This is a genomic window from Idiomarina ramblicola (assembly GCF_003987255.1).
GTDB classification, from domain to species: Bacteria; Pseudomonadota; Gammaproteobacteria; order Enterobacterales; family Alteromonadaceae; genus Idiomarina; species Idiomarina ramblicola.
The window spans coordinates 114054-229396 of record NZ_PIQC01000005.1 but is presented as its reverse complement, the minus strand read 5'-3'; the positions used below and the strand labels follow the sequence as shown (position 1 = coordinate 229396).

Annotated in this window: 115 protein-coding genes, 7 tRNA genes and 1 pseudogene (2 of these 123 cut by a window edge); 68 read left to right on the top strand and 55 right to left on the bottom strand. The window is 46.3% G+C overall.

What is annotated here, in order from left to right:
* Both recN and nadK read right to left on the bottom strand, forming a co-directional pair.
* On the bottom strand, positions 1-1459 hold the 5' portion of the coding sequence (gene recN, locus CWI78_RS08520; protein ID WP_126782141.1) for a DNA repair protein RecN. The gene continues 206 nt to the left of window position 1, outside the view; the window shows 1459 of its 1665 coding nt (coding positions 1-1459); it begins with the start codon at positions 1457-1459; its stop codon lies off the left edge, out of view.
* Positions 1460-1539: 80 nt separating this feature from the next.
* Positions 1540-2418, bottom strand: coding sequence for an NAD(+) kinase (gene nadK / locus CWI78_RS08515; RefSeq protein WP_126782139.1), 879 nt, complete (start codon positions 2416-2418; stop codon positions 1540-1542).
* A 142-nt stretch (positions 2419-2560) separates the two neighbouring features.
* On the opposite strand from nadK, the gene grpE reads away from it, so the two are divergent.
* The 10 genes from grpE (at position 2561) to CWI78_RS08465 (ending at position 15317) form a co-directional block, all read left to right on the top strand.
* On the top strand, positions 2561-3226 hold the full coding sequence (grpE, locus tag CWI78_RS08510; protein WP_126782137.1) for a nucleotide exchange factor GrpE: 666 nt from the start codon (positions 2561-2563) through the stop codon (positions 3224-3226).
* Positions 3227-3331: 105 nt separating this feature from the next.
* On the top strand, positions 3332-5260 hold the full coding sequence (dnaK, locus tag CWI78_RS08505; protein WP_126782135.1) for a molecular chaperone DnaK: 1929 nt from the start codon (positions 3332-3334) through the stop codon (positions 5258-5260).
* Between the two features lie 102 nt (positions 5261-5362).
* Positions 5363-6514 (top strand): molecular chaperone DnaJ, encoded by a 1152-nt coding sequence (gene dnaJ / locus CWI78_RS08500; RefSeq protein WP_126782133.1) that lies wholly within the window; start codon positions 5363-5365, stop codon positions 6512-6514.
* A gap of 50 nt (positions 6515-6564) precedes the next feature.
* The gene (locus CWI78_RS08495; RefSeq protein WP_126782131.1) at positions 6565-7398 is read left to right on the top strand and encodes a M48 family metallopeptidase; all 834 of its coding nucleotides are present in this window, start codon (positions 6565-6567) and stop codon (positions 7396-7398) included.
* 140 nt (positions 7399-7538) lie between these two features.
* A complete protein-coding gene (locus CWI78_RS08490) occupies positions 7539-8771 on the top strand; it encodes a dicarboxylate/amino acid:cation symporter (RefSeq protein WP_126782129.1) in 1233 nt (410 codons plus the stop codon).
* The gene (gene dapB, locus CWI78_RS08485) at positions 8771-9577 is read left to right on the top strand and encodes a 4-hydroxy-tetrahydrodipicolinate reductase (RefSeq protein WP_126782127.1); all 807 of its coding nucleotides are present in this window, start codon (positions 8771-8773) and stop codon (positions 9575-9577) included. The genes CWI78_RS08490 and dapB overlap by 1 nt, the downstream gene beginning before the upstream one ends.
* Positions 9578-9736: 159 nt before the next feature.
* Positions 9737-10882, top strand: coding sequence for a glutamine-hydrolyzing carbamoyl-phosphate synthase small subunit (carA, locus tag CWI78_RS08480; RefSeq protein WP_126782125.1), 1146 nt, complete (start codon positions 9737-9739; stop codon positions 10880-10882).
* Positions 10883-10940: 58 nt separating this feature from the next.
* Positions 10941-14165 (top strand): carbamoyl-phosphate synthase large subunit, encoded by a 3225-nt coding sequence (gene carB / locus CWI78_RS08475; protein WP_126782123.1) that lies wholly within the window; start codon positions 10941-10943, stop codon positions 14163-14165.
* On the top strand, positions 14162-14638 hold the full coding sequence (gene greA, locus CWI78_RS08470) for a transcription elongation factor GreA (protein ID WP_126782121.1): 477 nt from the start codon (positions 14162-14164) through the stop codon (positions 14636-14638). Before carB ends, greA begins: the two co-directional genes overlap by 4 nt.
* Positions 14639-14792: 154 nt before the next feature.
* On the top strand, positions 14793-15317 hold the full coding sequence (locus tag CWI78_RS08465) for a hypothetical protein (RefSeq protein ID WP_126782119.1): 525 nt from the start codon (positions 14793-14795) through the stop codon (positions 15315-15317).
* On the opposite strand, the gene yhbY is transcribed toward CWI78_RS08465, so the two are convergent.
* Complete coding sequence (yhbY, locus tag CWI78_RS08460; RefSeq protein ID WP_126782117.1) at positions 15318-15614, bottom strand: ribosome assembly RNA-binding protein YhbY; 297 nt, start codon at positions 15612-15614, stop codon at positions 15318-15320.
* Positions 15615-15705: 91 nt separating this feature from the next.
* On the opposite strand from yhbY, the gene rlmE reads away from it, so the two are divergent.
* The 17 genes from rlmE to CWI78_RS08375 all read left to right on the top strand — a co-directional run bounded on the left by rlmE (position 15706) and on the right by CWI78_RS08375 (position 33027).
* Positions 15706-16332: a 23S rRNA (uridine(2552)-2'-O)-methyltransferase RlmE gene (gene rlmE / locus CWI78_RS08455; RefSeq protein WP_126782116.1), complete on the top strand. Its 627-nt coding sequence runs from the start codon at positions 15706-15708 to the stop codon at positions 16330-16332.
* Positions 16333-16373: 41 nt separating this feature from the next.
* Positions 16374-18320 carry an ATP-dependent zinc metalloprotease FtsH gene (gene ftsH / locus CWI78_RS08450; protein WP_126782114.1) on the top strand — a complete coding sequence of 649 codons (1947 nt, stop codon included), beginning with the start codon at positions 16374-16376 and terminating at the stop codon, positions 18318-18320.
* Positions 18321-18390: 70 nt separating this feature from the next.
* Positions 18391-19206, top strand: a complete 816-nt coding sequence (folP, locus tag CWI78_RS08445) for a dihydropteroate synthase (RefSeq protein WP_126782112.1) — start codon at positions 18391-18393, stop codon at positions 19204-19206.
* Positions 19203-20543: a phosphoglucosamine mutase gene (glmM, locus tag CWI78_RS08440; RefSeq protein WP_126782110.1), complete on the top strand. Its 1341-nt coding sequence runs from the start codon at positions 19203-19205 to the stop codon at positions 20541-20543. Before folP ends, glmM begins: the two co-directional genes overlap by 4 nt.
* 87 nt (positions 20544-20630) lie before the next feature.
* Positions 20631-21389 (top strand): triose-phosphate isomerase, encoded by a 759-nt coding sequence (tpiA, locus tag CWI78_RS08435; protein ID WP_126782108.1) that lies wholly within the window; start codon positions 20631-20633, stop codon positions 21387-21389.
* 4 nt (positions 21390-21393) lie between these two features.
* Positions 21394-21735: a preprotein translocase subunit SecG gene (gene secG, locus CWI78_RS08430; protein WP_126782106.1), complete on the top strand. Its 342-nt coding sequence runs from the start codon at positions 21394-21396 to the stop codon at positions 21733-21735.
* A gap of 6 nt (positions 21736-21741) precedes the next feature.
* Positions 21742-21828, top strand: a tRNA-Leu gene (locus CWI78_RS08425).
* Positions 21829-21903: 75 nt separating this feature from the next.
* A tRNA-Met gene (locus CWI78_RS08420) sits at positions 21904-21980 on the top strand.
* 176 nt (positions 21981-22156) lie between these two features.
* On the top strand, positions 22157-22615 hold the full coding sequence (gene rimP / locus CWI78_RS08415) for a ribosome maturation factor RimP (protein WP_126782104.1): 459 nt from the start codon (positions 22157-22159) through the stop codon (positions 22613-22615).
* Positions 22616-22641: 26 nt separating this feature from the next.
* Positions 22642-24141 (top strand): transcription termination factor NusA, encoded by a 1500-nt coding sequence (nusA, locus tag CWI78_RS08410; protein ID WP_126782102.1) that lies wholly within the window; start codon positions 22642-22644, stop codon positions 24139-24141.
* 26 nt (positions 24142-24167) lie between these two features.
* On the top strand, positions 24168-26858 hold the full coding sequence (infB, locus tag CWI78_RS08405; RefSeq protein ID WP_126782100.1) for a translation initiation factor IF-2: 2691 nt from the start codon (positions 24168-24170) through the stop codon (positions 26856-26858).
* Between the two features lie 18 nt (positions 26859-26876).
* On the top strand, positions 26877-27263 hold the full coding sequence (gene rbfA / locus CWI78_RS08400) for a 30S ribosome-binding factor RbfA (RefSeq protein WP_054487065.1): 387 nt from the start codon (positions 26877-26879) through the stop codon (positions 27261-27263).
* A complete protein-coding gene (gene truB, locus CWI78_RS08395) occupies positions 27263-28195 on the top strand; it encodes a tRNA pseudouridine(55) synthase TruB (RefSeq protein WP_126782098.1) in 933 nt (310 codons plus the stop codon). The genes rbfA and truB overlap by 1 nt, the downstream gene beginning before the upstream one ends.
* Before the next feature lie 96 nt (positions 28196-28291).
* Positions 28292-28561: a 30S ribosomal protein S15 gene (rpsO, locus tag CWI78_RS08390; RefSeq protein WP_126782096.1), complete on the top strand. Its 270-nt coding sequence runs from the start codon at positions 28292-28294 to the stop codon at positions 28559-28561.
* Positions 28562-28740: 179 nt separating this feature from the next.
* A complete protein-coding gene (pnp, locus tag CWI78_RS08385; protein WP_126782094.1) occupies positions 28741-30891 on the top strand; it encodes a polyribonucleotide nucleotidyltransferase in 2151 nt (716 codons plus the stop codon).
* 124 nt (positions 30892-31015) lie between these two features.
* A complete protein-coding gene (gene nlpI / locus CWI78_RS08380) occupies positions 31016-31903 on the top strand; it encodes a lipoprotein NlpI (RefSeq protein WP_126782093.1) in 888 nt (295 codons plus the stop codon).
* An 11-nt stretch (positions 31904-31914) separates the two neighbouring features.
* Positions 31915-33027, top strand: a complete 1113-nt coding sequence (locus CWI78_RS08375; RefSeq protein WP_126782091.1) for a M48 family metalloprotease — start codon at positions 31915-31917, stop codon at positions 33025-33027.
* Positions 33028-33043: 16 nt separating this feature from the next.
* Here the strand turns inward: CWI78_RS08375 and CWI78_RS08370 are convergent, their stop codons facing one another.
* From CWI78_RS08370 to CWI78_RS08265, 22 genes are all read right to left on the bottom strand, one after another.
* A complete protein-coding gene (locus CWI78_RS08370; protein WP_126782089.1) occupies positions 33044-33436 on the bottom strand; it encodes an MAPEG family protein in 393 nt (130 codons plus the stop codon).
* Between the two features lie 16 nt (positions 33437-33452).
* Positions 33453-34421, bottom strand: coding sequence for a lipoyl synthase (lipA, locus tag CWI78_RS08365; RefSeq protein WP_126782087.1), 969 nt, complete (start codon positions 34419-34421; stop codon positions 33453-33455).
* Complete coding sequence (gene lipB / locus CWI78_RS08360) at positions 34405-35070, bottom strand: lipoyl(octanoyl) transferase LipB (protein WP_126782085.1); 666 nt, start codon at positions 35068-35070, stop codon at positions 34405-34407. Before lipB ends, lipA begins: the two co-directional genes overlap by 17 nt.
* 44 nt (positions 35071-35114) lie before the next feature.
* Positions 35115-35381, bottom strand: a complete 267-nt coding sequence (gene ybeD / locus CWI78_RS08355; RefSeq protein WP_126782083.1) for a DUF493 family protein YbeD — start codon at positions 35379-35381, stop codon at positions 35115-35117.
* Positions 35382-35393: 12 nt separating this feature from the next.
* Positions 35394-36551 (bottom strand): D-alanyl-D-alanine carboxypeptidase family protein, encoded by a 1158-nt coding sequence (locus CWI78_RS08350; protein ID WP_126782081.1) that lies wholly within the window; start codon positions 36549-36551, stop codon positions 35394-35396.
* 62 nt (positions 36552-36613) lie between these two features.
* Entirely contained in the window at positions 36614-37438 is an 825-nt protein-coding gene (locus tag CWI78_RS08345; RefSeq protein WP_126782079.1) for a septal ring lytic transglycosylase RlpA family protein, read from the bottom strand.
* A complete protein-coding gene (gene mltB / locus CWI78_RS08340) occupies positions 37425-38396 on the bottom strand; it encodes a lytic murein transglycosylase B (RefSeq protein ID WP_126782077.1) in 972 nt (323 codons plus the stop codon). The genes CWI78_RS08345 and mltB overlap by 14 nt, the downstream gene beginning before the upstream one ends.
* A gap of 14 nt (positions 38397-38410) precedes the next feature.
* Positions 38411-39529, bottom strand: coding sequence for a rod shape-determining protein RodA (gene rodA / locus CWI78_RS08335; protein ID WP_126782075.1), 1119 nt, complete (start codon positions 39527-39529; stop codon positions 38411-38413).
* Positions 39516-41411, bottom strand: a complete 1896-nt coding sequence (gene mrdA / locus CWI78_RS08330) for a penicillin-binding protein 2 (protein ID WP_126782073.1) — start codon at positions 41409-41411, stop codon at positions 39516-39518. The genes rodA and mrdA overlap by 14 nt, the downstream gene beginning before the upstream one ends.
* An 8-nt stretch (positions 41412-41419) precedes the next feature.
* Complete coding sequence (rlmH, locus tag CWI78_RS08325; RefSeq protein WP_126782071.1) at positions 41420-41890, bottom strand: 23S rRNA (pseudouridine(1915)-N(3))-methyltransferase RlmH; 471 nt, start codon at positions 41888-41890, stop codon at positions 41420-41422.
* 3 nt (positions 41891-41893) lie between these two features.
* Positions 41894-42211, bottom strand: a complete 318-nt coding sequence (rsfS, locus tag CWI78_RS08320) for a ribosome silencing factor (RefSeq protein WP_126782069.1) — start codon at positions 42209-42211, stop codon at positions 41894-41896.
* A 63-nt stretch (positions 42212-42274) separates the two neighbouring features.
* Positions 42275-42904 (bottom strand): nicotinate-nucleotide adenylyltransferase, encoded by a 630-nt coding sequence (gene nadD, locus CWI78_RS08315; protein ID WP_126782067.1) that lies wholly within the window; start codon positions 42902-42904, stop codon positions 42275-42277.
* Positions 42901-43995: a DNA polymerase III subunit delta gene (holA, locus tag CWI78_RS08310; RefSeq protein WP_244213102.1), complete on the bottom strand. Its 1095-nt coding sequence runs from the start codon at positions 43993-43995 to the stop codon at positions 42901-42903. The genes nadD and holA overlap by 4 nt, the downstream gene beginning before the upstream one ends.
* Positions 43996-44481 carry an LPS-assembly lipoprotein LptE gene (locus CWI78_RS08305; protein ID WP_126782065.1) on the bottom strand — a complete coding sequence of 162 codons (486 nt, stop codon included), beginning with the start codon at positions 44479-44481 and terminating at the stop codon, positions 43996-43998.
* 3 nt (positions 44482-44484) lie between these two features.
* Entirely contained in the window at positions 44485-47061 is a 2577-nt protein-coding gene (leuS, locus tag CWI78_RS08300; RefSeq protein ID WP_126782063.1) for a leucine--tRNA ligase, read from the bottom strand.
* Between the two features lie 35 nt (positions 47062-47096).
* Complete coding sequence (locus CWI78_RS08295) at positions 47097-47294, bottom strand: hypothetical protein (protein WP_126782061.1); 198 nt, start codon at positions 47292-47294, stop codon at positions 47097-47099.
* An 89-nt stretch (positions 47295-47383) separates the two neighbouring features.
* Positions 47384-48895: an apolipoprotein N-acyltransferase gene (lnt, locus tag CWI78_RS08290; protein WP_126782059.1), complete on the bottom strand. Its 1512-nt coding sequence runs from the start codon at positions 48893-48895 to the stop codon at positions 47384-47386.
* A complete protein-coding gene (gene corC, locus CWI78_RS08285) occupies positions 48895-49782 on the bottom strand; it encodes a CNNM family magnesium/cobalt transport protein CorC (protein ID WP_126782057.1) in 888 nt (295 codons plus the stop codon). The genes lnt and corC overlap by 1 nt, the downstream gene beginning before the upstream one ends.
* Complete coding sequence (gene ybeY / locus CWI78_RS08280) at positions 49779-50270, bottom strand: rRNA maturation RNase YbeY (protein ID WP_126782055.1); 492 nt, start codon at positions 50268-50270, stop codon at positions 49779-49781. Before ybeY ends, corC begins: the two co-directional genes overlap by 4 nt.
* On the bottom strand, positions 50270-51259 hold the full coding sequence (locus CWI78_RS08275) for a PhoH family protein (protein WP_126782053.1): 990 nt from the start codon (positions 51257-51259) through the stop codon (positions 50270-50272). The genes ybeY and CWI78_RS08275 overlap by 1 nt, the downstream gene beginning before the upstream one ends.
* Before the next feature lie 15 nt (positions 51260-51274).
* Positions 51275-52714 (bottom strand): tRNA (N6-isopentenyl adenosine(37)-C2)-methylthiotransferase MiaB, encoded by a 1440-nt coding sequence (gene miaB, locus CWI78_RS08270; RefSeq protein WP_126782052.1) that lies wholly within the window; start codon positions 52712-52714, stop codon positions 51275-51277.
* 79 nt (positions 52715-52793) lie between these two features.
* A complete protein-coding gene (locus tag CWI78_RS08265) occupies positions 52794-53663 on the bottom strand; it encodes a DMT family transporter (protein WP_126782050.1) in 870 nt (289 codons plus the stop codon).
* A 106-nt stretch (positions 53664-53769) separates the two neighbouring features.
* Here CWI78_RS08265 and CWI78_RS08260 point away from each other — a divergent pair, with 106 nt between their 5' ends.
* On the top strand, positions 53770-54912 hold the full coding sequence (locus CWI78_RS08260) for an FAD-dependent monooxygenase (RefSeq protein ID WP_126782048.1): 1143 nt from the start codon (positions 53770-53772) through the stop codon (positions 54910-54912).
* Between the two features lie 77 nt (positions 54913-54989).
* On the opposite strand, the gene CWI78_RS08255 is transcribed toward CWI78_RS08260, so the two are convergent.
* The 7 genes from CWI78_RS08255 to CWI78_RS08225 form a co-directional block, all read right to left on the bottom strand.
* Positions 54990-55076: transfer RNA gene (locus CWI78_RS08255), tRNA-Leu, on the bottom strand.
* Between the two features lie 14 nt (positions 55077-55090).
* Positions 55091-55165: transfer RNA gene (locus tag CWI78_RS08250), tRNA-Gln, on the bottom strand.
* A 38-nt stretch (positions 55166-55203) separates the two neighbouring features.
* A tRNA-Gln gene (locus tag CWI78_RS08245) sits at positions 55204-55278 on the bottom strand.
* A gap of 20 nt (positions 55279-55298) precedes the next feature.
* A tRNA-Leu gene (locus CWI78_RS08240) sits at positions 55299-55383 on the bottom strand.
* A gap of 19 nt (positions 55384-55402) precedes the next feature.
* Positions 55403-55479: transfer RNA gene (locus CWI78_RS08235), tRNA-Met, on the bottom strand.
* 144 nt (positions 55480-55623) lie between these two features.
* Entirely contained in the window at positions 55624-56292 is a 669-nt protein-coding gene (locus tag CWI78_RS08230) for an SDR family oxidoreductase (RefSeq protein WP_126782046.1), read from the bottom strand.
* Between the two features lie 24 nt (positions 56293-56316).
* Positions 56317-57699, bottom strand: coding sequence for a class II fumarate hydratase (locus CWI78_RS08225; RefSeq protein WP_126782044.1), 1383 nt, complete (start codon positions 57697-57699; stop codon positions 56317-56319).
* Between the two features lie 172 nt (positions 57700-57871).
* On the opposite strand from CWI78_RS08225, the gene CWI78_RS08220 reads away from it, so the two are divergent.
* The 4 genes from CWI78_RS08220 to CWI78_RS08205 are packed head-to-tail and all read left to right on the top strand — an operon-like array spanning position 57872 to position 62097.
* Complete coding sequence (locus CWI78_RS08220; protein WP_244213101.1) at positions 57872-58528, top strand: methylamine utilization protein; 657 nt, start codon at positions 57872-57874, stop codon at positions 58526-58528.
* A complete protein-coding gene (locus CWI78_RS08215; RefSeq protein ID WP_126782042.1) occupies positions 58525-60816 on the top strand; it encodes a bifunctional diguanylate cyclase/phosphodiesterase in 2292 nt (763 codons plus the stop codon). The genes CWI78_RS08220 and CWI78_RS08215 overlap by 4 nt, the downstream gene beginning before the upstream one ends.
* Positions 60817-60825: 9 nt before the next feature.
* On the top strand, positions 60826-61680 hold the full coding sequence (locus tag CWI78_RS08210; protein WP_126782040.1) for a DUF3034 family protein: 855 nt from the start codon (positions 60826-60828) through the stop codon (positions 61678-61680).
* 9 nt (positions 61681-61689) lie between these two features.
* On the top strand, positions 61690-62097 hold the full coding sequence (locus CWI78_RS08205; protein ID WP_126782038.1) for a group I truncated hemoglobin: 408 nt from the start codon (positions 61690-61692) through the stop codon (positions 62095-62097).
* A gap of 39 nt (positions 62098-62136) precedes the next feature.
* Here CWI78_RS08205 and ychF read toward each other — a convergent pair whose 3' ends face one another.
* The 6 genes from ychF to lolB form a co-directional block, all read right to left on the bottom strand.
* The gene (gene ychF / locus CWI78_RS08200) at positions 62137-63228 is read right to left on the bottom strand and encodes a redox-regulated ATPase YchF (RefSeq protein WP_126782036.1); all 1092 of its coding nucleotides are present in this window, start codon (positions 63226-63228) and stop codon (positions 62137-62139) included.
* A 6-nt stretch (positions 63229-63234) separates the two neighbouring features.
* Positions 63235-63831 carry an aminoacyl-tRNA hydrolase gene (gene pth / locus CWI78_RS08195; RefSeq protein ID WP_126782034.1) on the bottom strand — a complete coding sequence of 199 codons (597 nt, stop codon included), beginning with the start codon at positions 63829-63831 and terminating at the stop codon, positions 63235-63237.
* Between the two features lie 14 nt (positions 63832-63845).
* Entirely contained in the window at positions 63846-64514 is a 669-nt protein-coding gene (locus CWI78_RS08190) for a 50S ribosomal protein L25/general stress protein Ctc (protein WP_126782032.1), read from the bottom strand.
* A gap of 138 nt (positions 64515-64652) precedes the next feature.
* The gene (locus tag CWI78_RS08185) at positions 64653-65600 is read right to left on the bottom strand and encodes a ribose-phosphate pyrophosphokinase (RefSeq protein WP_126782030.1); all 948 of its coding nucleotides are present in this window, start codon (positions 65598-65600) and stop codon (positions 64653-64655) included.
* A gap of 15 nt (positions 65601-65615) precedes the next feature.
* Positions 65616-66476, bottom strand: a complete 861-nt coding sequence (gene ispE, locus CWI78_RS08180) for a 4-(cytidine 5'-diphospho)-2-C-methyl-D-erythritol kinase (RefSeq protein WP_126782028.1) — start codon at positions 66474-66476, stop codon at positions 65616-65618.
* Positions 66458-67093, bottom strand: a complete 636-nt coding sequence (gene lolB / locus CWI78_RS08175) for a lipoprotein insertase outer membrane protein LolB (RefSeq protein WP_126782026.1) — start codon at positions 67091-67093, stop codon at positions 66458-66460. Before lolB ends, ispE begins: the two co-directional genes overlap by 19 nt.
* A gap of 132 nt (positions 67094-67225) precedes the next feature.
* Here lolB and hemA point away from each other — a divergent pair, with 132 nt between their 5' ends.
* From hemA to CWI78_RS08125, 11 genes and pseudogenes are all read left to right on the top strand, one after another.
* Positions 67226-68497, top strand: a complete 1272-nt coding sequence (gene hemA, locus CWI78_RS08170) for a glutamyl-tRNA reductase (protein ID WP_126782023.1) — start codon at positions 67226-67228, stop codon at positions 68495-68497.
* Between the two features lie 3 nt (positions 68498-68500).
* Positions 68501-69595 (top strand): peptide chain release factor 1, encoded by a 1095-nt coding sequence (gene prfA, locus CWI78_RS08165; RefSeq protein WP_420809840.1) that lies wholly within the window; start codon positions 68501-68503, stop codon positions 69593-69595.
* The gene (gene prmC, locus CWI78_RS08160) at positions 69592-70437 is read left to right on the top strand and encodes a peptide chain release factor N(5)-glutamine methyltransferase (protein ID WP_126782021.1); all 846 of its coding nucleotides are present in this window, start codon (positions 69592-69594) and stop codon (positions 70435-70437) included. Before prfA ends, prmC begins: the two co-directional genes overlap by 4 nt.
* Positions 70438-70439: 2 nt before the next feature.
* Positions 70440-71912 carry a DUF3369 domain-containing protein gene (locus tag CWI78_RS08155; protein WP_126782019.1) on the top strand — a complete coding sequence of 491 codons (1473 nt, stop codon included), beginning with the start codon at positions 70440-70442 and terminating at the stop codon, positions 71910-71912.
* Positions 71913-71933: 21 nt separating this feature from the next.
* Positions 71934-72308 (top strand): SirB2 family protein, encoded by a 375-nt coding sequence (locus tag CWI78_RS08150; protein WP_126782018.1) that lies wholly within the window; start codon positions 71934-71936, stop codon positions 72306-72308.
* A 15-nt stretch (positions 72309-72323) separates the two neighbouring features.
* On the top strand, positions 72324-73595 hold the full coding sequence (locus CWI78_RS08145) for a DUF819 family protein (protein WP_126782016.1): 1272 nt from the start codon (positions 72324-72326) through the stop codon (positions 73593-73595).
* A 15-nt stretch (positions 73596-73610) separates the two neighbouring features.
* Positions 73611-74453, top strand: a complete 843-nt coding sequence (gene kdsA, locus CWI78_RS08140; RefSeq protein WP_420809839.1) for a 3-deoxy-8-phosphooctulonate synthase — start codon at positions 73611-73613, stop codon at positions 74451-74453.
* Between the two features lie 4 nt (positions 74454-74457).
* Positions 74458-75951 carry a TrkH family potassium uptake protein gene (locus CWI78_RS08135; RefSeq protein ID WP_244213099.1) on the top strand — a complete coding sequence of 498 codons (1494 nt, stop codon included), beginning with the start codon at positions 74458-74460 and terminating at the stop codon, positions 75949-75951.
* A 115-nt stretch (positions 75952-76066) separates the two neighbouring features.
* Positions 76067-76225 (top strand): annotated as a pseudogene (locus CWI78_RS12960) (TetR/AcrR family transcriptional regulator); the annotation flags it as partial.
* A 12-nt stretch (positions 76226-76237) separates the two neighbouring features.
* Positions 76238-76693 carry a TetR family transcriptional regulator gene (locus tag CWI78_RS08130; RefSeq protein WP_244213103.1) on the top strand — a complete coding sequence of 152 codons (456 nt, stop codon included), beginning with the start codon at positions 76238-76240 and terminating at the stop codon, positions 76691-76693.
* Positions 76694-76756: 63 nt separating this feature from the next.
* On the top strand, positions 76757-79096 hold the full coding sequence (locus CWI78_RS08125) for an acyl-CoA dehydrogenase (RefSeq protein ID WP_126782010.1): 2340 nt from the start codon (positions 76757-76759) through the stop codon (positions 79094-79096).
* Between the two features lie 20 nt (positions 79097-79116).
* Here the strand turns inward: CWI78_RS08125 and CWI78_RS08120 are convergent, their stop codons facing one another.
* Positions 79117-80466: a S41 family peptidase gene (locus tag CWI78_RS08120; RefSeq protein ID WP_126782008.1), complete on the bottom strand. Its 1350-nt coding sequence runs from the start codon at positions 80464-80466 to the stop codon at positions 79117-79119.
* A 133-nt stretch (positions 80467-80599) separates the two neighbouring features.
* Here CWI78_RS08120 and nagZ point away from each other — a divergent pair, with 133 nt between their 5' ends.
* Positions 80600-81592, top strand: a complete 993-nt coding sequence (nagZ, locus tag CWI78_RS08115; RefSeq protein WP_126782006.1) for a beta-N-acetylhexosaminidase — start codon at positions 80600-80602, stop codon at positions 81590-81592.
* A 25-nt stretch (positions 81593-81617) separates the two neighbouring features.
* Here nagZ and queC read toward each other — a convergent pair whose 3' ends face one another.
* Entirely contained in the window at positions 81618-82274 is a 657-nt protein-coding gene (gene queC, locus CWI78_RS08110; RefSeq protein WP_126782004.1) for a 7-cyano-7-deazaguanine synthase QueC, read from the bottom strand.
* Between the two features lie 62 nt (positions 82275-82336).
* Between queC and queE the strand changes: the two genes are divergently transcribed.
* The 13 genes from queE to CWI78_RS08045 all read left to right on the top strand — a co-directional run bounded on the left by queE (position 82337) and on the right by CWI78_RS08045 (position 91405).
* Positions 82337-83008: a 7-carboxy-7-deazaguanine synthase QueE gene (gene queE, locus CWI78_RS08105; protein WP_126782002.1), complete on the top strand. Its 672-nt coding sequence runs from the start codon at positions 82337-82339 to the stop codon at positions 83006-83008.
* A 95-nt stretch (positions 83009-83103) separates the two neighbouring features.
* Positions 83104-83379: a Flp family type IVb pilin gene (locus tag CWI78_RS08100; protein ID WP_126782000.1), complete on the top strand. Its 276-nt coding sequence runs from the start codon at positions 83104-83106 to the stop codon at positions 83377-83379.
* 2 nt (positions 83380-83381) lie between these two features.
* Complete coding sequence (locus tag CWI78_RS08095; RefSeq protein ID WP_126781998.1) at positions 83382-84605, top strand: pilus assembly protein TadG-related protein; 1224 nt, start codon at positions 83382-83384, stop codon at positions 84603-84605.
* Positions 84592-85128: a hypothetical protein gene (locus tag CWI78_RS08090; protein WP_126781996.1), complete on the top strand. Its 537-nt coding sequence runs from the start codon at positions 84592-84594 to the stop codon at positions 85126-85128. Before CWI78_RS08095 ends, CWI78_RS08090 begins: the two co-directional genes overlap by 14 nt.
* Complete coding sequence (locus CWI78_RS08085; protein WP_126781994.1) at positions 85118-85624, top strand: hypothetical protein; 507 nt, start codon at positions 85118-85120, stop codon at positions 85622-85624. The genes CWI78_RS08090 and CWI78_RS08085 overlap by 11 nt, the downstream gene beginning before the upstream one ends.
* Positions 85621-85812, top strand: coding sequence for a hypothetical protein (locus CWI78_RS08080; RefSeq protein WP_126781992.1), 192 nt, complete (start codon positions 85621-85623; stop codon positions 85810-85812). The genes CWI78_RS08085 and CWI78_RS08080 overlap by 4 nt, the downstream gene beginning before the upstream one ends.
* Positions 85809-86516 (top strand): Flp pilus assembly protein CpaB, encoded by a 708-nt coding sequence (gene cpaB, locus CWI78_RS08075; RefSeq protein WP_126781990.1) that lies wholly within the window; start codon positions 85809-85811, stop codon positions 86514-86516. The genes CWI78_RS08080 and cpaB overlap by 4 nt, the downstream gene beginning before the upstream one ends.
* Positions 86501-87715: a type II and III secretion system protein family protein gene (locus tag CWI78_RS08070; RefSeq protein WP_126781988.1), complete on the top strand. Its 1215-nt coding sequence runs from the start codon at positions 86501-86503 to the stop codon at positions 87713-87715. The genes cpaB and CWI78_RS08070 overlap by 16 nt, the downstream gene beginning before the upstream one ends.
* Complete coding sequence (locus tag CWI78_RS08065) at positions 87712-88935, top strand: TadA family conjugal transfer-associated ATPase (protein WP_126781986.1); 1224 nt, start codon at positions 87712-87714, stop codon at positions 88933-88935. Before CWI78_RS08070 ends, CWI78_RS08065 begins: the two co-directional genes overlap by 4 nt.
* The gene (locus CWI78_RS08060; protein ID WP_126781984.1) at positions 88917-89768 is read left to right on the top strand and encodes a type II secretion system F family protein; all 852 of its coding nucleotides are present in this window, start codon (positions 88917-88919) and stop codon (positions 89766-89768) included. Before CWI78_RS08065 ends, CWI78_RS08060 begins: the two co-directional genes overlap by 19 nt.
* The gene (locus CWI78_RS08055; RefSeq protein WP_126781982.1) at positions 89765-90553 is read left to right on the top strand and encodes a type II secretion system F family protein; all 789 of its coding nucleotides are present in this window, start codon (positions 89765-89767) and stop codon (positions 90551-90553) included. Before CWI78_RS08060 ends, CWI78_RS08055 begins: the two co-directional genes overlap by 4 nt.
* The gene (locus CWI78_RS08050) at positions 90550-90942 is read left to right on the top strand and encodes a DUF192 domain-containing protein (RefSeq protein WP_126781980.1); all 393 of its coding nucleotides are present in this window, start codon (positions 90550-90552) and stop codon (positions 90940-90942) included. The genes CWI78_RS08055 and CWI78_RS08050 overlap by 4 nt, the downstream gene beginning before the upstream one ends.
* Complete coding sequence (locus CWI78_RS08045) at positions 90896-91405, top strand: tetratricopeptide repeat protein (protein WP_126781978.1); 510 nt, start codon at positions 90896-90898, stop codon at positions 91403-91405. The genes CWI78_RS08050 and CWI78_RS08045 overlap by 47 nt, the downstream gene beginning before the upstream one ends.
* Here CWI78_RS08045 and smpB read toward each other — a convergent pair.
* Positions 91347-91826: an SsrA-binding protein SmpB gene (gene smpB, locus CWI78_RS08040; RefSeq protein ID WP_126781977.1), complete on the bottom strand. Its 480-nt coding sequence runs from the start codon at positions 91824-91826 to the stop codon at positions 91347-91349. The genes CWI78_RS08045 and smpB overlap by 59 nt on opposite strands.
* A 107-nt stretch (positions 91827-91933) precedes the next feature.
* Here smpB and CWI78_RS08035 point away from each other — a divergent pair, with 107 nt between their 5' ends.
* The 3 genes from CWI78_RS08035 to sixA are packed head-to-tail and all read left to right on the top strand — an operon-like array spanning position 91934 to position 93214.
* Positions 91934-92377, top strand: a complete 444-nt coding sequence (locus CWI78_RS08035) for a type II toxin-antitoxin system RatA family toxin (RefSeq protein WP_126781975.1) — start codon at positions 91934-91936, stop codon at positions 92375-92377.
* Positions 92358-92735, top strand: a complete 378-nt coding sequence (locus CWI78_RS08030) for an RnfH family protein (RefSeq protein WP_126781973.1) — start codon at positions 92358-92360, stop codon at positions 92733-92735. The genes CWI78_RS08035 and CWI78_RS08030 overlap by 20 nt, the downstream gene beginning before the upstream one ends.
* Positions 92732-93214, top strand: coding sequence for a phosphohistidine phosphatase SixA (gene sixA, locus CWI78_RS08025; RefSeq protein WP_126781971.1), 483 nt, complete (start codon positions 92732-92734; stop codon positions 93212-93214). Before CWI78_RS08030 ends, sixA begins: the two co-directional genes overlap by 4 nt.
* Positions 93215-93217: 3 nt before the next feature.
* On the opposite strand, the gene smrB is transcribed toward sixA, so the two are convergent.
* Positions 93218-93781: an endonuclease SmrB gene (gene smrB, locus CWI78_RS08020; protein ID WP_126781969.1), complete on the bottom strand. Its 564-nt coding sequence runs from the start codon at positions 93779-93781 to the stop codon at positions 93218-93220.
* A gap of 86 nt (positions 93782-93867) precedes the next feature.
* Here smrB and prmB point away from each other — a divergent pair, with 86 nt between their 5' ends.
* The 5 genes from prmB to CWI78_RS07995 are packed head-to-tail and all read left to right on the top strand — an operon-like array spanning position 93868 to position 97751.
* On the top strand, positions 93868-94797 hold the full coding sequence (prmB, locus tag CWI78_RS08015) for a 50S ribosomal protein L3 N(5)-glutamine methyltransferase (protein WP_126781967.1): 930 nt from the start codon (positions 93868-93870) through the stop codon (positions 94795-94797).
* Complete coding sequence (gene aroC / locus CWI78_RS08010) at positions 94797-95885, top strand: chorismate synthase (RefSeq protein ID WP_126781965.1); 1089 nt, start codon at positions 94797-94799, stop codon at positions 95883-95885. Before prmB ends, aroC begins: the two co-directional genes overlap by 1 nt.
* Positions 95845-96432, top strand: coding sequence for an elongation factor P hydroxylase (locus CWI78_RS08005; protein WP_420809838.1), 588 nt, complete (start codon positions 95845-95847; stop codon positions 96430-96432). Before aroC ends, CWI78_RS08005 begins: the two co-directional genes overlap by 41 nt.
* Positions 96433-96452: 20 nt before the next feature.
* Complete coding sequence (locus tag CWI78_RS08000) at positions 96453-96590, top strand: entericidin A/B family lipoprotein (protein ID WP_126781963.1); 138 nt, start codon at positions 96453-96455, stop codon at positions 96588-96590.
* 18 nt (positions 96591-96608) lie between these two features.
* Entirely contained in the window at positions 96609-97751 is a 1143-nt protein-coding gene (locus CWI78_RS07995) for an ATP-NAD kinase family protein (RefSeq protein ID WP_126781961.1), read from the top strand.
* A gap of 10 nt (positions 97752-97761) precedes the next feature.
* Here CWI78_RS07995 and CWI78_RS07990 read toward each other — a convergent pair whose 3' ends face one another.
* Positions 97762-98082: a 2Fe-2S iron-sulfur cluster-binding protein gene (locus CWI78_RS07990; protein ID WP_126781959.1), complete on the bottom strand. Its 321-nt coding sequence runs from the start codon at positions 98080-98082 to the stop codon at positions 97762-97764.
* Between the two features lie 108 nt (positions 98083-98190).
* On the opposite strand from CWI78_RS07990, the gene CWI78_RS07985 reads away from it, so the two are divergent.
* Together CWI78_RS07985 and gpt are read left to right on the top strand one after the other, a co-directional pair.
* On the top strand, positions 98191-99483 hold the full coding sequence (locus CWI78_RS07985; RefSeq protein ID WP_126781957.1) for an NCS2 family permease: 1293 nt from the start codon (positions 98191-98193) through the stop codon (positions 99481-99483).
* 7 nt (positions 99484-99490) lie between these two features.
* The gene (gene gpt / locus CWI78_RS07980) at positions 99491-99976 is read left to right on the top strand and encodes a xanthine phosphoribosyltransferase (RefSeq protein ID WP_054488237.1); all 486 of its coding nucleotides are present in this window, start codon (positions 99491-99493) and stop codon (positions 99974-99976) included.
* Positions 99977-100063: 87 nt separating this feature from the next.
* Here the strand turns inward: gpt and CWI78_RS07975 are convergent, their stop codons facing one another.
* The gene (locus CWI78_RS07975) at positions 100064-101767 is read right to left on the bottom strand and encodes a proline--tRNA ligase (protein ID WP_126781955.1); all 1704 of its coding nucleotides are present in this window, start codon (positions 101765-101767) and stop codon (positions 100064-100066) included.
* 78 nt (positions 101768-101845) lie between these two features.
* On the bottom strand, positions 101846-102553 hold the full coding sequence (tsaA, locus tag CWI78_RS07970) for a tRNA (N6-threonylcarbamoyladenosine(37)-N6)-methyltransferase TrmO (RefSeq protein ID WP_126781953.1): 708 nt from the start codon (positions 102551-102553) through the stop codon (positions 101846-101848).
* A gap of 209 nt (positions 102554-102762) precedes the next feature.
* Between tsaA and CWI78_RS07965 the strand changes: the two genes are divergently transcribed.
* Entirely contained in the window at positions 102763-103407 is a 645-nt protein-coding gene (locus tag CWI78_RS07965; RefSeq protein ID WP_126781951.1) for a hypothetical protein, read from the top strand.
* Here CWI78_RS07965 and rcsF read toward each other — a convergent pair.
* The 10 genes from rcsF to CWI78_RS07915 form a co-directional block, all read right to left on the bottom strand.
* Positions 103404-103772, bottom strand: coding sequence for an Rcs stress response system protein RcsF (rcsF, locus tag CWI78_RS07960; RefSeq protein ID WP_244213098.1), 369 nt, complete (start codon positions 103770-103772; stop codon positions 103404-103406). The genes CWI78_RS07965 and rcsF overlap by 4 nt on opposite strands.
* A 111-nt stretch (positions 103773-103883) precedes the next feature.
* A complete protein-coding gene (locus tag CWI78_RS07955) occupies positions 103884-104300 on the bottom strand; it encodes an H-NS family histone-like protein (RefSeq protein ID WP_126781950.1) in 417 nt (138 codons plus the stop codon).
* Positions 104301-104459: 159 nt separating this feature from the next.
* Entirely contained in the window at positions 104460-104852 is a 393-nt protein-coding gene (locus CWI78_RS07950) for a hypothetical protein (RefSeq protein ID WP_126781948.1), read from the bottom strand.
* 134 nt (positions 104853-104986) lie between these two features.
* Positions 104987-106636 (bottom strand): electron transfer flavoprotein-ubiquinone oxidoreductase, encoded by a 1650-nt coding sequence (locus CWI78_RS07945; protein WP_126781946.1) that lies wholly within the window; start codon positions 106634-106636, stop codon positions 104987-104989.
* A 17-nt stretch (positions 106637-106653) separates the two neighbouring features.
* A complete protein-coding gene (locus tag CWI78_RS07940) occupies positions 106654-108870 on the bottom strand; it encodes a putative bifunctional diguanylate cyclase/phosphodiesterase (RefSeq protein ID WP_126781944.1) in 2217 nt (738 codons plus the stop codon).
* 3 nt (positions 108871-108873) lie between these two features.
* Positions 108874-110817, bottom strand: a complete 1944-nt coding sequence (locus CWI78_RS07935; RefSeq protein ID WP_126781943.1) for an acetoacetate--CoA ligase — start codon at positions 110815-110817, stop codon at positions 108874-108876.
* A 1-nt stretch (position 110818) separates the two neighbouring features.
* On the bottom strand, positions 110819-111724 hold the full coding sequence (locus CWI78_RS07930) for a hydroxymethylglutaryl-CoA lyase (RefSeq protein WP_126781941.1): 906 nt from the start codon (positions 111722-111724) through the stop codon (positions 110819-110821).
* 2 nt (positions 111725-111726) lie between these two features.
* Positions 111727-113697, bottom strand: coding sequence for an acetyl/propionyl/methylcrotonyl-CoA carboxylase subunit alpha (locus CWI78_RS07925; protein WP_126781939.1), 1971 nt, complete (start codon positions 113695-113697; stop codon positions 111727-111729).
* A gap of 14 nt (positions 113698-113711) precedes the next feature.
* Positions 113712-114497, bottom strand: a complete 786-nt coding sequence (locus tag CWI78_RS07920) for an enoyl-CoA hydratase/isomerase family protein (protein ID WP_126781937.1) — start codon at positions 114495-114497, stop codon at positions 113712-113714.
* Between the two features lie 16 nt (positions 114498-114513).
* Positions 114514-115343, bottom strand: partial view of a carboxyl transferase domain-containing protein gene (locus CWI78_RS07915; protein WP_126781935.1) — the 3' portion only. Its footprint extends 778 nt past the window's final position; only the last 830 of its 1608 coding nucleotides appear in the window; the start codon falls outside the window, past its right edge — the gene reads right to left on this strand; it ends in the stop codon at positions 114514-114516.

Here is a 115343-nt window from a genome sequence, read left to right as displayed (position 1 = left end):
CTTGAGATGTTTTTCCTAACGCTTGGAGCATAGCGCCTACAATTGCTGCTGTAGGACCACTAACACCAACATCAACTTCATCGAACATCATGGTTGGAACCGTTTTCTGCGTTGCGGTCATCACCTGTATGGCAAGGCTGATTCTTGAAAGTTCACCACCTGAAGCGACTTTATTAAGTGCCTGAATGGGTTGTCCGGGGTTGGTTGTTACCAGGAAATCGACCTGATCAGTACCAAAGCGAGTTGCTCTGGCATTAGCATCATGTTCTACCTGAATAACGAAACGACCGTGTGGCATGTTAAGCTCATGCATTGAGCTACTTATCTTCTGGCTCAATTCTGCCGCAGCCTGTTCTCGGCTGGCGGATAACTTCTGTGTACTTTCACGATAGATTTTTTTCGCTTGCTGCCTGTCTGCATCGAGCTTCTCAGCTTGCTCTCCAGCTTGCTCCAGGTTATTCAGTTCATCGATTAATTTTTGGTGTTGCAGGCTAAGTTCTGAACCCGGTATCTGATGCTTTTTTGCCAAATGAATAGCTGCACTTAAACGGTCTTCTACCAATTGAAGTTCGCCGGGATCAAGCTCTAAATCATCCTGATACTGCCGCAGTTCTAATGCGGCCTCTTCAATGTGCACTTTTGCCTGTTGCAGCAATTGATGGATAGGTGAGAGCGTGGCATCCATTTCTGCGGCTTCGGCTAGTCGCTGACTGGCAGACTGGACGAGACCTGAGGCATTATTGTGCTCACCTTCATAGAGCGCATTTAAAGCGAATACTCCGGCTTCCAGTAAAACTTTACTGTTACTTAAACGTGTGTGTTTTTGCTCCAATTCTTCAAATTCACCATCTGCCAGTGCAAATTCGTTCAGTTCATTAACCTGGTATTCGAGTAACTGACGTTGAGCTTCCAGTTCTTCTTTTTGTTGTTGGTAGTTTTGATATTGTTTTTCAACTGAAGCCCAGTTTCGATAATTTTGCTGAACATCATCCAGTAAGTGCTGGTGACGTGCGTAACTATCCAGTAGAGTCAGTTGATGCTCTTCTTTTAATAGCAATTGGTGTTCGTGTTGGCCATGAATATTGACCAGCAGTGGTGCCAGCGACTTTTGTTGGCTTACGGGGACAGGAGTACCATTTATCCAGGCCTTGGAGCGGCCATCGCGTTGTATAACTCGACGTAATACGCAGTCATCGTCTGCATCAAACTCGTTTGCCGCCAACCATTGAAACACCGGACTGTCGCTTTCCAGTGTGAAAACTGCGGTTATTTCTGCTTTTTCCTGACCGGGGCGAACCCAATTAGCATCGGCTCTACTCCCCAGGCAAAGGCTCAGGGCATCAAGAGCGATAGACTTACCGGCGCCGGTTTCACCGGTAATAGCTGTCATTCCTTTATGAAACTCAATGTCTAAAGATTTAACGACGGCAAAGTTGCGAATAGTTAATTGCGATAACATAGACTTCGCTCCAATACTGTTGATATATACAGGTTATACAGTATTTATACAGTAGATATGCTGAAATGCAAGTTTCCCGTTTAAAAAAGTCTGCTGCCCCAGCCAAGTTTGTTACGCAATACGTGATAATAGTTGTGGTCTATTGGATGGATCAATCGTAAAGTTTTTGGGTATTTTTTGATGATAACATCATCTCCGGGGTGCACCGTCATGCGCGCGTGGCCGTCGCAACTTATCTGGAGTAAATCGTTGTCATAAGCGGCTTTAAGCCTGACTTCGCTGCTTCCGTCTACAACAATAGGTCGGCTACTCAGCGTGTGCGGAAACATAGGAACTAACGTCATAGCGTCAAGACCGGGATGTAGAATGGGACCGCCACCTGATAAAGAGTACGCGGTGGAGCCGGTTGGAGTGGCACAAATCAACCCGTCTGAGCGTTGGCTAAAAACGAAATGGTCATCCACATAAAGTTCAAATTCTATCATGTGAGCGACTTTATCGGAGTGCAAGACGATTTCATTAATTGCACGGCCGGTGCCAGAAGGTTTACCACCGCTTATAACTTCAGCCGAAACCAGAAAACGCTCTTCTACATGATAATCTCCGTTTAAGACGGCAAGCAGGGGGGTCATGACTTCGTCGGGGTCTAAATCGGTTAAAAAGCCTAAGTTACCCCGGTTGACGCCTATCACGCCAACATCTTGTTCGCATAAGGCACGGGCAGCACCCAACATATTTCCGTCACCACCAACAACAATGGCGATTTCCGCCCATTCGCCTAAATCCTGCAGGCTCAATGTGTCAACTTGTTCCGGTAAAGTGAGTTGCTCAGCCGTGCGTGCTTCCAGGCGCAGAGCAAAACCGCGGTGGATTAAAGCTGTGGTAATGGTTTCTAGGGTTAATTGGGTACCACGGTCATTGGCTTTGCCAAGTAACCCAATTTTTTTAAAAGCACTCATTCGTAGAATCCTTATGCGGTCATGTGCTTACGCTACGATGGGCAAGAAAATTTATCAAGAGAGAGAAATCCCCTTGAAAGAAAAAAACTTGCCCCCATTAACTCTGCAACCTTAATTTTAAACTGGTTAAAGAGAGTCACTTATGACCGATAAAAAAGAGTCGAAGCAAAAAGCTGAAACGGCTAATGAACCGACGGTAGAGCAGCAAAAAGCTGAGCAGGAAGCAGCACAAGCTGCTGAAGAGGCTTTACAGCAGGATATCACTGCGGATGAAGCCGAAACAGCGAGTCAGTCGTCCGAGCAAACGGACCGCATTGCTGAGCTGGAGCTTGCTCTGAGTAAAGCCGAAGCAAAAGTGAACGATCAGCGTGATTCGGTTCTTCGCACACAGGCTGAAATGGAAAACGTTCGTCGTCGCGCCAGTCAGGATGTTGAAAAGGCACATAAGTTCGCGCTGGAAAAGTTTGCTAACGAGATCCTGACTTCGGTAGATAATCTGGAGCGCGCACTGCAATTAGCAGATAAAGAAGACGAGGCGAATAAAAACTTTGTTGAAGGCATCGAACTGACCTACAAAAGTTTAACCTCAACGCTGGAAAAGTTTGGTGTCAAAGCAATCGGTGAAGAAGGCGAAGCTTTTAATCCTGATCAACACCAGGCCATGTCCATGCAGGAATCGGAAGAGCATTCGAACAACACCATTATGGCCGTTATGCAAAAAGGCTATGAGCTGAATGGGCGTTTATTGCGTCCGGCGATGGTGATGGTTGCGCGCAACTCGAACTCTGGTGTCGATACAAAAGCGTAATAAAATCGAAAATTATCCCTGTGTTGGGTATTGAAATTTAGACATAGGCACCCCAGATAAGGGGTATCGAAACAAATTACATGAATTAGAAGTTGGAGACGAATCATGGGTAAGACGATTGGTATTGATTTAGGTACAACAAACTCTTGTGTTGCTGTACTGGATGGCGGTAAAGCTCGTGTTATTGAAAACGGTGAAGGCGATCGCACAACGCCGTCAGTCGTAGCATTTACAGATGACGGCGAAATTTTGGTAGGTTCACCGGCAAAACGCCAGGCTGTAACTAACCCAAATAAAACCTTGTTTGCGATAAAGCGCCTCATTGGTCGTCGCTTTCAGGACGAAGAAGTACAGCGCGACATCGGCATTATGCCTTACAAAATTGTTAAGGCAGATAATGGCGATGCCTGGGTAGAAATTGATGGTGACAAAAAAGCACCACCACAAATTTCTGCTGAAGTTCTGAAAAAAATGAAAAAGACTGCCGAAGAGTTCTTAGGTGAATCGGTAACCGACGCTGTTATTACCGTACCGGCATACTTTAACGATGCTCAGCGTCAGGCAACGAAAGACGCGGGTAAAATCGCGGGCCTGAATGTAAAACGTATCATTAACGAGCCAACCGCTGCAGCGCTGGCATACGGCATGGACAAAAAGTCCGGCGACAACGTGATTGCTGTGTATGACTTAGGTGGTGGTACGTTCGATATCTCCATTATTGAGATTGATGAAGTTGAAGGCGAACATACGTTTGAAGTACTGGCGACTAATGGTGACACGCATTTAGGTGGTGAAGATTTCGATAACCGCTTAATCAACTACTTGGTTGAGCAGTTCCAAAAAGACCAAGGAATGGATCTGCGGAAAGATCCACTGGCAATGCAACGTCTTAAAGAAGCGGCAGAGAAAGCTAAGATTGAGTTGTCATCAGCGCAACAGACTGAAGTAAACTTGCCGTATATTACTGCAGATAACGCTGGTCCTAAGCATATGGCCATCAAGGTGACCCGTGCGAAATTGGAATCACTGGTTGAAGATTTAATCAAGAAGTCGCTTGAGCCTCTGAAGCAGGCGCTATCCGATGCGGATCTTTCGGTTAGTGATATCCAGGATATCATCATGGTCGGTGGTCAGACTCGTATGCCGAAAGTACAGGCCGCGGTAACAGATTTCTTTGGTAAAGAACCACGTCGCGATGTCAATCCTGATGAAGCGGTTGCTGTTGGTGCTGCGGTTCAGGCTGGTGTACTGCAGGGTGATGTCAAAGATGTCTTACTGCTGGATGTATGTCCTCTGTCGCTGGGTATCGAAACGATGGGCGGCGTAATGACCAAGCTGATTGAGAAAAACACGACGATTCCGACTAAAGAATCTCAAACTTTCTCAACCGCTGAAGATAATCAGTCAGCAGTAACGATTCATGTTATTCAGGGTGAGCGTAAGCGCGCTGGAGATAATAAATCTTTGGGTCAGTTTAACCTGGAAGGCATTCGCGCAGCAGCTCGTGGTGTACCACAAATCGAAGTCACCTTCGACATTGATGCGGATGGTATCCTGCACGTATCAGCCAAAGATAAAGACACCGGTAAAGAGCAGAAGATCACTATTAAGGCATCTTCTGGTCTGGACGAATCGGAAGTCGATTCAATGGTCAAAGACGCCGAAGCGCATGCTGAGGAAGATAAGAAGTTTGAAGAAATGGTTCAGGCACGTAACCAGGCGGATGGTTTGGTTCACGCAACCCGTAACCAGTTGAAAGAAGTCGGTGATGCGCTGTCGCAGGAAGACAAAGACGCAATTGAAAAAGCGTGTGAAGAGTTAGAGCAAGCGTCTAAAGATGGTGACAAAGAAGCCATCGACACAAAATCGCAGGCGCTTATGGAAGCGTCACAGAAGCTGATGGATGCGGCTCAACAGCAACAAGCTCAGCAAGGTGCTGAAGGCGCTGCTGGTGGCGAACAACAGTCTTCCAAAGCAGATGACGATGTCGTTGATGCTGAATTTGAAGAAGTCAAAGACGACGATAAGAAGTAAGCATTAAGGCAACTTCGCAAAAGCACACGGGTGTTGCCGCAAGGTAATACCCGTGTATTTGTATCAGGCTGACACAACAGCACAGATAGAAGACGAAGAATTATGGCGACGCAAGATTTTTACCAGGTTCTGGGCGTATCGAAAGACGCTAACGAACGTGACATTAAAAAAGCCTACAAACGTATGGCGATGAAGTATCACCCGGACAGAACTAAGGGTGATAAAGAAATGGAAATAAAGTTTAAGGAAATTAAACAGGCGTACGAAGTTCTTTCCGATCCTCAAAAACGCCAGATGTATGATCAATATGGGCACGAGGCCTTCGAACAGGCACGTCAGGGCGGCGGAGGCCATGGTGCCGGCGGATTCGGCGGCGGTGCTGATTTTGCTGATATCTTTGGCGACGTATTTGGTGATATTTTTGGTGGCGGCAGACGTCAGCAATCTCGTGCTCAACGCGGAGCAGACTTGCGCTACAACCTGGATATGTCTCTGGAAGAAGCGGTTCGCGGTAAAACCGTTGAACTGGAGATTCCAACCTTGGTTGAATGTGGTGACTGTGGTGGCAGCGGCGCCAGAAAAGGCAGTAAACCGCAGACCTGTGGGCATTGTCATGGGGCCGGGCAAATTCAAATGCGTCAAGGCTTTTTTGCCGTCCAGCAAACTTGTCCGCAATGCCGTGGTAAAGGGACAATTATTAGTGACCCATGCCGCACTTGTCATGGTCAGGGACGCAAAGAAGAAACCAAAACCTTATCGGTTAAGATACCATCGGGTGTTGATACGGGTGATCGCATTCGTTTAGCTAACGAAGGTGAAGCTGGCGAAAATGGCGCTCCGGCTGGTGATTTATACGTCCAGGTTCATGTGCGTGAACATCCGATTTTTGCTCGTGATGGTAATAATCTGTTCTGCGAAGTGCCTGTTAGCTTCACCAAGGCTGCACTCGGCGGTGATATCGAGGTACCGACGCTAGAAGGTAAAGTAAAACTGAAAGTGCCTAAAGAGACACAAACCGGTAAACACTTCAGATTGCGTGGTAAGGGTGTTAAATCAGTACGTACAGGTGCAGTCGGCGATTTAATTTGCAAAGTTGTGATTGAAACACCGGTTAACTTGTCGTCTAAACAGCGTGATATGTTGGAAGAGCTTGAAGACTCAATGGGTACCGGGGATGAGGCGGCAAAGTTTCGTCCTAAAGAGAAAGGTTTTTTTGATGGGGTGAAGCAATTTTTTGATGACTTACGCAGCTAGATTGTCTATCACTATATAAGTGTTACGGATAAAAAAACCGGAGGCAGTCCATGAATTGGAAAACAGTCACTTTAAGCGTCTGCATGTTGCTCGTTGTTGCCAGTTGTGCAAAGTCTCCAACTGGACGTTCACAGTTGCAGCTTTATTCAAGTAGTGAGCTGAATAAAATGGGGGCTGCCTCTTACGAGGAAATGCGTAAAGAGGAAAAGGTTAACCAAGATGCTGAAGTCAACGCGTATGTTCGTTGCATCAGCGACGCGTTAATTGAAAACTTACCCGCTGAATACAGCCAAATGGATTGGCAAGTGACTGTTTTTGCGGAACCCACAGTGAATGCCTTCGCTTTGCCGGGAGGGTATATCGGTGTGTACGATGGCTTAATCGAGGTTGCCGAAAACCAGCACCAGCTGGCTGCGGTTATTGGACATGAAATAGGTCACGTGATTGCGGAGCATAGTAACGAGCGTATCTCCAGTAACATGATGGTAGGGCTTGGTTTGCAACTTGGGGGCATCCTCGCCAGTACCCAGTTAGATAGCAACGAAGCGGGTCTGTTAATGGCTGCCTTAGGTGTTGGCGCTCAGGTGGGTATTTTGCTACCTTATTCGCGTACTCATGAGTCAGAATCAGACGAGCTCGGTATGGAATATATGGCGGATGCTGGTTTTAAATTGGATCAGGCTCCTGAGTTATGGCGTAACATGCAAGCGGCTTCCGAAGGCGCAGCTCCACCTGAGTTATTGTCAACTCACCCGAATCCGGAAACACGAATTAAGGCTTTGGAAGCACAAATTTCCTCTTTAAAAGATCGCTATGAAGCTGCACGTGCTGCAGGAAAAAGACCAGCCTGCGAGCGTCCTGCTTCCATAGGGAGTTCCGACTAAGAAAGCTGCCGGGGGAGTCGCACGAGAGCCCCCTCTGCTTTTGCCTTTTAAAAAGTTATAACCTAGTTCAATTTATTCTTTTTACCCCTTAGTTTATCGCTTTACCCTAACGACCTTTTGGTAAAGGTCGTTGGGGAATTATGTTTAAAGCTTGGTTTGCTATTCCATTTTGGCAGCGCGTTTTAGGGGCTTTTGTCCTGGGCATGTTGATTGGTGGCTTAGCGCCGGAATTCGGTGTGGCGCTAAAACCACTTGGCGACTTATTTATAAAAGCCATTAAAATGCTGGTTGCACCGCTTATTTTTTGCGCCATTGTCAGCGCGATTACCGACCTTAATGATGGTAAAAAGCTGGGCCGGCTGGGTGCAAAAACGATTGGCTTATTTATGTTTACCGCTGTTATCGCCAGCGCTATTGGATTAACTCTGGCCAGCTTAATTGATATGAGTCCTGTAACGACTCTAACCGCTACGGAACAAACCGAAAAGCAAATTCCGAGTGTCGCACAGGTATTTCTCAACTTTGTACCAAGTAATCCTTTTGCTGCTTTAACTGAGGGCAATGTGCTGCAAATTGTTGTTTTTGCGGCGTTGGTTGGTATTGCTATTCAACGTTTAAAAGACAAAGGCGAACCTTTACGTAAGACCATTAAATCAGGTGCCGAGGTGATGTATGAAATTACCCGTATGGTATTGCAGTTAACCCCGCTCGGCGTACTTGGGTTAATGTCATGGGTTATTGGTGAGTACGGTTTCAGTACGTTGTTACCCCTGGCGAAATTTGTCGGCGTTATCTACTTAGCTTGTCTTATTCATATTGTGGTGGTTTACGGTGGTTTAATCCGTACTGCCGGTGGCATGAACCCCTGGCAGTTTTTTAAAGCAGTATTTGATGCGCAGATTGTTGCTTTCACCACTTGCAGTTCATTTGGCTCCTTGCCGGCGGCTCACCGTGCTGTGACTGAGCGTCTCGGCGTATCTAAGGACTACGCAAGTTTCGTGTTGCCGCTGGGCGCAACCATCAATATGGATGGCTGTGGTGGTATTTACCCAGCCGTTGCATCTATTTTCATTGCACAGCTTTACGGAATACCGTTAGAGTGGATGGATTACGGCTTGATCATGCTGACAGCAACGCTGGCTTCTGTTGGAACCGCCGGAGTACCGGGTACGGCTTTGGTGATGTTAACCGTTACGTTGAATGTTATCGGGTTACCATTGGAAGGCATTGCCTTTATTGCCGCTATTGACAGGATCATTGATATGGCCAGAACTCTGACGAATGTGACTGGTGATATGATGGTTTCCAGAGTCGTTGCGCGAAGCGAAAACCTGTTGGACAATCAAACTCATTTAGCGACGGAGTCAAACTAATGATTAATGTGGGCGTGTTCGGAGCATCTGGTAGAATGGGAAAAGCTGTCATTCAGGCTTTAACCAATGACAGCGACGCCAAACTGGCGGCGGCGATAGTCCGAAAAAACAGCTCAAGCTACGGGCAGAGTGCAACAGAGAATGAACCCGTTCACTTTATTAGCGCAGAGGAACTGCAACCCGATGAAGTCGATGTTTTAATCGATTTTTCCTTACCTGAGGCACTCACTGAAAACTTGAAACTCGCCGAACAGTATCAACTGCCCATTGTTGTATGTACTACGGGGTTAAACGACAAGCAGAAGGAGCGATTGGCTCAGGCTGCTGAGACCGTACCGGTATTATATGCAAGTAACACCAGTATTGGCATCGCGCTACTGGAGCAGTTGGTCGGATTAAGCAGTGCGGCGTTGCCCGATGCGGATATTGAAATTTTTGAGGCGCACCATCGGCATAAAAAAGACGGTCCTTCTGGAACGGCAATCAGTTTAGGGGAAGCTGCAGCAAAGGGGCGAAACCAGCGTTGGGAGCAGGTAAACGACGGTATTCGCGGTGAGGGGCCGCGTAGCGATGATGGCATTGGCTTCTCGGTAATGCGCGCTGCCGATATCGTCGGTGAACATCAAGTCACTCTTGCGGTTGCTGGTGAACGAATTGAAATTGGTCATCGTGTAAGTGACCGTAAAATTTTTGCCGATGGTGCGTTACGCGCTGGTAAGTGGCTTCAGGAACAAGCGCCTGGTTTATATAGCCTGCAGGATACGTTAGATTTGCAGAACATACTGCAACGCATGCTTAAGCGATAAATACCGCTGGACGATTTTCGTAAAAAATCGTAGAATAAGCGCAATTTGCCTGAATCAGTCCGAAGGCTGGCGTGATTTGGCAAAAATGCGCGGTTCAGGACGCTAAACGGGGAAGTCAAATTATTGATTCACCCGTTTTTTTATGTACGGAGGTTGCCCTTGAGTATTCTAGCGAGTCAATCCGCTAAACGAGCGATTCTGGTGCTTGCTGATGGGACCGTGTTTCGCGGGACCGCTATCGGAGCCGAAGGCTCCGCAGTCGGCGAAGTGGTCTTCAACACGGCCATGACAGGCTACCAGGAAATTCTTACCGACCCATCTTATACTGAACAAATCGTTACTCTCACTTATCCCCATATTGGCAATACCGGCACTAACTCAGAAGATCAGGAATCTGATCAGGTGTGGGCGAAAGGTCTCATCATCAGAGATTTGGCAATGAAAGCCAGCAATTTCCGTAGTGAGGAAACACTGAGCGGCTATTTACAGCGCCACAATGTGGTGGGTATTGCGGACATTGATACGCGTCGTTTAACTCGTATTCTACGAGAAAACGGAGCGCAAAATGGCTGCATCATGGTCGGTGAACTGGACGAAAACAAAGCGCAGGAATTGGCGCAGAAGTTTCCCGGATTAAAGGGCATGGACCTCGCCAAAGAAGTGTGTTGTGAAAACCCTTACGAGTGGTCCGGCGGTAGTTGGCAACTAGGCGAAGGGCACACCAAACCAGAACAGAGTCAGTACCATGTGGTTGCATACGATTATGGGTGTAAGCACAACATTTTACGCTTGCTGGCTGATCGAAACTGTAAAATAACAGTGGTGCCAGCTCAGACATCTGCTGAAGATGTTCTGGCGTTAAATCCTGATGGTATTTTCTTATCGAATGGCCCTGGCGACCCGGAACCTTGTGATTATGCTATTACCGCAATAAAAACTTTATTGGACAAAGACATTCCAATTTTTGGCATTTGTCTTGGGCATCAGTTATTGGCTATTGCCAGTGGCGCACAATCAATGAAAATGAAATTTGGTCATCACGGTGCTAACCACCCTGTGCAAGATTTAAAAACGAAACGGGTGATGATTACCAGTCAGAATCATGGCTTTGCCGTAGATGAGAAACAGCTGCCGGATAACCTGGAAGTGACTCATGTATCTTTGTTTGATGGAACGCTACAGGGTATTCGCCGTAAAGATAAGCCGGCCTTTAGTTTTCAGGGACACCCGGAAGCTAGCCCAGGACCACACGATGCCAGTGAACTGTTTGACCATTTTATTGAATTGATGCAGGCCAAGGCCTAGTTTGTCGAATTATATTCGATACCGTCATCCGTAGCGAAAGGACAGATAGAGCGACTTTATGCCAAAACGTACCGACATTAAAAGCATTCTGATTCTGGGTGCAGGCCCTATTGTTATCGGCCAAGCGTGTGAGTTTGATTATTCCGGGGCTCAAGCGTGTAAAGCGCTGCGTGAGGAAGGTTACCGAGTCATTTTGGTTAACTCTAACCCTGCTACCATTATGACTGATCCGGAAATGGCTGATGCGACTTACATTGAGCCAATTCACTGGGAAGTGGTAGAAAAAATTATTGAGCGCGAACGGCCTGATGCTGTTTTACCGACCATGGGCGGACAAACCGCTCTGAACTGTGCGCTGGATCTAGACCGCCATGGTGTTCTTGAGCGTTACAAGGTCGAGATGATTGGCGCAAATGCGGACGCTATTGATAAAGCAGAAAACCGCGATCGCTTTGATAAAGCGATGAAAGCTATCGGTCTGGATACGCCAAACGCAGAAATGGCGCACAGTCTTGATGAAGCCTTTGATATCCAAAGTCGACTGGGCTTTCCGTGTATTATCCGACCGTCGTTCACTATGGGCGGCAGTGGCGGTGGTATTGCTTATAACCGCGAAGAGTTTGAAGAAATTTGCCGTCGTGGCTTAGATCTTTCTCCAACCAATGAACTGTTAATTGACGAATCACTGCTTGGGTGGAAAGAATACGAGATGGAAGTGGTGCGAGACAAAAGCGATAACTGCATTATTGTCTGTACCATCGAAAACTTTGATCCGATGGGTATTCATACCGGAGACTCGATTACCGTCGCTCCGGCTCAAACTTTAACCGATAAAGAATTCCAGTTAATGCGCGACGCTGCCATGGCGGTGTTGCGTGAAATTGGTGTTGAAACTGGTGGTTCGAACGTACAATTTGGCGTGAACCCTGACACGGGTCGTATGGTCATTATCGAGATGAACCCACGGGTTTCGCGTTCATCCGCTTTGGCATCAAAAGCTACAGGCTTCCCAATTGCTAAGGTTGCAGCGAAACTAGCGGTTGGGTACACACTTGATGAACTCGAAAATGAGATAACAGGTGGTAAAACACCGGCATCTTTCGAGCCAGCATTAGATTACGTTGTCACAAAAATACCGCGCTTTAACTTTGAAAAATTTGCTAACTGTAATGACCGGTTGACTACACAAATGAAGTCGGTAGGTGAGGTGATGGCTATTGGCCGTAACTTCCAGGAATCGATGCAAAAGGCGCTGCGAGGCTTAGAACTCGGGGCCTCGGGCTTTGACCCTCTTGTTGACCTGGAAGCCAAAGACGCCCGATCAAAAGTTATCCGTGAGCTCAAAGAGCCGGGAGCGGAGCGCATTTGGTACATTGCTGACGCGTTCCGGTTAGGAATGACGGTGCGTGAGGTGTTTGAATTAACACGCATTGATGAATGGTACCTGATTCAAATTGAAGAGCTTGTCAATCTAGAGAAAGAGGTTGATGAACTTGGCCTGGCTGGGTTAACCGCTGACGTGATGACAGTATTAAAACGTCGAGGTTTTGCGGACTCGCGTATTGCTGACGTTTTGCATGTGAGCGAAGCCGAGGTCCGTAAGAAGCGTCACAAGTATAAGATTCATCCGGTCTACAAACGCGTAGATACTTGCGCGGCCGAGTTTGCATCCGGTACTGCGTACATGTACTCAAGTTATGATGAAGAGTGCGAAGCTGCACCATCTGATAATGATAAAATCATGGTCATCGGTGGCGGCCCTAACCGCATTGGACAGGGTATTGAATTCGATTATTGTTGTGTACACGCTTCGCTTGCGTTACGTGAAGACGGTTACGAAACCATTATGGTTAACTGTAATCCGGAAACGGTTTCCACGGATTATGACACCTCAGATCGTCTCTATTTTGAGTCTATTACGCTTGAGGATGTTCTGGAAATTGTGCGTATTGAAAAGCCTAAGGGTGTTATTGTTCAATACGGTGGTCAGACTCCGTTGAAGCTGGCTCGTGAATTAGAAGCCAATGGAGTCCCGATTATCGGCACATCGCCTGACGCTATTGACAGAGCCGAAGATCGCTCAAGATTTCAGACTGCAGTGCGTCGTTTAGGGTTGAAGCAGCCCGAGAACTCAACAGTCACAGGCTTTAACGAAGCATTAACTGAAGCAAAACGTATCGGCTATCCTTTAGTCGTGCGCCCATCTTATGTGTTGGGTGGCCGTGCGATGGAAATCGTTTATGACGAAGCCGACCTGCAACGTTATTTAACCGATGCGGTCAAAGTGTCAAATGACGCGCCGGTACTACTGGATCGTTTCCTTGATAACGCCGTTGAAGTCGATGTTGATGCCATCTGCGATGGTACCGATGTTTTGATTGGCGGTATTATGCAACACATTGAAGAAGCTGGCGTACATTCAGGAGACTCAGCATGCTCATTACCACCATACTCTTTGAGTGACATCATTCAGGCTCAGTTGCGCGAGCAAATGCGGAAACTGGCTTTTGAACTGAATGTGAATGGTTTGATGAATGCTCAGTTTGCGGTTAAAGACGATGAGATTTATCTTATTGAGGTAAACCCAAGAGCTGCTCGAACCGTACCTTTTGTTTCTAAAGCAACGGGTGTGCCGTTGGCTAAAGTGGCAGCACGAGTAATGGTTGGCCAGTCACTGCAAGAGCAGGGCTATGTAAAAGAAATTATTCCACCGTATTACTCAGTTAAAGAAGTGGTTATTCCTTTTGCTAAATTCCAGGGCGTGGATCCTATTCGCGGACCTGAAATGCGTTCAACCGGCGAAGTGATGGGCGTGGGTGAAAGCTTTGAAGAAGCTTATGCTAAAGCGAACCTGGGAGCCGGAGAAGCGCTGGCTAAAAAAGGTAAGGCACTGATTTCGGTAAAAGACAGTGATAAGCAGCGTCTGATGGATTTAGCCCGCGGTTTACTGGCTTTAGGCTTTAGTTTAGAAGCGACACGGGGCACCGCAAAAATGCTTGCGGAGGAAGGAATTGACTGCAGTGTCGTGAATAAACTGCAGGAAGGCCGTCCGAATATCGTTGACGCTATTAAAAACGGTGAATATTGCTATATTATTAATACGGTGGAAGGCCGTCAGGCAATTGAAGACTCGGTCTATATTCGCCGCGAGGCACTATTGAATAAAGTCATTTACACCACAACATTAAATGCTGCTTTTGCTACCGTTAAAGCAAATACAGCGGATGATCGAGCTCGAGTGAGTTCGGTACAGGAATTACATAAAAGGGTATCGTTAATATGAACCAGATTCCAATGACGGAACATGGCGCGCAATTATTACGTGATGAACTTAAGCGTTTAAAAACGGTTGAGCGTCCGCGCATTGTTGAAGCTATTGCTGATGCTAGAGAGCACGGCGACTTAAAAGAGAATGCGGAATACCATGCCGCACGTGAGCAGCAAGGTTTTTGCGAAGGGCGGATTCAGGAAATTGAATCCAAACTTTCGAACGCTCAAATTATCGATGTCACTAAAGTACCAAACAATGGAAAAGTTATTTTTGGTTCTACCGTAACGGTATACAACACGAAAACTGATGAAGAAGTGACTTACAAGATAGTGGGTGATGATGAAGCGGATATCAAATCGAACTTGATCTCGGTAAACTCTCCCATCGCTCGTGCATTAATTGGTAAAGAAATTGATGATATTGCCACAGTAACAACCCCAAATGGGGAAGTTGAGTATGAAGTGGTTGCCGTAGAATATAAGTAATATATCAAATGTTATTTATTGAAAAGGCTGGAAACGAAAGTTTACCAGCCTTTTTTCTTTTCATAAGAACGTCGTTTGTTTTTTGTACCGGATATTGTATAGTTCGCAGCTTATTTTGTTTTTTTAACATTAAATCTACAAAAGAAGATCTGCAATGGACAAGGAACAGTCATTACCATCTCAAACGACTCAACATACACCTCTTGACGAGTTAACCGTAGCGGAGTGTTTTGATCGCTTAAAGCTTATTTCGCAAAAGGGAACATACAAAGACGTTTCTTTATGGCTAGGTCGAAATCCAAACGATTATGCCAACTGGAAGCGCAGTCAAAAGTTACCTTTTGCTGAAATTATCCGGAAACTGTTACAAGAACGAGTGTCTCTTAATTGGTTTTTCGCTCCGGGATACACTTTACATGACCCCCAGTATGCTTATAACCAAACTGACTACATTAAGTACAGCGTTGCCGAGGAAGAACGTAAACGACGGATCGAGTTTTTAAAGGCACATAAAAAAACTGAACCGTTATTAAAGCCGTATGGTCTTGAAAATGACGAGCAATGTCTGGCCTTAATGTTAGATGTGTATTTCTCCACTACAGATAAGTGGATAGAGAAGTCGCAGGCATTAGAACTAGTAGCTAAGGCGCTATCTATTAAGCCTGCGACCAAAGAATAGCTAGCCGCGTGGAAGGCGGATTTTAGGTTCTTCTGCGGGGCGGTATATTACTTGGGTTTTACCGATAATTTGCACTTCAGACGCCCGCGTTTCATGTACAATGGTCGCCATCATTTGCTTTCTGAGCTCGCGGTCTTCCTCAGGAACTTTTATTTTAATCAGTTCGTGGTGATCAAGTGCTTGTTCAATTTCTGCAAGAACACCTTCAGTCAGGCCGTTAGACCCAAGTAGTACGACGGGTTTAAGCGGATGCGCTAAACCTTTTAAATGCTGTTTTTGCTTATTACTTAATGACATTCGATAATATCCGTTTTAGAGCTTGATTTTTTAACATTGTAACGCCAGATCAGGTATTCAGGCCAGACAATTAAGGAAACTTCGTTAAATCATGGGAAAAAAACGCAGTGTGAGCAGTCAGCGCTGGCTGAAAGAACATTTTGACGATCAGTTTGTCCAAAAAGCACAGAAGAAAGGGCTGCGTTCCCGAGCTGTGTTTAAGTTGGAAGAGATACAAAAGCGGGACAAACTGATCAAAAAAGGTCAAACCGTCGTTGATTTAGGGGCCGCCCCTGGCGGCTGGTCGCAGTACGCTGCTGACTATTTTAATGGTGACGGTCAGATCATTGCTTGTGATATTTTAGCGATGGACCCAATCGCCGGGGTCGATTTCCTTCAAGGCGACTTTCGAGAAGAATCGGTATTAAGCGCTTTACTGGAACGTATTGGCGGGAAAAATGTTGATGTGGTGCTATCTGATATGGCACCGAATATGAGCGGCAATAGCACGGTCGATCAGGCGCGTTCTATGTATTTAGTAGAGCTGGCGCTGGATATGTGCCACCAGGTTTTGAAACCAGGCGGAAGTTTTGTCGTCAAAGTGTTTCAAGGTCAAGGTTTTGAACCTTTCCTAAAAGATGTACGTGCGGCATTTAAAGATGTAAAAACGAGAAAGCCGGAGTCCTCCCGGGCACGTTCCAGAGAGGTCTACTTGGTAGCGACAGACTATAAACTGTAGTACCCTGTTGGGTAGTTGATTTTTAATAGAGGTAATAGGCTTTGAGCGATATGGCAAAGAATCTCATCTTGTGGCTTGTAATAGCCGTCGTACTGATGAGCGTTTTTCAGAGCTTCAGTCCGAGCGGAACGCCGTCTGCAACTATGACATACAATGAATTTGTATCTCAGGTTAATAATGGCAATATTCGCCGTGCTGAATTTGGTGATGATGGACGCACTATTTCAGGTATGACTCGCAATGGTCAATCTTATAAAACCGTTGTGCCCACTCAGTATGATCCAAAAATTCTGGATGACTTGTTGGCAAACGACGTAGAAACACAGGGTACTCCGCCCGAAGAGCAGAGTATTTTAGCGTCTATCTTTATCTCTTGGTTCCCAATGCTATTACTTATTGGTGTATGGATATTTTTCATGCGTCAAATGCAAGGCGGAGGTGGCCGTGGCGCCATGTCGTTTGGTAAAAGTAAAGCGAAATTGATGAATGAAGAGCAATCGAAAACAACATTTAAAGATGTTGCCGGTTGTGATGAGGCTAAAGAAGAAGTTTCAGAATTAGTTGATTACCTAAAAGATCCTTCTAAGTTCCAGCGTTTGGGTGGGAAAATCCCTAAAGGCGTTCTCATGGTTGGACCGCCGGGCACAGGTAAAACCTTGCTGGCTAAAGCCATTTCTGGCGAAGCAAAAGTGCCTTTCTTTAGTATTTCGGGTTCAGACTTCGTTGAGATGTTTGTTGGTGTCGGTGCTTCTCGTGTTCGTGACATGTTTGAACAAGCAAAAAAATCGGCTCCTTGTATCATCTTTATCGATGAGCTTGACGCTGTTGGCCGTCAACGTGGTGCCGGCCTTGGTGGCGGGCACGATGAACGCGAACAGACATTGAACCAAATGTTGGTTGAAATGGACGGTTTTGAAGGTAACGAGGGCATTATCGTTATTGCCGCAACTAACCGCCCAGACGTACTAGACCCAGCATTACTGCGTCCAGGCCGTTTTGACCGTCAGGTTATTGTTGGTTTGCCGGATGTTCGTGGTCGTGAGCAAATTCTTAAAGTACACATGCGTAAAGTACCATTAGGTGATGATGTTAAGCCGTCACTGATTGCGCGCGGTACACCCGGTTTTTCTGGCGCAGATTTGGCCAATCTGGTTAACGAGGCTGCATTATTTGCTGCACGTGGTGACAAGCGTGTCGTCTCAATGGAAGAATTTGATAAAGCCAAAGACAAAATTATGATGGGTGCCGAACGCCGATCAATGGTCATGACTGACGATGAAAAAGCGATGACTGCTTATCATGAGGCGGGGCACGCTATTGTTGGACGTTTAGTTCCAGAACATGATCCCGTTTATAAAGTCTCGATCATTCCGCGAGGCAGGGCTTTGGGTGTGACCATGTATCTGCCGGAACAAGATCGTGTAAGTCACAGTAAACAACACCTTGAAAGCATGATTTCAAGTCTGTTTGGTGGTCGATTGGCGGAAGCCATTATTTATGGTGATGAAAAAGTGACCACAGGTGCTTCTAACGACATTGAGCGTGCCACAGAAATAGCCCGTAAAATGGTGACTCAGTGGGGCTTATCTGAAAAAATGGGCCCATTACTGTACGCAGAAGATGAGAATGAAGTTTTTCTCGGGCGTTCAGTAACTCAGCACAAGCACATGTCTGATGACACGGCACGTGCTATTGATGAAGAAGTTAAATCATTTATTGACCGTAATTATCACCGTGCGAAAAAATTGTTGGAAGAAAATGTCGATATTCTTCACTCAATGAAAGATGCGCTGGTTCGATATGAAACGATTGATGCCGATCAGATTGATGACTTGATGAATCGTCGAGATGTTCGTCAACCAAAAGACTGGGATGACAGGGACCGTGATGGTAACGATTCGGATGGCGGTGCTGCTAAATCAGAAAATACCGAGAAACGTCCGGAACGACCTATTGATGTCGACAAGCCCGGGGATGCGACTTCTTAAAGTTGACTCTTTTTAAAAGCCACCGAGAGGTGGCTTTTTTGTAAGAAACAGTAATTAGCGGAGCCGAGCTATGCCAAAAAATGAGAAGCCTTTGCAAGTGATGGGAATTGTTAATGTCACACCGGACTCGTTCTCTGACGGAGGTGAATACAACCGCTTAGATGACGCGATTGATCACGTTGCGCAGTTAATCGATGACGGCGCTGATATGGTGGATATTGGTGGTGAATCAACTCGGCCGGGTTCTCATGCGGTAGCCGTACAAGAAGAGCTGGATAGGGTTATTCCTTTGGTAAAAGCGGTACGCCAGCGTTTTGATGTTTCTATTTCAGTGGATACGACAAAACCCGTAGTAATGAGTGAATCAATAAAGGCCGGTGCAAATTTAATCAATGACGTTAATGCGTTGAGAGAAGATGGGGCTTTGGAAGCACTATCGGGCACAAACGCTAAAGTCTGTTTAATGCATATGCAGGGTGAGCCACGAAGTATGCAGCTGAACCCACATTACGATGACGTAATTTGCGATGTTAAAACCTTTTTGCAAGAGCGCATTCAGGCATGTGAAAGTGCTGGAATTCAGCGAGAAAGAATTTGGCTCGACCCGGGGTTTGGCTTCGGCAAGTCGGCAAGACACAACTATCAATTATTGCAACGTCTTCAGGCTTTTCATGAACTTCAACTTCCGCTTTTAGTCGGAATGTCGCGGAAAAGCATGATTGGGCATGTCACCGGGCGGGATGTTAATGAGCGATTAGCCGGCAGTTTAGCGGCTGCAACCATTGCAGCCATGAAAGGAGCACGTATAATTCGCGTTCATGATGTTAAGGAGACAGTTGATGCAATGAAAGTGGTTGCAGCAACTTTAGAAGGAGAACACCTTTGAGTGAGCGTAAATATTTCGGCACGGATGGCGTTCGTGGCCGGGTTGGAGAATTTCCGATTACCCCGGAATTTGCCGTTAAGCTTGGTTGGGCTGCTGGCCGTGTACTGGCTGCTAAAGGTACCAGTCGTGTTCTGGTCGGTAAAGACACCCGTGTTTCAGGCTATATGCTGGAGTCTGCACTGGAAGCCGGACTTGCAGCAGCAGGCGTTGGCGTTGATTTCTTAGGCCCTATGCCAACCCCGGGAATTGCTTACCTGACACGTACGTTCCGAGCCGCTGCAGGCATCGTTATTAGTGCATCGCACAACCCTTATTACGATAATGGGATTAAATTCTTTGCGGATAATGGTCACAAACTTCCGGATGCCGTTGAGTTAGAAATTGAGCGCTTGCTGGATGAACCAATGGATTGTGTTATCTCGGAAGAATTAGGTCGCGCAAAGCGTATTAACGACGCCGCAGGTCGTTACATTGAGTTTTGTAAAAGTGTTTTTCCTAATGAGATGACTTTGGAAGGACTGCACATTGTAGTTGACTGTGCTCATGGTGCAACTTATCACATCGCACCTAACGTGTTTCGTGAACTGGGCGCAGAAGTCACTGAAATTGGCACGCAGCCGAATGGACTTAATATTAATAAAGAATGTGGTGCGACCCACCTGGCGGCTTTACAGAGTAAAGTTCTGGAAACTAATGCAGATTTAGGTATAGCACTGGATGGTGATGGCGATCGGATCATGATGGTGACCGAAAACGGTCGGCCAATTGATGGCGATGAAATTCTTTATATGCTTGCCGTTACCGCACAGAATCAGGGGCAGCTGCAAGGAGGTGTCGTTGGTACGTTGATGACTAACTTTGCACTGGAAAAAGAGCTGGATAAGCGGCGAATTCCTTTTGTCCGGGCAAAAGTAGGCGACCGCTATGTTATCGAAGAGCTGGTTAAACGTGACTGGTACCTTGGTGGAGAAAATTCAGGGCATGTTATCAATCGTCAACATCATACAACAGGCGATGGTATTGTGGCTGGCTTGCAAGTCCTGGCAGCGATGTACCAAGAGCAAAAGTCATTGGAAAAGCTAAGTTGTGACTTTCATAAACTGCCACAAGTCTTGGTCAATGTTCGTTTTGATAGTGACAAGCAGCCCCTTGAGTCAGCCAATGTAAAAAGTGTGGTTCGGGAAGTTGAGAAAGCCTTGGCAGGCAGCGGTCGGGTTTTATTGCGCAAGTCAGGCACAGAACCTTTGATCCGGGTGATGGTTGAAGGGGAAAACGAAGCCAAGGTCAAAGCCTTCGCTCAACAAATCGCGAATGAAGTTGAAGCGGCTACAAATTAAACAGTTAGCGGGTAGCAATGAAAATCTCGCTTGTAAGTTGGTGAGTGTTTCGCTACTATTCCCGCGCTCTGAAGTAGAGGACAAACTATGCCTAATGCATCACTAGTGATTGCAAATTGGAAAATGAACGGAAATCGCGAGCTAACGAAAACAATGTCGGCGGCTTTGCGAGAACAACTTAGCCAGCTTCAGCAAGTTAAGTTAGTTGTTTGTCCTCCGTTTACCCTTATCGGTGAGCTTGCAAGCCAGTGTTATTATGATGACATTGCCATTGGTGCACAGACGGTATCTGAACACCCCAGTGGCGCCTTTACGGGCGAAGTCTCAACTGCTCAATTACAAGAGTTTGGCGTTAGCTACGTGTTAGTAGGACATTCAGAACGTCGGCAACTGTTTTCAGAAACAGACGACATGGTGAATGAAAAAGCATTAGCGGCGGTTAATGCGGGTATGACAGCGGTAATTTGCGTTGGTGAGAATAAAGCACAACGTGATGAGGGTAATACGTGGGAAGTGGTAGCAAAGCAAGCGAAAGCAGCTTTGATTAATCTCCCTAAAGAGAAAGCCGGGAAGGTTGTTTTGGCCTATGAGCCAGTATGGGCAATTGGTACCGGAGAAACGGCATCACCGGAACAAGCACAGGACGTTCATGCTAAATTAAGAGCGTTACTGGTAGAGCAATTTGGCGCGATTGGTGAGAAAATGCCGTTATTGTACGGCGGCTCAGTTAAAGCTGACAACGCTGCCGAATTATTTGCGCAAAAAGACATTGATGGCGGCCTGATAGGTGGCGCAAGTCTGAAAGAATCAGACTTTGTTGCCATTTGCCAAGCTGCTCAAGGGTAAAATTATGTACGAAATTTTGATGATCGCATTTCTCGTTGTCGCTTTGGTCTTGATTGGCTTTATTATGCTTCAACAAGGTAAAGGCGCGGACATGGGCGCATCTTTTGGTTCCGGCGCATCGAATACTGTGTTTGGTTCATCAGGCTCAGGCAACTTCCTGACTCGCGCAACCGCCGGGTTAGCGGTAGTCTTCTTTATCTTGAGTTTGGTATTGGGTAACTTGTCGACGTCAACTGATGAAAGCTCTACGGACTTTTCTGATCTTTCAGTACCAGAAGAAGAGCAACAGTTACCGCCAGCGGATGACAAGTCAGAACCAGAGTCTGACGTACCGCCAATAGACTAAAAATTTGCAGAAGTGGTGGAATTGGTAGACACGCTACCTTGAGGGGGTAGTGCTCTTACGGGCGTGCGGGTTCAAGTCCCGCCTTCTGCACCAAAATTAGCTCTCTGATTGTTGCGTCAGAGGTTGAAAATAAACGAAAAATACGTATAATGTGCAACAAGTTTCGGACGCGGGGTGGAGCAGTCTGGTAGCTCGTCGGGCTCATAACCCGAAGGTCGTAGGTTCAAATCCTGCCCCCGCAACCAATTTTAGTAGCAGCGCTTCGCATTAGAACGACGCTTTTGCTAAAATAACTGACAAAGGGTCCAGTGTTCAGAAAGCCCCGCAGCAGCTCGGGGCTTTTTGCTATGCGGCCTTAGCTATCCTAGGATAGCCAGAACACTGGGCGCTTGCGCCCTTTTTTTGTTTCAGGAGGCAGTAATTGGCAAATTTGCAAGAACGGTTAACCGATATGATTCGACCAGCGGTAGAAGCGCTGGATTTTGAATTGTGGGGCGTAGAATTTATTCGCGCCGGTAAGTTTTCAACATTACGGGTATATATCGATCATCCGGAAGGTATCAGTGTGGATAATTGTGCGGACGTCAGTTATCAGGTCAGCTCGCTGCTGGATGTTGAAGACCCTATTAACGTTGAATACAACCTGGAGGTTTCATCGCCAGGAATGGAAAGACCGTTTTTTAATGCCGAACAAATGCAGCCTTATGTAAATGAAACCGTTGCTTTTGAGTTAGTAGCGGCGCAGAAGAATAAAAGAAAATTCAAGGCAGAATTGATTGCGGTGGAGGGTGAAGAACTGACCCTTTCCGTAGATAACGATACTCTTCAGGTGAATATGCGTGATGTGAAAAACGCTCACCTGGTTCCGGCATTTGATTAAAAGATTGCGTTGGCGAGGCAGCACTCATGAGTAAAGAAATACTGTTAGTCGCAGAAGCGGTTTCAAACGAAAAAGCAGTACCACGCGAAAAAATATTTGAAGCGTTAGAGTCGGCATTGGCTCATGCGACCAAAAAGAAATACGACGGCGATATTGAAGTCCGTATTGATATTGATCGCAATACAGGCGAATTTGATACTTTCCGTCGTTGGTTAGTTGTTGAGGATACGGATACTGGATTAGAACATCCTTACCGCGAAATCAGCTTGTCAGCAGCGCAGTACGAAGATCCATCGGTACAAGCCGGGGACTACGTAGAAGAACAAATTGATTCGATTCAATTCGACCGCATTACCACACAAACTGCGAAGCAGGTTATCGTACAGAAGGTACGTGAAGCGGAACGAGCTCAAGTGGTTGATGAGTACCGTGATCAGGTAGGTGAAATGGTTAGCGGTATTGTGAAGCGCGCGAATCGTGAACACGTCATTCTTGACTTAGGTAACAACGCAGAAGCGATTATCTATCGAGACGAAATGTTACCGCGTGAATCGGTTCGCCCTGGCGACAGACTCAGAGGTTTGCTCTACGATGTGCGCCCAGAAGCTCGTGGTGCGCAACTTTTCGTTAGCAGAACAAATCCTAACTTCTTGTTGGAACTGTTTCGTATCGAAGTGCCTGAAATAGGCGAAGAAATGATTGAATTGCGTGGCGCTGCCCGCGATCCGGGTTCACGTGCTAAAATTGCTGTGAAGAGTAATGATAAGCGCATTGATCCAGTCGGTGCCTGTGTCGGTATGCGCGGCGCTCGAGTTCAGGCAGTTTCTGGTGAACTTGGTGGCGAGCGAGTTGATATCGTCCTTTGGGATGATAATGCAGCACAATTTGTGATTAACGCCATGGCGCCTGCAGAAGTCGCCTCTATCGTGGTTGATGAAGATGCACATACGATGGATATTGCCGTTGCTGCAGACAATCTGGCGCAAGCTATTGGTAAAGGTGGACAGAATGTTCGACTGGCCAGTCAGCTGACAGGCTGGACACTGAATGTCATGACAGAAGATGAGTTCAACGAGAAAAACGAAGCTGAAACGCAGCGCTTATTGAACTTGTTCGTATCGACTTTAGATATCGATGAAGACTTTGCAAGTGTTCTGGTTGATGAAGGCTTTTCATCGCTGGAAGAAGTGGCCTATGTGCCTGTTGCAGAATTCCTTGATATTGAAGGAATGGACGAAGATATCGTAGAAGAATTACGTGGTCGAGCACGCGCCTATTTAACGACAAAGGCTTTGGCTACGGAAGAATCTCTGGAATCGGCAGAACCAGACGACACACTGTTGAACCTGGAAGGAATGGATCGCCACTTAGCCTATGTGTTAGCTAGTAAAGGTGTTACCAGTCTGGAAGGGTTAGCGGAACAGGGCGTTGACGACTTAGCCGATATTGAAGAATTAAATGAACAGCAGGCTGGCGATTTGATTATGAAAGCCCGCAATATTTGCTGGTTCAATGAAGAACAGTAGAACGATCAGCGGAGGTACAACAGACTATGGAAGAAGTAACGCTCGATAAGCTGGCCAAAGATGTCGGTACAACAGTTGATCGTCTGGTTCAGCAGTTCGCTGAAGCGGGCATGACCAAGAAAGCGGGTGATTCTGTTAATGAAGATGAAAAGCAGAAATTACTGGCTCACTTGAACCGTCAACATGGCGGTGGCGGCAGCTCTGAACCCAGCAAAATGACGTTAAAACGCAAAACGAAAAGTACATTAAGCGTTGGCGGCGGAAGAGACTCTAAATCCGTTCAGGTAGAAGTGCGCAAGAAGCGAACTTATGTCAAACGTTCAGCAAGCGAAGAGCAGGAACGTGAAGAACAGGAACGTTTAGCACAAGAGAAAGAAGCGGAAGAAGCGAAGCTTCGCGAAGAAGAAAAACAACGCGAAGAAGAGCAACAGCGTAAAGAAGCCGAGGCTAAGGCTAAGGTAGAGCGCGAAAAGGCTGAGAAAGAAAAAGCAGAAAAAGAAAAGCTGCGTAAAGAAAAAGAGAAAGAGCGTCAGAAAGCTGAAGCTGAAAAACGTGCAGCAATGACACCTGAAGAACGTGAAGCAGCAGATAAAGCGAAAGCGGATGCTGAAAAACTGAAACGTCAACAGGAAGAAGAAGCACGGAAAAAAGCAGAAAAAGAAGCGGAAGCGCAAGCGGAAGAAGCTCGTAAACTAGCGGAAGAGAACGCAAAACGCTGGGAAGAAGAAGAGCAGAAACGTAAGCAGCAAGAAAAAGAAGACGTGCATTTTACAACGTCCTCTACCGCTCAAGAAGCTGAAGATGCGCAAGATTTTGATGAAGAGCGTAAAAGCCGTAAACGTGGTAAAAAACGTCGTCGTAAAGATGAAGAAAACGAAGAAACGCCACGTCGCGAGAAGCGTCGTAAGGGTGCTCGTCGTGGTTCATCGCTACAACAAGGTTTTAATAAACCAGCGCAGCCGGTTGAACGTGATGTCAGAATTGGCGAGACCATTACGGTTGGTGAGCTTGCAAGCCGTATGGCAGTGAAAGCCAGTGACCTCATCAAGACCATGATGAAAATGGGCGAGATGGTGACGATTAACCAAATTCTTGACCAGGACACAGCCGCGCTAGTGGTTGAAGAACTGGGCCATAAACCGGCGTTAGTAAAAGATAACGCGTTAGAAGAAGAAGTGTTGTCTGATCGTCAGGAAGGCGGTGAAGAAGCGCCTCGTGCTCCGGTTGTCACGGTTATGGGTCACGTTGACCATGGTAAGACATCTTTGCTGGATTACATTCGTAAAGCCAAAGTTGCATCAGGCGAAGCGGGTGGTATTACGCAGCACATTGGTGCTTATCACGTTGAAACCGGTCACGGAATGGTAACCTTTCTGGATACTCCCGGACACGCTGCCTTTACCTCGATGCGTGCACGTGGTGCCGGCGCGACGGACGTCGTTATCCTGGTGGTTGCAGCCGATGATGGCGTTATGCCACAAACCAAAGAAGCCGTACAGCACGCGAAAGCAGCTGGCGTCCCATTGGTTGTTGCTGTCAACAAGATGGATAAAGAAGGTGCGGATCCAGATCGCGTTAAGAACGAACTGTCTCAACTAGATGTTATTCCTGAAGACTGGGGTGGTGACGTACAATTTATCCCACTGTCGGCTCATACCGGCGAGGGTATTGACGAGCTATTAGAGGCTATCTTGCTGCAATCCGAAGTATTGGATTTACGCGCAGAGAAAACCGGCATGGCGTCAGGTATTGTCGTTGAATCCCGTCTGGACCGTGGTCGCGGACCAGTGGCAACTGTTCTGGTTCAGCGTGGTTTGTTGAAGCAGGGCGATGTCGTACTTTGTGGTCTTGAGTACGGACGTATTCGTGCCATGCGAGACGAAACCGGTAAAGAAATTAAAGAAGCCGGTCCATCTATTCCTGTAGAGATACTCGGTTTGTCCGGTGTGCCTCAGGCAGGTGACGAGGCGACCGTTGTTAAGGACGAGCGTAAAGCACGTGAAGTTGCTAACTATCGCCAGGGTAAATATCGTGACGTGAAATTAGCGAAACAGCAAAAAGCGAAACTGGAAAACATGTTTGCGGACATGGCTGAAGGTGACGTTGCTGAACTGAACATTGTCCTGAAGTCCGATGTGCAAGGTTCATTGGAAGCGATTTCTGATGCTCTGACTAAACTGTCTACTGATGAAGTGAAAGTGAACATCATTGGTAGCGGTGTTGGTGGTATCACTGAAACTGATATCTCTCTTGCCAGTGCATCAAATGCGATTGTAGTTGGTTTTAACGTTCGTGCTGAAGCTGCAGCCAGAAAACTGGTTGAACAAGAAAGCGTAGACCTTCGCTATTACAGCGTTATTTACGACTTGATAGACGAAGTTAAAGCGGCAATGAGCGGGATGCTGCAGCCTGAGTTCAAACAGCAGATCATTGGTCTTGCAGAAGTTCGTGATGTCTTCAAATCACCTAAGATTGGCGCAATCGCTGGTTGTATGGTGACCGAGGGCGTCGTGAAACGTTCAGCTCCAATTCGTGTATTGCGTGATAACGTTGTGATCTATGAAGGTGAGCTGGAATCATTGCGTCGCTTTAAAGATGACATTCAGGAAGTTCGTAACGGCATGGAATGTGGTATCGGTGTTAAAAACTACAATGATGTCAAAGAAGGCGACCAAATCGAAGTCTTCGAAACCATCCAGATTGAACGTACGCTGTAATCAAGGACACAGTAATTTATGGCTCAAGAGTTTAGCCGTACCGAAAGGGTACGGCATCAACTACAACGAGAAATAGCAATGATCCTGCAACGCGAGATAAAAGATCCTCGCGTTAGTATGGTCACTGTATCCGATGTGGAAGTTTCTCGTGACTTAGCTTATGCCAAGGTGTTCGTTACCTTTTTCCAGGATGACCCTGAGCAAGTAAAACAGGCGTTAAAAGTACTGAATGAAGCCTCGGGCTTTATTCGTTCTTTACTGGGTAAACGTATTAAGGCGCGCATTGTTCCGCAACTTAAATTCCAGCACGATGCCTCGTTAAACGAGGGAATTCGTATGGGTAAATTGGTTGCTGAAGCGCGCGAACGGGATAAGAAAAGCAGCGAAAACAGCGGAGACGATTAATGTCTAAAGCTCGTCTACGCAAAGGCCGTGCTGTCACGGGCGTAGTGTTACTGAATAAACCGCAGGGCATGAGTTCAAACCATGCCCTGCAACGTGTTAAGCGCCTGTATAATGCCCAAAAAGCAGGCCACACCGGAGCTTTAGACCCACTGGCTACCGGGATTCTGCCAGTCTGCCTAGGCGAAGCGACTAAATTTTCACAATATTTGCTCGATGCGGATAAAGCTTATCGCGTTGAAGCCTTGCTGGGTGTCAGAACCACCACCAGTGATGCTGAAGGTGAAATTGTTGAAGAAAAGCCTGTGTCGGTTGAAGCCAATACCATTACCGATGCAATAAAAGAGTTTATCGGTGAGCAAGAACAATCTCCTTCTCTTTATTCAGCCTTAAAGCACGAAGGCCGTCCATTATACTACTATGCGCGGCGAGGTATTGAGGTACCGAAGAAAATACGAAAAATTACGATTCATTCAATTGACCTGGTAGATATTCAGGACAATAAAGTGACGTTACAAGTCAGTTGCAGCAAGGGTACTTACATTCGTACCCTAGTGGATGATTTAGGGCAATTATTAGGCTGTGGAGCGCATGTGTCTAGCTTGCACCGTAATGCGGTGGCAGACATCGATGAAGAAGCTATGGTCACTCCAGAACAACTGGAAGCGGCAGCAGAGCAGGGCTATGAAACTCTGGATCAACTGCTGCAACCAGCCGACCTGTTATTAGGTGAGTTGCCTCAGGTTACGGTGACACAACAGCAAACGCGCGACTTTTTACATGGTCAGCCTCTTCCACTACCTTCTGACGGTGCGAGTGAGGCGGATGAATGGCGAGTGATTAATGATAAGTCTCAGTTTCTGGGCGTCGGGCGCGTAAAAAATGCGGAATTATGGCCACGTCGGGTTATTGCATTAGAGTATGCGGATTTATAGTTGTTTTTATGGTGGCCGGCGAGTATAATCGCCGCCTTCATATCGATGCTGAATTAGTGATTGGCGTCGATCATTTTGACAAAACTAGGAGTTATAATGTCACTAACTGTTGAACAGAAAGCTGAAATCGTAAAAGAATTTGGTCAAGGCGAGAACGATACCGGTTCTCCTGAAGTGCAGGTTGCGCTATTAACAAAGAACCTGGCTGAATTACAAGACCACTTTAAATCGCACAAAAAAGATCACCACTCGCGTCGTGGTCTGTTACGTATGGTTAGTCGCCGTCGTAAGCTTCTTGATTATCTGAAGCGTAAAGATGAAAAACGTTACGTAGCTGTTGTAGAACGTTTAGGCATTCGTCGCTAAGACATGCCGACTGAAAAGAATTAATTGAAAAGGGCCTTTTGGCCCTTTTTTTGTATTCTTTTTCGGCTTATGGGTCTTAATTTTGTCACGTTTCCCTTATACTATGCGGTGAAATAAATAAAGAGAGAAGACGAGTATCAATCCGGATACTCTATATTTTGAAGGTAAAGGAAAGCAACGTGAATCCAATAACTAAACAATTTCAGTACGGTCAGCATACAGTCACATTAGAAACTGGCGTAATAGCACGTCAGGCGACTGCTTCTGTACTAGCCAGCATTGATGACACAACAGTTTTAGTCACTGTGGTCGCGAAAAAAGAAGCACGCGAAGGGCAAAACTTTTTTCCATTAACGGTTAACTACCAAGAGAAAACCTACGCAGCTGGTAAAATTCCAGGTGGCTTCTTTAAACGGGAAGGCCGCCCAAGCGAAAACGAAACACTGACTTGTCGTTTAATCGACCGTCCAATTCGCCCATTATTCCCTGATGGTTTCATGAACGAAGTGCAAGTTGTTGCCACTGTCGTTTCTGTAAACCCTCAAATTAATCCTGACATTGTGGCCTTAATTGGTACTTCAGCAGCGCTGTCTATTTCCGGTGTTCCTTTCGCAGGTCCTATCGGCGCAGCTCGTGTTGGTGTCGTGAACGATGAATACGTATTAAACCCAACAGCCGATGAGTTAGAAAACTCGAAACTGGACCTCGTCGTTGCCGGTACGGATAAAGCAGTCTTAATGGTTGAATCAGAAGCTGAATTGCTGTCTGAAGACCAAATGCTTGGTGCCGTTATGTATGGTCACGAAGCGATGCAGGACGTTATTAAAGCCATTACTGAATTTACCGCTGAAGCGGGTAAAGAGAAGTGGGACTGGCAGGCACCTGCAAAAGATGAAAGCTTACAGACTAAAGTTCGTGAGTTGGCAGAGCAAGGTATTGGCGAAGCCTACCGCACTACTGATAAAGCAGAGCGTAAAGGCAAGCTTGACCAGGTTAAAGACCAGATGGTCGAGAAACTGACTGCTGAAGATGAAAATGTCGATTTAGAAGAAGCCGGCAAAATCTTCCACGATCTGGAAAGTGACATTGTACGTAGCCGTATTATCGCTGGCGAAAAACGTATCGATGGCCGTGACCCGGACATGGTTCGTGCTATTAGCGTGGCGACTGGTGTATTACCGCGTACCCACGGTTCATCACTGTTTACCCGTGGTGAAACTCAGGCGCTGGTAACGGCGACTTTAGGTACCGATCGTGATGCTCAGATGATTGACGAGCTGACCGGTATGAACACGAATCGCTTTATGTTGCATTATAATTTCCCTCCATACTGTGTCGGTGAAACGGGCATGGTGGGTTCGCCAAAACGTCGTGAAATTGGTCATGGTCGTTTGGCCAAACGTGGTATCCAGGCAGTTATGCCTAGCCACGATGAATTCCCTTACACCATTCGTGTGGTTTCAGAAATTACTGAATCGAACGGTTCAAGTTCAATGGCCTCAGTTTGTGGTTCTTCATTGGCGTTAATGGACGCTGGTGTGCCAATTAAGTCTTCTGTAGCGGGTATCGCTATGGGCTTGGTTAAAGAAGGCGACAAGCACGTTGTTCTTTCCGATATCCTTGGTGATGAAGATCACTTAGGCGATATGGACTTTAAAGTAGCCGGTAACACCGATGGTATTACTGCGTTGCAAATGGACATTAAAATTGACGGCATTACTCGCGACATCATGGAAAGTGCTTTAGCGCAGGCTAAATCAGCTCGCTTGCACATTCTGAAAGTGATGGACGAAGCTATTGGCGGTCACCGTGAAGAACTGTCTACTTATGCACCTCGCTTTACCACTATCAAAATTGATCAGGACAAGATCAAAGACGTTATCGGTAAAGGCGGAGCGGTCATTCGAGAGTTGACAGAGTCAACTAATACCAACATTGAAATTGGTGATGACGGTACAATCAAAGTTGCCGCTAGTGACCAGGCTGATGCTGACGCTGCTATTGAAAAAATCAAACAGCTAACGGCTAACGTTGAAGTTGGTAAGATTTACCAGGGTAAAGTAGCGCGTATCGTAGACTTCGGCGCCTTTGTTACTGTTCTGCCAGGTAAAGACGGCTTAGTTCACATTTCTCAAATTGCAGAAGAACGTGTTAACGACGTAAATGAATACCTGAAAGTTGGTGATGTTGTTCCGGTAAAAGTACTGGAAATTGACCGTCAGGGCCGCGTACGTTTAAGCATGAAAGAAGCTGCTGAGAAAAAAGAAGAACCAGCAACTGAAGCGCCGGCAGAGCCAGCAGCTGAAGAAGAAAACAAAAGCGAAGAATAATCGTAAAGATTTTCTCAGCTTTGTTAAAAACCCCGTGTAAACGGGGTTTTTTTATGTCTGGCTTTTGCCTGTTTGGCTTCGAGTGTGCTGTAATAGAGCTATAGGTTAATTCAAAGGAAACATTATGCAAGTGCGAACAAGTAGTGCATTCATTGGAGCTCTTTTGTTATTAGGAGCGGTGACGGGATGTGCTTCGCAAAATTCAGTTAATCAATTGCCTGACAATGTTGTACTTGCGGAACCCGAGCGCGCAGAGTTTCGTTATGAGATAGAACTTGCGCGTATTGCGCAGATGTTGGGAGAAGACTTAACCCAGGAGCAACAAGCTGAGCTTTATTATCGCCGAGGCGCTTTATACGATGCAGTCGGACTCAGAACTCTGGCAAGAATGGATTTCACTCGTGCTCTGGAGTACAACCCCAGGTTGGCAGATGCCTATAATTTTTTAGGTATTCAATACACACAGTTAGAAGAGTTCGACTACGCGTATGAAGCTTTTGATTCCGCAATTGAATTGGACCCGGAGCACCGGTACGCGTATTTGAATAGAGGAATAGCCGAGTATTACGACGCAAGAACTGAACTCTCTCAGGAAGATTTAGAGTTTCATTTAGAAAAAGAGCCGGAAGACCCTTATCGGGTTATTTGGTTATTTTTGGCAGAATATGAAAATGACCCTGAACAGGCACAGATGAGTTTGGACAAAAACGCCGCCAAGCTTGATAAAAGCGAATGGGGTTACCAAATTACCCAGCTGTATGCGGGCAAGCTTACTAAAGAAGCTTTTTTACAGCGTATGACCCGTAATTTGGATGATTCTGAAAAACTGACAGAGCGTTTATGTGAAGCTTACTTTTATCTGGGAAAGTATATGCAGATAAAGGGTGAGCAGCTGGAAGCTATGAATTATTTTAAATTGGCTTTAATGACAAATGTTTATGAGTTTGTTGAGCACCGCTATGCGTCAGTTGAGCTAACGCGTATTCGCGAAGCCATACTCAGTAATCAATAGAGAGCTAGCCGATGAAAGCACGGCTACTAATTTTGTTACTGTTGCTGGGAGTGAGTGGATGGTCGCATCAGGTTTACAATCAGCAACAGCAGTTAAGATGGCTCGCGCACCAAGGTAATGTCAAAGCACAATACCAGTTGGCAAATAGTCATTGGCAGCAGGATAACCGAACTGTTGCTCATTATTGGTGGCAACGCTCGGCAGAGCAGCAATACCTTCCGGCGATAGATAACCTAATTAGCGAGTTCCCGAAAGCGAACGATGAATGGCTTCGGTTGGCTGCCTCCGCAGGAGACTCGACGGCTCAACGGCAGGTGGCTAAAAACGAATTAGCGAGTAGAGATATTTCTGTAGACGAATGGCAACGTCGCTGGGAAGAGGCCACTGACCCCTGGTTACAGCAGCAAGTGGCTCTGCTAAGACGCTACCAAGCTGCTCGACAATGTGAAATGACTATCAAAGTTATTGCTGCCAACCAAGCCGAAAAAGAACGTTACCTCCACTTTCTATCGGCTGTTGAAAGTTCCCCTTTTGATAGTGAAAACTGGTGTATTAGTTTGAAATTAGATGACAGCTTGTCGTGCGTGACTCGTACTGAGCGCAACCGGGCTAACTGTCACTTTGATACGCAATTTGATAAGCAGGTTGTGCTGGCTGACAAAGGTATTGCAAGTGCGAACAACCGCACATTGATATTAACGCCTGATAGTTCTAAAGATGTTATTCAGCATGAATTAGGTCATTGGATGGGGTTTGCGGATGAGTATGAAATGTCAGAGCTTCTTGCCCGGGAGTTTTGTGATGGTCATTATAAGCATAAAAGCTTAAATATTATTGTGACAGAACAAGATCAACGCTATACGGCAGCTCAAGTGCAAGATATTTACCACCGTCTTCCCTGGAGAAGTGAGTTGAGCTCGTGGGACGAAATTGCAAGTCGTGAGAGTGACGGCTGGCGTTTAGGAAGCCCTGAAAACAAGGCTATAGGGCTTTTTAAGGCAGACACCTGCAACGCTATTAATGATAAACAAGCCTGGCGTCCAGTTAATGTCAGTACCGCAATGAAGCAACATGATACTGGTTTGTGGCCGGCGCTTTATTTGAAGTTATTAATTAACCCTTAAGAATGAGACTTTAGGGTTATACGGCAAGTGCAACCTGAGCCAAAATTAAGACTGGGCAGAGCGTTGCTAAAAACCAAATAAGGGAACGAAGCTTGTCATAGTTACTCAAGTAAGCGATATGATAAAGCACTCTTAGCACGATAAATGAGATACCCAGAAACTCAATTCGCTCGGTGACCTGAGACGTTGCTATGGCGGCTAAAATTGCTGCAGCAAAAAGTGGAAAGGCTTCATAGGCGTTGTAGTGACCGGCAACGGCCCGTGCTCCACGCCCAAGTAAGCGTTGCTGTTGAGCCCTGGGGTGTTTATTGTCGTAACCATTATCACGATTCTGAAAATAAACCACAGGAGCCTTAGCCAAAATTGGCAAGACTCCGGCAATCAATAAACACCACAGTAAAAGGCTCATGGTTACTCTTTCCTCATTATCGTACGGTTTCACCCGCTGCCTGTAGGTCAGCATGGTAAGAAGAACGTACTAATGGTCCGCTGGCAATATGGCTAAAGCCCATTTCAACGCCGGCAACACGCAGCTCTTCAAATTCATCCGGATGAACGTAGCGTGCAACCGGAATATGGTGGCGGCTAGGCTGTAAATACTGGCCGATAGTTAACATATCGACATCGTGTGCACGAAGATCTTTCATGACTTCCAGTATTTCTTCTTTGGTTTCGCCAAGGCCGACCATAAGCCCTGATTTAGTGCGGATATCAGGGCGAGCCTCTTTGTACTTTTGCAGCAAATCTAAAGACCACTGATAGTTAGCACCTGGCCGAGCGGCTTTATACAGCCGTGGCACGGTTTCAAGGTTGTGGTTAAATACATCAGGGGCTTCACCTTTAAGAATATCAAGTGCAACCTGCATACGACCACGAAAGTCAGGTACTAATACTTCTACCTGGATATTATTTTCGCTGTGCTTGCGAATGGCACGAATACAGTCAGCAAAATGCTGAGCTCCGCCATCACGTAAATCATCGCGATCAACTGAAGTAATAACCACATATTTTACTTTCATGTCGCGAATGGTTTCACCTAGCTTTTCTGCTTCCTCGGGGTCAGGTGGAAGAGGGCGACCATGGGCAACGTCGCAGAATGGGCAGCGGCGTGTGCAAATATCACCCAGAATCATAAAGCTGGCTGTGCCGTGATTAAAACATTCTGGCAAATTTGGACAGGATGCTTCCTCACAAACAGAGTGCAGGCCATGGCTGCGCATTGCTTGCTTAATTTCATCAATACGCTCAGTTGAAGAAGGCAACTTAACCTTCAACCACGACGGCTTACGCAACATCTGATCGCGTTCTGTGGGAATAATCTGTACTGGTATCAGTGCCATTTTATCGGCGTCACGCATTTTGACACCAGGTTCAACTCTAACTGGCTTTGACATAATCTTGAGCGAGTCCCGTTTGTTGAAGAATGTCGCTGTAGGAAAGCGAGCTAGTAAAGTGTTTTATCACTGCGTTAGCGGCTTCACTAAAGCTTTCAGGACCATTGAGATCCTTGGTTTGAATCATTTTTATGCCCGACAGACCGCAAGGGTTTATTCGGGAAAAGGGCTCCATGTCCATGTTGACGTTTAATGCCAATCCGTGGAACGAACAGCCTTTACGAATTCTCAGTCCCAGTGAACAGATTTTATCTGTATCGACATAGACACCGGGAGCATCGCGTCGGGCCTTTGCATCAATACCGTAATCAGAAAGTGTATCGATAACGGTGTTTTCGATATGATTAACTAATTGACGGACACCATAATTAAGGCGACGGATATTAAGAAGGAAATAGATAACGAGTTGACCAGGACCGTGGTAGGTCACTTGTCCGCCTCTGTCGACTTGAATAACCGGAATATCACCGGGGGCCAAAATATGCTCGGCTTTACCAGCCTGACCCTGAGTAAAAACAGGGTCATGCTCGACTACCCACAGTTCATCGGCAGTCTGTTCGTCGCGCTGGTCAGTGAATTGCTGCATAGCATGCCATACGGGTTCGTATGGCTGCCTGCCTAATTCACGAATAATTAAGGTATCGTTCATGCCGACATTATAACGTTTGTCAGCAACAACGGCTAGCCCTGCTGCTACAGAACGTAGCGAACATCCTCAATATCAGACAAAGAACGGTAGAGAATTTCGATGTGTTCCTGACTTTCGACACGCACAGCAACAGAAACCGAATGATAATTACCTTTGCTACTCGGTTTAACAGAGGGACTATAATCACCCGGGGCATGTTCTTGTAATACCTCTACTACTTGCTCCGGAAGGCTGTCACTGGCAACTCCCATCACTTTAAAAGTAAAGTGACAAGGGAAGTCGACCAGTTGGTCAAAGCGAGTCTTTTGCATCTATCTTAACCTTTATTCTTCAGTAAATTGTTGCTTAATATAATCCATGATTTTCTTGAAGAAGCCACCTTCTTCAACAGCCTGTAGCGTGACTAATGGGAACGATGCAACATCTTCGCCGTTTAGCTGGAGATAGACTGTTCCAACATGTTGTCCTTTCGAAAGAGGCGCTTGCAATTGCTGCTCAAGCTCGAAATTAGCTTTTAATTTATCACGTTGGCCTTTAGGCAAAGTAATAACCACATCTTCACTAATACCTAGCTCAACTTCGTCTAAATCACCACCCCAAATGCGGTGAGAAATAAAACTCTCTCCGGCGCCGTAGGCTTTGACTGTTTCGAAATAACGGAAACCGTAATTTAGCAGTTTTTTGCTTTCTACTTTTCGCGCTTGTTCGCTGTTTGTGCCCATGACAACGGCAATTAGACGAGTGCCGTCTTCGACAGCCGATGTCACCAGGCTATAGCCAGCCTCGTTAGTATGACCCGTTTTGATGCCGTCAACGTTTAAACTGCGATCCCAAAGTAGTGAGTTCCGGTTGTATTGCTTAATATTATTGAAGGTAAAAGACTTCTCTGCATACAGAGCATACTCTTCCGGAGTTTCTTCAATTAGAGCACTTGCTAACGTCGCCATATCACGAGCTGAGACATATTGCTCAGAGTCAGGTAAACCATGACTGTTAGCAAAATGGCTGCTGTCCATACCAATCTGCTCAGCATAGTTATTCATTAAATCGGCGAAAGCGTCCTCACTGCCGGCTATGTGTTCAGCCATAGCAACACACGCGTCGTTACCAGAAGAAATAATAATGCCGCGGTTTAAGTCCTCGACACTCACTTCCTTTCCAACTTCGATAAACATTTTGGATGATTCGGGGAAGTTTTTTGCCCAGGCATTTTCGCTAATAGTGACCTTATCCGTTGAGCTAATGCGTCCTGCCAACATTTCTTTACCAATGATATAGCTTGTCATCATTTTGGTCAGGCTGGCAGGCGGCAGACTTTCATCGGCATTGCCCTGGGCTAAAACTTTACCCGTAGTGTGATCGATAAGTATGTAAGCTTTAGCATTAACCGATGGCGCATTGGGAACCAATGACTGAGCGGCAAAACTGACTGAGCTGAATAGAAGGGTTACGACGGTAAAAAGGTGACAAATTTTTTTCATTGGAGTTATCTTTATCTTATCGGTCAAAAGGTGAAACATGTGCGTAAAGGAGCCAGATTATATCAGTTCTGAAGCTCCGCGTCAGGAGTATCAGCCTGACTTTGCGCCGCCTTTACGCGAAAAGCTTCAGGGTATCCAGACGATCGTATCTGTTCGAGTAAATCATGACTTTCGTCTTCGGAAACAGGCCCCAGCATTAATTTATGTAGACCGTGAGTTTGTTCAGTAGTTGCAATTTTTTGGAACTTGGGCGGTAAGTCGTGTTTTAACTGCGACAAACGGTTGATATTTGAAGAGGCCGCTACCTGAATATGGTATTTTGCCTGATGCACGTTGCTTGTTTCTTCGGTACGCATGGGCGTATTCAAATTAATGGCCTCAACTCTCACTGGCGCTGTGCCGCTATCGAGCATGTCCAATTTGTATGCGGCTGCAAATGAAAGGTCAATAATACGCTCAGGGTGAAACGGTCCGCGGTCATTGACTCGAACAATGACGCTATGGTCATTTCGTAAGTTTGTGACTTTGACATAAGTAGGCAAAGGCAAGCGAGTGTGAGCCGCTGACATACTATACATATCGTAATACTCACCGTTTGACGTAAGATGCCCATGAAACTTATTGCCGTACCATGAGGCGAATCCTTCCTCTACATATCCTGCAGCACTTTCCATAACGTCGTAATCATTGCCAAGAACCCGATAATCGCGATTTCCCTGTGGGCTAATTGGCTCGTGAACTGGAACGGCGCTGCGCAATTCCGACTCATTCGGCAAACGGGTCGGAGCGCTGTCGGTATGTTGGCTGTATCGGCCAGTTGGACTGCTTGAACAGCCGCTGAGCAAAACCAGGCTCAGTATAAAGGTGAATAAACTATTCCACTTCATTTCTGAGTTGCTCGCTGAACTGATAAACAGCCATTGCGTATAGTGGGCTATGGTTATATCGCGTAATGACATAGAAGTTGTTATAACCCAACCAATATTCATGGGCTTCTTCCGTTTCAAATTCGAACACCCGGACTTTTGTGCCTTCATCGACTGCGGCATGACTCGGAAGCTTATAGCCTTTACGTTTTATCTCAGAACGTTCAGTAGTTGGCTTCATCCCTTTACTAGCCAGAGATTTCCAGTCCTGTGAATCGGATAAAGGTTGCGCGACTGGTTGGCCCTGCTGCCATTTATGTTCGGCAAAGTAATTAGCGACACTGCCGATGGCATCGACCGGATTGGTTAAAATGTCTCTTTGTCCATCGCCATCAAAATCAACTGCATAATGGCGATAGCTGGATGAAATGAATTGTCCGAAGCCCATAGCTCCTGCATAAGAGCCTTTGGCTTCAGATACATTCCAACCTTCTTCTGAAGCTAATTGAAAGAACTCGCTAAGTTCAGAGCGGAAGAACTTTTGGCGGGGAGGGTAATGGAATCCTAAAGTGTAAAGTGAATCCAGTACGGAGTATTTACCCATATAATTGCCGTAAAAAGTTTCCACACCAATTATTGCGACAATGATTTGTGCCGGGACACCGTATTCGTCTTCTGCCCGTTGTAATGTCTCCCGGTGTTTTTGCCAAAATTCAATTCCGGCTTGAAGGCGCTTTTCAGTCAAAAATATGGGGTAATACTGATACCAAGGTTTTGCTTCCCAGGGACGTTGAATTGCCTCTAGAACGTCATCATTTTTTTGTGCTTGCTGCAGCCATTGACGAACTCTACTTTCGTCGAGTTGATGTTGTTTTACCTGTTGTTGAATAAACTCTTCAACTTCAGATGTTTGTTCTTGAGCGTTCGCATATAAGCTGGTAGTGGTGGCTAGCAAAGCTAGCCCAAATAAAGCGCGCATAAAGTTCCCCTGTGCTAACCATCTTTCATAACTAAGCGATGATGGGTGGCGATAGACATCAACATGCCAAAGCCTGCCATAAGTGTCACCATCGAGGTGCCACCATAACTAATCAGAGGCAATGGTACCCCAACCACAGGCAATAGTCCTGAAACCATACCAATATTTACAAACACATAGACAAAGAAGGTCAGAGTGAGTGAACCCGCTAATAACTTACTAAAGATATCCTGAGTTTGCAGCGCTATAACCAAGCCTCGCAAAATGACAAATCCGTACAATGCCAATAAAAGAACAACGCCGGTCAGACCAAACTCTTCACTAAAAACGGAAAAAATAAAGTCGGTGTGACGTTCGGGTAAAAACTCAAGTTGTGACTGGGTACCTTGTAACCAGCCTTTGCCGTCCAAACCACCCGAACCGATAGCAATCTTTGACTGAATAATGTGATAACCCGCACCAAGTGGATCGCGTTCAGGGTTTAAAAAGGTAAGAACTCGCTGACGTTGATAGTCATGCATAAGGTAGAACCAGAGAACAGGGGTAAAAGCTGCAACGCAAATACCGGCTGCCGTAACCAACTTCCAACTGAGACCGGCCAAAAAAATAACAAAAATTCCAGCGCAGGCAACTAACAGAGAGGTGCCTAAATCGGGTTGCCGTGCAATCAGTAATGTCGGAATAATGACCAGAACCAAAGCACCGAATAAGCGGTAAATTGATGGTGGAATAGGACGTTGATTCATATACCAGGCGAGCATAAGAGGCATGGCAAGCTTCATTATCTCAGATGGTTGAATTGTCATAGGGCCAATATCAAGCCAGCGTTGTGCGCCTTTACCCATTTCGCCGAAGACAAGTACGGCAACTAATAGGAGTACGCCAGCAATAAAAGCAGGGACAGCGAATCGTGAAAGGGCTCTCGGGGGAATTTGTGCGACAACAAAAAGAACCACAAAAGACAAACCGATGCGTACAGATTGTCGTTGCACGACGGCAATATCCTGGCCGGCAGCGCTAAAGATAACAAATAAGCTCACAACTGAAAGGATCATCAACGGAAGCAGTAATGGGCCATCTATATGCAGCTTTTTCAGTAGTGGATTTCGTTGGCGCTCTTCAGTTGTCAGCATTGATTTTTACCTGCTGTTTTTTTTCATTGTTAAATCGAGAATGCCAAAGGTCCAGCATTTTTCGTGCTACCGGCGCGGCAATACTACCGCCGCCACCTAATGAATTTTCAATAGCAATAACGGCCACGACTTTAGGCTCGTCTGCAGGAGCGTAACCGACATACATTGCATTATCACGGTAACGCTCGGCAATATCTTCAGCGTTGTACTCTTCCTCCTGCCCCAGGCTTCTTACCTGAGCGGTTCCTGTTTTCCCGGCAGAAGAATAAGGTGCGTCTTTAAAAGCGCTTTGTGCGGTTCCCTTTTGAGACATATTAACATTACGCATGCCTCGAGTGACGATATCCCAGTTATCACTGTTGGAGAGTGTTAATGGTTCACGATGAGTAATCAGGGACTCTTCGAATACACCATCCTGCATTTTACCGCGCAGCAGGCGGGGGACAAGGTGTTCACCTTTGTTCGCAACCATTGCAGTAGCAACAGCTAATTGCATAGGCGTTGCTGTCCAGTAACTTTGGCCAATTCCGACCGAAAGCGTTTCGCCAGCGTACCAGGGTTGACCAAAGCGGGCTCTTTTCCACCCACGTGAGGGCATCAAAGCGGAAACTTCCTCGTGAATATCAATACCGGTTTTTTCACCAAAGCCAAACCTGCCCATGAAACTTGAAATTTTATCTACCCCAAGTTTCAACGCTAAGTCGTAATAAAAGGTATCACAGCTTTCTGTAATTGCTGTTTCAACGTCAACCCAGCCGTGTCCCCATGCAAGCCAGTCTCGGTAACGCCTGTCGACACCTTTAATTTCAAACCAGCCCGGATCCCATATTCGGGTCTTTTCGGTAATAATTCCGTCCTCTAATCCGAGCAAGCCAATTTGCGGCTTAATTGTTGATGCCGGGGGGTAGGCGCCTTGGGTGGCGCGGTTAAGTAGCGGACTTTGTGTCGAGTTTAATAGTGACTGGTATTGCTTTACTGAAATACCATTAACGAACCAGTTTGGGTCATAGCTGGGCGTGCTTGCCATGGCCAGGACACCGCCAGTGGTGGCATCCATCAAAATAATTGATCCTCTTTGTTCGCCCAGTAATTCAGCGGCTTTTTTCTGCAGCTCAAGGTCAAGCTCTAAAACAATATCCTGTCCGGGTTCGGGCGCCTCTATACTCAGCGTTCTTACTGCTCGTCCGCGATTGTTGACCTCGACACTTTGATAACCGACTTCGCCGTGTAGATCTTTTTCGTAGTATTTCTCAATGCCGAGTTTGCCTATAGTGCGGCTGGCGGCATAGTTCGCTAACTCTCCGCTATCCCGTAGTCTATTGACATCACTACGGTTAATTTTGGCAACATAACCGACAGCATGAGTTAGTAGTTCTTTATGGGGATAGTTTCGTATCAGGCGCGCTTCAATGCTAACACCGGGGTACTTGTGTTGCTGTGCAGCGAAAATAGCAAGTTGTTGTTCATTGACATCATCAAGTAACGGTACATTATTAAAGCGCCGTTGATTTTTTAAGTTGCGGTAAAAACGTTCAATTGTCGAATCTGGAAAACCGAGTAATTGTTGCAGTTGGTTTAAGGTGCTCTCAAGGTCGTCGATTTCTTCAGGGGTAACATCCAGGCTGTAGATTGGGGTGTTTTCAGCTAAAAGGATGCCATTGCGATCGTAGATCAAGCCTCGGTTTGGAGCCAAAGGCAATAACTTAATCCGGTTATCGTTAGAGCGCGTCTGAAGCTCATTGTGCTCACTAACCTGTAAATGGTACATGTTCGACGCTAAAGCGACAAAAGCCGCTACAACAACCACCATCGCGACTAAGACGCGTCGGCCAAAAACGGCTGCTTCAGTATCATGATCACGTATATGGGTGCGGTGACGCATTATTATTTTTATTCTCTATGGTACGGGTGATTGTTATTTAGACTCCATGCCCGGTATAGGCTCTCAGCAGCGATTAATCGCACGACAGGATGGGGCAGAGTCAAATTAGACAATGACCAACGTTGTTCAGCAACAGCCAGACATTCGTTGGAGAGGCCTTCGGGCCCACCAATTAGCAGAGTGACATCTCTGCCATCCATTTGCCACTTTTCTAGTTGTTGAGCGAGCTTAGGCGTATCCCAAGCTTGGCCTGTGACCTCTAAAGTAACAATTCGGTTCCCTTTGGGTATTGCCTGCAACAATAATTTACCTTCTTGCTGCATAACGCGCTTTAAGTCAGCTTTGCGAGTTCGCTTCTGCGCAGCGATTTCATGTAAAACCAGTTTACAATCCGCCGGAAACCGTTTTTTATATTCGTTAAAGCCTTCAGTAACCCACGCGGGCATTTTCGTGCCAACGGCGAGTAATTGAATTTGCACTGACTAACCCCAGAGCTTTTCTAATTGATAGAAGTCGCGGATGCTGTCCTGCATAACGTGTAGAACGACATCACCGAGATCAACTAAAACCCATTCTGACTGTTCACCACCTTCGACACCGATGGGTGGTGTTCCGGCATGCTTGGCTTCTGTGGCGACATGTTCAGCAATGCTTCGTACATGCGTTTTTGAACTGCCAGAACAGATAACCATATAGTCAACAACGTCAGTTTTATCATGAACATCTAAAATTTGAACGTCACGACCTTTAAGGTCATCGATTTTATCAATGACAAATTCACGCAATTCTTCTGCCTGCAAAAGATTTTCTCCGATTTAAGAACTAAAACCCGAAGTTTAACAGAAATTAAGAAAAGTGTTCAGTCACAAATACAGCTGATGTTCTCTTATATAGTTATAAACACTGGTCGGTAATGGAAGATGAGGTTCTCGTTGTTGTAACCGTTCACGAAGTTCAGTCGCGGAAACATCGATCATGGGAGTTTGTGCAATATAAAGTAGCCCTGAATCTTGCTGCGCTAAGTTATTTTTATCTCTTGTCAAATGCGTTGAGATAAAATCCTCTAATTCTTGATCTTGAGGATTAAAAGGGACTCCGGCTCTTGGCATAACCACCAAATGGGCGTGCTTTGTCAGCTCTCGCCATTGATGCCAGCAATGGAAACTCATCAAAGAATCCATGCCCATGACAAAGAGGAGGATATCAGTCGGATAACGTGTTTTAAATTCACTTAGTGTATTGGCCGTATAAGAGCGCCTTTCTTGTTTTAATTCCCAGTCTTCCGCACTAAAAGCCGTGTTTTGTTGGCAAGCTATCTCGACCATTTCCAGTCGTTGTTTTGCACTGGCAACGGGTTGTGGTCGGTGCGGGGGCACTGCGCTTGGCATCAGCGATAAGCTTGAGATGTTAAGTTCGTCTACCAGCGCAGCGGCTGTTTCTAAATGACCGTTATGGATAGGGTCAAAGGTCCCACCGAAAATTGCACGCATCATAAGTGAACAAATTGTTCGTTTGGTTCAATACCGTGGTTTAGTTCAGAAAGTGCCTGACTGATTGCATCTGCATTACTGCAGCAAAGTAAGCTGAGTAGGTGCGTTGTCAATATAAGAGGGGACTCTCCACTATCCAGCTTCAGTGCGGCTTCTATTCTTTCAACAAGCCTTTGTGCATCGAGCAGGGTTTGTTGGTTTAATTGAGCGGCACGGCTGTGATAGCCCGGCTGCTGATTAGGCCAAATCATAAACTGTCGAAACAAGGCCGTAGTATCTGTTTTTGTCTGCTGAGATTTTTGTAGGGAACTTAGCAACTGAACTTCGCGTTGTAATATCCAAATCAGTCTATGAAAATCATTTTCCTCGTCCAGTAAACGATCCAGTCGATGTAATGCACCTTCAAAATCTTGCTGCTGGATGCTTTCCTGCAGTGCAAAAACACTAAAGCGACTGACATCATCAATCGAGTTTTTCAAGAAGTCTTCTGTAATGACACCGTCGTTTGTCAGCAGTTGCCATTTACTGAGCTCTTGATCTAAAGCTAACAAGTTTCCTTCAAACCAATCTGATAACTTTTCCGGAACACCGGCTGCCAGAGTGAGTTGATAGCGTTGCGCACGTTGGTGAATAAATGCGGGTAGTTGTGACTTGTCGGGGCTTTGTGTACGAACCAGCGGCCCGTGCTCGGCCAACGCTTTAAACCAGCGACTATTTTGGGTTTCCTTTTTAAGCCTGTCGCCAATAACAATCAGTACTTCGCTTTCAGCTTGGCTTTGCGCGTATTCCGTTAAAGCGACTGAACCTTCCCTGCCCGGCTTATTCTCTGGTAGTTCGAGCTCGATCAGGCGTAAATTACCAAATAAGCTCATTGACTGCTCACCTGATGACAGTTGTTGCCAGTCAAAATCCTTACTTTGCAGCCAGTGTACTCGTTCAAGATCGTCACTGGCTAAGTGTTTACGAATACTGGAAAGAGCATCGTTCCTGAGCAGCAGGTCGTCACCAAATACCAGCATAATTGGAGGAACCCCATTTTGTTGCAGGTAACTTTCGAGCTTTTCAGGATAAAGAGTTTGCATAATCTGAGTCATTTACTCCGACATTTCGGAGATAATTTGCTGCAGAATAAGGCGAGACGCTTCTGCTCTCATCTCATCTACCAGCATTTCACGCTCGCGAGTTTTCGCCAGCACAAAGTTTGGGTCGTCCTGATAGTCTCGGGCGACTTCTACTTTGCGGTCAAGCAAGAGTTGTTCATTTTCAAACAACTGATAGTTGACCTGATACAACAATTCGTACTCGGCGACTTGACCACTTTCGAACAAAGATAAGGTTCTTCGCTCCAGCTTGTCGGAAATAAGCCGGACTGTAATAAGCTGGCTGGTGTCAGAAACTTTGATACCCGAATGCGCAAAACGTTGCTGCATATGCTCACTCAACTCTTTGGACACCTGACTCTGTAATGAAACCGACTGAAGTGTCTCTGGTAGTTGATAATTCCCCCGCAACTGAAAGCCACAACCATTAAGGGTGGCTATCAGCAATAGAGTGAGTACTAGGTTTAAAGTGACGCGCATAGTTTATCCAACAACAATATTGAGAATTTTTCCGGGCACGTAGATTTTTTTACGAACTTCTTTGCCTTCAGTATGCTTTTGCACGGCTTCTTCATCAAAAGCAATTTGCTCAACCTGTTCTGCGGAAGCGTCGGCAGGCACGGTCAACTTAGCCCGAACTTTGCCATTAATTTGCACCACAATGAGTTTTTCGTCTTCAACTAACGCACTTTCATCAACGGTAGGCCAACCTGCGAAAGATAATGGTTCTTGATGTCCCAGCTCTTGCCACAATTGCTCGCAAATGTGTGGTGTAATTGGCGCCAGCATCCGCACAATAGCGTCAATGGATTCAGCCAATACCTGACGGTCAGACTCGCTTTTCAGCGGTGCTTTCTGCAGATGGTTAAGCAACTCCATAATAGCCGCTATGGCAGTATTAAAGTGCTGACGGCGTCCCATGTCATCGCTGACTTTAGCGATGGTTTTATGCAATTCGCGACGCAATTGCTTCTGATCTGCGTTCAGACTATGGCCCGAACAAGCGCCGCCAGCGTTAGTCAGATCATAAGTCAGTTTCCACAGTCTGCGTAAAAAGCGTTGTGCACCTTCAACACCTGAGTCTGACCATTCCAATGTCATCTCGGGGGGCGCGGCAAACATCATAAATAAACGTACGGTATCTGCACCATAACGTTCAACCATGGTTTGCGGGTCAATACCGTTATTCTTCGACTTTGACATTTTGCTCATGCCACCGATATTGACTGGGTTTCCGTCTTGTTTATGTTTGGCTCCGGCAATGGCGCCTTTGTCGTCACGTTCAATGTCGACATCAAGAGGCGAGACCCATTGCTTACCGCCTTTTTCATCTTCGCGGTAGTAGCTGTCCGCGAGTACCATACCCTGGCACAACAGGCGTTTGAATGGCTCGTCAGATTCAACTAAGCCAGTGTCTCGCAGTAATTTATGGAAAAAACGAGCGTACAGTAAATGCAAAATTGCATGTTCAATACCACCAATGTATTGATCGACGGGTAGCCAGTAGTTGGCTTTTTCCGGATCTAACATCGCATCATCGGTTTGTGCGCTGCAGTAACGCGCGTAGTACCATGATGACTCCATAAAGGTATCGAAGGTATCGGTCTCGTGTTCCGCAGGTTGACCGTTATATTCAGTTTTACGCCATTCAGGATCGGATTTTATCGGTGAGTTAACACCATCCATAACCACATCTTCTGGCAGCTTAACCGGTAACTGGTCTTCCGGAACGGGCACGGATTCGCCATTTTCCAAATTCAACATCGGAATAGGCGTGCCCCAATAGCGCTGACGCGAGACTCCCCAGTCGCGTAAGCGATAATTCACTTTACGCTCGCCAATACCTTGTTCTTTTAGCTCGGCTGCAATAGCGTCAAAGGCTTCTGCAGAGCTCATGCCGTTATAAGACTCTGAGTTAATAACGGTACCTTTTTCAGTAATGGCGGCTTTTTCAATATCACTGTCGCCAGTAATAGGCTCGATTACCGGACGAATTTCTAGTCGATATTTTGTTGCAAACTCCCAGTCGCGCTGGTCATGCGCGGGTACAGCCATAACGGCACCGGAGCCATAATCCATTAAAACAAAGTTAGCGACCCAAATAGGAATTTCTTCACCGGTCATAGGATGGATGGCTTTAATACCGGTGTCCATGCCCAGCTTTTCCATCGTAGCAATGTCAGCTTCAGCAACTTTGCTGTTTTTGCATTCTTCAATGAAGTTAGCCAGCTTCGGGTTGGTTTTTGCCGCTTCAATAGCTAAAGGATGTTGTGCCGCAACGCCCATATAGCTGACACCATACAAGGTGTCAGGACGGGTCGTATAAACGCTTAGGGTTTGCTCGGTCGAAGCAACTTTAAAGTCAATTTCAACACCTTCCGAGCGACCAATCCAATTACGCTGCATTGCTTTGACTTGTTCTGGCCAGCCATCAAGCTGCTCAAGATCGTCTAACAGTTCTTCAGCGTAGTCGGTAATCTTTATAAACCATTGAGGGATTTCTTTTTGCTCTACTTTGGCACCGGAACGCCAGCCGCGACCGTCAATAACCTGTTCATTAGCTAACACGGTTTGATCGACAGGGTCCCAGTTAACGGTTGCATTCTTTTTGTACACCAACCCTTTTTCATAGAGCTTGGTGAAGAACCATTGTTCCCAGCGATAGTAATCAGGCGAACACGTTGCCAGTTCACGATTCCAGTCGTAGCCGAAGCCCAGACTTTTTAGTTGCTCGCGCATGTAATCGATATTCTGGTATGTCCATTTGGCTGGTGCCGTTTTGTTTTGTATTGCAGCGTTTTCAGCAGGTAACCCAAACGCATCCCAGCCCATAGGTTGCATGACATTTTTTCCGAGCATACGTTGATGACGGCTAATGACATCACCTAAAGTATAGTTACGAACATGCCCCATATGCAGTTTCCCACTAGGGTAGGGGAACATGGACAGGCAGTAGAACTTGTCTTTGCCCGGCTGTTCTTTTGCCGTAAATACGTCTTGTTCCTGCCAGCGTTTTTGCATGGCAGATTCGATTTTGCTCGGATTGTATTGTTCTTGCATAATTCCTGCTGATTCCGTTTGAATTTAAGTATCGGTTAGCTAATTGCGTACCACATAAGAAGCATGATGATAATGCCGGCCAGACCAAAAAAAACGTTTTCAAAAACAGAGCGTTGTTTGACTTCGGCGGGCTCTGACTTGTTAATGGCGAACAGCATTAGCCAGGAGCTTAATCCAAGACCACCTGCAGCAATAAGCACAGCAAAAAGAATGGCATCAAATATATTTTCCATAGTGATATCCCTGTAGAAAAATGGAAAAGAACAGCAACAGATTAGTTCTGCTTAGCCTTTAATAGTGTACTGATTTTCACGGCCGATGACTATGTCTGAGCGCGTTTCTTAGCACGTTTTGTAGCGATTATCGGTAACAATCCAAACAGTGCCAGAATTATGGCGCCCCAGTTACCAATTTGATTAAATACAGTTGAGCCACTAACAGGGTAGACCTCAGCGGACAGTGCGGTCGCTTTAAACTGAGGCGCTAATGCAATGTAACGTCCATATTCATCAATAGCCGCAGTGACACCATTATTGGTTGCTCTCAACAGAGGTTTCCCCATTTCCATAGCGCGCATACGAGCTATCTGCATATGCTGCCAGGGACCGTGGGAATCCCCGAACCAAGTGTCATTACTGATGGTGACCAAATAGTCTGTATCGTCGTAGGTATTGCTGCGAACCTGTCCTGCAAAAGCTATTTCGTAACATATCGCCATGGCTAAATTGTTGCCATTAGCTTCGAGGTTAGGTTGCTGATATCCGCCTCGACTAAACGATGACATGGGCAAATTAAATAAAGGCGCCAGTGGGCGTATGAGGTCTTCGAAAGGAACAAACTCGCCAATAGGAAGCAATTGATGCTTTTGGTAACGGTTTGCATTGCCATAACTGTAGCTGTCATCATCCAGCACAATGACGGAATTATAAAAGTCGTCGTTTAGTCGGTCGTAGTCAATAATGCCGGTTATTAGCGCTGAATTATTGATACTTGCTGACTTCTCTACCGTATTGAGTACGTCGCTCGCATAAGGCTCAAGTGCAGTAATGGCAGACTCAGGCCAAATAACCAGGTCGTGATCAAATTGGGGACGAGTTAAATCCAGATAGCGCAAAATGTTTGGCCATTGTTGCTCTGCTTGCCATTTCAACGATTGCTGAATATTGCCTTGTACCAGTAGTACTGACATTGACTCCGCTTTTCTCTCAGTAGACTGTATTTGAGGGAATATTACGGCACAGGTTAGGAAAACCAGTGGAATCATCAACAACGCAGGCTTTTTAAGTCGCAGAGCAGAGACAACGGCTAGCGCGGTAAACCATAACGCCACGGTAATGCCGGTTTCTCCAATAACAGAGGCCAGCCCGCCAAAGACTCCATCGGTTTGGCTGTACCCAAGGCTGAGCCATGGGAAGCCGGTTAATAACCAACCCCGAAGTAACTCCGCGATAAGCCAGAAAAAGGGAAGACTAAAACGCCAGGCGAATTTACGATGTGACAGTTTTTGCCAACACCAAAACGCGATGGCCGGGAACAACGCTAAATAAGCAAAGAGAAGCACCAGAAGTAGCAGAGTTACCGCAAGCGGGACACCGCCATATTGGTCAATACTGACGTAAATCCAGCTTAACCCAGCCGCGAACCAGCCTAACCCAAACACGAAGCCTGCGCGAAACGCTCTTCTGGGCGCAAGCGGCCATATGAGCCTGACAACCAAGGGCAATATGATAAAGGGCAACCAATGCCAGTGGAAAGGCGAATAGGCCAGCGTCAGGAGAGCGCCACAAAACAGTAACAGCACAGAGCGAACAGCGCTTCCTGAAGGCTTCATCATTACTGTGTCGACTCCGGTGTGGCGTCTGTGTCAGAGTTTATGCTGACCTGTAGCTGTTGAATACGTCTTTTATCTGCGTTGGTCACTTTAAACGTCATATTGCCTAGTGTGACTTCTTCACCTGCCTGAGGTAAATGTCCAAAGCCGTGTGCAACCAGACCACCAACAGTATCGTGTTCTTCATCACTGAAGTTGGTGTTGAAGTACTGATTAAAATCTTCAATGGTTGTTAAGGCTTTAATTGAATATCGACTTGGGCTAAGGCGACGAATGTTCGTTTTCTCATCATCTCCCTGAGCGTCTGTTTCGTCCTCAATTTCGCCAACAATTTCTTCCAGAATGTCTTCAATAGTCACCAGACCGGAAACACCGCCATATTCATCGACCACAATAGCCATATGGTAGCGGTTGGAGCGAAACTCTTTGAGTAACACATCGACTCGTTTACTTTCAGGAACGATAACTGCGGGGCGCATAACCTTCTCAAGTGAAAAAGCCTCGTCAGTCATATTAAAGCCGTAGCTGAGTAGATCTTTTGCTAACAGAATACCTTCAACATGGTCTTTGTTGTCAGTAACAACCGGATAGCGACTGTGTTGCGAGTCGATAACGATAGGTAAGAATTCGTCAACGCCTTGATGGATATCGATAGTGACCATCTGCGAGCGTGGAATCATAATGTCGCGGACTTTGAGTTCAGCAACATCGAGTACGCCTTCGATCATCTCCCGGGTATCGTTGTCTATAAGGTCGCGATCTTCGGCGTCCTGAATTAAATCGACGAGTTCTTCTCTGCTTTTCGGCTCACCGGCAAATACTTGTAGCAGTTTTGCTGCCCAGGATTTTCCCGACGAGCCGTTGGCTGAGTGCGGGTTGTCGTCGCTCATTGAGTATTAAGCTCCATGTTGTCTGTTATTTGGTACGGGTCTGATAGTCCCAAACTCGCTAAGATGTTACGTTCAATTTGTTCCATTTCTTCTGCTTCGTTATCTTCAATATGATCGTAACCTAATAAATGGAGAGTACCGTGTATGACCATATGCGTCCAGTGGGCGATGGCTGACTTTTGTTGTTCTTCAGCCTCACGCTCGACAACCGTTTGACAGATAACCAGATCACCCAAAAGTGCCACGGGTAATTCTACCGGGCTGTTAAAAGGGAAAGATAAAACATTGGTTGCGTAGTCTTTTCCACGGAACTCATGATTTAATTGCTGAGCTTCTTCTGTCGCTACGACTCGCACAGTTAACTCTACCGCTTTTTCATTTTTCTGTAGGTAGTCTAAAGTCGCTACCACCCAAGCATGAATAGCTTCTTCGTCCGGGGCTTGGGTGATGCGGTCCGCTAATTGATAATCGAGTGTGAGATCAGCCATTAGCTTTTATCAAACTCTTCATAGGCCTGAACAATACGCTGTACCACAGGGTGACGCACGACATCACCGGCCTGGAAGAAAGTAAAGCTAATGTCAGGTACTTTATTCAGTACCTCAATCGCATGCCTTAAGCCCGAGCGTTGTCCCCGAGGCAAATCTACCTGGGTAATATCACCAGTAATAACTGCCCGTGAGTTGAAGCCGATACGAGTCAGAAACATCTTCATTTGCTCACAAGTGGTATTCTGGCTTTCATCTAAAATAATGAAAGCGTCGTTAAGCGTGCGACCGCGCATATATGCCAGAGGAGCCACTTCAATTACGTTACGTTCAATCAGTTTTTCAACTTTTTCAAAACCAAGCATTTCAAATAACGCATCGTAAAGAGGGCGCAGGTAAGGATCGACCTTTTGGGCTAAATCTCCCGGTAAGAACCCTAACTTTTCACCGGCTTCTACTGCTGGACGAGTTAAGAGGATACGACGCACTTCCTGACGTTCTAGAGCGTCCACTGCACAAGCGACTGCCAGGTAGGTTTTACCCGTTCCTGCAGGGCCGATACCAAAATTGACATCATGAGCGAGAATGGCGCGAACGTAACCGGCTTGGTTGTGATTGCGAGGCTTGATTAAACCGCGCTTCGTTTTAATATGCGTCATTTTCTCGGCTGCAGGATCGCCCTGGTTACCGCTCTGCTCGAGAACTTTGGCTTGTTGAATAGCAAGATGTACCTGTTCTGGTTCAATCTGACCTTTTTCGCCTTTTACCGTTGCGGTTTCAACGTATAAATCAAGCAATAGCTTATGTACAGCAGAAACGCTCGCAGCGTTACCGATCAACCGGAACTCATGGCCGCGATGCGTTATTTCTACGCCTAACCGGCGTTCTACATGCTTTAGATTTTCATCTAAAGGTCCGCAAAGATTGGAAAGCCGACGTGAATCCGTCGGCTCTAGCTCAAAATCAAGTGTCTGTGTTTGTGGACTCAATCGTTTCCTCTTTACTTAACTGGCTTGTCGGGGGATTCGAACAACACCTAACTCATCAGGTTCGCTCGATTTACCTCGTTGCAAAATAGTTTCTGGTGCCGTGTCAACACGAAGACCCATATCCGCTTCTTCACGAATTAACTCGCCACGCAGAGAGTTAGGGAGCACTTCGGTAATACGTACATCAACGAACTGTCCAATCATATGGGGTTGACCAACAAAATTTACAACCCGGTTGTTTTCAGTACGTCCGGTCAGCTCCATCGGGTTTTTCTTCGACGGTCCGGTCACCAGAATGCGCTGCTCTGTTTCCAGCATTCGACGAGCGTGGGCCATAGATTGCTGATTCAGGCGTTGTTGCAAAAGCTGTAAACGCTTTTTCTTTGTTTCTTCGCTAATATCATCGGGTAAATCAGCTGCCGGTGTTCCTGGACGAGCACTATAAATAAAGCTGAAGCTCATATCGAAGTCAATGCTCTGAATAAGATCCATGGTTGCTTCAAAATCAGCATCGCTTTCACCGGGAAAACCGATAATAAAGTCTGATGACATGGCAATATCAGGACGCGCTTTTTTCAAGGCCCGAATTTTCGATTTGTATTCTAAAGCGGTGTGGCCGCGCTTCATCATTGTTAGTATACGGTCGGAACCGCTTTGAACCGGTAAGTGTAAATGACTGACCAGTTCAGGAATGGTTTTGTAAGCTTCAGTAATGTCGTCAGTAAATTCGACCGGATGTGAAGTGGTATAGCGAATGCGGTCAATACCATCGATTGCAGCAACCATGTGCAGCAATTCAGCAAAACGACAAACGGCACCATCATAATGTTCACCACGGTAAGCGTTAACGTTTTGCCCTAACAAGTTCACTTCGCGAACGCCTTGCTCTGCCAGTTGAGCAATTTCATAAATGACATCATCCACCGGACGACTGACTTCCTCACCGCGAGTGTAAGGCACTACGCAGAAAGAGCAGTATTTGCTGCAGCCTTCCATAATAGAAACAAAAGCACTGGCGCCGTCCGCTTTAGGTTCCGCAAGACGATCAAATTTTTCAATTTCCGGGAAGGACACATCGACCATTGGCGCATGAGTTTCACTGACCTGATTAACCATTTCTGGTAAACGGTGCAGGGTTTGAGGGCCAAAGATAATATCGACAAAAGGCGCACGAGCGCGAATTTCATTGCCTTCCTGAGAAGCAACGCAGCCACCAACCCCTATCAACAAATTCGGGTTGTTCTTTTTCAGGTTTTTCCAGCGACCCAACTGGTGAAAGACTTTTTCCTGCGCCTTTTCACGAATGGAGCAGGTATTTAACAGAATTAAGTCAGCTTCTTCAGCTTCTTCGGCGACATCGTAGCCGTGGGTTGAATGGAGCAGTTCCGCCATTTTGGTAGAATCGTACTCGTTCATCTGGCAACCCCAGGTTTTGATATATAACTTCTTACTCATGACCACTCGATGTTTGATGGATTTCGTATAAGGCGCTTATTTTATCGTGTATTGGAGCAGATTGCCAAGTTTGCAGTGATTAACTTTTACGCCGTGTTCGTATAGCAAAATAGCCTGCAACAACAATGATTAACGCGCCCCATAGCATGTGCCAGGCCAGCTCTTCACCAAACAACCAGTAACCAAGTAACGCGGCAAATAGAACCGAGCTGTAGGTAAACACGCCAACTTTTGCTGGCGGTGCAATGGAAAAAGCTTTGGTCATAGCGAGCTGACCGTATACAGCAAGGAGTCCCATAGCGATAACGCCCAGCCAGTGCTGAGTAGGAATGGGCTGCCATAGCCATAGTAGAGGAATACCCGAAGCGATAGTTGCCAGAGTGGAAAAGTAGAACACAATTTTACTGGTCGACTCGGTATTCGACATTCGACGTATTACCGTTTTTGTAAAAGCGGCTAAGGCGGCTGCTAAAAAGGCCAAACCAATAACAGGCGAAAGTTCGCTGTTCATAGGGTCAAGAAAGATAAATACGCCGATAAAGCCAAGTGCTATGGCTAGCCAGGTTTGTCTGGCTACATAATCCCGCAACCAAAGCCAGCCAATCACCGGAATTAAGAAGGGCGATAACAACAGAACCAGGGTTGCCTGCGCCAGTGGAATGGTCGCAATGGCGTAGAAAAACAAGTACATCGCGGTGATACCGGCAGCCCCCCGAATAAGGTGTAGCTTTAGGCGCTGTGTTTTTAAGTTACCCAGTCCCTTCCGCCATAACCAGGGGAGTAACACAAGAAAAGCGGTTACATTTCGGAAGAAGACCAACTGCTCAAACGGTTGATCCTGACTGATGTACTTTACCAGGGCACTCACGCCTGCAAAACTTGCCTCCGCACTTAAGATAAGCAAAGAAGCAATAATGACCGCTTTTTGTGAACTTTCCCTGGACTGCATAAAAAACACTCTGAACATCGTCTTATTGACTATGATAACGGAAATTCTTAAGGAGATGTGTTATTTATAAGGGCTAGAAGGAATGTCAGGAGTGAGAGCGAGGTACATGGAACAGCTATCTGTATTGATAAATGGCGGCGGAATGGTCGGCGCAGCAGCAGCTTTAGCATTAGCTCAAAAAGGGGCGCATGTCACCTTGCTTGAACCGAAACCACCAAGTGCCGACAACAGTAAGGAGCCTGATTGGGATTTACGCATCTCCTCTGTTAATAACAGCAACTGGGAGTGGTTGTTGGCGCTGGGTATTCGCGATTGTTTGCGTCCACAACGAGTATTTGATTACCAGCAGTTAACTGTGACGTCGCTGGGCGGTCAACGTTTGAGTTTTCACGCGAAAGAAGCTGGCTTAACCAGGCTGGGTGTCATGGTTGAAAACAACGCATTGCAGTTCGCTCTCTGGGCTCAATTACGCACTCTTAGAAACGTTAATTTAGTTACCGGAGAAACTCTTGATAAGCTTGATACTCGCTCAAAAACCGCGCTTCTAAGTCAGGGGGATGCGCTGAATTATGACCTTTTACTGGGATGTGACGGCGCTAATTCTAAAGTCGCTCAACTGGCTGGTTTTTCCTATCGCGGCTGGGATTACGAGCAGCGCTGTTTATTGGCCAATGTCAGTTTAGAAAAGCCAATAGGACCTGAAACTTGGGAAGTGTTCCGTCGCCAAGGGCCTTATGCGCTATTGCCACTGACTGAACAGCAGGCCTGTCTTATTGACTATGGCTTACGAGATGATATTAATCGTCTTGAAAAAGATAAGAATGCGCTTGAAAAGCATTTGAAAAAGGCGTTCTTGCCCCATGTCGGTGACTTTTGTTTACTCAAAAGTGCCAGTTTTGCGCTACAGAGAAAACACGCTAAAAGCTACGTGAAATCAGGCTCTGTAGCGTTATTGGGCGATGCGGCGCATAGCATTCATCCGATGGCCGGGCAGGGTGTTAATCTTGGCTTTGCTGATATTCGTTGCTTAACAGATGTTTTGCAGCGACGCTCGCAAAGTTCTGCGTTGATTGAGTATGAAAGCATTCGTCAGGGTGAAAATGCAAAAATGATGCGAATGATGGATGCGATACAGTTTGGTTGGCGCAACAGCAAACCATTAATGCAGCTGGCAACATCAGCGTCATTGAAAGTAGCGGGTGTACCCTGGGTTAAGCGTTGGTTGCTAGAGCAGGCTGTAGGTAAATAGTAGACACAAAAAAACCACCTTAAGGTGGCCTTTCTGTTTTTCCACTCTTACTTAAGCAGAATAACACTTGAGTAATGTGGTGCGGAGGGGGGGACTTGAACCCCCACGTCCTTACGGACACTAGCACCTGAAGCTAGCGCGTCTACCAATTCCGCCACCACCGCAACAGTAGTTAGTATGGCTGGGGCACCAGGGATCGAACCTGGGAATCGCGGGATCAAAACCCGCTGCCTTACCGCTTGGCTATGCCCCATCCTACTAGGACCGCAATCACGTTTTGGAAACAACTAATGGCTGGGGCACCAGGGATCGAACCTGGGAATCGCGGGATCAAAACCCGCTGCCTTACCGCTTGGCTATGCCCCAATTTTAGCTGCTCTGAGAGTTGGTGCGGACGGAGAGACTTGAACTCTCACGCCGTGAGGCACTGGAACCTAAATCCAGCGTGTCTACCAATTCCACCACGTCCGCATCATGATCAGTTAAAGGTTGGTGGCTACGGCGAGATTCGAACTTGCGACCCCAGCATTATGAGTGCTGTGCTCTAACCAGCTGAGCTACGTAGCCTTACCTTTTTACTTACCGCTCTCTGTGAGTGCGGCGCGTATTATGCAAATCGCTCTGCAGCCCGTCAACCTATTTTTAAGAAAAAACGAGATTAACGGACGCGTTTGAGCAAAAAAACAGTTATTTGCTTAAAAAGGCATCAGATTACCAGGGCAAGCTTTCTCCGTTACTATGGAAAAACTGTCCAGTGGTGTCTAAACTCAATTCCTCAATGCGCAGCATTAAACGTTCTGCTGCCGTTTCCGGGGGAATGTCGCCAGCATGATTAACCATATCAGTTTGCACAAAACCCGGATGTAATAAAACCACGGAAATTCCCTGATCTTTTAAGTCCAGAGCGAGAGATTTCCCGGCGGCATTTAATGCAGCCTTTGACATACGGTAACCGTAACGACTGCCGGAACCATTGTCAGCAATGGAGCCCATGCGGCTGGTAATCAGCGCGACTTTGCTGCCTTTATGAAGGTTAGGTAATAAAGCCTCGGTTACTCTTAGTGGCGCTAGTGCATTGACTTCAAACTGAGCGCGTATATTGCCAGCGTCAATTTCTCCTAATACGTCTTTGTGTAAAAGGCCTGCGTTATTAATCAGTAGGTCGATTTTCTTTTCGCCGAGACTCTCCGCAAGACGAAGCAGATCAGATGCTTTTGTGACATCAATGCCTTCAATAATATCGACGTCTAACTCAGTCAGTTGCTTTGAGCTGTTACGGCAAACAGCGATGACTTTATCGCCTTGCTGGGCATACTGACGGGCAAACTCATAGCCTATACCACGGTTAGCACCCGTAATTAAAACTTGTTGTTGACTCATTTTTTACTCCAAACTCTGACGGTGTTATTCATTAACGCCACCTTCGGTTAGCTTTTTCGGATTCAGCAACTGTTCGAGTCGCTCGCGGCCTAAATCCGTCATTTCATCGGCAACATCAATAATGGCGCGTCCATCTTTATAAGCTGCCTTGGCAATTTCAGCTGCTTTATTGTAGCCAATGACGGGGTTAAGGGCGGTGACCAAAACAGGATTTTTAGATAACGCTTGTTGCAGTCGCTCTTCGTTTACCTGAAAGTCGGCAATGGCTTTGGTTGCCAGAGCATGACAACTGTTACTGAGTAACTCAATGGACTGCAGTAAGTTGTAGCCAATAACCGGCAGCATGACATTTAACTGAAAGTTACCTTGCTGTGCTGCGGTGGTAATGGTGGTGTGGTTGCCGTTAATCTGCGCCGCAACCATAGCAACAGCTTCTGGAATCACTGGGTTTACTTTACCCGGCATAATGCTACTTCCTGGCTGTAACGCGGTTAGCTGAATTTCACCCAAACCAGCCAGTGGACCACTGTTCATCCAGCGTAAATCGTTACTGACTTTCAGTAAGGTTGTTGCCAGGGTATTGAGTTGAGACGAGAGCTGCAGATTGACTTCTTGTCCTGCAATACCAGTAAAGGGATTCGTTGAATGCTTAAATTCACTACCACTTAACTGAGTTAAGGCGTCGGCAAACCTAGCGGCAAATTCTTTTGGCGCATTAATTCCGGTACCTATTGCCGTACCGCCCTGTGGGAGAACTCGGCTGCGTTGCAATAACTGTGGAAGTTGCTCAGAGGTGATTTCTAGCTGACCAGCCCAAGCTTCCAGTTCTTGTGCCATCGTCATGGGCATGGCATCCATTAGGTGAGTTCTGCCGGTTTTTACCACGTCACGCAATTCAATGGCTTTGCTACGAATGGTGTCAATAAGGCTTTTCAGGGCCGGTTGCAACTGCTTTTCTACAGCCAGTACACTTGAAACCTGAATAGCTGTAGGAATAACATCGTTGCTCGACTGGCTTTGGTTGACATGGTCATTAGGGTGAATTTCGATGCCATCTTGTTTAGCTAAATTGGCAATGACTTCGTTCATATTCATGTTAGAACTCGTGCCCGAGCCCGTTTGAAATACATCGACAGGGAAGTGCTCTAAGTGTTGCCCGTTAATGATTTCTTTAGCTGCCTTAATAATAGCGTCAGCTTGAGCTGTTGTGAGCTGTCCGATTTTAGCATTTGCATCAGCAGCACTCGCCTTAATCATTGCAATGGCTTGAATCATCTGAGTTGGAAGTGTTAGCCCGCTTATCGAAAAATTATCGACGGCACGCTGTGTCTGTGCGGCATACAGTGCATTTTGGGGGACTTTGATTTCGCCCATGCTGTCTTTCTCAGTGCGATAATCCTGACTCATTAATATCCCTCCTGTCATCGAGCTTAAGGGTGAAAGCTTCTCTGTTTAGACTACCAATAATGAACCATTGTGGATCATTAATACGTAAACCAATCATAGCGCAACTTCGTTTTTTCGGTTACGGTTTAATGAGACTAGCAAACGTCATGATAAATTTTAAAAGGGGTTACCTGTGAAATATTGGTCGGTCGCTGTTATGTTGCTTTTTTTTAGTTCTCCCAATGTGATTGCCAAAACTGTAAAAGTTGAAATTTTGGCCGCAAACGGAAAGCCATTAGAAAATGCCGCCGTATTAATTGATAAGAAAATGTCGTCAACCGAAAGCGGTAAGAAGGCAATTGTGGATCAGGTTGATAAACAATTTACCCCAACTGTCAGTGCGGTTGACTCGGGTACCGATGTCGTTTTCCCGAACAGTGATAATATTCGTCATAATGTTTATTCTTTTTCCGAGGCCAAGAATTTTGAGCTGAAACTTTATTCGGATAAAGAGCAACCGAGCGTTAACTTCGATAAGGAAGGCATAGTCACTTTAGGCTGTAACATCCATGATCAGATGATTGCTTATGTCCTGGTGAGTGACGATTACGACATTGCTGTGACGGATGAAAAAGGGATAACGGAACTACAACTGCCTAAAGGCGAAAAATTGAAAAAAGTAAGAGTCTGGCATTTTTGGATGGGGGATCAATTGTCACGAGCTCAAAGTGTGGTATTAACATCAAATGAAGGGAAACTGACGGGGCAAGTTCAGGTGTCACCTCCGCAGCAAGATGAAAAAGAGCCCTCGCGTTTAGAGCAGCGGTTTAACCGCAAAGGGAACCAATGATCACACGGTTTCGAACCCGGCTAACCGTCATCCTTGCAGGGTTAGTAGCTGGCGCCTTATTGGTTGCCCTGGCCGCAGTCTGGATTGCAACAGAAAACCAACTTGAACGTTCGATTGAAAGAGAGCTTGGGGTCAGCGAACGAGTTTTTAGAGAGCTACTCGATAGCCGCAGTGCTCAATTGTTGCAGGCAGCTGAAGTGCTGACGGGTGACTTTGGGTTTAAACGAGCGGTTTCTTCAAAGGACCGGGAAACGATTGTTTCGGCGCTAGTAAACCATGGTGAACGCATTGAAGCTGAGCTTATGGTTTTGCAGACGCCGGATGGTAGTGAAATAGCTTCTTCTCATACCTTTGAACAACTGCGTATTAACCCCCGAACTGCGGGGTTAAACCGTGAACTGGCGGTTGTTGAAGAGGAGCTGTTCCAATTGGTTACGGTGCCTGTTAATGCGCCTAATTTAATTGCCTGGGCGACTTTAGGTTTTGAAGTAGACTCAGATTTAGCTCAGGAATTAAAAAGTCTGGCTAATGCTGATATTAGTTTGTGGCTGGAAAACTCGAAGGACGTGGTTGCATCGAGTCTGGAAGATGAATATGTATCAGCCTTATCTGAAGTGTTAAAAAATGACGATAAGGCGATGGATGACTGGTTGTTGAAATACGACCTTGCCGGAAATGAAGTCATACTCGAGGCAGGCTCAAACGATGCCGTTCATGTGGTTTTAACGACCTCACTCGATGCCGCTACGGCGGAGTTTACTCGTCTCCGTTGGCAGATAATTTTAATTGCTTTGGCAGCTTTAATCGTTGCTATGTTGTTGGCAGCGATTATTGGACGAGGGGTTTCGCGTCCTTTGCAACAGCTTTCGGGGGCGGCGAGAAAACTACAGCAAGGTGATTACAGTGAATCGAATTTGTCGCTCAATGACGATGAGTTTGGTGATTTAGCCAATGCTTTCGGTAGTATGCGAAAGGCTATTTCAGAACGCGAAAAACGAATTTCCTATCAAGCCTCTCATGATCATTTAACCGACTTGCCGAATCGTCGGTTCTTCCGTGAGCAACTACAGAACTTACTCAGTGACACGAAAGGACGAGGCTGTCTTCTGCTGCTAAATATTCATCAGTTCAGAGTGCTCAATGACAGTGTAGGGCAAGAAATCGGTGATGATATTCTGCGCCAATTATCAATCCGTTTACAGCAATGTTGTGATAACTCTGAACTACTGGCTCGGGTTGGTGGTGATGAATTCGCTATTCTGTATTCTAACGAAACGTTAAAGCTTAATCTGGATAACAGAATTGAGCAGCTAAAAGCCTTTCTGAAGTCTCCTTTTAAAGTCGGCGACAGCGATTATCGATTGGCGTTTAACCTGGGTGTTGTTTATTTCCCTGAACAAGGAAGTGATGTCGATTTGCTTATTCGCCGTGCGCAGGTGAGTGTGCAGCAAGCGAAACTTCAACAAAGCTTCTATGTTGAATATCAAACAGGGCTCGATGAGCAGCACATGCGTCGGTTGCAAATTATCGAGTCGCTGAAAAATGCGGTAGAAGAAAAAGAGTTGCATTTGGTCTTGCAACCCAAAATTAATTGCCAAACAGGCTCCGTTGTAGGTGCTGAAGTATTATTGCGTTGGCAGAGTGAGACTCTTGGCTTTGTTGGTCCCGACGAGTTTATTCCGCTAGCGGAGCAGTCGGGCGCTATTACAGAGCTCACTGAATGGGTCTGTCGGGAATCATCCAAGCTGCTTCATCAATGGCATGAGCAAGGTCGGGCGCTGAAATTGAGCATCAATTTATCGGCGGTTGACTTATTAAGTGATGCTCTGCCGCTACTTTTTGAACAATTGATAAAAGACTTTCCTGATCTGCCCAAACTGCTGGTTCTGGAAGTAACTGAAAGTGCCGTTATGAAAGATCCCGAAAAGGCGATAGCAAGGTTAGAAACATTGAAACGTATTGGCTTCTCCATATCGATTGATGACTATGGCACAGGCCATTCATCGCTTGCGCAGTTGAGGCGTCTTCCGGTGGAAGAATTAAAAGTCGACAGAGCTTTTGTGCAGCACTTAAGCGAAGACTCAATGGATAAGTCCATTGTTCGCTCGACCATACAACTTGCGCATGAACTTGGCCTTCACGTTGTTGCTGAGGGGGTAGAAGACGAGGCCAGCTGGAAAGTCTTGCAGGCTCTACAATGTGACGAGCTGCAGGGGTATTTCTTTAGCAAACCTTTACCAATTTCAGATTTTGCCGATTACTTAAATAACCATGATGTGAACAGATGAGAATGAACTATGAGAAAGCGCTTATTATTTGGAAATAGCACTCTGCTGGCTTGTGCTTTATGTTTTACCCCATTAACTTTTGCAGACCAAGGCGCACGTTTATTAGCGACCGGAGGTGCCAGTACGCTTGAAGGTTCCGGAGGTGGTGGGATCGTGCCCTGGGCAACATTAAGCAGTTATGCTGGCGAGGATCAGTTTGGTGCGACGATAAATTTAAGTGAAGTGAGTGTTGATGACTTTCGCCTGAGCGTGCAGGGAGCCAGTTTAAGCTGGAGTAACCGAATTGAAGTGTCCTATGCCGAACAAACCTTTGACCTGTCGACCATTGGTGGTGAACTGAGTCAAAGCATTCTTGGTGCGAAAGTACGCGTAGCGGGTGACCTTATTTATGGCGATTTACCTCAAATTAGTGTGGGATTACAACACAAAGAAAATAACGATTACGCACTGCCGTCAGCAGTCGGCTCTCAGGACGATAGCAGTGTCGACTGGTATGTCAGTGCGGCAAAAGCTTGGTTAGATGGTCCTTTCCATCGTACCTGGGTTGCGAACCTAACGGTGCGTTCAAGTAAAGCCAACCAACTTGGGTTGCTAGGCTTTGGCGGTGATAAAGAAAATGATCGTGATTGGTTAGCCGAAGCTTCAGTTGCGGCTTTTATTAATCGTTATTGGGCTGTAGGTGTTGAGTATCGACAGAAGCCGGACAATTTAAGCTTTGCGGAAGAACAAGATTGGAAAGATGTGTTTGTGGCCTACTTTCCAAACAAGCATGTGTCGGTGGTGGGGGCCTATACAGATTTAGGCTCTATTGCCGGATTAGATGATCAAACAGGCTGGTATTTATCAGTTCAGGCAGCCTTCTAAGGAGACGTTATGAGAGTAGGTTTGTTATTGGCGTTATTGTTATTTACACCACTGACGTTTGCACAGAATTTATATCAGCAGTTAGGTGAGCAGGAAGGCATCGAAACCATCGTCGAAGAAATGCTTTATCGTGTTGGTGGGGACGACCGCATTGCTCATCATTTTGATGGTGTGGATATTATGCGTGTCCATAAGCTAATCAGTGAGCAGGTTTGCGATTTAAGTGGTGGACCTTGCGATTACAGCGGTGAAGATATGAAAACATCTCACCGTAATATGGGCGTTGATAATGCTGATTTTAACGCCTTGGTTGAGCATTTAATTGTTGCAATGGAAAAGCAGGATGTGCCAGTTTCAGCTCAGAATCAGCTATTAGGTTTGCTGGCGCCAATGCATGGCGATATTGTCGAAGAGTAATGAAAAAGTGGCTCGCCTTTGCGAGCCACTTGTCGCTCATTAAACGTTAAAGCGGAAGTGAATGACATCGCCGTCTTTTACGATGTACTCTTTCCCTTCTAAGCGCCATTTACCGGCATCTTTAGCGCCTTGCTCACCATTGTTGGCAATGTAATCATCGTAACCAACGATTTCAGCACGGATAAAACCTTTCTCAAAGTCGGTGTGGATACGTCCGGCTGCCTGTGGAGCCGTTGAGCCAATCTTAACCGTCCAGGCGCGAACTTCTTTTACGCCGGCAGTGAAGTAGGTGTGCAGATTTAGTAGCTCATAGCCGCCACGAATGACGCGGTTAAGCCCGGGCTCATCCTGACCCAGTTCGCTTAAGAATTCTTCTTTGTCTGCTTCGTCCAGTTCGGCAATCTCTGATTCAATAGCCGCACACACAGGAACAACAACAGCGTTTTCCGTTCCGGCAATCTCACGGACCTTGTCCAGATGAGGGTTGTTTTCAAAGCCGTCTTCGTTCACATTGGCAATGTACATTGTAGGCTTTAAAGTCAGCAAGTTGTACGAGCGAATAGTTGCACGCTCATCTGTGCTTAAATCAACAGAACGGGCCATTTTGCCTTCATCAAGTGCTGGCTTCAGTTTTTCCAGTACCGCAATTTCTGCTTTGGCCTGCGCATCTCCGCCTTTAGCTTTTTTAGCCAAACGATAGAGAGATTTATCAACGGAGTCTAAATCAGCGAGTGCTAACTCAGTGTTGATAGTATCGATGTCATCGGCTGGATCAATGCCGCCGCTAACATGCACAATGTTGTCATCTTCAAAACAGCGTACCACATGACCAATAGCGTCGGTTTCGCGGATGTTTGCTAAAAACTGATTACCTAAGCCTTCACCTTTCGAAGCGCCTTTTACCAGCCCTGCGATATCGACGAACTCCATGGTTGTCGGAATGACTCGCTGAGGGTTAACTATAGCGGCTAACTTGTCCAGGCGTGGATCAGGTACAGGTACAACGCCGGTATTTGGCTCGATGGTACAAAACGGAAAGTTTGCAGCTTCAATGCCTGCTTTTGTCAGTGCGTTGAAGAGTGTGGATTTACCCACGTTTGGTAAACCAACGATACCACATCGAAATCCCATGAGAATTTAGCCTTTCTGTTCAGGGCGGTAGCTGTGGAGGCGCTGCAATGCAGGTCCCCAGCCGTCCACCATTAATGTGTCGATACTGCGGCTGGCCTCATCGATGCAATCATCAATAAGCCGCTGTTCATTAGCTGAGGCTTTGCCTAATACAAAACCTGTTACTTTCGTTTTATCGCCCGGATGGCCAATGCCAATACGCAGTCGCATAAAGTCCTGACTGCCGGTCTGGGCAATAATGTCTTTAATTCCGTTGTGCCCGCCAGCACCTCCACCTTTCTTAAACTTTGCAATGCCAGGGGGTAAATCGAGCTCGTCGTAAGCCACTAAAATTTCATTGGCTGGTATTTTATAAAAGTTAGCCAGAGCTGCGACTGAAAAGCCACTGCGGTTCATAAAATTTTGCGGTAATACAATGCGGAGATCGTGAGCGCCTTGTTGCCAGCGTCCAATCAGGGCTTTGCTTTTTGAATCAGGGGACAGTGTAATTGCGTGGCGTCTGCAGAAGTCTTCGACTAACCAGAAACCAGCGTTGTGGCGAGTTCTTTCATACTCGGGGCCTGGATTTCCCAGGCCCACAAGTAATTTCACTTCAGTTCCCATAACAGGAGACTGACTTATTCTTCGTCAGCGTCGTCTTTGCTGTTCTCAGCAGGAACGTCGCCAGGTGCTACTGTCTCTTCTTCTGTCTCTTCTTTCTCGACACGAGGAGCAGTGATAGACACAACCGCCTGGTCGTGGTCGTCACCTTTAGTCAGTTCAACTAACTCAACGCCTTTAGGCAGTTTTAAGTCAGTCAGGTGAAGCGTGTCACCAATGTTGAGTTCAGCAATATCAACTTCCAGATACTCTGGTAAGTCTTTTGGCAATACAGTGATTTCTACATCGTTCACATGGTGAACGACAACACCGCCTTCATCTTTAACACCTTTAGCTGTCTTCTCGTTTAAGAAGTGCAATGGTAAGTTGGTGTGAAGTTTGTGGCCTTTCTCAACACGTTGGAAATCCAAGTGAGTCAATTTTGGCTTATACGGGTGACGCTGCATGTCTTTAAGAATTGCCTGATGCTTCTTACCATCAAACTCAAGCGTCAGAATGTGCGAATAAAAGGCTTCGTAGTCTGCCATGTTATTCACTTTGTTGTGATCCAATGCTAATGCGATTGGCTCGCCTTTACCACCGTATAAAATCGCTGGTACTTTGTCCTCGTGACGCAGGCGGCGGCTCGCACCTTTCCCCTTGTCCGTGCGGACGGTAGCTTGGATATTAAAATCTAATTCAGCCATGATGTGGCCTCTCAATGTTTAAGGTTTTTATTTGTCAGCGCTCGCGACCAAGAGCTGACCCAGAAACTTAGAAACCGACAACATGGCCGGTTTCTAAGGGCGCGCAATACTAGCACTGAGTGGTATTAATTACAACAATCAGTAATCGAACATTGCCGAAATTGATTCTTCGTTACTGACTCGGCGCAGGGCTTCAGACAGCATGCCTGATAAGGTTAACTGACTGACTTTACCCGTGGCCTTCATCGCATCGCTCAATGGAACGCTGTCGGTAACAATGACTTCATCAATGTCAGAGTCTTTAATGTTCTGCACCGCATTGCCTGAAAATACCGGGTGGGTAGCATAGGCAAACACACGTTTTGCACCGTGAGCTTTTAAAGCTTCCGCGGCTTTACAAAGTGTTCCACCGGTATCAATCATGTCATCAACAATGATGCAGTCACGACCTTTAACGTCACCAATAATGTGCATAACCTGCGATACGTTTGCAGAAGGGCGGCGTTTATCGATGATAGCTAAGTCTGTGTCGTCCATGAGTTTGGCAAAGGCACGAGCGCGTACAACGCCACCAATATCAGGAGAAACGACAACCGGGTTATCGAAGTTTTGTTGGCGCATGTGTTCTAACAACACGGGGGTTCCAAAAACGTTATCGACAGGAACATCAAAGAAGCCCTGAATTTGTTCCGCGTGTAAATCGACAGTGAGTACGCGGTCAACACCGACGCTTGATAAGAAATCTGCAACCACTTTTGCGGTAATAGGAACACGAGCTGAACGAACTCGACGATCCTGGCGAGCGTATCCAAAGTAAGGAATAACAGCAGTAATACGGCCAGCTGACGCACGACGTAATGCATCCACCATAACAATAAGTTCCATTAAATTGTCATTCGTTGGGGCGCAAGTGGACTGAAGAATGAAGACGTCTGAACCGCGGACGTTTTCGTTAATAGCGACGCTAATTTCGCCGTCACTGAAGCGGCCTACGGCGGCTTCACCAAGTTTGATATAAAGACGATCGGCGATTTTCTGGGCTAACTCAGGAGTAGCGTTGCCGGCGAAAAGTTTCATGTCAGGCACAACATACCTCGACTTTTATTGGGTTAATGTCTGGATAAGTGGTGAACGGTTCTGGCCCTGAGCGATAAATGAGCTAAGCCCTTTAGGGACATGCTGTTGCGCTTCCTTTGCGGCTTGTCTTGTTTCAAACGTTGAAAAAAGACATGCTCCACTGCCAGTGAGCCGAGTCGGTGCGTATTCTAGCAAGGCACGGCGTAACATAGCAACTTCAGGATACAAATCGCAAACCACAGGCTCAAATGCATTAGAGGTTGTTTTATTAAGCCAGTTATCCGCGGTTACCGGGGCGCTGTCCCGCTGTAATTCGGGGTGAGAGAATAATGCCGCGGTGCTAATCGAAACCTCAGGTTTAACAATTAAATACCATGGAGTCGGTGGTGATATATCAGTAAAAATATCGCCAATACCTTCAGCGAAGCAAGCTTTTCCGTGAATGAATACGGGCACGTCGGCTCCCAACTTTGTTCCTATAGCCTGCAGCTCCGTATGAGTCAGATGACCACCCCACAGCTGGTTGAGCCCAACTAAAGTGGTCGCGGCATCGGATGAGCCACCGCCAAGCCCGGCCCCTTGAGGGAGCTTTTTAATTAACTCAATAGTACAGCCGGGCAGTTGAGTCACCCCTTTGCTGTGATACGCATCTTGAAGTTTTATTAACGCTTTCCACACCAAGTTATCTTGGTTAGGAATATGACTGCTTTTATCGGCTAAATTGAAATCGCCATCATCATTGGGATGAAACTTAAGAGTATCGCCATAATCCAGAAACTGGAAAACGGTTTGTAAGTTGTGATAACCGTCGGCCCGGCGACCGACAATGTGTAAAAATAGATTCAATTTCGCCGGAGCAGGAAGCGTCAGTGTGTTAACTGCCATTGATTCACTTGCACCTTTATTAGAAGAGCGGGGTTTTCTATGTGGACTTGTCCCGGCAGGAGGGGGACTTGACTGCTCTCCTGATTGTAAAACCAGTTAAGCTGCCAGTTTTGTTCCTGGTTCTGTACGTTTGCCTGGGCCAGCGTGCCATCTTTATGGTAACTAAGAGACTCTAATGTGGTGGTCTTTCGGCCCAAAACCCAATGATGTAATTGCTCAAACGGAACCGAGGCACCTAATAAGCGATACAGTAAGGCGTCGGCAGAGGGAGCCCAGCGCTCTTGATCATCAGAATCGACGAGTAAAGCGCCGCTATCATCAATGGTCAATTTTGCTAACTGGCCTTTTAAAGGATGAGAAAACCGAATGATTTGCTGGTGCGGCAAGTAGCGCCAGTTAATATAAAAACTGTCTCTCTCTTCTTTTTCCTTTTGGATAATAGCCATACGACCGCTTAATGACCATTGTTGTAACTGCTCAAGCTTCTGCTGATGAGAGTTGACCACACTTTGGTTTACTTCGGTGCTCCTGGCTTGTTCTGACGGAGTGGGCAGGGCACAACCGGTTAACGATGTTATGACAACAAAATAAACCCAGAAAATTCGACGTTGAATCATATTTCTCTATTGGCGCAATCGGAATGACAGTAGTTGACCAGAAAGCGCTGTGACTTTCAATGACTAAGGCTTTCACGTACAATCGGACAACTTAGATTTTGGCCGCGTTGGGATAACGAGTTTCACAGTCAGATGACCATTTCAGCTCTTGGAATTAACCATAAAACAGCATCGGTAGATTTGCGTGAGCAAGTCGCGTTTAGTGCTGAACAGCTAGACACCGCACTGCAAGCCGTATGTCATCTTCAAGGGGTTGAGGAAGCGGTTATTGTTTCTACCTGTAACCGCACAGAGCTCTATTGTCGCGGTGATGTTTCTGGTGATTTATTACTCGGCTGGCTTACTGGTTTTCACAGTTTGGCACCGGATGCACTCGAAAATCATCATTATCTCTTCCAAAATGAACAAGCCATTACTCACCTGATGTCGGTTGCCAGTGGTTTAGACTCTCTGGTTTTAGGCGAGCCGCAAATTTTAGGGCAGGTAAAACAAGCTTATCAGGCAGCTAAACGTCAAGCTTCTGTTGGCGGTATTTTGGAACGCTTATTTCAACAAACCTTTCGGGTCGCAAAAACGGTAAGAAATGAAACCGCGGTGGGTCAGAATGCCGTTTCGGTAGCTTACGCTGCTGTTTCTATGGCCCGTCATATTTTTGCTAATTTAAATAAATCAAAGGTTCTGCTAATTGGTGCAGGGGATACTTCCGAGCTGGTTGCACAACATTTGAAACAGCAAGGTGTGACTGAGCTTATTGTTGCTAACCGCACCTTGCAACGCGCGCGCGAGATGGCTGACAGGGTTGGCGCGACAGCTCATAGTTTATCCGAACTGTCGGAGCTACTACCTCAGGCTGACATTGTTGTCAGTTCAACCGCTAGTACCTTACCTATAGTAGGGAAGGGCAGTATTGAAAAAGCGCTGAAGAAGCGTCGTCACAGGCCCATGCTGCTAATAGACTTAGCGGTTCCAAGAGATATCGAAGAGCAGGTTAATGAACTTGATGACGCCTACCTTTATACCGTTGATGATTTACAGAGCATCATTAGCGAGAATATTCGAAATCGAGAGCAGGCCGCACGTGAAGCTCAGGTTATTATTCAGCAACAGACACAAGAGTTTAATGACTGGCTGAAATCTCTTAATAGCGTGGAGTTGGTGCGAGAGTATCGTACACATACAAGAACGTTAGCTGATGAACAGCTGAAAAAAGCGCTAGCGCAGCTTGAGCAAGGTAAGGATCCTGCCGAGGTCTTACAGAAGTTCAGTCATAGGCTGGTACAGCAGTTAACGCACAAACCGACACACTTATTGAAATCTGCCGGCGAAAATAACGATCAATATACGCTGGCCGTTTTGCAACAACTTTGGTCAGAGCCATCCTCTGACTCATCAAAAGGCAAATAAAACATGTTGAATCCATCCATTGAACGCAAACTAGAAGGGTTAGTTGAGCGTTATCAGGAAGTGCAGGCTTTATTGGGTGAGCCCGATGTGATCAGTGATCAAAACCGTTTCCGCTCATTGTCGCGAGAGTACTCTCAATTAGAAGAAGTGGTTGGTTGCTTTGAAGAGTATCGCCAGAATCAGGACAATCAGGCGGCCGCAAAAGATATGGCTGAAGATGATGATGCTGAAATGCGTGAAATGGCGGAAGAAGAGCTAAAAGAAGCAAAAAAAGCCGAAGAAGAGCTGGAAAATCGCCTGCAACTTTTATTGTTACCTAAAGACCCGAACGACGACCGCTCATGCTATTTGGAAATTCGTGCCGGTGCGGGTGGTGACGAAGCGTCAATATTCGCCGGCGATTTATTCCGTATGTATAGCCGCTACGCTGAAAAAAATGGCTGGAAGGTCAATATTGTCAGCGCTAGTGAAGGTGAGCATGGTGGTTATAAAGAAATTATCGCACACATGAGCGGCGAGGGTGTTTACGGACGCATGAAGTTTGAGTCTGGCGGTCACCGGGTACAGCGTGTTCCTGAAACCGAATCACAGGGGCGTATTCATACCTCCGCCTGTACTGTTGCCGTGTTGCCGGAAATTCCAGAAGCCGAAGCCGTTGAAATTAACCCGGCGGACTTACGTGTTGATACTTATCGTGCTTCAGGCGCTGGTGGTCAGCATGTAAACCGTACCGATTCTGCTATTCGTCTTACCCACATACCAACTGGTGTGGTGGTTGAGTGTCAGGAAGAGCGCTCGCAACATAAAAACCGGGCTAAAGCGATGTCGGTTTTACAGGCAAGAATACAACGTCTGGAAGATGAAAAGCGTCAAGCTGAAGAAGATAGCACGCGTCGAAACTTAGTGGGCAGTGGTGATCGTTCTGAGCGTATTCGTACCTATAATTATCCACAAAGTCGGGTCACTGATCATCGTATCAATCTGACATTATACAGGTTGGACGAAGTGTTAACTGGCGATATTGATCTCATATTGGATGCGATTATTACAGAGCATCAGGCCGATCAGCTGGCGGCCTTATCTGAAGGGCAACAATGACGCTTCAGCAAGCGATAACTTGGGGGCGACAGCAGTTAAGTCAAAGTGAAGACGTTAATGCTGATGTCTCGGCTTTAATTTGTCATGTGTTGGATAAAGACAAAGCCTACTTGCTGACCTGGCCTGAAAGGCAATTAACAGAAGAGCAGCAAAAGCTGTATCAGGATTGCATCGTTGCGCGTAAGCAAGGTCGACCAGTCGCCCATATAATCGGTTGCCGTGAATTTTGGTCGCTGATGCTCGAGGTGAATGACAGTACATTGATCCCTCGGCCAGATACCGAAACCCTGGTTGAAGTGGCGCTGGGCCTGGAGCTCCCCGCCAATGCGAAAGTACTGGATTTAGGCACTGGCACAGGCGCCATTGCGTTGGCGTTAAAATCAGAACGTCCTGGCTGGCAGATAATGGCTTGTGACAACAATGAGCAAGCCGTGGACTTGGCCCGCCGTAATAGTCAAAATTTAGGCTTAGATGTTGAAATTTTGTGCAGTAGTTGGTTCCAATCTGTGCCAAAGTCTTCTAAGTTTGACTTAATTCTATCGAACCCACCTTACATTGATGCAGCCGATCCACATCTGGTTACAGGCGATGTTAGATTTGAGCCTCACTCGGCTTTAATTGCAGAAAATAAAGGGTTAGCCGATATAGAGACTATTATAAAAGAAGCTAAAGACTATTTGGCTGACCAGGGTTGGTTGTTACTTGAGCAAGGATGGCAGCAAGCAGATAGCGTGGTTGAGCTACTGTTTAAAAGTGGTTATAAAAAGGTTAACCGTTGGCAGGATTATGCTAGGGTAGAACGAGTTACCGGTGGGACGAAAGTCAGGGCGGAGAGAGAATAATAATGAGCAATCAGTTTATGTTTGCTGACGAAGCCAGCCAGCAAACCACAAAATTACCGACAGAATACTGGAAAATCCTGATTGTCGATGACGAACCAGAGGTGCATGCCGTAACCAAACTGGCACTTAATGACTTTAATTTTTTAGGTCGTGGTTTAAAGTTTTACAGTGCTTTCTCTGGTGAAGAGGCAAAGCAACTCATTGATGAACACCCTGATGCGGCAATACTATTACTGGATGTCGTCATGGAAACTGATGACGCTGGTTTGCAGGTTGCTCGTTATATTCGCGAAAAAGCGGATAATCATTTTACCCGAATTATTCTGCGAACTGGGCAGCCGGGTCAGGCGCCAGAGCGCACCGTTATCGTTAATTACGACATTAACGACTACAAATCGAAAACCGAACTTACCGCGCAAAAACTCTTTACTGCCGTAATGTCGTCGTTGCGCTCATACCGCGATATTATGTCGATTGATCAGAGCCGGCACGGGCTTGAAAAAATCATATCAGCCTCAGCAAACTTGTACGCTTTACAGCCAATGAATAGTTTTGTTGATGGGCTAGTTCAGCAATTGAGCTGGGTTATTGGTGGCGCCAAACAAACCTTGTATGCAACCTCAAACGAGGACGGTTCCACTTATAAAGTACTGGCTGCACACGGCGAAGACTCTAAAGTGTGTGTGGGTCAGACATTACGTTCAGTGATCCCTTCAAAAGCTCTGTCTGAACTGGAGCATATTATTGCTAATCATGGTTCCTATTATGGTGATGATTTCGTGCTCTTATATTGCCGAAGTCATTGTCGGGCACACGGTTCCGTGCTATTTATCGGTGGCTTGTCACGGTCGCTAACGGCTGACGATCACCATGTTTTGCAGCTGTTTTCGGAAAATGTTCAGCTAGCACAGGATAATGTCGTCTGTCTGGAAGATTCCGATCAATTTTTGGCGCGTTTGGCCGATCAATTAATGCTTCATCATGCGAGTCATTTTAATGCCGTTATTGAGCAGAATAGTGAGGTTCGTTTAGCTTACGCTGTAGCTCAACGAGTGACGGCAGACAATGCGGAGACCACGGCGTTGGCCTGGTCTTTGTTCGCACAGGCTCGACCTTTACTGAACTGTGCCTCAGACGCAGCTGCAGCAGTGGAAACCACATGCCAGCAAAGAGTAGCCCGCTCATTAAGAGCATTAGCTCATGGTGAGCATGAAGCAACACAAAGCGCACACCGGGCGTTAATTGAAAGATTGGAACGTTGGGATGGATTGGGTTTGCCAGAAGGTAAGCAAGGTTCTGATATAGCCATCAGTACCCAGACTTTGCTGTTGACTGAACAACTGCTGGATTGGTGGGAAAGTGGCATCAGCGATGATGACATTGCTGTACGCTTAAACGATGAAAGAGGCCGTTATTATTCACCTAAATTCCTTGATGTAGTGATAAAATCCCTGCCTGAATTAAGAACTATTTAATTAAATTATAAGAGGTTACTTGTGTACACTGCTTTTAAACACTTGCATGTATTGTTCGTGCTAATTTCGATTAGCCTGTTTTTATTTCGTTTTGTACTTCAGCTTCGTGACTCACCTCTATTAAAGAAGAAGTGGTTAAAAATAGTGCCTCACGTTAACGATACACTGCTATTGCTCAGTGCGGTCGGTATTATGGTGACCTTAAGTATGTATCCAATTCAGGTTCCCTGGCTAACTGATAAAGTAATCGGGCTTATTGCTTATATCGGTTTTGGCGTATTGGCTATGAAAGGGAAAACCGCCGGAGCGCGCTGGCTGGGTTTTATCGGCGCGTTGGGGTGGATTGCCTTCCTGCTGCACGTCGCAATGTCAAAACAAGCACTTATTGCCGGTTAATTTAAAGGATTACCTATGTTAGCGCCTGAGTCTGTTGTTTCGGAAACGAATGCCTTAATCACTAACGATGGGGTCGTTGCCGGCTTACTATTCGCCATTCTTGGTTTTGTATTTTATACCAATAGCAGTGATCATCCGTTTTTCAAGAAGTTCTACCGCTTTGTTCCTGCTTTATTGCTTTGTTACTTTTTACCGTCGTTGCTGAATACTTTTGGCATCGTTGACGGGAATCAAACGGCAGTAACGGATATTGCAATGGATTATCTGTTACCGGCCTGTATGGTATTGCTCACCTTAAGCCTCGATTTGAAAGCCATTATGGGTCTTGGGTCAAAAGCTCTGATCTTATTTTTAACTGGTACTTTCGGTATTGTCATTGGTGGCCCAATAGCCTTGTTATTGGTGTCTGCGATATTCCCTGACATGTTGGGTGGTGCAGGACCGGACGCTGTCTGGCGGGGAATGACAACCGTTGCCGGAAGCTGGATTGGCGGTGGCGCCAATCAGGCCGCAATGAAAGAAGTGTATGAAGTGGGTGGTGATATTTTCTCAGCCATGGTGACCGTGGATATTATTGTTGCCAACTTATGGATGGCCGTGCTGCTTTATATGGCCGCAAACGCTAAAAAAATTGATGCACGTACCGGCGCTGACACATCGGCTATCGACAATATCCGCCACAAAGTAGAGCGGTATGAAGCAGAACATGTCAGAAACCCCAGCCTGCGTGATTTAATGCTCATTCTGGCTATCGGTTTTGGTGTTGCTGGTTTAGCGCATTTATTAGCGGACTGGATTGCGCCCGCCATTGCGACTCACTATCCAGCATTAAGTAAGTTTAGTCTTGATAGCTTATTCTTTTGGGTCATTGTGCTGGCCACTGCCGGTGGTATAGCGCTGTCCTTTACCCGGGCACGGTCAATGGAAGCCGCTGGTGCTTCAAAAATAGGCTCAGTGTTTGTTTATGTGTTGGTTGCCAGTATCGGGCTGCATATGGATGTGACAAAAATTGTAGAGGCGCCTAAGTACTTCTTAATCGGTGCTATCTGGATGATGATTCATGCAGGGCTGATGTTATTAGTGGCAAAACTGCTTCGTGCGCCGGTGTTCTATATGGCCGTTGGTAGCCAGGCGAATGTGGGTGGCGCAGCGTCGGCACCGGTTGTCGCTTCGGCATTCCATCCTTCTTTAGCACCGGTTGGGGTATTATTAGCGGTTATGGGCTATGCGCTTGGAACTTATATGGCGTACTTTGCTGGCCAGATTCTAAGAGTTGTCGGTAGCTAACCGCGGGAGTTGATGATGATTAAAGATTTGCAGCTTGGCGACATTCAAATAGCCAATGATAAACCCTTTGTTTTGTTTGGCGGCATGAATGTACTGGAATCTCGTGATTTAGCCCTGAGGATTGCTGAACATTATGTGGAAGTTACCAATAAGCTTGGCATACCGTACGTGTTTAAAGCGTCCTTTGATAAGGCCAATCGGTCATCCATTCACTCTTTCCGTGGGCCAGGCCTGGAAGAAGGATTACGCATTTTTGAAGAGGTGAAACAGCAGTTTAATGTACCTCTTATTACCGATGTACACGAGCCGCATCAAGCTGCTCCGGTAGCGGAAGTGGTCGATGTACTGCAACTCCCTGCGTTCCTTGCTCGACAGACTGATTTAGTGGTTGCTATGGCGAAAACAGGCGCTATGGTCAATATTAAAAAACCACAGTTTCTTGCACCGCAGGAAATGAAGCATATCATTAAAAAATTTGCTGAAGCGGGTAACGATAAATTGATGCTGTGCGAACGCGGTTCCAGCTTTGGTTACAATAATTTGATTGTTGATATGCTTGGCATGGATGAAATGAAACCGATGGCCCCGGTTATTTTTGATGCAACTCATGCTTTACAAAGGCCTGGCGGTAGAGCCGATTCTGCTGATGGACGCAGGGCCCAGGCCGCGCAACTGGCGCGCTCTGGTATGTCGCTGGGTATTGCCGGCTTGTTTATTGAAGCACATCCGAATCCTGATGAAGCGAAATGTGATGGTCCGTGTGCGTTGCCTTTGCATGCACTGGAACCGTATTTGCAGCAAATGAAAGCAATTGACGATTTGGTTAAGTCATTTGCACCTTTAGATACATCTAACTGACACTATGTCACTGCAAGCAAATCAATCATTGGGCCAAACACCACTCGATAGCCGGCAGGCAATTAAGTTATTGCTCAAGGCGGTGGGTGGTCTTATTGCTTTGCTTTCGATTGCGCTTTTAGCACCATTTGTGATGGCTGTGGTAAATGGTGAAAAAGAGCAATGGACTTACCTTACCCTGTCTATTTTGGGGTTAGTCGTTGGTCTTCTGCTATTTTTGCAGCCGGTTGGCGATGCCAAACTACGAGCACGACAAGTGTTCTTGCTAACCTCATTGTGTTGGATTTCTGCCAGCTTGTTTGCAACCTTGCCCTTTATTTTTGCTCAGCCGTATATGGATTTTTCCAGTGCCTGGTTTGAGTCCATGTCTGCCATTACGACCACCGGCGCGACGGTGATTTCAGGGTTGGACGATTTACCTGCCAGCGTTTTACTGTGGCGAGCCATGCTGCAGTGGTTAGGTGGTATTGGAATTATCGTTATGGCCATGGCCATTTTGCCGTTCCTGCAAGTGGGTGGTATGCGTCTGTTCCAGGCGGAATCGTCAGACATGTCCGGAAAGTTCATGCCACGCTCAAGCCATATGGTGATGGCAATAGGGCGAGTTTACCTCATACTGACAGCTGCTGTTGTCGGTTTGTATTTAGTGGGCGGAATGGGCAGTTTTGATGCTTTTGTTCACGGTATGACAACCATTGGTACTGCGGGTTTCTCAAATTACGATGCGTCTTTTGGGCACTTTTCTGATACGCCCTTTTTGATTATTACCGGTACCATTTTTATGGTTGCCGGGGCATTACCTTTTGTGCTCTATATCCGCTTGCTAAAAAGAGATTTTGAACCGCTGTGGAAGGATACTCAGGTACGCGCTTTCGTGACCTTTCTGATTATTGCTATTGCGTTGATTACGTTGGTGCAGATAGTTAAAGGCCGCGAATTCGGTGATGCGTTAATGCACACGGCTTTTAACGTGGTTTCGGTGGTAACAACAACGGGGTACGCGACCGAAGATTACGGCAGTTGGGGAAGCTGGTCGTTAATGGTTTTCTTCTATTTAATGTTTATTGGTGGTTGTACCGGTTCAACTTCCGGTGGTATGAAAATTTTCCGTTTCCAATTGTCTCAACTGCTACTGAGAAAACAGTTTAGTCAATTAATTCATCCTAATCTGGTGAGTGTGCAAACTTATCAAGATCGTCGGGTAAATGACTCTTTATTGGGGTCAATGGTTGCGTTCTGCTTTATGTATTTTCTGCTAATAGCCGTTATTGCTTTAGGGTTGTCGCTATTTGATCTCGACTTTTTAACGGCAATATCCGGAGCGGCCTCCGCAGTGGGTAATGTGGGTCCGGGTCTCGGTGAGATCATTGGACCGGCGGGTAACTTTTCGAGCCTTGATTCAGGCGCTAAATTACTGTTAATTTTTGCCATGTTAGCAGGTCGTCTGGAAATTATGACGGTACTTATCTTGTTCCACCGCCATTACTGGCGCCATTAAGTTCTATACATTTAAGTTTACGCTGTTAATGGAAATTAAATTCAGCGAACACTTGCACGCTGAAACGACATGAATTAGATTAAACGCATGTTTAAATCATGCGTTTATTTATTACATGACAGCACGCATTTCAACTCAAAAGAAAATACTAAATGCCGCCGAGACGCTCTTTTCCCGCGATGGGTTTGAGCAGACCTCTTTACGGCAGATCACGCAGGAGGCAGGAGTTAACCTTGCTTCTGTTAATTACCACTTTGGCTCAAAGAAGGCGCTTATACAGGCTGTTATGGCTCGCTATTTAGTTGTTTTTATGCCGGTACTGGAGGAACAGTTACAGCTGGCAGAACAACAGAGTGAGCTGAAAACAGAAGAGCTGTTTAAGCGCTTCAAAATACCCTTAGCGAAGTTAACCGAGGTCAATAAACACGGCCCGGATATATTTTTAAGGTTGCTGGGTTTTGCGTACTCAGAAATTCAGGGGCACTTGCGCAAATACACCCAGCAAGAATTCGGTGGTGTATTGCAGCACTTGTTGGCTTTACTAAAACGAGCCAATCCTCATTTGAGTGAGCAACAAATGTTCTGGCGTCTACACTTTATTTTAGGAGCGGCTGTTTTTGCTCAGGTATCTGGGCAGGCGCTGATAGAAATTGCGCAGGCGGAATTTAATCAGAAAGTCAACGCGCAGGATGTCATTGATCATTTGATTCCTTTTGTTTCGGGCGGGCTCGAAGAGGCGTAAAGAGACTGTCGTGAGTTCGAGATTTGACTACACTTTTATTGTGATGGTGCACTGGAGATAACCATGGAAATTATTATTCTGTTAGTGGTTTTAGTGGTACTGGTGTTTGCAGTCGGAGATATCCGCCGCAGCCTGGTGACTAAACCTGTATTTGCTATTTTTAAGCGCATTTTGCCACCCATGTCCGACACGGAACGTGAAGCCATGGAAGCGGGGGACGTTTGGTGGGATGGAGAACTGTTTAGTGGTCGTCCGGACTGGCAAAAGCTGCTGGATGTACCTGAACCGAAATTGACACGAGACGAGCAAGCTTTTGTTGATAATCAATTAGCGAAGCTAATGGATATGTTGGATGATTTTAAAATTGTTCAACAGGATCGCGATTTACCCAAGCCCGTTTGGGACTATCTTCGTAAAGAGCACTTCTTTGCGATGATTATTGGTAAAGACTACGGTGGGCTTGATTTCTCACCAGCGGCAAACTCCTACATTGTTTCTCGCATTGCTAGCCGCTCTATTAGCGCTGCTGTGTCTGTCATGGTTCCGAACTCTTTAGGTCCGGGCGAGTTATTAACGCATTATGGTACCAAAGAGCAAAAAGACTACTGGTTGCCGCGTCTTGCAGATGGAACCGATATTCCGTGTTTTGCCTTAACTGGGCCTGAAGCAGGCTCAGACGCTGGTGCTATTCCGGATGAAGGTATTATTTGTAAAGGCGAGCACGAAGGTGAAGAAGTTGTTGGTATTCGTCTTAACTGGTCTAAGCGTTATATCACCTTAGCCCCTTCAGCAACGGTGTTAGGTTTAGCGTTTAAACTCTACGATCCGGATGCCTTGTTAGGTAATAAAAAAGAAATTGGTATTACTTGTGCGTTAATCCCTACCTCGCATAAAGGCATTGAAATTGGCGATCGTCACTTTCCACTGAATCAGGCGTTTTTAAACGGTACAACCTTTGGTAAGGATGTTTTCATCCCGCTGAAGTGGATCATCGGTGGTTCGGACTATGCCGGTAAAGGCTGGCGTATGCTGGTTGAGTGCTTGTCAGCGGGGCGCGGTATTTCATTGCCCGCATTGGCAACAGCCTCAGGCCATGTCACGCAACGTATGACCGGTGCTTACGCCTATGTGCGTCAACAGTTTGGTATGCCAATAGGAATGTTTGAAGGCGTACAGGCATCAATGGGTAAAATTGGCGGCACCAATTACATTCTGGAATCAACACGCCGACTGACTATTTCTGCTTTGTGTCAGGGAGAAAGCCCATCGGTTGTTACGGCAATGACCAAGTACCATATGACAGAAATGGGTCGTGAAGTACTTGAGCACGCCATGGATATTCATGCCGGTAAAGGCATTCAATTAGGTCCGCATAACTATCTGGGCCACGCTTACATGGCGACGCCGGTTTCTATCACGGTTGAGGGTGCAAATATTCTGACTCGAAACCTGATGATATTTGGCCAGGGCGCAACGCGCTGCCACCCTTATGTGTTAAAAGAAATGCAGGCTGCGGCTAACCCAAATGAAGACGAAGGTATGCGCGAGTTTGACAGCCTGTTGCTTAAACACATCGGTTTTGCTGCAAGTAACGTGTTTGGCAGTTTATGGCTGGGCCTTACCGGTGCTCGCTTTGGTGAATCACCGGTAAGTGGTGAAACGGCTCACTATTACCGTAAGCTGGGTCGTATGAGCCGTGGTCTGGCATTGGCATCAGACATATCAATGCTGATGCTGGGTGGCGATTTAAAACGTAAAGAAATGATTTCAGCTCGTTTGGGTGATGTTTTAAGCCACCTGTACATGGCTTCTGCGGTACTGAAGCGATTTGAAGATGAAGGTCGTCAGGTAGCTGACCTGCCTTATGTTCATTACGCTCTGAAACATCACTTGCACACCATTGCTGATGCGTTTTATGGCTTCTTTGATAACTTTCCGAACCGCTTTATGGCGTGGACTATGCGGATATTAATTTTCCCTCTGGGCAATCACTTCAAAAAGCCGTCGGATGAAATTTTGCAGAACATCAGTACCAGCATGATGGAGCCAGGCGTTACTCGTGATCGCCACACTTTCTTGTGCTACTGGAAAGACAGCATCAGCGACGCTACCGGACACATGGAAAAAGCGTTTCTGTCTATGCTGGAAATGAAGCCGGTGTACAAAACGTTGCGGAAGGCGCAAAAACGTGGTGATTTATCATCAAATCTCAATGGTAAAGAACTGGCCGATGCGGCTCTGGAAAAAGGCTTGGTAGACAAAGAAACGGCCGTAAAACTGGCTGAAACCGAAGAGCTGCGTTTAACGGCTATAGGCGTTGACAGCTTTGCTCCGGGTATTATTGAAAATAATCAGTTTTACACGGCTAAAGGTGACATAAGAAAAGCGGCAGTTAGAGACTAACCGCCGCTTAACGGAGTCTCTTACTGAAGAGACTCTCGCTTATCTTTCATGTTATGAATAGGTTTCTCAAAAGAGCGCTCCAGAGCGCTCTTTTTCGTTTGTGCGCTTGCCGACGATTCGGCAGGGCAACTCCCTGTACTGATATAAGTGTTTGCCGCTGCAGTGAGTGGATCTTCAGAGCTCCCCCAGTCAGCAACAATTTCATCATCAACCGCACAGTTTGGTGCTATGCCGTCGTAATACTGGCCTTCGCCTTCTGAGTTTACGGTTTCAAAGTTAATGGCAAAGGTAACTTTATCGCATAACTCTTCTGGTTGTTGTCCTACCGGCTTACCACACGTTGGCTCCCCAATAGTAACGACTTTAATATGAGGATTTAGCGAGTTAATGATAATTTCTGACGATGAACAACTGCTGCCAGTGGTCAGCACGAAAACGCGATCTAAGTCGAGCTGTTCAACACCATCGACCAAATTAAAGGGTATGGTTTGGTTCATGTTACTGTTTTGCTCGTTAAAACGGTATTGCAAAAAGGTATTACCCTGAACATTAGTGCCGGCCGCCTGAGTGGCTACTTGGTTGGCGTAGCGGATCAAGCCACCACCGTTATAGCGAACATCAATCACTAAGTGGTTAATACCTTCGGCGGCAAACAGGTCAAAAGCATTATTTAAGTCATTGCCGGTACGATTAATAAAAGAATCCAGAGTAAAGTAACCAACGGTCTCGCCGTCTTGTTCATAAGTTTGCGCACCCATAACCGTATTGGTTTCTACTTCAACTTTACTCAGTAACTCTGTTTGCTCGGTACCGTCTGGCTTTTGCCAGGTAATTTCGCGGCTCAGGCCTTCTTCATTAGGGCCCAGCGCGTCATTAAATTCACCATTGGCAAGCAGTTCAGAAACCGCTACACCTTCAATAGCAATAAGTTCATCTGCGCGGTCAATGCCTGCGGCATCGGCAGGGGAGTCGTCATAGACAAAACGAAACTTAACGCGGCTTTCACTAATTTGTTCCATAGAAAAGCCAAACCCAAAGTAAGTGGCGCTGACAAACAGCTGATCATATTCTTCTTCTGTCAGAATATAGCTGTAGGTGTCTTCTGGTACACGTAACTCTTCAAGAACCGCGTAAACATCGTCGAAGGCTTCGGGATCTAAACTGTCCTGTAATTGGTCAGCCCAAAAGTAGTCGTCTTTCATGTACTCGAAAAATTGCTCATTTTGGTCTTCAGCTGAGCAAAAAGCGTAATCATTACCGTTGTCGGTGCCGCCCGTGTTATCCGTTCCGCCGCTATCTGAACCCGAGCCGCCACAGGCCGCCAGAGCCAGAGTAATACCGATGCACAAAAGCGATTTTTCGAGTTTCATATCCCGTCTCTTTTTCTGTTGTAAAAATGTTAATTTACCACAGCATGCGAAAAGATAAACAGGGAACATGGCGTCTTTACTGAACTCATGGCAAACTGCTGACTATTGAAAACCAAACGAGACAGCCGCTGTTATGGCACAACTGATGATAGATATTGCGGGCACAGAGTTGACCGCTGAAGACAAAAATCTTCTTGCCGCCCCTTCCGTTAACGGACTTATTTTATTTACGCGTAACTTTGCGTCATTAGAGCAGTTGCAAAAGCTGACACGGGAGGCACGAGAGGCCGCCGCTAAGCCTTTGCTCATTGCGGTAGACCATGAGGGCGGGCGTGTTCAGCGGTTCAGACAGGGCTTTAGCGCCATACCGGCTATGGGTTCGCTGCAAAAAATTGAAGATAAAGACGAACGGCAACGCGCTGCACGTGACTTAGGCTGGCTTATGGCGGCAGAAGTTCAGGCTGTGGGCATTGATATCAGTTTTGCACCGGTACTGGACGTAGACGACTGCAGTGACGTGATTGGTGACCGCGCATTTTCTGCAATGCCATCGGAAATTTCTAAACTGGCGTCGTCGTTTATTGAAGGCATGCACGAAGCCGGTATGGCCTGTACCGGCAAGCACTTTCCCGGGCACGGTTCTGTTCAGGCCGATTCCCACATTGCCATTCCGGAAGACGATCGCACGCTAGAGCAAATTCGCGCGCACGACTTAAAGCCGTTTTTGTCATTAAGCCAGAAACTGGACGGCATCATGCCGGCTCACGTTATATACCCGAAAATAGACCCACAGCCTGCGGGTTTCAGTGAGTTCTGGCTACAGCAAATACTGCGCAGCGAACTGCAGTTTAATGGCACTATTTTTAGTGACGACTTGTCTATGCAGGGCGCAACCGTTGCCGGTGACATGGAACAACGCGCTGTGGCGGCACTAAAAGCTGGTTGCGACATGATACTGGTGTGTAACGACAGGGCAGGAGCGGTGCAAGTGCTGGACGCTGATTTGCCCGCCACTGAGCCGGAAAGCGCACAACGTGTGAACCGAATGCTAATGTCGTCCAGTGCGGTATCGCTTGAAGAGTTAAAACGCACCCAGCGCTGGGAACAAGCCCAACGCTGGCTGTAGGTCAGTTAGCTTTAAGCTTATTCGGTTATTCGTAGCTAAGAGGGTCTTCAATGCCGTTGGCGGCGAAGGCCTCTAAACGCTCCTGGCAGGCACCGCATTTACCACAGGCTTCGTGGCGACCGTTATAACAAGTCCAGGTTTGGCTGTAATCCAGCCCCATTTTAATGCCGTCGGCTAGAATCGCGTTTTTATCTACGTCTAAATACGGCGCATGAACCGCGACCGGTTCGTAGTTTGCCATTTTACTGACTACATCCATTTGCCGTACAAACTCCGGCCGACAGTCCGGGTAAATAGCGTGGTCACCCGAATGCGCGCCGTAATACACCGCAGAGGCGTTTTCAGACACCGCGTAACCAATGGCCAGTGACAGTAAAATCATATTGCGGTTTGGCACCACGGTAGATTTCATCGACTCTTCTTCGTAGTGGCCTTCAGGAATGTCGATGTTGTCGGTGAGCGAGCTACCCGATAGCAGCGAGTTAATAGCCGTAATATCCACTAATTTATGGGGTATCCCATGCTGTTTACAGACGTTAGCCGCAACTTCTAACTCTTTGACATGGCGCTGGCCGTAGTTAAACGACAGTGCCAGTACCTCGTTTCCCTCGGCCAGGGCTTTGTGCAAAACGGTAAAAGAGTCCATTCCGCCCGAATAAATAACAACGACCTTTTGCGACATGCTGTAACTCCCCGTATAATCTGCATTCACTCACTTTAACGACAGCCATTTTAACGGAAGCTATGTCTTACCGCATCAACGAAATTTTTGAAACCTTGCAAGGCGAGGGCACCTTTACCGGCGTGCCATCCATTTTTCTGCGTTTGCAGGGTTGTCCTGTGGGCTGTCCCTGGTGCGATACTCAGCACACATGGGAGACCAACCCCAGCGACGAGGTAAGCATAGACGCATTAATGGCAAAAAACGAAGCCTCGTCAAAATGGTCAGAAATGACCGCCGAGGACATTATTGTGCGCTTTGAGCAAGAAGGTTACGCCGCCAAACACGTAGTGATAACCGGCGGTGAGCCCGCTATGTTTGATTTACTGCCGCTTGGCAAGGCTTTAGAAGCCAAAGGCTACCAACTGCAAATAGAAACCAGCGGTACCTTTGAGCTAAAAGTAACCGACAGCACTTGGGTAACGGTATCGCCCAAGCTGGATATGCCCGGCGGCTACCTGGTGCGCCCCGACTGCATGGCACGCGCTAATGAAATAAAGCACCCCATAGCCATGCAAAAGCACATAGACGCGTTAGATTCCTTACTAAAACGCAGCCCACCCAAAGCCGATGCCATTATTTGCCTGCAACCTATAAGCCAGCGGCCACGCGCCACAGAGCTTGCCATGAAAACCTGCATAGCACGCAACTGGCGCCTTTCCGTGCAGATGCATAAATATCTTAATATTGAGTGAGACATTTGCTACTTCTGATCTGACCCCCAAAAACTCGTTCTATACTTCCTGACGTCAACGTTAATTTTGGCGTTGAATGTTGCCAGGAGGGAGTTATGAATACGCATTTAGCCCGGCGTTCTCGTGGTCAGGGAATGACGGAATACATTATTATTGTCGCTTTGATTGCCGTTGCTGCAATTGGAGTCTATTCACTTTTTGGTAAGTCCATACGTAACCAGGTCGCCGGTCTTGCTCAGGAAATGACAGGGCAGTCGTCTTCCCAGCAATTAAATAGAGCGCGCCAGTCTTCAAGACGAGCAGGAACTGTAGCTAATACTGATGTCAACCTCGGAAATTATGACGAGGCGACAGAGCAAGGCAATCAGTAGCGATGACTTTCTCAAATACTAACTCACGAATAAAAGGGCAAACCCTGATTTTAATGGTCGGGGTTCTGTTGCTGGTTTCTCTGCTTTTATTCGCTGTGACTGATATGGGAAAACACGCCAGGCGTCAGTGGTACCTACAAAGCGTTGCAGATAACGCAGCGTATAGTGCGGCCGTCGCAATGTCTCGGCAGATGAACTTTCTTGCGCTAACAAACCGTGCACTTATTGGCAATCAAGTAGCAATTGCTCAATGGGTGGGACTGGCTAGTTACTTATCAATGTTAGACAGAACGGCTGATAATCTCGAGGCTGTAACGTCATTTATTCCTTACCTAGGGCAAATTACTCGGGCTCTATCTACTGTTATTGAGCGTATTGAAGAAGGATTCGAGCAGATAGTAGAAGTACTTATCAGGTTTCAGGTGGCTGTAATTCAAGGAATATCAGCAGCGCAGCGATTATTAGACGCAAGTTTTGTTATGGAGTTACCTCTTCTTATTCAAGATATCGTTTCTAAACACTCTACAGATCTTAGCTGGGAAGCTTACCAAGGTGGTGGCATAGCTCCGTTCCCTAGCCTTTGGTGGCGCAAAACAGAAGTACGCAATACCAGTAATAGTGAAGAATCAAAGGAGTTAGAAGAACTGACCTTAAAGAGTTTGGATCCGTTTAGTCGTAATAGAGGATATAACTGGGTCAATATCTTCACTCACAAGATTGTTAAGCGTGGTGGAACGGAACTATCAAGAAACCGAAATGGTGGTTGGGACTGGCACGCTTTGGATTCAGTGTCACTTCACGGAAGAAGTTGGTTTATAGGAAGCTTTAAAGAGCAACTGCCATTAGGTTGGGGGGCTAAGGCACAGGATCAACGCCGTTCCCGGCGCGCAGGCTATGGAGGCGCTTTTCGCAGTAATTCAATGTCTTCACGTTTGGGATTAGCCCAAATGGAGTCGATTGGTGTTAGGCAAAAGCCATTTGGTTATATGGGCCTGAGAAACTTAAATGAGTTTGGAGACAATACAGTTTTAATTTCTGTTAGGGACGACAACGAGCAGGTGGCGCATGCGAAAGCGATTTCGGAGTTCTCCAGAGCAGGCACAGTTTTCCCAAGAAAAGATCAGAAGTATGAACGCGAAAATTTATTTAATGCACTATGGGAGCCCAAAGTAATTCCTCTATCAGGTCTGGATAAAGGAGTAATAATTAGTCGTGAAGAAATTTAGCAACGGTCAGGCGGTTATTGAGTTTTTAATTTCGATTTCTTTTTTGGTTGTAATTATAGGATCTGCATTTAATGAACTAATGATTTCACAAAAAAACTCTGAAAAAGAACTAATTAATGCAAGAAACCTGATTTGGAATAGTCATTTTGATGGTGAGTTTATGCTTAAAAGTGATGATTATAGGTTGGCAAGAAGGCTGGGAATTATAATTAGCCCTATTGATCAAATAATTAATATTGATCTGCCAATGAAGAATTTGTGGCAAACAAGAGAAAATTATTTCGCCATGGCAAAACTTAGTGACGGCTGGGAAACAAAGAGTAGGGATGGGCTTAGCAATAGGCCTGCCAGATTAGTCATAAATAATGTCTTGTCTGGGAGTATTACTAATGTCATTCAGGATGGTTTGGGTTCTCTATTTCTATCACGTGAGTTGAGGTCAGGATCTCTGAGTTTTGGTCATATAGACTCCGACGTTGTGCCGGATGAAGCTTTATTAGAGGAGTGTTCATATGATTGCTGATGTCCCCGCAGGGTTTGATCAATGGGAGTGGTCTAAAATGCCACTTTCAAAAAATTCGGCTGTAACAGCCTATTTCTTGCAAAGTCCCCAAACCCCGGACTGGAACCTTGTGGAAGATTTTTATTCCTACTGTCCTGCTCCCCATAGAGACTTTTGGATCTGTCCAATCGGAGAGGATAATTGGACTTTTTTTAAAGGAGATGGGGGCTCCTGGATATTGAGCAAAATAATTTTGCCGTATACAGAAAAACCTAAACTGAAGGGGCCTTTTCACGCAATCTCGAAGAGCCAGAAAAACGGAAAAGAGGTATGGGTTTACCTCTCTACATTCAAGTTCAATGACATTCAAAATATATTAAAGCTAACTTATAGCCAAAAGATTGATTCGTTTAAATCAATCGAGAAGTCCCATGATTTATGGATATTCAAAGAAGATATGGGTCGTTTAATGTTCTCGGAGCAAGGTGAGTACGTGATTTTGGTTCATGTTCTATGAACAAGAAGCAAAGCGGTCAGGCATCGACAGAGTGGTTACTAATCTCTCTTTTAATAATGACCGCTTTATTTATTGTTGAAGAACAACTCTCACTCATTGAGTACTTAATTGAGACCGGTCGTAAGGCAAGAGAATTTTATTATTTTATCTGGCGCTATTTAGTATTAATTCCAGGAGGGAGCTCATGAAAAAAAAGGCGAAATGGATTTTTGCCGTAATTTTTAGCTCAATAATTTCGATTTTAACTATTTTTCTAATTCACCAATATTTGCAGCAAGAAACGCATCGTAGACTTCAGGAGGCTTCAGGAAATGCCGGTAGTGTTGTCGTCTTTTCAAGGGAGTTGAAGGCAGGTGATATTATCAAGGTAAGTGACTTGCTGGCTCGAAGTTACCCTCAAGAGCTAATCAACAATGATTGGTATATAGAAAGCTCAGCAGGCCTTCTTATAGGTCGGCAACTTCGAAGTTCTGTACAACCCGGAGAGCCAGTTTCTGAGCGTTTTTTATTGAATAACAAAAACAGTGGATTATCGGAAAAATTGCCTAGCGGATATTACGCTATCACAGTTAGCACGGATAACTTAGGGCACCATAATGCAATGCTAAAAGAAGGGGATGTAGTCGATATTGTATTTGTTGGTGAGTTTAATGAAAAATTCCGGAAGTACGATTTTTTTGAAGAAATTGAAGTTTTCGATATTCACGGACTACAGGAAGGGTATGGCTCATACTCACTGACATTATTGATAGATCCTTTGGAAGTAAAGGCCTTCACTCAGGCTATTGGAAGTCCAATGCTGGTCTGGGCGAGAGGGCGTCACTCAGATCAAATAGAAATTTGGCATCAAGAATCTAAACAAAGCAAGGTGGAACCATGGACGGTCCAATAAAGTTAAAATGTTATCTGTTTACAACTTTATTCATATTTGTAGCCTTTAGTGCTCAAGCCGGTGTTGAAAACGCCTTATACCGACTTCAAAAAGGGCAAACTCAAATTATCAATATAGAACCCGGTACCGATATTCTTATTAGCGATGAGAGTGTTGCCGATGTTCATTTATTAAGTAATAACGAGGCTATTCTAAGGGCGCTTAACGTTGGTCAGGCTGATATCTGGCTGAAATCTGAAGACGCGTTAAAGGAATTAAACGTTAGTGTAACAGCTAGTTTCGATCTTTCATTGGAAGGGCGTATCGAAGCGATATCTGATGTAGAAGAAGCTCTCACTAAAGCAGAGAAATCGGGGATCATTGTTTTGGCGGGGAAGATTTCTAAGAAGCATCACGATGAATTAGAAAAAATTTCTCAGGATCATGAAGAAATATTGAATTTAACTGAACCTTTTCAGGAAGAGCCTCCGATGTTGACACTAAGAGTCAATATTCTGGAAACAAAGCGTCAGTACCTGGAAGAGCTCGGTATTCGTTGGCAAGGTGCGACTAGCGGCCCAACATTCTCGAGCTCTTTGTCTGGTTTATTTGAATGGGACGCAGAAATTAATTCCCAATTAATGCTTATGCAGCGCCACGGCCTTGCGAAATTACTGGCTAATCCTGTTTTGTCTACACAAAGTGGTGAAAGAGCAACGTTTCTTGCGGGAGGAGAGCTCCCTATTCCGCAAGTTGTGGCTCAGGGAATGCAGGATGTGACGTTCCGGGAGTACGGTATAAAACTGGTTATTCAACCTGTCGTCTTGGATGACAATAGGATAAAGACGAAACTTCACGCTGAGTTGAGCAATATTGATCCAGCTGTCTCCGTGTCTGGGGTACCTGGAATACTTAGCCGTAGAACTGAATCAGTATTTCTCTCAAATGATGGGGATACGCTGGTCCTATCTGGTCTTTTAAGTACGGATGAGTCAGCTCAAGAAGATGAAATACCAGGGTTAGGGTCATTACCTATTTTAGAGAATGCATTCAGAAGTCAACAGAATCGGGAGCAAACCACAGAGTTAATTATTATGGTTACTGCCGAGCGTATGGATACAGCAGGGCAGCGGTTTCGGGATAAAGAAAAGCGACTGGTGCAAAAAGATAACTGGTATCAGAACGACTCGGTTCTACAGCTGAGAGAGACATTTCGATGACATCAGAAAACTTAATCGACACCCTAAAAGAACATTTAGATAACAGAGACCCTCGTTTCGAGGAGATGAACGAAGGTGAGTTGAGGCGTTACGCCGAGTCTTTTTTAAAAGAAAAAGTAGGAGCTCCAGAAAATGAGGTTATAGATGCGGTTGCGGAAGTTATCGGCTTGGGACCCCTTGAACGGCTTCTAATAGATGAGACAGTCACTGAAATTATGGTTAATAGTTATGATCAGATCTATGTGGAGCGCGCTGGTAGGCTGGAAAAAGCTTTAGAGCAGTTCAGCAATGAGTTCTCTCTGCGGCGCACTATCGATAAGATTGTGTTGCCTTTAGGTCGCCACGTCGATGATGCTTCACCTATGGTAGACGCTCGCTTACCGGATGGCTCCCGTGTAAATGCAGTACTAGCGCCATTAGCGACCAAAGGCTCATGTCTCACTATCCGAAAATTTATCAATAAGTCTTTAACGGTCGAGGACTTGGTTAATAGTAATTCATTGACAGAACAGGCTGCTGGATTTCTAAAACTTGCTGTTCGCTGTCGCCAAAATATTATTGTTTCTGGTGGAACAGGAACGGGGAAAACAACCTTACTAAACATTCTATCTCAGGAAATTCCGGAAAATGAAAGAATTATAAGTATCGAAGACGCGGCTGAACTGCAGTTAAACCACAACAATTTGATAAGTCTTGAGGCGCGACCCAAGAATCAGGAAGGGACCGGCGCTATAAGTATTCGAGAGCTCGTTATCAATGCACTGCGGATGCGTCCCGATCGGCTTATTGTTGGCGAATGCCGAGGGTCAGAAGCTTTAGACATGTTACAGGCTATGAATACTGGTCACGCAGGATCTCTGAGTACGGTTCATGCGAATAGTGCCCGAGATGCATTAAGGCGCCTTGAAATTATGGTTTTGATGGGTGGAATAGAACTCCCTATTTCTGCGTTACGACAACAAATAGCCAGTGCCGTTAATATTGTCATTCAGATAGCTCGCCTTTCCGATGGTAGAAGGGTGGTGCTTAGTATCAGTGAAGTTACAGGGATAGATGACAATGTTTTACAGTTGTCACCATTATTTGAGAGAAGTAACGCGGCTCAATCATTAATGAGCAATAAGATCCTATGTAAATTCGCAGAGGAACAAACGGAAAATGTTCGTCAGGAAGTCTGGGAAGCACTTATGGGAGATGGGCTATGTTCATTCTCGGATTAGCGTTCTTGATAGTTTGCAGCGGGCTGTGCTGGCTATGGATTCTCTCGCATTTAACACCAAAACGATATCAGCTTCTTGAAGAAAAGCTTAGGTTATCAACAGTGCGTTCTTTGGAAGAGTTCTTCTTGAGAATGCCGGTAACAATTCTCGTCAGAGGTTACCTCATTGTGACGATCTTAATACCTTTAATTGTATGGTTATCTGTCAGTAAACTATGGGCGGTAGCGGCGTTTATTTTAACTTTAGTAGCACCGCCATTTGTCTATCGTCATTTAAAAAAGCAACGTTATATGAAGATAGAGAAACAATTGCCTGCAATGTTGATTGGGCTCAGTAATCAATTAAGAAGTGGTACAAGTGTCGGTTCAGCTTTAAAGAATTTAAAAGGAACCTTATTACCTCCTTTAGGACAAGAAGTGGACGAGCTATTGAGGCAAGAAAAAGTTGGTAAACCCTTAGCTGATTGCTTAGAGGATTGGCAGCTTAGGGTTCCGGCTTTCTCCATTACACTCGTGGTTCAGTCTTTAGTTTTAGGTTTGAAAAGTGGAGGGCAACAATCGGACTTATTTCTGAGATTGGCTGATAACCTTCAACAACAGCAGCACATTAAAGAACGGCAGATGACGTTGACCTCACAAGCCAGAATGCAGGCTAAAATTCTCGTTATGATGCCTGTTGGGTTGTACTTTCTTTTAAGTTGGATTAAGCCAGAGCATACTGCTCTTTTCACCGAGTCACGCGTTGGCATTTTAATGCTTATAGCAGCCATTATATTGATGTTCATTGGTGGATGGATCGTTAAACGAATTATGCACCCGGAAGATGAGAAATGATTATAGTTGCTTTCTTAACATTTCTGACGACGCTTAGCTTTTCGTTTTTAGTCTTTGCTGTCTGGAAAATTTTATCACTTGGGAAAAAGCTGGATTATGCAGTATTAAAAATGTGGTCAATTTTACCTGAAAGAATCAAGATATGGACGGTTCGCTACTTGGAAATTGATTTTCTAAAAGGAGCTGCTCAATCATTTTTCTTCTGGTTTTTTACGGCGTGTGTATCAATATTTTTTTCACTGTTTTTGGGATGGTGGCTAGTAAGTGTTATCTATTTCCTTTTTTTATTAATGCTTATAAACAAGAAAAGGCAACTAGCTCTAAAAAATAATAAAGCGATAGTTCGCCAACTTCCTGACTTTTGCGATCTAATTTCTATGATGATTGCGTCAGGAATTCCTCTCATTTCGGCCTTGGAGACGGTATCTACATCATGCAACGACCTTCTGCTGGCGCGGGAAATTAGATCGATGCTCAGTCGGCTACGAAGAGGTACAAGTTTTGCTCAGTCAATGGATGAACTGTCTGGGCGGTATGATACGAAGCAGCTCCATGAGTGGAGTTCCATGCTGATAAAAGGCTATCAGCAAGGAACTAGCCTGACGAAGTCGTTAAGGTTTTATGCCAATCAATTAAGACAGGATTTACTCAACTCAGCCGAAAAGAGAGCGCAGGAAGCGCCAGTAAAGCTTTTGTTTCCACTGGTAACTTGTTTTTTTCCGGTAAATTTTCTGATTATTCTAGGTCCAGTAATTGTTCAAATAGGCCAAGGAGGGCTTGGATGAGAAGCGAGAAAGATATTGTTTTATGGCCCAAAGTAAAGGCTATGAAAAAATTCCATCAAAGGTTGATCGGCATGCTTGGTGAGCAGCAGCCAACGACAGAAATGGCCTTCTGGTTTCCATTTTGTAAATCAATACATACTTGGGGAATGAAAGAACCAATTGATGTTGTTGCCTTTGACAAAGAAAGCAGAATTATAGAGGTTCGTCGATTCATTTGTCCCAACGAAATTGCTCGTTTTAAGGGGGCTCACGGATTGGTTGAAATGGCCGCTGGAAACTTTTGGCCTTTAGAAAAATGGATTGGGAAAAAATTAAAGTTTATTAATAGGCATGGAGAGCTAAATGAAAACAAGTATTTTGATTGCTGTATTGCTATTGAGCTTAATTAATCAAGGCTGTAGCGCGACAGTAGAAGAGAGACAGGTTAGGAAGCAGAGTTTGGAAGCGGCGGTTAACTGGTATAGCAATGGAGATCTTCTATCAGCAGAACAGCATTTGCAATGGCTACACCGTAAGGGGCTTGGAACGGATAAAAGTTGGGCGTTGCTTGGCAATATTTACTTTAGGCAGTATCGCTTTAAAGCTAGTGAACCAGCCTATTGGAAATCGCTGAAGCTCAATGCTTCAGATAAGAATGTCTGGTTCAATTTAGCTTTACTTAACCTCCGTCAAACGACAAACGTTCTTATGGATGCTCGTGTTGAACTGGACACATTTGACGGAGAGCTTGAGAAGTTGCTCAATGAGCTATTGAGGATCCAAAAGGTACGTTTGAAGGACGTACCTGAGGTCTCTAACGCACCGAATGCTTCATTATCCGAGCCTTCTGGCGTTGCCAGTCGCGCTCTTTAATGGTGTCGCGTTTATCGTGTGACTTTTTACCCCGGGCTAAAAATATCTCCAGTTTTGCCCACGGGCCTTTCCAGTACATGGCTGTGGCAACAATGGAATAACCCTCACGCTCTGAGGCGCCAATAAGCTTATCCAGCTCGCGGCGCTTCAGCAGCAGTTTACGGCTGCGGTCGGGTTCGCAATAAACGTGGCTTGAGGCTTGGTTAAGTGGCTGAATTTCGGCACCCAAAAGGTAAGCTTCGCCATTTTTTATAATGACGTAGCTGTCGCTAATGTTTACCTTGCCAGCCCTTATGCTCTTAATTTCCCAGCCTTGCAAGCTGACACCTGCCTCGAACTTGTCTTCAAGGAAGTATTCATGCCGCGCTTTTTTATTACGAGCGATGGTATTGGACGATTGTTGTGGTTTCTTTTTACTCATGGCGGCTATTATACCTATGCGCACTGAAAAGAAAATTGCTTTAAGGGCTTCAAAGCGTTTCTGGTTGCGTTATTATTGCGCAGTTGATTTTAGTTGTAGGTAGAAAAATGCCCAGTATCGAAAAAAGTGCTTTAGTTTCGTACAGCGCTAAACAAATGTTCGACCTTGTTAACCACGTTGAAGCGTATCCGGAGTTTGTGCCCGGGTGCGCCGCGTCGCGGGTGCTGGAGTCATCTGACGAACAAAAAGTGGCAGCATTAGATATTAGCAAAGCGGGTATCAGCAAAACTTTTACCACGCGCAATACACTGCATGAACCGGAACGTATTGATATGGACCTGGTAGACGGCCCATTTAAAAAGTTAACGGGCGGCTGGGTGTTTACGCCACTGGCTGACGATGCCTGCAAAGTCGAGCTGAAGCTGGACTTCGAATTTTCGAGTCGTTTGCTGGGCATGGCGTTCGGTAAAATATTCAGTGAGGTGACCTCGCGTATGGTCGACGCTTTTGTCAAACGGGCAGAACAAGTGTATGGCAACCAGCATGGGTAATAAATTAACCATTGAAGTCGCGTACGCTACGCCGGAAAAACAAGTGTTGCTAACGGTGCACCCACAAGAGGGCGCGACGGTAGAAGAGTGCATCAAAATGTCGGATGTGTTCGAGCACTTTCCCGAAATTGATCTTGAACAGCAAAAAGTGGGTATTTGGAATAAGACGGTCAAATTAGATGCGCAGCTAAGAGATGGCGATCGCATTGAAATTTATCGTCCGTTAATTGCCGATCCAAAAGCCGTACGCAAACGTCGTGCGGAGGAAGCCAAGCAGTCAGGCCGGGCAAATAGGGTGACCGGTGGTCGGCCTGACGCGAATCGTCGAGCGCAGGCTGAGGAGTCTAAGCCAGAATGAAGCTGTATATTATGCGTCATGGTGAAGCAAACTACCCACACGGTAGTTATTCTGATCGCGAACGCCGTTTAACCACCAACGGTGAACGCGAAGTTGTGACCACGGCCACTTGGCTGATAGACAAGCAGCCGAAAGTTGACTGTGTTTACGTCAGCCCTTATTTACGGGCGCAACAAACAGCCTCTATTTTACTGTCGCACCTTAAGACCGGGCAGCGACAGGACTGCGATGATATTACGCCCGACGGTCACGCGGCGTCGGTTGTCAGTTGGCTTGCAGCAGAAATTCAGGAACATAACTTTGAGAGTGTGGTACTGGTATCGCATATGCCGTTGGTGAGTTATTTAGTGCATGAGCTGGACGCCAGTGTACAACCCCCTATTTTTCCGACGGCAGGCATTGCGGTTGTTGATTTCTCGCCAGAAACGTTACGCGGCAAATTCCAGCAGTTATTAATAGCGGAGCGCTGTGCGGGCTAAAGGTTAGCTCGCAACGTTTAACAGAACCAGCAACGAGGCTGCGCCACCCCATTCCAGCGGAGCCTGATGAAATGCCCGCACATGCGGGTGCTGCACCAGCCAGTGCGGCAACTGTTGCTTGAGCTTACCACTGCCGTGCCCATGCATAATACAACAGCAATCAATGTGTTCGCGTTCACATGCCAGTAGCAAGGCGGCCAGCTCCTGTCGAGCCGTGGCGAGTGTCATGCCGTGTAAATCCAATAACAACTCTGGCGTGTAATCCCCCCGGCGCAATTGCTTAACCAGGTAAGCCGATTCACCTTCGGCAGCAAAGCGTATCGGTCCTTCGGCAAAATGCGCTTCAAAATCGTCGGAAAAGTAATGGCTGGCTGAACGACTGGCGTCGGCTATTTGCTGTGCACTGGGGCGATTTGAGAGCTGCCTGCGTTTACGCAGCTCAGCAATTTTTGGCGGCTCCGGCGGCAGTTTGTCTTGCTTGATACGTGAAGCTCCTCTCGCGGCTTCACGAAAAAGCTCGATATCGTCTTCCGAAAGTGATGATGACTGATGTTTGTTTGCGACCATGATTGATGAAAACCGCGCTGAATTAAGGTATCTTTAAGGCATTAAGTTTATTCAGTATAAAACATTCAGTGGTCGGGAGACAGCCTTTGCAAGTGCGTAATCTGGAACAAGCCATTCAAGAGTTGGTCAGCATTGATGACGTTATCCGTTGGAGTGTAACGCAGTTGAATCAGTCCGATGTGTATTACGGTCATGGTACGGACAATCCGATTGATGAAGCGCGGGCTTTATTAAGCCATGTATTACAGCTCACCAGTGCTCAATTGGCTGATATGGGTCATTGCCGGCTGCTGGCATCAGAAAAGCAAGAGTTTACTGAGCTACTTAAACAGCGCATAGAGAAACATATTCCCTCGGCTTACCTAACACATCAGGCTTGGTTTGCCGGTTTGCCTTTTTATGTTGATGAGAGGGTGCTGGTGCCTCGCTCACCCATTGCAGAACTGATTGAAAACGGGTTCCAGCCCTGGCTGACGCAACAGCCACACCGTGTTTTAGATTTATGTACAGGCGGGGGCTGTATTGCAATAGCCTGTGCTTACGCTTTTCCTGAAGCCGAAGTTGATGCGCTGGATATTTCAACCGAAGCGCTGGAAGTGGCAGAATTTAATATTGAGCAGCACGGCTTAACCCATCAAGTCACCCCCATTCAGTCAGACTTATTCAACGCGGTAAAAGCTGAAAAGTACGATTTAATAGTTAGCAATCCGCCGTATGTTGATTCTGAAGATATGGCGGATTTACCGCCGGAATACCTCCACGAGCCAGAGTTGGGCTTAGCCGCGGGTGAGGACGGTTTGATTCTGGTTGATGACATGCTGCTACAGGCGCCCGACTTGCTAAACGACGGCGGCTTGTTTGTTTGTGAAGTCGGTAACTCGATGCTAGCGCTTGCCGAAAAGTACCCACAAACGCCCTTTACCTGGCTTGAGTTTGCCAATGGTGGTGACGGGGTTTTCTTGCTGACAAAAGAACAGCTTATTGAACATAAACAACGAGAAACTAAGGCCAGCTAATGCCAGGAAACAGTTTTGGACAGTTATTTAAAGTCACCACTTTTGGTGAGAGTCACGGGCCTTCATTAGGCGCGGTAGTGGACGGCTGTCCAGCTGGTCTGGCGCTAACGGAAGCCGATTTGCAAGAGGCGTTGGATCGACGTAAGCCGGGTCAGAACCGCTACACCACAGCTCGCCGGGAGGCCGATCAAGTTAAAATTCTTTCCGGCGTCTTTGAAGGTGTTACGACGGGTACCCCTATTGGGCTGCTGATAGAAAATACAGACCAGCGCAGTCAGGATTACTCTGACATAAAAGATACTTTCCGTCCGGGTCACGCCGACTACACTTATCAGCATAAGTACGGAGTAAGAGATTATCGTGGCGGCGGTCGTTCTTCCGCTCGCGAAACGGCAATGCGGGTGGCTGCCGGGGCTATAGCTGAGAAGCTACTGCAGCAGCAGGGTATCGAGGTGCAGGCAGCGTTGACACAAATGGGTGATGTTGTGGCTAGCAACATTGACTGGCAACAGGTACGCGAAAATGAGTTGTTCTGCGGCGATGCGAATGCGGTAGAACCTATGCAGGAGCTTATTCGTCAGCTGAAAAAGGAAGGCGATTCGGTCGGTGCTAAAATTCGGTTGCAGGCTACAGGTGTTCCACCGGGTTGGGGTGAGCCAGTTTTTGACCGGTTAGACGCGGATCTAGCCAAAGCTTTAATGAGTATTAATGCGGTGAAAGCGGTCAGCATTGGCGACGGTTTTGAAGTGGTCAGCCAGCGCGGCAGTGAGCATCGTGATGAAATGACACCTGAAGGTTTTTTATCAAATCACGCGGGTGGTGTTTTGGGCGGTATAAGTAGCGGACAACCCGTGTTTGCCGATATCGCACTAAAGCCAACGTCCAGTATAGCCATTAGTGGCCGAACAATTGACCGCTGGGGTAACGAGCAGGCCATAGTGACAAAAGGCCGTCACGACCCTTGTGTCGGCATCCGCGCGGTTCCTATAGTAGAAGCTATGGCCAGTCTGGTTTTAGCAGACCATTGGTTACGTCAGCGCGCGCACAATGTATCAGCCCAAACTGAAACACCGGACATTAGTCGTTAAAGCAGGTATGAGTCAGACGTCAGAACATCATTATCAGCGCTTGATTGAAGTTTTTGAGCGCTGTTTCAAAGAAGATCACAACACAGTATTAGTTGCGGGTAACGACGAACCTTATTATCAGCCAGCAACGGAAGAGGGTGAGCCAAACCAAGTGGTTTTTGCCCATGGTTTTTTTGCTTCAGCACTACATGAAACAGCACATTGGTGTATAGCGGGGGAAGCGCGTCGCAAGCAGTTTGACTATGGTTACTGGTATGAACCTGACGGGCGAAACGAAGCCCAGCAACAGTCTTTTGAACAGGTTGAGCGCAAGCCGCAGGCTTTGGAGTGGCTGTTTTCTTTATGCTGCGGCTTTCCGTTCCAGGTCAGTGTAGACAACCTGAACGGGGTTGAGGTAGACAGACAGTTATTTACTGCTAAGGTAGCTGAGCAGTTAAATCATCTGCTGGAAGAAAAGACACTACCGCCGCGAGCTGCAAAGTTTGCAAAAGCACTTTGTCACGACTTTAATTGTAGTTGGCCTAGTGGTCAGGTAGTTAATTCTTAATCCTTGAGAAGGAGCAATCTATGTTTTTAAGAGCATTGTTAGTAACAATTTCAATACTGGGTTTAAGTGCCTGTGAAACAATGGAAGGCGCAGGTCAGGATATAGAAAATGCCGGTGAAGAAATTGAAGAAGAGGCTGAAGAAGCTGAAAACGAGTAGTAATGGAAGCAAGTAGTAATGGAAACAAGTAGTCGATTAACCGTTGGTTTTATTATTAACCCATATGCGGGGATTGGCGGCGCCCTAGCTTTGAAGGGAAGCGACGGCGCCCATATTCGGGAACAGGCATTAGCGGCCGGGGCTGAAAAAAAGGCCGCCAAACGCGCGCAGACCGCATTAGAACTTCTCCAGCCTTACAAAAAACAATTGCACTTTGTCACTGCTGATAATGAAATGGGCTCCGAAACTCTTGCAGCTATGGGCTTTTCATTTGAGTCAGCTTACTCTGCTGCTGAGTCCCCTTCCTCTCCTGAAGACACCAAAAGAGCGGTGTCAGAAATTATTCATCATAAGGTCGATATTCTTTTGTTCGCCGGAGGTGATGGTACCGCCCGTGATATTTACCAAGTTGTTCCTGAACACCAACTGGTGTTGGGCATCCCCGCCGGTGTAAAGATTCATTCAGGAGTCTATGCTATCAGTCCACTGGCTGCAGGACGGGTGATTGAGAAGATTCTTAGGGGCGAGCTATCCAGCATCCATAATGCCGACGTGATGGATATTGATGAAGAGGCCTTCAGAGAAGGCACTGTGCGTGCAAGACGCTTTGGGGAAATGTCGGTACCGGCTGAACTGGAATACGTTCAGGCCGTTAAAATGGGTGGTAAAGAAAGCGACGAGATGGTTTTGGATGACATTGCCGCAGAAATTGTCGAGCGTGTTGACGACGAGTTGCTCGTAATGGGGTCGGGCTCAACGGTAGCCGCTGTTATGCAGACTATGGGGCATGAAAATACCTTGCTCGGCATTGACTTAGTTCAGCAGGGCGGTCTGCTGGCCAGTGATGTGACCGAGAGCCGTTTATACGAAACCGTATCTCAGCAGGCAAACGGAATGGTTAAATTGGTGATAACGTTGATAGGCGGGCAGGGGCATTTATTTGGTCGCGGTAATCAACAGCTGAGTCCACGCGTACTTCGGCATATTGGTAAAGACAATATTTGGGTCATTGCGACTAAAAAGAAGTTGCAAGCACTGAATAATAAACCGTTGCGAGTAGACACTGGCGATTCCGAATTAGACCGCGAGCTTGCCGGAACTATCCGGGTTATAACCGGCTACCACGACGAAGTTCTCATGCCCGTGGCAACCGTAGACTAACTTCAGTCTGTTAGAACTGAGTTTTAGGCATATGCACCACCAAACCGTCTAATTCGTCGGTTATTTCTATCTGACAGCTTAAGCGGCTGTTGTCTTGGGGCTCTAGTACCATATCTATCATGTCTTCTTCCTGCTCTGATGGAGCCGGAAGCTTGTCCTGCCACTCGGGTGGGATGTAGCAGTGGCAAGTTGCACATGACATGACGCCACCACATTCTCCAATAATACCGTCAACAAAGTTCTCGACAGCGGCTTCCATAACGTTGGTTCCTGAATCGACGGTGGCTTCAAATTGGTTACCATCGGCATCGACGAAATAAACGGTTGGCATGATAAATTCTGTATCCTGTTAAAAAATGAAAAGTGAACAACAAATCTTGCGGTAGTTAGGATAAAATACCTGCCTTTTAACCACAACGCCAAACTTTCAAGGTTTCTCATGCTGGAAAAGCTGTTTTCAATAAAAGCAAGTGGTAGTTCGGTCAAGTCTGAGGTTATAGGCGGGCTAACAACCTTCTTGACCATGGCTTATATCATCTTCGTTAACCCGTCTATTTTAAGTGAAACGGGTATGGATTACGGAGCTGTATTTGTAGCAACCTGTCTGGCGGCGGCTATTGGCTGCTTAATTATGGGGTTATGGGCTAATTATCCTGTCGCGCTGGCGCCTGGAATGGGGCTGAATGCGTTTTTCACTTACACCGTGGTATTTAGCATGGGTTATACCTGGCAGACCGCCTTAGGAGCAGTGTTTTTCTCTGGGTGTTTATTTTTTTTACTCTCCGCTTTTCGCATTCGCGAGTGGATAATAAAATCAATTCCGGCCACCTTACGCTTAGCCATCGCAGCTGGTATCGGTGCCTTTTTGGCGTTAATCGGATTACAGAACGCGAATATTATTGTGGCCAACGACGCTACCATGGTGACCTTAGGTTCATTGTCTGAACCCTCGGTATTGTTAGCTGCAGCGGGCTTTTTTCTCATTATTGGGTTAGTTGCACGACAGGTGCAGGGCGCAGCGTTAATCAGCATTTTACTGGTCACGCTTATTGCCTGGGCAACCGGGTTGGTCGAATACAATGGCATTGTGTCTGCACCGCCAAGCTTGATTCCAACCTTTATGCAAATGGATTTAGCCGCTGCTTTTGATATTGGCATGTTGTCTGTTATTTTCGCCTTTTTGTTTGTTGATCTTTTCGATACTTCGGGAACTTTACTGGCGGTGGCGCAAAAGGCTGGTTTGGCAAAAGCCAACGGCGAAATGCCGCGTCTAAATAGAGCATTAATGGCGGACAGCACGGCAACAGTTGCCGGTTCAATGCTGGGTACGTCGACCACCACCAGCTACATTGAGTCGGCGGCTGGGGTCGCTTCGGGAGGCAAAACGGGACTTGCGGCGGTCGTTGTCGGCATTTTATTTTTATTGGCCATGTTCTTTGCCCCGTTGGCTGGTATGATTCCAGCTTATGCAACAGCTGGAGCTATCATCTATGTTGCGGTGCTAATGTTGTTTACGCTTAAAGATGTAAAGTGGGACGATATTACCGAAGCCGCACCGGTTGCCGTGGTTTTACTGATGACGCCTCTGACATTTTCGATAGCAGACGGTATCGCATTAGGTTTTATTAGTTACGTTGTGGTGAAGCTGCTTGGCGGACGCTATCAGGATTTAACACCAAGCGTCATTTTTTTAGGCGCACTTTTTGTCGCTAAATTTATTTGGTTAGGGTAAAAAAATTATGGGATGGCATTCAAACCGCGAGTTTTTTGTATCATGGGAAGAGTTGCACCGCGCGACACGCGAACTCGCTCGTCGTCAATTACCGGCCGAGCAATATAAGGGAATTATTGCTGTTAGTCGGGGTGGTCTGGTGCCGGCAGCAATCGTCGCTCGCGAACTGAATATTCGTGTTGTCGACTGTGTGGCTGTTAGTTCATATGACCACACAGAACAACGTGATGATTTGCAGGTAATGAAAGACGTTACCGCAACGACTGATGGTGAAGGTTTTTTGGTTGTTGATGACTTGGTTGATACCGGTAACACCTTGAAGTTTTTACGTGATCGCTTGCCTAAAGCGAAATTTGTTACGGTTTATGCAAAGCCGGCTGGAATGGAATTAGTTGACGACTTTGTGGCTGATTTGGCTCAGGATACCTGGATTCACTTTCCCTGGGATATGCATTTACATTATATAGAGCCTTTGGCAGGACAGGAGTCTTAAAACTCCATCGTTAAGGTAAAAAGGATTAAGGTATAAAAAAAGGGCCTGATAGCAAAACCTATCAGGCCCTTTTTGTTTTTAGCGAGTTTAGAGCTGTTGCTGTATGAAGTTGACGCAATCATCCAAGCTTATTTTCTGCTTCTCTCCGCCTTTACGGCTTTGGTACTCAACCTGGTTCTGATCTAAGTTACGTTCCCCAACCACCACTTGATGTGGAATGCCGATGAGTTCCATGTCCGTGAACATGACCCCAGGGCGTTCTTTACGGTCATCAAACAGAACATCAATACCTTGAGCCTTCAAATCGTTATAAAGCGTTTCAGCGGCCTCTTGAACGCGTGCTGACTTGTGCATATTCATGGGCACAATAACAACCTGGAAAGGAGCCAGAGCGTCTGGCCAGCAAATACCACGGTCGTCGTTATTTTGCTCAATGGCTGCTGCCACAATGCGGGAAACACCAATGCCATAGCAACCCATGGTTAAGGTTTCGTGTTTACCGGATTCAGACAGTACGCCAACCTTCATGGCTTCACTGTATTTTTTGCCTAATTGGAAGATGTGACCAACTTCTATGCCGCGGGCTATCTTTACTTTGCCCTGCCCGCAAGGGCTGGGGTCACCTTCAACCACGTTGCGAATGTCGACCGCGCTGTACTCGCCGGTATCACGTTCCCAGTTTACGCCAGTTAACCACTGACCGTTTTCATTTGCTCCACAGGCAAAATCGGACAGGTGAGCGGCGCTGTGATCAACCAGCAAAGGCAATTTCGCTTTCACTACTCCCACGTAAGGGGCTTCTGTTCCGGTCGCTTTTTCTGTCTGTGTCAGTATTTCTAATGGTGAGGCGACCTGAATGAGTTTCTCAGCTTTGACCGTATTTAATTCGTGGTCAGCCCGAAGCACAAGCTGAACGTATTCAGCATCGATTTCGTCTGATGCTTTGACAATAAAAGACTTGGTTGCCTGCTGGCTTTCTACCGACAAAGGCTGTAGCACAGCAGCTAGCTCGTCGCCTTGCACTTCATGCTTTTCTACTTTTTGATTCGGAGCAGGGCGCTCACCAGCAGGAGCCAGTGCTTCTGCCATTTCCACGTTGGCGGCATAATCTGAAGAGTCAGAAAACGCGATGGCATCCTCACCGGAGCTTGCCAGCACATGAAACTCATGCGAATGACTTCCGCCAATTGAACCGGTATCGGCAATGACAGGACGATAGTCTAAGCCCAGACGTTCAAAAATACGGCTGTACGCTTTGTACATGTCATCGTAGGTTTTTTGCAGCGACTCGTCAGTGAGGTGGAAAGAGTAAGCGTCTTTCATCATAAACTCACGTGCACGCATAACGCCGAAACGAGGGCGAATTTCATCACGAAATTTTGTTTGGATCTGGAATAAGGTTAACGGCAGTTGCTTGTAGCTGTTGACTTCTTTGCGCACTAACTGACTGATGATCTCTTCGTGGGTTGGACCCAATAAGAAGTCACGTTGGTTGCGATCTTTTATGCGCAATAACTCCGGGCCGTAGTCATCCCAGCGGCCGGATTCCTGCCAAAGATCCGCCGGCTGTACCATAGGCATTAATATTTCCAATGCAGTAATGGCTTCCATTTCCTCGCGAACAACGTTTTCAACTTTGCGCAGTACACGCAAGCCAGTGGGCGTCCAGGTGTAAAGCCCGGCAGCGACCTTTCGGATCATGCCTGCCCGCAACATTAGCTGATGACTCACGATCTCAGCGTCAGAAGGTGTTTCTTTAAGCGTTGATAATAAATATTGGCTGCTGCGCATAGTCCGGCATCTCTGCAAGTTATAGTGGTCAAAAATTAGAGCGAAGTTTAGCAGTGTCTGACTCAGCTCAAAAGCCTTTTACGGCTGTTTTAGCGAGATTTCTTCAACAAAAACGGTGTTTTGTTGTACATACCAGCGAATATTGTAGTTCAAAAGTGCTGTGCCGTAGCTTCTCGGTTCCGATTGCGCCTTGTGATAGGCGGGTCTGGGGTCTTGCCGGAGTACTTCAGTAATAAGGGTTTTGAGATCAAGCGAGTGCGAAGTATCGGCTCTAAGGGCGTCCTCTGATGCCCCTGAGAACTGAACGTTGAGGTTCTGCTCTGGCCTTTGTTGAGCGAACCCGGCGCGAGCGTCGTTAATTGCGTCCACATATGGAATGTATGGCTTTATATCGACGATAGGCGTGTTATCCACTAAATCCGCTCCGCGAACCGTTAACACCACTTTGGGCTCCGTTTGTACAGCAACCAGCTCAACCACTGATAAACCTAATTGATTCGGGCGAAACGGTGAGCGGGTAGCGAAGACACCCAGTTGTTCATTCCCGCCAAGTCGGGGCGGGCGCACCCGTTCTTGCCAAGAACTGTGCTGATGGAACTCAAAGGTTAACCAGAGATGTGAGAACTGCTCAATACCTTGTATTGCCTTAGCGTGCTGATAGTCACCAACCAGTTCAACTTCTGCTAATGCTGCGGGAACCAAGCCCGGCTGTCTGGGAACACTGAATTTTTCAGGAAAAGGCGTACGAATGATAGCGATAGGTGTCAGTTGCTGCTGGCTTTTCATTCTGCCTCCGTTAGCGAATTCTCTAATTGTGATAGCCAATTTGACCACATAGTTTGATAATTCGCTAACCAAACAAAGTCTTTAGATTTTAACTTATTGATAAATAAATACTTTATCTTTGGCATACGCGTTGCAAAAGCTTCTCTGAAATTATTTTACGTGCTTTAGGATTTGGCATGAATCGTTTTAATAACAATAGGAAAAGAAAAATGATGAAACACAAAATTTGGCCTTTAACTTTAGGTTTTATTGGTTTGGTGACTGTCAGTACAGCAGCTTTTTCTGCTACTGAGAGTGAGCGTACGTTAAACAGCAGTTATATCGTTAACAGCGATACCGACATTCATCTGGATGCCACGGTTGGAACGGTTGAACTCAGCGTTACTGACGGTGATGCGGTTGAAGTAGAACTTCGTGTTGAGTCTGATGATAATGGCTGGTTTGCCAGTGGAGGAGAACTCGAGAAAGTTCTGATAAAGGGTGAGCGCGACGGGAATCGTCTTGAAATTTCAGCAACACCGAACGACGACATGTCTCAACACTGGATAGTTTCAGTGCCGAAAACTCGCTCGCTTAGTGTGAATTTGGGCGTGGGAGAAATTGAAGGCGATTTGCCGTTTACCGACGTCGATGTTGATTTAGGTGTTGGTGATATCTCACTCAATCTGGCCAACGGTGAGTACAAACGAGTTGAGGCATCGGTAGGCGTTGGCGACACTAGCTTGCGAAACTTTGGCAACACACAGGAAAATCGAATGATTGTTACATCGGAGTCGAGTTACCGGGGTAATGGTTCCGTAAGCATTCAAGTCGAAGTAGGCGTTGGTGACGTGACATTGAGTAAAAGCAATTAATCACGCCACTGAATAGCACGACCCACACAGCTGACTTCACTGTAACAGATGGAGTCAGCTCCGGGCTTTAATGAAAAACATTGAGTGCCAATAATGGCATGAGCTTTAAACTGTACAGCGTCTGTTTGTAGTTCCCTGATGGCATCGTCATTTGAAGCTTTGGGACCCTCAAATTGTCTTTGGCAGCTTTCACCATTTACAATACTAATGAGCTCATATGCACGAGAAGGGGTTTCCCCAGCGCGATAAATTTTGATATCACCAGAATCAACTTGATGAGATCCTCCCGCCATTTGAGGTAAAATACTGCAAGCAGAAAGGCCGAATAATGGCGTTAATACGAATGCTATGAAACGATAGCGCAATGTCGATCCTTGCCAGTTTGAATTTTCTATAGCCTAATCAAGCTGAGCCTATTGTTCAACAAAAAGCGTAGTCTCAAACCGTTATTGGTGTTCGACTACGCTTAATTAACGTTACTTAATTAAAAACGCTTCTAAAGGCTTACCATTATCAACCGCTGTTTTCATGGCTTTTGGCATACGTCCTTGACCAGTCCAGGTTTGTTTCTCACCACTTTCATCCGTGTATTCATATTTAGGTGGTTTAGGTGCTCTTTTTTTACGAGGAGTTTTAACAATCGGCTCGCCGCCAAGCTCTTGCTCAAGAATATCTGATAGCTCAATGCCTGCTTCTGCCATTGCACTTTTAAACTCATCTATCTTTTTCTGTTTGGCTTGTTGCTGAAGTTGCTTTTCAGCTTCTTCTTCGCGACGTTGAGCAATAACTGAATCGAACTTTTCTTTAATGTTTTCTAATTCACCTAAATCAAGCTCTTTTAATGCAGCTTTTAAACGGCGTTCATGACGAAGGATATTAATAAAATCACTCATTGTTGCTTACCTTGTTTCGTTGGTCTAACTGAATACTAACTCTTATTATAGCGATAATAAAAATTTTAATAGAACTTTTCTTTTTGTATTAAATAAAAATACTCACGAAATAGAAAAAGCGGATCATTGATCCGCTTTCATACCGTTATTTATTAACGATTAGTTATTACCATTGTCGTCATCATCTTCGTCCTTGCTCTTATCAGAGTCATCAGACTTATCTTTAAGTGAATGGCGTTTGGTTTTCATTTCTTCTTTTTCGGATTGACGCTTTTCCTTCATTGATTTCCATTTTTCTTTCTTTTCAGTTTTTTCTTCATTACGCTCTTTTTTGCGTTGATCCATTTTAACTTTGTGTTCATCACGCATGACTTCCATTTCGGCCTTTCGCTCTTCACGCATAGCTTCCATGTCGGCTTTTAGTTCTTCTTGCTGTTCGCGAACTTCTTCACTGCGTTGTTCATTCTCACTTTTATTATCATCGGACTGTTGAGCCAATGCGAAGGGGGATGCTAATAAAGATAACACGGTTAATGATGCTAAAATCTTCATAATAAACCTCTTTGGAAAAGTACATTTAAGACTTAATTAGTCGACTAAATTAAATTCCATGAGTTCCTAAAACGAAAAAACACTAAAACATTTAGCATGCTTTAGTGTTTTTTGTTATCAATTTTACAAAGTGTTTACATATTGGGGTAGGTTGGTCCGCCAGCGCCTTCTGGAGCAACCCAAGTAATATTTTGGCTCGGGTCTTTAATATCGCAGGTTTTACAATGTATGCAGTTCTGTGCATTAATTTGAAAAACTTTTTTACCGTCTTCTTCTACTACTTCATAAACGCCTGCGGGACAGTATCTCTGAGCTGGCTCAGCGTACTTAGGCAGGTTAACTTCTAACGGGATATCCGCGTCACTGAGCTGCAAATGAGAAGGTTGATCTTCCGCATGGTTAGTATTAGACAAAAATACTGAAGACAAGCGATCAAACGTGAGTTTATTATCCGCTTTGGGATAATTAATTGATTGGAAATCTTCAGCTTTACCCGTGGCTTTGTAATCGGGGGTCCACTCTTTGAATTTAAAGGGCAACTTACCACCGAACCAATTTTGATCGACCATATTGTAAGCACCACCAAGCATTGTGCCCAATTTATGGACTGCGCCACCAAAGTTACGTGAACGATACAACTCGTCAAATACCCAAGATTTTTCAAAAGCTTCTTTAAAGCCACTTATATCATCGTTGGCTTGGCCACTTTTCAGTTGTTCAAATACGCATTCAGCAGCCACCATGCCAGATTTCATGGCGGTATGGTTCCCTTTTATCTTGGCAAAGTTCAAGGTACCGGCATTGCAGCCAATCAGTAATCCGCCTGGGAATGTCATTTTTGGTAGCGAATAGTAACCACCTTTAGTAATAGCACGAGCACCGTAGGAGACGCGTTTACCGTTTTCTATCACCTGCTTTATAGCCGGGTGTGTTTTAAAACGCTGAAACTCCTGAAACGGGTTCAGGTAAGGGTTAGCGTAGTTCAGATCAACTATCAGGCCTAAGTACACCTGTCCATCTTCGGCATGATAAAGATAGCCACCGCCACTGGCGTTACTATCGGTTAGCGGCCAGCCTGCTGTGTGAACAACCTTACCCGGCTGATGCAGTTCCTCAGGGACATCCCAAATTTCTTTAAAGCCTAAACCGTAATGCTGAGGTGTGCTGTCTTTATCCAGCTCAAATTTGCTGATCAGCTCTTTGCCTAAGTGGCCACGGCAGCCTTCCGCAAATAAGGTGTACTTGGCACGAAGTTCCATGCCGGGCATATAGCCGTCTTTTTCGCTACCGTCTTTCGCCACACCCATGTCGCCGGTCTGAATGCCGGCCACGCTGCCATCTTCGTTATAGAGTACTTCTGAAGCGGCAAAACCTGGGAAAATTTCGACGCCAAGTTGTTCGGCTTGTTCTGCCATCCAGCGGCAAAGGTTACCCATACTGGCAATGTAGTTGCCTTTATTATGGAAAGTCTTTGGTACGGTAAAGTCAGGCAGGCGGGTATGATGACTCTCGTCTTTTAACAGTAAAATATCATCACCGGTCACTTCCGTGTTAAGCGGTGCGCCGCGTTCTTTCCAGTCGGGAAAAAGCTCGTTCAGGGCACGTGGCTCAAAGACCGCACCGGATAAAATATGAGCGCCAATATCAGCGCCTTTTTCAACAACGCATATCATGAGCTCTTGCTCATTTTCTTGTGCGAGTTGGCCGAGTCGACAAGCGGTTGCAAGCCCTGATGGGCCAGCACCAACAATTACGACATCAAACTCCATGCTTTCGCGTTCCACGTTAACCTCCGCTATATTCAGGCAATCTGGATAGGGATAAGCCCTTTATACTGCTGTAATAATTCTGTAATTTTCCGGGCCGGTACGGGCTTACTAAAAAGGAACCCTTGTCCGGTACTGCATTCACGTTGTAATAAAAACTCGACTTGTTCTTCTGTCTCAATACCCTCAGCAACCAATTGAATATTTAAGTTGCGAGCCAGACTGATAATAGCCTGGGTAATGGTTGCGTCATCTTCATTGTGTGGTAAATCTTTTACAAAAGAGCGATCAACTTTTAATGACGTTACTGGGAAGTTCTTCAAATATGACAGCGATGAATAACCCACACCAAAGTCGTCAATAGCCAGCGACATTCCATGCTCACGTACCGAGTGCATGAAACGGGTATGTGACTGAATGTTTTCTATAAAGACTTGTTCAGTAAGCTCAAGTTCTACCTTATTGGGCGGTATCCGAGCTTCGTTAACCCGTTCCATAATATCGTCAACCAGTTCAGGTAAGTGTATTTGCTTACCTGAAATGTTGATGGCCATACTCAGTTCGTCAAAACCAAGTTCGTGCCATTGTTTTAACTGTAAGAAGGCTTCTTCCATAACGTACTCTGATATAGGAATGATCAGACCGGTATCTTCAGCCAGAGGAATAAACTCGTCAGGAGGAATAATGGTACCGTCTTCATCAACCCAGCGTACCAGCGCTTCTAAGCCACTGATACGACGGCTGCTTAACTCAACTTTCGGTTGATAGTAGACCGTTAACTGCTGTTTAGAAACGGCATGACGCAGGCGTTTGACCAGCTCAAGTTTTTTGGTCAAGTCGCGGTGGATGGCTTTGTCGTAAACTTTATAAGTGTTACGGCCATGCTCTTTTGCCTGATATAACGCAGTATCGGCATTACGAATAAAGTACTCAGCATTAAAGTCGGCATCGTCTGCAAAGGTGACACCAATTGATGCACTGATAAAGAGCTCATAAACGTCAACAAAGAAGTGCGTATCCAGTGCCTGGAGCAACTGCTCAGACAATTTGATAACACTTTCGCGGTCATCTGGCTCTGCGATAGCCAGTAAGAATTCATCACCTCCCGCCCGGGCTAATACGCTCGATTTAGGCGCCAGTTTGGTAATGCGCCGGGCCACTCTGCGCAACAGTTCATCACCAACTGTATGACCGAGTGCGTCGTTAACTTCTTTAAACCGGTCTAAGTCAATAAAAAGTAATGCGGCTTTTTTCTGGGGTGATTCGGTTTCTAACCATTCGCCAAGAATACGCTTTAATGCATTACGGTTGACAAGACCTGTAAGTGAGTCGTGTTCGGCAAGGTAGGCCATTTTCTTTTCAATGCGTTCACGCTCATCAATTTCACTGTAAAGCTCAATGTTTGAGTCGGCCAGTTGCTGAGCTTTAAACCGACTTTGCCCCAAGATATAAAGGACAAACGTTAACATGCTGGTAACCAGTAAACCGGCAACCAAGGCTGCGAGCGAGATCCCGCCTCGTAGCTGCTCTAAATGATCCGTGGTTGGCCAGACTGAGAGTTCCCAGCTATTTCCAACTAATTGCAAAGAATGGAAATGGGACCATTCGTCGCGTAATGAGGAATCACCGGCAAATTGATAAAGTAGCTCATCATTGCTGTGCACACTGAGCTGAAAGCCTTCACTGATATTACTGCGAACAACATTGTTAAAGAGGCTTTGTAAGCTAATGACAAAGCCTAAAAAGCCGGGGTTTTGTTCTCTCTCGACACGAACAAAGATGGCAATGTCGCTGCTAATGCGACCTAAATTCCCGGCTGAACCCATCATGGCGTGCCGGTTTCCTTCTGAAGCCTCAAGTTTATCAACTAGCGGCGTTTTAGCGAAATGAGTGCCCAACAGCTCGGGCTGTTCGCTTTGAGGATAGATTAATTCTATATTGAGATTTTCATTAAGCCAGGTAATACCCTGTACGTTCTGATAGTACAGGGTAACGATATCGGCATTTTCTTTCCAACGTTCCTTTATTGTCAGATCACTGCGCTCCCATTCTCGAGCCAATAATTCAGCGACGAATAAGTGTGAAACTAAGCTTCGTCTAATATCACGTTGTAAGCTATAGGTTTCGGCCTCAAGTGCGTCGTGAACGACCTGGTTTTCTTGATAACGCAAATAGCTAAAGGCGGTAACCGTAATAACTAAGCCAACAATGGCTGCTACGATCGCCTGCCGTGATCCGTGCAGGAACATCATGGATTAACGCAACTCCTCTCTATCACGGAAGTAATCCAGAGCTTCTGGGTTTGCCAGAGCATCCGTGTTCTTCACGGGCTCACCGTGAACCACATTACGTACCGCTAATTCGACTATCTTACCGCTTATAGTACGGGGTATATCGTCAACCTGCAAAATTACAGCAGGAACGTGACGTGGAGTCGCGTTTGCACGAATGGTTTTCGCAATGGTTTGACGCAGCTCGTCGTTAAGCTCTATACCTTCTCTTAACTTAACGAAAAGAACGACACGCTCGTCATCCTGGTATTGCTGACCAATGGCGATGCTTTCCAATACTTCATCAACCTTCTCTACCTGACGGTAAATTTCAGCGGTGCCAATACGCACGCCACCGGGGTTAAGAACGGCATCGGAACGGCCGTAAATAATCACACCATTATGCTCTGTTAGTTCGGCGAAATCGCCGTGGGCCCAGGTGTTTTCAAAACGAGCAAAATAGGCGTTGTAATAGCGCTTACCGTCATCATCTCCCCAAAAGCTTACTGGCATACAAGGGAATGAGTTTTCGCAGACAAGTTCGCCTTTTTCACCACGAACTGGCTTGCCGTTATCGTCATAAACATTGACGGCTAAACCGAGTCCCCGGCACTGCAATTCACCGCGGTAGACAGGCAGGATAGGGCAGCCAAGGGCAAAACAAGAGACAATGTCAGTACCACCGGATATAGACGAAAGACAAAGGTCTTTTTTAATGTCGCGGTACACGTAATCAAAGCTTTCCGGCGGCAGCACGGAACCTGTGGTTAAGATACTGCGCAGCTTTTCCAGCTTGTGACTTTCTCTTGGTTTAACGTCGGCTTTTTCAAGTGCCGCTAAGTATTTTGCGCTGGTACCAAATACGGTAATGCCTTCTTCGTCTGCAACGTCCCATAAAAACTCGGGTTCCGGAGCAAAAGGAGAACCATCAAATAAAGTCAGAGTTGCGCCAACAGCCAAGCCGCTGACTAACCAGTTCCACATCATCCAGCCACAGGTAGTGAAATAGAATAGGTTATCGTCACGATCCAGGTCTGTGTGCAGGCCGTGCTCTTTTAAATGCTGCAACAGCGTGCCACCGGTACCGTGAACAATACATTTAGGTACGCCCGTGGTGCCAGATGAAAACATAATATAGAGCGGATCATTAAAATTACGAGGAACAAAGTCTATTTGTGTTTGTTCGGCATCGCCGAAGTCATTCCAGGCAAAAACATTTTCACCTTTAAGGCGGTCTTTTTGCTGACTGAAATTGACCACAACGGTGGCTTCAATGCTTTTTATTTCTTTTATAATATCCGCGGTTTTGCTTTTTATGTTGAGGTTTTTGCCGTTATAAAAATAGCCGTCCACGGTAATCAGAACTTTAGGCTCTATTTGACCAAAGCGGTCAAGCACACCCTGAACACCAAAGTCCGGAGAGCAGGACGACCAGATAGCGCCAATGCTGGTGGTTGCCAGCATACCAATAATGGTCTCAATGCAGTTAGGCATCATGGCGGCAACACGGTCACCGGCTTCGACGCCATGTTGACGTAAACCTGCCGCAAAGGCGGCAACTTCATGGTTTAGTTCAGCAAAAGTCAGCTGTTGTCTGGCGCCGTTTTCGCCTCGAAAAATAAGAGCAATATGGTCATCTTTATGGCGTAACAAGTTTTCGGCAAAATTGAGCTTAGCTTCAGGAAACCATTTGGCACCCGGCATCTTTGCTTTATCGGTGACGATAGTTGAGCCCTTGTCACCAATGACATCAAAATAGTCCCACACCAGAGACCAGAAGCTTTCGTCGTTTTCTACTGACCACTGATAAAGATCATGGTAATTGGCCAGTGCTACGTCTTGTTCTGTATTCACTTGTTGCAGGAAATCCGTCATGCGGGCATTGGCAATGGCATCTGCTGACGGTTGCCATAATGCTTCTGAAGTCATTTTAGTCCCCTTGTTTTGCCAATTCTGCTATCGCAACTTGCGAGCGAGGGCCATGTGCTAAATGCTGACAAATATCGACCCCGGCAGCGATTAACTTATTCAGATCGATGCCTGTCTTTATCCCCATACCGTTTAGCATGTAAACGACATCTTCGGTGGCGACATTGCCACTGGCACCTTTAGCGTATGGACATCCGCCTAAACCTGCGACGGCAGAATCGATAGTGGCAACGCCGAGCGGAAGGCAGGCCATAATATTAGCCAAAGCCTGCCCATAGGTATTGTGGAAGTGCAGTGCCAACTTTTCCATTGGTACTTTTTCCGCTACTGCAGCGAGCATTTCTTGTGCTTTTAACGGCGTTCCGACACCGATAGTATCGCCCAGTGAAACTTCGTAGCAACCCATGTCATAAAGTGCTTTGGCCACTTTAACCACACTTTCCAGCGGCACCTCACCCTGATAAGGGCAGCCTAGAACACAGGACACATAACCTCGAACGGGTATGCTTTTTTCCTTGGCTGCTGCAATAACGGGTTTAAACCGCTCCAGCGATTCATCAATACTGCAGTTTATGTTTTTTTGTGTAAAGGCTTCAGACGCTGCACCGAATACGGCAACTTCGTCCATATTGGCCGCAACGGCTGCTTCAAAACCTTTCAAATTGGGTGTTAAACCCGCGTAGGTGACGCCAGGACGGCGCGTCATTTGCTCCATAACCGCGCTGCTGTCGGCCATTTGCGGCACCCATTTAGGGCTAACAAAACTGGCACTCTCAATGTAGGAAACGCCAGCATCAGCCAGCGCTTCAATCAAAGCTACTTTTGCATCAACAGAAACGGCCGTTTCATTTTGCAAACCATCACGCGGGCCTACTTCGACGATCTTTATTTTTTCTGCAATGGCCATGGTTACTCCGCTTCACTAACTGCAATAAGCTCGTCACCGTCACTGACTAAGTCACCAGCGGCAAAGAAGATGTCGGTAACTTCACCTTCGTGACCCGCGCGAATGGTGTATTCCATTTTCATGGCTTCCATAATGACAAGCGGTTGGTCTTTTTCAACAGTATCGCCTTTTTCAACAAGCACTTCCATGATGGTACCGTTCATTGGTGCAACATGGCCACCATGGGCAGTTTCGTCGGATAGGGTATCCGTCACACGGTGCCGATGGAAAATGACCGGGCCATTATCAGTAAAAATGGTAATTTGCTGGTCATCGGCACTGACGTAACGATGGTAGCGCATACTACCTGCAGTTAGCGTGAGTTTGTCGTCGGTTAAAGACGCTTGCCAACGAATGCTTTCTTCATCAATCTGTTGCAGGAATTCACCTGAGGCAGTTTCAATTAATGAGATAGCATAAGTTTCTTCGCCAAACTGCAATGGAACGTTGTGTGTCGCCGCTGAATTCATTCTAAACGCATTGCCACTTTGCCACGGTGATGTGCCGCGTTGCTGCTGGCGTTGGCTAATATCAAACAAAGCGGCTTCGGTCGCAATTTGTTGATAATTCACAGAGCTATCCGGCAGCAACTTTTCTTGATGTTGTTGGATAAACTCAGTAGTGAGATTAGTTTTCACAAACTCCGGATGAGAAGCCAAACGATGCAAAAAGTCGACGTTCGTCGTCAGGCCGGTTAAACGGTACTCACGTAAGGCTTTTTGTAAGCGCAGCAGGGCACGGGTACGGTCAGTGTCCCAGACGATCAACTTTGCGATCATTGGGTCGTAGAAAGCAGAAATTTCGTCGCCTTGTTCAATGCCCGTATCAATACGAACACCGTTTTCTTCTTCCGGGGTACGCAAGTGCTTAATGGTACCGGTGCAAGGTAAAAAGTCGTTGTCCGGATCTTCAGCGTAAATCCGTGCTTCAAACGCGTGACCGTTTACCTGAATGTCATTCTGTGCCAAAGGTAGTGGCTGACCGGATGCAACCAATAATTGCCATTCGACTAAATCCTGCCCGGTGATCATTTCTGTAACCGGATGCTCAACCTGTAAGCGGGTGTTCATTTCCATGAAATAAAATTCGCCACTTTGGTCAAACAGAAACTCAACCGTACCTGCTCCAACGTAGTCTATTGCCTGAGCGGCGCGAATGGCGGCTTCGCCCATTTCCGTACGTGTTTTTTCGGTTAATGCCGGAGCCGGAGCCTCTTCAAGCACCTTTTGGTGACGGCGCTGTACTGAACAATCGCGCTCTGCCAGGTAAACGGCGTTACCGTGTTCATCGGTGAACACCTGAATCTCAACGTGTCGAGGGTTACGAATAAAACGCTCCATCAGCATTTTATCGTTACCGAAAGAAGAGTTTGCTTCGCGTTTCGCCGAATTCAGAGCTTCATCAAATTCGCTCATATTTTCGACCACACGCATACCTTTACCACCGCCGCCGTACGCCGCTTTCAGCAGTAACGGGAAGCCGACTTTTTCAGCTTCGGCTTTTAGCGTTTCAATATCCTGTTCACTGCCGTGGTAGCCCGGAACCAGTGGAACGCCGGCGTCCTGCATAATAGATTTCGCTGCGCTCTTCGAGCCCATAGCTGCAATGGATGCTACTGGCGGGCCAACAAAGATAATATCGTTAGCCTGACACTGGTCAGCGAAATCTTCGTTCTCTGAAAGAAAACCATAGCCAGGGTGAATGGCTTCAGCGCCGGTTTGTTTAGCTGCAGCAATGATTTTGTCACCACGCAGGTAACTTTCGGTGCTGGCTGCCGGGCCAATATGCACGGCCTGATCTGCCAGCTTCACGTGGCGTGATTTGCGGTCGGCATCAGAAAATACCGCTACGGTTCGGATACCCATTTTTTTAGCTGTGGCGATAATACGACAGGCAATTTCACCACGGTTCGCAATCAATAATGTTTTGATCATAATGAGACCTGTTGTTAATTCTGTTTAAGCCAGGCGGCGGAGCGTTTTTCAAGAAACGCGCTGAGTCCTTCCTGACCTTCGTCCGAGACGCGAATTTCGGCAATGGCTTTAATGGTGTGTTTACGTACGTCTTTATCAATAGGACGTGAACCGACATTGCGAATCAATTGCTTACAGGCACCTAACGCTTGTGGACTATTGGCTAAAAGAGATTCTAATAGCTTATTCAGGGGCTCGTCGAAATTTTCAACAACTTCGTTAACCAAACCCAGCTCCAGAGCCTTGTCGGCAAAGAAACGTTCTGCAGTCAGCATGTAGCGACGCGACTGGCGTTCGCCAATAGTGCGTACAACATAAGGACTGATAACCGCAGGAATCAGGCCAATTTTGACTTCACTCAAGCAGAAACTACTGCGCGGTTGCGCCAGCACAATGTCGCAGCAGGCGGCAAGGCCCACGGCACCGCCAAAAGCTGCCCCCTGTACTAAAGCAATGCTGGGTTTGCTGAGCAAATCCAGACGCTCCATTAACAGCCCAAGCTCGCCAGCGTCATCGACGTTTTGCTGGTAGTTTTTATCGGCCATGGAGCGCATCCAGTTGAGATCGGCCCCGGCTGAGAAGTTTTTGCCTTCTGAGCGAAGCACCAGCACTCTCGCGCTATCACTTTCTTCAACTTCTTTTAATGCCTGCAGTAGTTCCGCAATCATCACATCGTCAAAAGCGTTGTGAACATCCGGGCGGTTTAAAGTCAGCGTTGCAACGCCTTGGCTGTTGATATCAAGCTCTGTGTATTTCGCCATTATTAATAACCTCCGATTACATGCGGAAGACGCCGAAGCGGCTGTCTTCAATCGGTGCATTCAGTGAAGCGGCAAGACTCAATGCCAGAACTTCGCGCGTTTGTGCCGGGTCAATAATGCCGTCGTCCCACAAGCGTGCTGACGCATAGTAAGGGTGGCCTTGCTTATCGTATTGCTCAACAATGGGCTTTTTCAGTTCTTGTTCTTTTTCTTCGCTTAAGCTTTCGCCTTTACGCGCCAAATTGTCTTTGGTGACCTGTGCCATAACACCGGCTGCTTGTTCACCACCCATGACCGAAATACGGGCGTTTGGCCACATGAACATCATGGTGGGATCATAAGCACGGCCACACATGCCGTAGTTACCGGCACCATAGCTACCACCAATTAACACGGTAAACTTAGGCACTTTGGCACAGGAAACCGCCATCACCATTTTCGCGCCGTGCTTGGCAATGCCTTCGGCTTCGTATTTTTTACCGACCATAAAGCCGGTAATGTTTTGTAAGAAAACCAGTGGGATTTTGCGCTGGGCACAAAGCTCAATAAAGTGGGCGCCTTTTTGTGCCGACTCAGAGAACAAAATACCGTTATTGGCCACAATACCCACCGGATAACCATCAATGCGGGCAAAGCCTGTCACCAGTGTATTGCCATAATTAGCTTTAAATTCGTCAAAGTCCGAGTCATCAACAATGCGCGCAATCACTTCGTGCACATCGTATGGCTTGCGCAGGTCGGTACCGACAATGCCGTATAACTCTTTTGCGTCGTAACGCGGAGGTTTAGCCGGTTGACGATCGAGTTTGGTTGGTTCACCGCGGTTAAGGCGTGCTACCGAGCGGC

Bases quoted from the DNA above. Each gene is read 5' to 3' on its own strand.
- aroC (WP_126781965.1), top strand. From the start codon at position 94,797: ATGCCAGGAAACAGTTTTGGACAGTTATTTAAAGTCACCACTTTTGGT.
- CWI78_RS08190 (WP_126782032.1), bottom strand. From the start codon at position 64,514: ATGGCTGAATTAGATTTTAATATCCAAGCTACCGTCCGCACGGACAAG.
- CWI78_RS08210 (WP_126782040.1), top strand. From the start codon at position 60,826: ATGAGAAAGCGCTTATTATTTGGAAATAGCACTCTGCTGGCTTGTGCT.
- lnt (WP_126782059.1), bottom strand. From the start codon at position 48,895: ATGATGAAGCCTTCAGGAAGCGCTGTTCGCTCTGTGCTGTTACTGTTT.
- CWI78_RS07990 (WP_126781959.1), bottom strand. From the start codon at position 98,082: ATGCCAACCGTTTATTTCGTCGATGCCGATGGTAACCAATTTGAAGCC.
- rodA (WP_126782075.1), bottom strand. From the start codon at position 39,529: ATGCTGACAACTGAAGAGCGCCAACGAAATCCACTACTGAAAAAGCTG.
- leuS (WP_126782063.1), bottom strand. From the start codon at position 47,061: ATGCAAGAACAATACAATCCGAGCAAAATCGAATCTGCCATGCAAAAA.
- CWI78_RS08055 (WP_126781982.1), top strand. From the start codon at position 89,765: ATGATTATAGTTGCTTTCTTAACATTTCTGACGACGCTTAGCTTTTCG.
- CWI78_RS08120 (WP_126782008.1), bottom strand. From the start codon at position 80,466: ATGAAACTCGAAAAATCGCTTTTGTGCATCGGTATTACTCTGGCTCTG.
- CWI78_RS08060 (WP_126781984.1), top strand. From the start codon at position 88,917: ATGTTCATTCTCGGATTAGCGTTCTTGATAGTTTGCAGCGGGCTGTGC.
- mrdA (WP_126782073.1), bottom strand. From the start codon at position 41,411: ATGCGTCACCGCACCCATATACGTGATCATGATACTGAAGCAGCCGTT.
- CWI78_RS08145 (WP_126782016.1), top strand. From the start codon at position 72,324: ATGTTAGCGCCTGAGTCTGTTGTTTCGGAAACGAATGCCTTAATCACT.
- gpt (WP_054488237.1), top strand. From the start codon at position 99,491: ATGGGATGGCATTCAAACCGCGAGTTTTTTGTATCATGGGAAGAGTTG.
- CWI78_RS08000 (WP_126781963.1), top strand. From the start codon at position 96,453: ATGTTTTTAAGAGCATTGTTAGTAACAATTTCAATACTGGGTTTAAGT.
- rpsO (WP_126782096.1), top strand. From the start codon at position 28,292: ATGTCACTAACTGTTGAACAGAAAGCTGAAATCGTAAAAGAATTTGGT.
- nadD (WP_126782067.1), bottom strand. From the start codon at position 42,904: ATGATGCGTGCAATTTTCGGTGGGACCTTTGACCCTATCCATAACGGT.
- CWI78_RS08465 (WP_126782119.1), top strand. From the start codon at position 14,793: ATGGACAAGGAACAGTCATTACCATCTCAAACGACTCAACATACACCT.
- CWI78_RS08260 (WP_126782048.1), top strand. From the start codon at position 53,770: ATGGAACAGCTATCTGTATTGATAAATGGCGGCGGAATGGTCGGCGCA.
- holA (WP_244213102.1), bottom strand. From the start codon at position 43,995: ATGACTCAGATTATGCAAACTCTTTATCCTGAAAAGCTCGAAAGTTAC.
- mltB (WP_126782077.1), bottom strand. From the start codon at position 38,396: ATGCGCGCTTTATTTGGGCTAGCTTTGCTAGCCACCACTACCAGCTTA.
- CWI78_RS08225 (WP_126782044.1), bottom strand. From the start codon at position 57,699: ATGAGTCAGGATTATCGCACTGAGAAAGACAGCATGGGCGAAATCAAA.
- CWI78_RS08130 (WP_244213103.1), top strand. From the start codon at position 76,238: ATGGCTCGCTATTTAGTTGTTTTTATGCCGGTACTGGAGGAACAGTTA.
- CWI78_RS08035 (WP_126781975.1), top strand. From the start codon at position 91,934: ATGCCCAGTATCGAAAAAAGTGCTTTAGTTTCGTACAGCGCTAAACAA.
- CWI78_RS08265 (WP_126782050.1), bottom strand. From the start codon at position 53,663: ATGCAGTCCAGGGAAAGTTCACAAAAAGCGGTCATTATTGCTTCTTTG.
- CWI78_RS08070 (WP_126781988.1), top strand. From the start codon at position 86,501: ATGGACGGTCCAATAAAGTTAAAATGTTATCTGTTTACAACTTTATTC.
- greA (WP_126782121.1), top strand. From the start codon at position 14,162: ATGAACCAGATTCCAATGACGGAACATGGCGCGCAATTATTACGTGAT.
- CWI78_RS07930 (WP_126781941.1), bottom strand. From the start codon at position 111,724: ATGGCCATTGCAGAAAAAATAAAGATCGTCGAAGTAGGCCCGCGTGAT.
- prfA (WP_420809840.1), top strand. From the start codon at position 68,501: ATGTTGAATCCATCCATTGAACGCAAACTAGAAGGGTTAGTTGAGCGT.
- miaB (WP_126782052.1), bottom strand. From the start codon at position 52,714: ATGAGTAAGAAGTTATATATCAAAACCTGGGGTTGCCAGATGAACGAG.
- carB (WP_126782123.1), top strand. From the start codon at position 10,941: ATGCCAAAACGTACCGACATTAAAAGCATTCTGATTCTGGGTGCAGGC.
- CWI78_RS07965 (WP_126781951.1), top strand. From the start codon at position 102,763: ATGATGAAACACAAAATTTGGCCTTTAACTTTAGGTTTTATTGGTTTG.
- CWI78_RS08095 (WP_126781998.1), top strand. From the start codon at position 83,382: ATGACTTTCTCAAATACTAACTCACGAATAAAAGGGCAAACCCTGATT.
- infB (WP_126782100.1), top strand. From the start codon at position 24,168: ATGGAAGAAGTAACGCTCGATAAGCTGGCCAAAGATGTCGGTACAACA.
- hemA (WP_126782023.1), top strand. From the start codon at position 67,226: ATGACCATTTCAGCTCTTGGAATTAACCATAAAACAGCATCGGTAGAT.
- CWI78_RS08005 (WP_420809838.1), top strand. From the start codon at position 95,845: ATGTATCAGCCCAAACTGAAACACCGGACATTAGTCGTTAAAGCAGGT.
- CWI78_RS08205 (WP_126782038.1), top strand. From the start codon at position 61,690: ATGAGAGTAGGTTTGTTATTGGCGTTATTGTTATTTACACCACTGACG.
- CWI78_RS07985 (WP_126781957.1), top strand. From the start codon at position 98,191: ATGCTGGAAAAGCTGTTTTCAATAAAAGCAAGTGGTAGTTCGGTCAAG.
- CWI78_RS07950 (WP_126781948.1), bottom strand. From the start codon at position 104,852: ATGAAGATTTTAGCATCATTAACCGTGTTATCTTTATTAGCATCCCCC.
- queC (WP_126782004.1), bottom strand. From the start codon at position 82,274: ATGTCGCAAAAGGTCGTTGTTATTTATTCGGGCGGAATGGACTCTTTT.
- rbfA (WP_054487065.1), top strand. From the start codon at position 26,877: ATGGCTCAAGAGTTTAGCCGTACCGAAAGGGTACGGCATCAACTACAA.
- lipA (WP_126782087.1), bottom strand. From the start codon at position 34,421: ATGTCAAAGCCAGTTAGAGTTGAACCTGGTGTCAAAATGCGTGACGCC.
- ychF (WP_126782036.1), bottom strand. From the start codon at position 63,228: ATGGGATTTCGATGTGGTATCGTTGGTTTACCAAACGTGGGTAAATCC.
- nlpI (WP_126782093.1), top strand. From the start codon at position 31,016: ATGCAAGTGCGAACAAGTAGTGCATTCATTGGAGCTCTTTTGTTATTA.
- CWI78_RS08345 (WP_126782079.1), bottom strand. From the start codon at position 37,438: ATGAAGTGGAATAGTTTATTCACCTTTATACTGAGCCTGGTTTTGCTC.
- CWI78_RS07925 (WP_126781939.1), bottom strand. From the start codon at position 113,697: ATGATCAAAACATTATTGATTGCGAACCGTGGTGAAATTGCCTGTCGT.
- lolB (WP_126782026.1), bottom strand. From the start codon at position 67,093: ATGATTCAACGTCGAATTTTCTGGGTTTATTTTGTTGTCATAACATCG.
- lipB (WP_126782085.1), bottom strand. From the start codon at position 35,070: ATGAACGATACCTTAATTATTCGTGAATTAGGCAGGCAGCCATACGAA.
- folP (WP_126782112.1), top strand. From the start codon at position 18,391: ATGCCAAAAAATGAGAAGCCTTTGCAAGTGATGGGAATTGTTAATGTC.
- CWI78_RS08495 (WP_126782131.1), top strand. From the start codon at position 6,565: ATGAATTGGAAAACAGTCACTTTAAGCGTCTGCATGTTGCTCGTTGTT.
- CWI78_RS07975 (WP_126781955.1), bottom strand. From the start codon at position 101,767: ATGCGCAGCAGCCAATATTTATTATCAACGCTTAAAGAAACACCTTCT.
- pth (WP_126782034.1), bottom strand. From the start codon at position 63,831: ATGGGAACTGAAGTGAAATTACTTGTGGGCCTGGGAAATCCAGGCCCC.
- nusA (WP_126782102.1), top strand. From the start codon at position 22,642: ATGAGTAAAGAAATACTGTTAGTCGCAGAAGCGGTTTCAAACGAAAAA.
- ispE (WP_126782028.1), bottom strand. From the start codon at position 66,476: ATGGCAGTTAACACACTGACGCTTCCTGCTCCGGCGAAATTGAATCTA.
- smrB (WP_126781969.1), bottom strand. From the start codon at position 93,781: ATGGTCGCAAACAAACATCAGTCATCATCACTTTCGGAAGACGATATC.
- CWI78_RS07935 (WP_126781943.1), bottom strand. From the start codon at position 110,817: ATGACTTCAGAAGCATTATGGCAACCGTCAGCAGATGCCATTGCCAAT.
- queE (WP_126782002.1), top strand. From the start codon at position 82,337: ATGTCTTACCGCATCAACGAAATTTTTGAAACCTTGCAAGGCGAGGGC.
- CWI78_RS08135 (WP_244213099.1), top strand. From the start codon at position 74,458: ATGTCACTGCAAGCAAATCAATCATTGGGCCAAACACCACTCGATAGC.
- kdsA (WP_420809839.1), top strand. From the start codon at position 73,611: ATGATTAAAGATTTGCAGCTTGGCGACATTCAAATAGCCAATGATAAA.
- CWI78_RS08065 (WP_126781986.1), top strand. From the start codon at position 87,712: ATGACATCAGAAAACTTAATCGACACCCTAAAAGAACATTTAGATAAC.
- CWI78_RS08050 (WP_126781980.1), top strand. From the start codon at position 90,550: ATGAGAAGCGAGAAAGATATTGTTTTATGGCCCAAAGTAAAGGCTATG.
- dapB (WP_126782127.1), top strand. From the start codon at position 8,771: ATGATTAATGTGGGCGTGTTCGGAGCATCTGGTAGAATGGGAAAAGCT.
- CWI78_RS08155 (WP_126782019.1), top strand. From the start codon at position 70,440: ATGAGCAATCAGTTTATGTTTGCTGACGAAGCCAGCCAGCAAACCACA.
- truB (WP_126782098.1), top strand. From the start codon at position 27,263: ATGTCTAAAGCTCGTCTACGCAAAGGCCGTGCTGTCACGGGCGTAGTG.
- yhbY (WP_126782117.1), bottom strand. From the start codon at position 15,614: ATGTCATTAAGTAATAAGCAAAAACAGCATTTAAAAGGTTTAGCGCAT.
- ybeD (WP_126782083.1), bottom strand. From the start codon at position 35,381: ATGCAAAAGACTCGCTTTGACCAACTGGTCGACTTCCCTTGTCACTTT.
- CWI78_RS08085 (WP_126781994.1), top strand. From the start codon at position 85,118: ATGATTGCTGATGTCCCCGCAGGGTTTGATCAATGGGAGTGGTCTAAA.
- grpE (WP_126782137.1), top strand. From the start codon at position 2,561: ATGACCGATAAAAAAGAGTCGAAGCAAAAAGCTGAAACGGCTAATGAA.
- prmC (WP_126782021.1), top strand. From the start codon at position 69,592: ATGACGCTTCAGCAAGCGATAACTTGGGGGCGACAGCAGTTAAGTCAA.
- ybeY (WP_126782055.1), bottom strand. From the start codon at position 50,270: ATGGCTGATCTCACACTCGATTATCAATTAGCGGACCGCATCACCCAA.
- CWI78_RS08100 (WP_126782000.1), top strand. From the start codon at position 83,104: ATGAATACGCATTTAGCCCGGCGTTCTCGTGGTCAGGGAATGACGGAA.
- CWI78_RS07940 (WP_126781944.1), bottom strand. From the start codon at position 108,870: ATGATGTTCCTGCACGGATCACGGCAGGCGATCGTAGCAGCCATTGTT.
- cpaB (WP_126781990.1), top strand. From the start codon at position 85,809: ATGAAAAAAAAGGCGAAATGGATTTTTGCCGTAATTTTTAGCTCAATA.
- CWI78_RS08030 (WP_126781973.1), top strand. From the start codon at position 92,358: ATGGCAACCAGCATGGGTAATAAATTAACCATTGAAGTCGCGTACGCT.
- CWI78_RS08045 (WP_126781978.1), top strand. From the start codon at position 90,896: ATGAAAACAAGTATTTTGATTGCTGTATTGCTATTGAGCTTAATTAAT.
- smpB (WP_126781977.1), bottom strand. From the start codon at position 91,826: ATGAGTAAAAAGAAACCACAACAATCGTCCAATACCATCGCTCGTAAT.
- CWI78_RS08490 (WP_126782129.1), top strand. From the start codon at position 7,539: ATGTTTAAAGCTTGGTTTGCTATTCCATTTTGGCAGCGCGTTTTAGGG.
- CWI78_RS08230 (WP_126782046.1), bottom strand. From the start codon at position 56,292: ATGAGTCAACAACAAGTTTTAATTACGGGTGCTAACCGTGGTATAGGC.
- dnaJ (WP_126782133.1), top strand. From the start codon at position 5,363: ATGGCGACGCAAGATTTTTACCAGGTTCTGGGCGTATCGAAAGACGCT.
- nadK (WP_126782139.1), bottom strand. From the start codon at position 2,418: ATGAGTGCTTTTAAAAAAATTGGGTTACTTGGCAAAGCCAATGACCGT.
- CWI78_RS08375 (WP_126782091.1), top strand. From the start codon at position 31,915: ATGAAAGCACGGCTACTAATTTTGTTACTGTTGCTGGGAGTGAGTGGA.
- tpiA (WP_126782108.1), top strand. From the start codon at position 20,631: ATGCCTAATGCATCACTAGTGATTGCAAATTGGAAAATGAACGGAAAT.
- sixA (WP_126781971.1), top strand. From the start codon at position 92,732: ATGAAGCTGTATATTATGCGTCATGGTGAAGCAAACTACCCACACGGT.
- CWI78_RS08350 (WP_126782081.1), bottom strand. From the start codon at position 36,551: ATGAAAAAAATTTGTCACCTTTTTACCGTCGTAACCCTTCTATTCAGC.
- CWI78_RS07995 (WP_126781961.1), top strand. From the start codon at position 96,609: ATGGAAACAAGTAGTCGATTAACCGTTGGTTTTATTATTAACCCATAT.
- CWI78_RS07955 (WP_126781950.1), bottom strand. From the start codon at position 104,300: ATGAGTGATTTTATTAATATCCTTCGTCATGAACGCCGTTTAAAAGCT.
- nagZ (WP_126782006.1), top strand. From the start codon at position 80,600: ATGGCACAACTGATGATAGATATTGCGGGCACAGAGTTGACCGCTGAA.
- tsaA (WP_126781953.1), bottom strand. From the start codon at position 102,553: ATGAAAAGCCAGCAGCAACTGACACCTATCGCTATCATTCGTACGCCT.
- CWI78_RS08370 (WP_126782089.1), bottom strand. From the start codon at position 33,436: ATGAGCCTTTTACTGTGGTGTTTATTGATTGCCGGAGTCTTGCCAATT.
- CWI78_RS08215 (WP_126782042.1), top strand. From the start codon at position 58,525: ATGATCACACGGTTTCGAACCCGGCTAACCGTCATCCTTGCAGGGTTA.
- CWI78_RS08295 (WP_126782061.1), bottom strand. From the start codon at position 47,294: ATGGAAAATATATTTGATGCCATTCTTTTTGCTGTGCTTATTGCTGCA.
- secG (WP_126782106.1), top strand. From the start codon at position 21,394: ATGTACGAAATTTTGATGATCGCATTTCTCGTTGTCGCTTTGGTCTTG.
- CWI78_RS08125 (WP_126782010.1), top strand. From the start codon at position 76,757: ATGGAAATTATTATTCTGTTAGTGGTTTTAGTGGTACTGGTGTTTGCA.
- CWI78_RS08305 (WP_126782065.1), bottom strand. From the start codon at position 44,481: ATGCGCGTCACTTTAAACCTAGTACTCACTCTATTGCTGATAGCCACC.
- corC (WP_126782057.1), bottom strand. From the start codon at position 49,782: ATGAGCGACGACAACCCGCACTCAGCCAACGGCTCGTCGGGAAAATCC.
- dnaK (WP_126782135.1), top strand. From the start codon at position 3,332: ATGGGTAAGACGATTGGTATTGATTTAGGTACAACAAACTCTTGTGTT.
- rlmE (WP_126782116.1), top strand. From the start codon at position 15,706: ATGGGAAAAAAACGCAGTGTGAGCAGTCAGCGCTGGCTGAAAGAACAT.
- CWI78_RS08080 (WP_126781992.1), top strand. From the start codon at position 85,621: ATGAACAAGAAGCAAAGCGGTCAGGCATCGACAGAGTGGTTACTAATC.
- CWI78_RS07920 (WP_126781937.1), bottom strand. From the start codon at position 114,497: ATGGCGAAATACACAGAGCTTGATATCAACAGCCAAGGCGTTGCAACG.